Origin of the sequence: Sphingomonas arabinosi (assembly GCF_036663715.1) — a bacterium.
In the GTDB taxonomy this organism is placed as follows: domain Bacteria; phylum Pseudomonadota; class Alphaproteobacteria; order Sphingomonadales; family Sphingomonadaceae; genus Sphingomonas.
Window position 1 is genome coordinate 1 of sequence record NZ_JAXOJN010000005.1, and the last position, 115,343, is coordinate 115,343.

At 65.2% G+C, this 115,343-nt stretch carries 105 protein-coding genes, 3 tRNA genes and 1 other RNA gene; 41 read left to right on the forward strand and 68 right to left on the reverse strand.

Features of this window, described 5'->3' with window-relative positions; all coding sequences use genetic code 11:
- Window positions 1-21: 21 nt before the first annotated feature.
- The 3 genes from U1708_RS09900 (at window position 22) to U1708_RS09910 (ending at window position 1,081) form a co-directional block, all read left to right on the forward strand.
- Window positions 22-225: a hypothetical protein gene (locus U1708_RS09900; RefSeq protein ID WP_443030038.1), complete on the forward strand. Its 204-nt coding sequence runs from the start codon at window positions 22-24 to the stop codon at window positions 223-225.
- An 11-nt stretch (window positions 226-236) separates the two neighbouring features.
- Window positions 237-476, forward strand: coding sequence for a hypothetical protein (locus tag U1708_RS09905; RefSeq protein ID WP_332745183.1), 240 nt, complete (start codon window positions 237-239; stop codon window positions 474-476).
- Between the two features lie 197 nt (window positions 477-673).
- Complete coding sequence (locus tag U1708_RS09910) at window positions 674-1,081, forward strand: SufE family protein (RefSeq protein WP_332745185.1); 408 nt, start codon at window positions 674-676, stop codon at window positions 1,079-1,081.
- Window positions 1,082-1,143: 62 nt separating this feature from the next.
- Here U1708_RS09910 and U1708_RS09915 read toward each other — a convergent pair whose 3' ends face one another.
- Complete coding sequence (locus U1708_RS09915) at window positions 1,144-1,488, reverse strand: (2Fe-2S) ferredoxin domain-containing protein (RefSeq protein ID WP_332745187.1); 345 nt, start codon at window positions 1,486-1,488, stop codon at window positions 1,144-1,146.
- The gene (locus U1708_RS09920; RefSeq protein WP_307085726.1) at window positions 1,485-2,024 is read right to left on the reverse strand and encodes a J domain-containing protein; all 540 of its coding nucleotides are present in this window, start codon (window positions 2,022-2,024) and stop codon (window positions 1,485-1,487) included. Before U1708_RS09920 ends, U1708_RS09915 begins: the two co-directional genes overlap by 4 nt.
- 215 nt (window positions 2,025-2,239) lie before the next feature.
- Between U1708_RS09920 and U1708_RS09925 the strand changes: the two genes are divergently transcribed.
- Together U1708_RS09925 and U1708_RS09930 are read left to right on the forward strand one after the other, a co-directional pair.
- Complete coding sequence (locus tag U1708_RS09925; protein ID WP_332745191.1) at window positions 2,240-3,820, forward strand: SulP family inorganic anion transporter; 1,581 nt, start codon at window positions 2,240-2,242, stop codon at window positions 3,818-3,820.
- Window positions 3,817-4,455, forward strand: coding sequence for a carbonic anhydrase (locus U1708_RS09930; protein ID WP_307085731.1), 639 nt, complete (start codon window positions 3,817-3,819; stop codon window positions 4,453-4,455). The genes U1708_RS09925 and U1708_RS09930 overlap by 4 nt, the downstream gene beginning before the upstream one ends.
- 60 nt (window positions 4,456-4,515) lie before the next feature.
- On the opposite strand, the gene U1708_RS09935 is transcribed toward U1708_RS09930, so the two are convergent.
- The 3 genes from U1708_RS09935 to U1708_RS09945 form a co-directional block, all read right to left on the reverse strand.
- Window positions 4,516-6,531: a hypothetical protein gene (locus tag U1708_RS09935; protein WP_332745193.1), complete on the reverse strand. Its 2,016-nt coding sequence runs from the start codon at window positions 6,529-6,531 to the stop codon at window positions 4,516-4,518.
- A 62-nt stretch (window positions 6,532-6,593) separates the two neighbouring features.
- An RNA gene (rnpB, locus tag U1708_RS09940) (RNase P RNA component class A) lies at window positions 6,594-6,983 on the reverse strand.
- A 197-nt stretch (window positions 6,984-7,180) separates the two neighbouring features.
- A complete protein-coding gene (locus U1708_RS09945; protein WP_443030039.1) occupies window positions 7,181-7,813 on the reverse strand; it encodes an N-acetylmuramoyl-L-alanine amidase in 633 nt (210 codons plus the stop codon).
- A 284-nt stretch (window positions 7,814-8,097) separates the two neighbouring features.
- Here U1708_RS09945 and dcd point away from each other — a divergent pair, with 284 nt between their 5' ends.
- Complete coding sequence (dcd, locus tag U1708_RS09950) at window positions 8,098-8,652, forward strand: dCTP deaminase (protein ID WP_055878967.1); 555 nt, start codon at window positions 8,098-8,100, stop codon at window positions 8,650-8,652.
- Window positions 8,653-9,321: 669 nt separating this feature from the next.
- Here dcd and U1708_RS09955 read toward each other — a convergent pair.
- The 5 genes from U1708_RS09955 to U1708_RS09975 form a co-directional block, all read right to left on the reverse strand.
- On the reverse strand, window positions 9,322-9,681 hold the full coding sequence (locus U1708_RS09955; RefSeq protein ID WP_332745221.1) for a tetratricopeptide repeat protein: 360 nt from the start codon (window positions 9,679-9,681) through the stop codon (window positions 9,322-9,324).
- Between the two features lie 246 nt (window positions 9,682-9,927).
- On the reverse strand, window positions 9,928-10,356 hold the full coding sequence (locus U1708_RS09960) for an ExbD/TolR family protein (protein WP_307085743.1): 429 nt from the start codon (window positions 10,354-10,356) through the stop codon (window positions 9,928-9,930).
- A gap of 33 nt (window positions 10,357-10,389) precedes the next feature.
- Window positions 10,390-10,869, reverse strand: coding sequence for an ExbD/TolR family protein (locus U1708_RS09965; RefSeq protein WP_307085745.1), 480 nt, complete (start codon window positions 10,867-10,869; stop codon window positions 10,390-10,392).
- Window positions 10,870-10,961: 92 nt separating this feature from the next.
- Entirely contained in the window at window positions 10,962-11,756 is a 795-nt protein-coding gene (locus U1708_RS09970; protein ID WP_307085746.1) for a MotA/TolQ/ExbB proton channel family protein, read from the reverse strand.
- 53 nt (window positions 11,757-11,809) lie between these two features.
- Window positions 11,810-12,490 carry an energy transducer TonB gene (locus U1708_RS09975; RefSeq protein WP_307085749.1) on the reverse strand — a complete coding sequence of 227 codons (681 nt, stop codon included), beginning with the start codon at window positions 12,488-12,490 and terminating at the stop codon, window positions 11,810-11,812.
- A gap of 224 nt (window positions 12,491-12,714) precedes the next feature.
- Here U1708_RS09975 and U1708_RS09980 point away from each other — a divergent pair, with 224 nt between their 5' ends.
- A complete protein-coding gene (locus tag U1708_RS09980) occupies window positions 12,715-13,611 on the forward strand; it encodes a hypothetical protein (protein WP_443030032.1) in 897 nt (298 codons plus the stop codon).
- A 47-nt stretch (window positions 13,612-13,658) separates the two neighbouring features.
- Here U1708_RS09980 and U1708_RS09985 read toward each other — a convergent pair whose 3' ends face one another.
- Both U1708_RS09985 and U1708_RS09990 read right to left on the reverse strand, forming a co-directional pair.
- Window positions 13,659-13,940 (reverse strand): Rossmann fold domain-containing protein, encoded by a 282-nt coding sequence (locus U1708_RS09985; protein ID WP_332745226.1) that lies wholly within the window; start codon window positions 13,938-13,940, stop codon window positions 13,659-13,661.
- 5 nt (window positions 13,941-13,945) lie between these two features.
- A complete protein-coding gene (locus U1708_RS09990) occupies window positions 13,946-14,317 on the reverse strand; it encodes a dihydroneopterin aldolase (RefSeq protein ID WP_332745228.1) in 372 nt (123 codons plus the stop codon).
- A 170-nt stretch (window positions 14,318-14,487) separates the two neighbouring features.
- Between U1708_RS09990 and U1708_RS09995 the strand changes: the two genes are divergently transcribed.
- The 4 genes from U1708_RS09995 to U1708_RS10010 are packed head-to-tail and all read left to right on the forward strand — an operon-like array spanning window position 14,488 to window position 17,399.
- Window positions 14,488-15,015 (forward strand): GNAT family N-acetyltransferase, encoded by a 528-nt coding sequence (locus U1708_RS09995; protein WP_332745230.1) that lies wholly within the window; start codon window positions 14,488-14,490, stop codon window positions 15,013-15,015.
- A gap of 43 nt (window positions 15,016-15,058) precedes the next feature.
- On the forward strand, window positions 15,059-15,637 hold the full coding sequence (locus U1708_RS10000) for a DUF1285 domain-containing protein (protein ID WP_332745232.1): 579 nt from the start codon (window positions 15,059-15,061) through the stop codon (window positions 15,635-15,637).
- Complete coding sequence (locus U1708_RS10005) at window positions 15,634-16,230, forward strand: CoA pyrophosphatase (protein ID WP_332745234.1); 597 nt, start codon at window positions 15,634-15,636, stop codon at window positions 16,228-16,230. Before U1708_RS10000 ends, U1708_RS10005 begins: the two co-directional genes overlap by 4 nt.
- Window positions 16,227-17,399, forward strand: coding sequence for a CCA tRNA nucleotidyltransferase (locus U1708_RS10010; protein ID WP_332745236.1), 1,173 nt, complete (start codon window positions 16,227-16,229; stop codon window positions 17,397-17,399). Before U1708_RS10005 ends, U1708_RS10010 begins: the two co-directional genes overlap by 4 nt.
- Here U1708_RS10010 and U1708_RS10015 read toward each other — a convergent pair.
- Complete coding sequence (locus U1708_RS10015) at window positions 17,396-19,069, reverse strand: putative bifunctional diguanylate cyclase/phosphodiesterase (protein WP_443030033.1); 1,674 nt, start codon at window positions 19,067-19,069, stop codon at window positions 17,396-17,398. The genes U1708_RS10010 and U1708_RS10015 overlap by 4 nt on opposite strands.
- A gap of 65 nt (window positions 19,070-19,134) precedes the next feature.
- A complete protein-coding gene (gene parC, locus U1708_RS10020) occupies window positions 19,135-21,384 on the reverse strand; it encodes a DNA topoisomerase IV subunit A (protein WP_332745238.1) in 2,250 nt (749 codons plus the stop codon).
- A 122-nt stretch (window positions 21,385-21,506) separates the two neighbouring features.
- Here parC and U1708_RS10025 point away from each other — a divergent pair, with 122 nt between their 5' ends.
- Together U1708_RS10025 and kynU are read left to right on the forward strand one after the other, a co-directional pair.
- A complete protein-coding gene (locus U1708_RS10025) occupies window positions 21,507-22,427 on the forward strand; it encodes an alpha/beta hydrolase family protein (protein ID WP_332745240.1) in 921 nt (306 codons plus the stop codon).
- Window positions 22,424-23,638 (forward strand): kynureninase, encoded by a 1,215-nt coding sequence (gene kynU, locus U1708_RS10030; protein ID WP_332745242.1) that lies wholly within the window; start codon window positions 22,424-22,426, stop codon window positions 23,636-23,638. The genes U1708_RS10025 and kynU overlap by 4 nt, the downstream gene beginning before the upstream one ends.
- A 9-nt stretch (window positions 23,639-23,647) precedes the next feature.
- Here kynU and U1708_RS10035 read toward each other — a convergent pair whose 3' ends face one another.
- Window positions 23,648-24,034 (reverse strand): type II toxin-antitoxin system HicB family antitoxin, encoded by a 387-nt coding sequence (locus U1708_RS10035; protein WP_332745244.1) that lies wholly within the window; start codon window positions 24,032-24,034, stop codon window positions 23,648-23,650.
- Window positions 24,035-24,073: 39 nt separating this feature from the next.
- Window positions 24,074-24,169, reverse strand: coding sequence for a type II toxin-antitoxin system HicA family toxin (locus U1708_RS10040; RefSeq protein WP_332745246.1), 96 nt, complete (start codon window positions 24,167-24,169; stop codon window positions 24,074-24,076).
- Window positions 24,170-24,515: 346 nt separating this feature from the next.
- Here U1708_RS10040 and purC point away from each other — a divergent pair, with 346 nt between their 5' ends.
- Genes purC through purQ form a run of 3 tightly spaced genes read left to right on the forward strand, consistent with a single transcriptional unit; the run spans window position 24,516 to window position 26,192 of the window.
- Entirely contained in the window at window positions 24,516-25,295 is a 780-nt protein-coding gene (gene purC, locus U1708_RS10045; RefSeq protein WP_307085772.1) for a phosphoribosylaminoimidazolesuccinocarboxamide synthase, read from the forward strand.
- 1 nt (window position 25,296) lies between these two features.
- Window positions 25,297-25,527, forward strand: coding sequence for a phosphoribosylformylglycinamidine synthase subunit PurS (gene purS, locus U1708_RS10050; protein WP_060527016.1), 231 nt, complete (start codon window positions 25,297-25,299; stop codon window positions 25,525-25,527).
- A complete protein-coding gene (gene purQ, locus U1708_RS10055; RefSeq protein ID WP_332745252.1) occupies window positions 25,524-26,192 on the forward strand; it encodes a phosphoribosylformylglycinamidine synthase subunit PurQ in 669 nt (222 codons plus the stop codon). Before purS ends, purQ begins: the two co-directional genes overlap by 4 nt.
- Before the next feature lie 155 nt (window positions 26,193-26,347).
- On the opposite strand, the gene U1708_RS10060 is transcribed toward purQ, so the two are convergent.
- Complete coding sequence (locus U1708_RS10060; protein WP_332745255.1) at window positions 26,348-27,103, reverse strand: queuosine precursor transporter; 756 nt, start codon at window positions 27,101-27,103, stop codon at window positions 26,348-26,350.
- Window positions 27,104-27,164: 61 nt separating this feature from the next.
- On the opposite strand from U1708_RS10060, the gene U1708_RS10065 reads away from it, so the two are divergent.
- Window positions 27,165-27,241, forward strand: a tRNA-Arg gene (locus U1708_RS10065).
- A gap of 88 nt (window positions 27,242-27,329) precedes the next feature.
- On the opposite strand, the gene U1708_RS10070 is transcribed toward U1708_RS10065, so the two are convergent.
- The gene (locus U1708_RS10070) at window positions 27,330-30,173 is read right to left on the reverse strand and encodes a TonB-dependent receptor (protein WP_332745257.1); all 2,844 of its coding nucleotides are present in this window, start codon (window positions 30,171-30,173) and stop codon (window positions 27,330-27,332) included.
- Between the two features lie 350 nt (window positions 30,174-30,523).
- Between U1708_RS10070 and U1708_RS10075 the strand changes: the two genes are divergently transcribed.
- A complete protein-coding gene (locus U1708_RS10075) occupies window positions 30,524-31,348 on the forward strand; it encodes an SGNH/GDSL hydrolase family protein (RefSeq protein WP_332745259.1) in 825 nt (274 codons plus the stop codon).
- Window positions 31,345-32,973 (forward strand): alpha-L-fucosidase, encoded by a 1,629-nt coding sequence (locus U1708_RS10080; protein ID WP_332745261.1) that lies wholly within the window; start codon window positions 31,345-31,347, stop codon window positions 32,971-32,973. The genes U1708_RS10075 and U1708_RS10080 overlap by 4 nt, the downstream gene beginning before the upstream one ends.
- 624 nt (window positions 32,974-33,597) lie before the next feature.
- Here U1708_RS10080 and U1708_RS10085 read toward each other — a convergent pair.
- Window positions 33,598-36,477 (reverse strand): TIM-barrel domain-containing protein, encoded by a 2,880-nt coding sequence (locus U1708_RS10085; protein WP_332745263.1) that lies wholly within the window; start codon window positions 36,475-36,477, stop codon window positions 33,598-33,600.
- A 38-nt stretch (window positions 36,478-36,515) separates the two neighbouring features.
- The gene (locus tag U1708_RS10090; RefSeq protein ID WP_443030040.1) at window positions 36,516-38,150 is read right to left on the reverse strand and encodes a DUF5597 domain-containing protein; all 1,635 of its coding nucleotides are present in this window, start codon (window positions 38,148-38,150) and stop codon (window positions 36,516-36,518) included.
- Between the two features lie 431 nt (window positions 38,151-38,581).
- Here U1708_RS10090 and U1708_RS10095 point away from each other — a divergent pair, with 431 nt between their 5' ends.
- Genes U1708_RS10095 through U1708_RS10110 form a run of 4 tightly spaced genes read left to right on the forward strand, consistent with a single transcriptional unit; the run spans window position 38,582 to window position 42,918 of the window.
- The gene (locus tag U1708_RS10095; protein WP_443030041.1) at window positions 38,582-39,751 is read left to right on the forward strand and encodes a fumarylacetoacetate hydrolase family protein; all 1,170 of its coding nucleotides are present in this window, start codon (window positions 38,582-38,584) and stop codon (window positions 39,749-39,751) included.
- A 21-nt stretch (window positions 39,752-39,772) separates the two neighbouring features.
- Window positions 39,773-40,540, forward strand: a complete 768-nt coding sequence (xylB, locus tag U1708_RS10100) for a D-xylose 1-dehydrogenase (RefSeq protein WP_332745722.1) — start codon at window positions 39,773-39,775, stop codon at window positions 40,538-40,540.
- Window position 40,541: 1 nt separating this feature from the next.
- Window positions 40,542-41,444 (forward strand): SMP-30/gluconolactonase/LRE family protein, encoded by a 903-nt coding sequence (locus tag U1708_RS10105; RefSeq protein ID WP_332745265.1) that lies wholly within the window; start codon window positions 40,542-40,544, stop codon window positions 41,442-41,444.
- 58 nt (window positions 41,445-41,502) lie between these two features.
- Window positions 41,503-42,918 (forward strand): sugar porter family MFS transporter, encoded by a 1,416-nt coding sequence (locus U1708_RS10110; RefSeq protein ID WP_332745266.1) that lies wholly within the window; start codon window positions 41,503-41,505, stop codon window positions 42,916-42,918.
- A 412-nt stretch (window positions 42,919-43,330) separates the two neighbouring features.
- Here U1708_RS10110 and U1708_RS10115 read toward each other — a convergent pair whose 3' ends face one another.
- Together U1708_RS10115 and U1708_RS10120 are read right to left on the reverse strand one after the other, a co-directional pair.
- Complete coding sequence (locus tag U1708_RS10115) at window positions 43,331-45,109, reverse strand: IlvD/Edd family dehydratase (protein ID WP_332745268.1); 1,779 nt, start codon at window positions 45,107-45,109, stop codon at window positions 43,331-43,333.
- Window positions 45,110-45,189: 80 nt separating this feature from the next.
- On the reverse strand, window positions 45,190-46,281 hold the full coding sequence (locus U1708_RS10120) for a LacI family DNA-binding transcriptional regulator (protein ID WP_307085795.1): 1,092 nt from the start codon (window positions 46,279-46,281) through the stop codon (window positions 45,190-45,192).
- Between U1708_RS10120 and U1708_RS10125 the strand changes: the two genes are divergently transcribed.
- From U1708_RS10125 to U1708_RS10135, 3 genes are all read left to right on the forward strand, one after another.
- Window positions 46,166-46,516, forward strand: a complete 351-nt coding sequence (locus U1708_RS10125; RefSeq protein ID WP_332745272.1) for a hypothetical protein — start codon at window positions 46,166-46,168, stop codon at window positions 46,514-46,516. The two genes, U1708_RS10120 and U1708_RS10125, sit on opposite strands and share 116 nt — an antisense overlap.
- A 214-nt stretch (window positions 46,517-46,730) precedes the next feature.
- Entirely contained in the window at window positions 46,731-48,284 is a 1,554-nt protein-coding gene (locus U1708_RS10130) for an aldehyde dehydrogenase (NADP(+)) (protein ID WP_332745273.1), read from the forward strand.
- Window positions 48,285-48,891: 607 nt separating this feature from the next.
- On the forward strand, window positions 48,892-52,026 hold the full coding sequence (locus U1708_RS10135) for a PAS domain-containing protein (protein ID WP_332745275.1): 3,135 nt from the start codon (window positions 48,892-48,894) through the stop codon (window positions 52,024-52,026).
- A gap of 187 nt (window positions 52,027-52,213) precedes the next feature.
- Here the strand turns inward: U1708_RS10135 and U1708_RS10140 are convergent, their stop codons facing one another.
- Window positions 52,214-53,809: an isocitrate lyase gene (locus U1708_RS10140; protein ID WP_332745277.1), complete on the reverse strand. Its 1,596-nt coding sequence runs from the start codon at window positions 53,807-53,809 to the stop codon at window positions 52,214-52,216.
- A gap of 256 nt (window positions 53,810-54,065) precedes the next feature.
- Between U1708_RS10140 and U1708_RS10145 the strand changes: the two genes are divergently transcribed.
- The 5 genes from U1708_RS10145 to U1708_RS10165 all read left to right on the forward strand — a co-directional run bounded on the left by U1708_RS10145 (window position 54,066) and on the right by U1708_RS10165 (window position 58,931).
- Window positions 54,066-54,647 carry an SRPBCC family protein gene (locus tag U1708_RS10145; protein WP_332745278.1) on the forward strand — a complete coding sequence of 194 codons (582 nt, stop codon included), beginning with the start codon at window positions 54,066-54,068 and terminating at the stop codon, window positions 54,645-54,647.
- A complete protein-coding gene (locus tag U1708_RS10150) occupies window positions 54,647-55,825 on the forward strand; it encodes a zinc-dependent alcohol dehydrogenase (RefSeq protein WP_332745279.1) in 1,179 nt (392 codons plus the stop codon). The genes U1708_RS10145 and U1708_RS10150 overlap by 1 nt, the downstream gene beginning before the upstream one ends.
- A 12-nt stretch (window positions 55,826-55,837) precedes the next feature.
- The gene (locus tag U1708_RS10155; RefSeq protein ID WP_332745280.1) at window positions 55,838-56,623 is read left to right on the forward strand and encodes an SDR family NAD(P)-dependent oxidoreductase; all 786 of its coding nucleotides are present in this window, start codon (window positions 55,838-55,840) and stop codon (window positions 56,621-56,623) included.
- A 27-nt stretch (window positions 56,624-56,650) separates the two neighbouring features.
- On the forward strand, window positions 56,651-57,136 hold the full coding sequence (locus U1708_RS10160; RefSeq protein ID WP_332745281.1) for a DUF4142 domain-containing protein: 486 nt from the start codon (window positions 56,651-56,653) through the stop codon (window positions 57,134-57,136).
- Window positions 57,137-57,260: 124 nt separating this feature from the next.
- Entirely contained in the window at window positions 57,261-58,931 is a 1,671-nt protein-coding gene (locus U1708_RS10165) for a formate--tetrahydrofolate ligase (protein ID WP_332745283.1), read from the forward strand.
- Between the two features lie 141 nt (window positions 58,932-59,072).
- On the opposite strand, the gene U1708_RS10170 is transcribed toward U1708_RS10165, so the two are convergent.
- From U1708_RS10170 to U1708_RS10225, 12 genes are all read right to left on the reverse strand, one after another.
- Window positions 59,073-60,959 carry an XrtA/PEP-CTERM system amidotransferase gene (locus tag U1708_RS10170; protein WP_332745284.1) on the reverse strand — a complete coding sequence of 629 codons (1,887 nt, stop codon included), beginning with the start codon at window positions 60,957-60,959 and terminating at the stop codon, window positions 59,073-59,075.
- Window positions 60,960-61,208, reverse strand: a complete 249-nt coding sequence (locus U1708_RS10175) for an exosortase-associated EpsI family protein (RefSeq protein WP_332745285.1) — start codon at window positions 61,206-61,208, stop codon at window positions 60,960-60,962.
- Window positions 61,181-61,447 carry an exosortase-associated EpsI family protein gene (locus U1708_RS10180; RefSeq protein WP_332745724.1) on the reverse strand — a complete coding sequence of 89 codons (267 nt, stop codon included), beginning with the start codon at window positions 61,445-61,447 and terminating at the stop codon, window positions 61,181-61,183. Before U1708_RS10180 ends, U1708_RS10175 begins: the two co-directional genes overlap by 28 nt.
- Window positions 61,333-62,247 (reverse strand): exosortase A, encoded by a 915-nt coding sequence (xrtA, locus tag U1708_RS10185; RefSeq protein ID WP_332745286.1) that lies wholly within the window; start codon window positions 62,245-62,247, stop codon window positions 61,333-61,335. Before xrtA ends, U1708_RS10180 begins: the two co-directional genes overlap by 115 nt.
- A complete protein-coding gene (locus tag U1708_RS10190) occupies window positions 62,244-62,432 on the reverse strand; it encodes an archaeosortase/exosortase family protein (protein ID WP_332745287.1) in 189 nt (62 codons plus the stop codon). The genes xrtA and U1708_RS10190 overlap by 4 nt, the downstream gene beginning before the upstream one ends.
- On the reverse strand, window positions 62,429-63,709 hold the full coding sequence (locus U1708_RS10195; RefSeq protein WP_332745288.1) for a glycosyltransferase: 1,281 nt from the start codon (window positions 63,707-63,709) through the stop codon (window positions 62,429-62,431). The genes U1708_RS10190 and U1708_RS10195 overlap by 4 nt, the downstream gene beginning before the upstream one ends.
- Window positions 63,706-64,743 (reverse strand): FemAB family XrtA/PEP-CTERM system-associated protein, encoded by a 1,038-nt coding sequence (locus U1708_RS10200; RefSeq protein WP_332745289.1) that lies wholly within the window; start codon window positions 64,741-64,743, stop codon window positions 63,706-63,708. Before U1708_RS10200 ends, U1708_RS10195 begins: the two co-directional genes overlap by 4 nt.
- The gene (locus U1708_RS10205) at window positions 64,740-65,567 is read right to left on the reverse strand and encodes an XrtA system polysaccharide deacetylase (RefSeq protein ID WP_332745290.1); all 828 of its coding nucleotides are present in this window, start codon (window positions 65,565-65,567) and stop codon (window positions 64,740-64,742) included. The genes U1708_RS10200 and U1708_RS10205 overlap by 4 nt, the downstream gene beginning before the upstream one ends.
- Before the next feature lie 34 nt (window positions 65,568-65,601).
- Window positions 65,602-66,675 (reverse strand): ExeA family protein, encoded by a 1,074-nt coding sequence (locus U1708_RS10210; RefSeq protein ID WP_332745726.1) that lies wholly within the window; start codon window positions 66,673-66,675, stop codon window positions 65,602-65,604.
- Between the two features lie 13 nt (window positions 66,676-66,688).
- Window positions 66,689-67,933, reverse strand: a complete 1,245-nt coding sequence (locus tag U1708_RS10215; protein WP_332745292.1) for a hypothetical protein — start codon at window positions 67,931-67,933, stop codon at window positions 66,689-66,691.
- Window positions 67,934-68,069: 136 nt separating this feature from the next.
- Window positions 68,070-69,296: a pyridoxal-dependent decarboxylase, exosortase A system-associated gene (locus U1708_RS10220; RefSeq protein WP_332745293.1), complete on the reverse strand. Its 1,227-nt coding sequence runs from the start codon at window positions 69,294-69,296 to the stop codon at window positions 68,070-68,072.
- The gene (locus U1708_RS10225; protein ID WP_332745294.1) at window positions 69,293-70,954 is read right to left on the reverse strand and encodes an acyl-CoA ligase (AMP-forming), exosortase A system-associated; all 1,662 of its coding nucleotides are present in this window, start codon (window positions 70,952-70,954) and stop codon (window positions 69,293-69,295) included. The genes U1708_RS10220 and U1708_RS10225 overlap by 4 nt, the downstream gene beginning before the upstream one ends.
- Before the next feature lie 76 nt (window positions 70,955-71,030).
- On the opposite strand from U1708_RS10225, the gene U1708_RS10230 reads away from it, so the two are divergent.
- From U1708_RS10230 to U1708_RS10240, 3 genes are read left to right on the forward strand one after another with little or no spacing between them, the layout of a single operon-like run.
- Complete coding sequence (locus U1708_RS10230; protein ID WP_132740135.1) at window positions 71,031-71,309, forward strand: acyl carrier protein; 279 nt, start codon at window positions 71,031-71,033, stop codon at window positions 71,307-71,309.
- Between the two features lie 29 nt (window positions 71,310-71,338).
- Entirely contained in the window at window positions 71,339-72,010 is a 672-nt protein-coding gene (locus U1708_RS10235; protein ID WP_332745296.1) for an alpha/beta hydrolase family protein, read from the forward strand.
- Window positions 71,998-72,747 carry an alpha/beta hydrolase family protein gene (locus U1708_RS10240; protein ID WP_332745297.1) on the forward strand — a complete coding sequence of 250 codons (750 nt, stop codon included), beginning with the start codon at window positions 71,998-72,000 and terminating at the stop codon, window positions 72,745-72,747. Before U1708_RS10235 ends, U1708_RS10240 begins: the two co-directional genes overlap by 13 nt.
- 38 nt (window positions 72,748-72,785) lie before the next feature.
- Here the strand turns inward: U1708_RS10240 and trxB are convergent, their stop codons facing one another.
- On the reverse strand, window positions 72,786-73,754 hold the full coding sequence (trxB, locus tag U1708_RS10245; RefSeq protein ID WP_332745298.1) for a thioredoxin-disulfide reductase: 969 nt from the start codon (window positions 73,752-73,754) through the stop codon (window positions 72,786-72,788).
- Between the two features lie 127 nt (window positions 73,755-73,881).
- Between trxB and U1708_RS10250 the strand changes: the two genes are divergently transcribed.
- From U1708_RS10250 to fdhD, 3 genes are read left to right on the forward strand one after another with little or no spacing between them, the layout of a single operon-like run.
- Window positions 73,882-76,170, forward strand: a complete 2,289-nt coding sequence (locus U1708_RS10250) for an FdhF/YdeP family oxidoreductase (RefSeq protein ID WP_332745299.1) — start codon at window positions 73,882-73,884, stop codon at window positions 76,168-76,170.
- A gap of 26 nt (window positions 76,171-76,196) precedes the next feature.
- Window positions 76,197-76,682: a molybdenum cofactor guanylyltransferase gene (gene mobA, locus U1708_RS10255; RefSeq protein WP_332745300.1), complete on the forward strand. Its 486-nt coding sequence runs from the start codon at window positions 76,197-76,199 to the stop codon at window positions 76,680-76,682.
- Complete coding sequence (gene fdhD, locus U1708_RS10260; protein ID WP_332745301.1) at window positions 76,679-77,470, forward strand: formate dehydrogenase accessory sulfurtransferase FdhD; 792 nt, start codon at window positions 76,679-76,681, stop codon at window positions 77,468-77,470. Before mobA ends, fdhD begins: the two co-directional genes overlap by 4 nt.
- A 31-nt stretch (window positions 77,471-77,501) precedes the next feature.
- On the opposite strand, the gene U1708_RS10265 is transcribed toward fdhD, so the two are convergent.
- From U1708_RS10265 to U1708_RS10290, 6 genes are all read right to left on the reverse strand, one after another.
- Window positions 77,502-78,290 carry a formate/nitrite transporter family protein gene (locus tag U1708_RS10265; protein WP_332745302.1) on the reverse strand — a complete coding sequence of 263 codons (789 nt, stop codon included), beginning with the start codon at window positions 78,288-78,290 and terminating at the stop codon, window positions 77,502-77,504.
- A complete protein-coding gene (locus U1708_RS10270) occupies window positions 78,287-80,659 on the reverse strand; it encodes an FdhF/YdeP family oxidoreductase (protein WP_332745304.1) in 2,373 nt (790 codons plus the stop codon). Before U1708_RS10270 ends, U1708_RS10265 begins: the two co-directional genes overlap by 4 nt.
- 181 nt (window positions 80,660-80,840) lie before the next feature.
- Window positions 80,841-80,917 (reverse strand) — tRNA-Met (locus U1708_RS10275).
- A gap of 66 nt (window positions 80,918-80,983) precedes the next feature.
- Window positions 80,984-81,499, reverse strand: coding sequence for a 2'-5' RNA ligase family protein (locus tag U1708_RS10280; RefSeq protein ID WP_332745306.1), 516 nt, complete (start codon window positions 81,497-81,499; stop codon window positions 80,984-80,986).
- Window positions 81,500-81,501: 2 nt separating this feature from the next.
- The gene (locus tag U1708_RS10285) at window positions 81,502-83,400 is read right to left on the reverse strand and encodes a potassium transporter Kup (protein WP_373458585.1); all 1,899 of its coding nucleotides are present in this window, start codon (window positions 83,398-83,400) and stop codon (window positions 81,502-81,504) included.
- Window positions 83,401-83,692: 292 nt separating this feature from the next.
- Entirely contained in the window at window positions 83,693-84,133 is a 441-nt protein-coding gene (locus U1708_RS10290; protein WP_187504229.1) for an Lrp/AsnC family transcriptional regulator, read from the reverse strand.
- Between the two features lie 127 nt (window positions 84,134-84,260).
- Here U1708_RS10290 and ald point away from each other — a divergent pair, with 127 nt between their 5' ends.
- Complete coding sequence (gene ald / locus U1708_RS10295) at window positions 84,261-85,367, forward strand: alanine dehydrogenase (RefSeq protein ID WP_060524450.1); 1,107 nt, start codon at window positions 84,261-84,263, stop codon at window positions 85,365-85,367.
- 50 nt (window positions 85,368-85,417) lie between these two features.
- Entirely contained in the window at window positions 85,418-85,636 is a 219-nt protein-coding gene (locus U1708_RS10300) for a DUF3072 domain-containing protein (RefSeq protein ID WP_056058060.1), read from the forward strand.
- A gap of 43 nt (window positions 85,637-85,679) precedes the next feature.
- Here the strand turns inward: U1708_RS10300 and U1708_RS10305 are convergent, their stop codons facing one another.
- From U1708_RS10305 to U1708_RS10400, 20 genes are all read right to left on the reverse strand, one after another.
- Window positions 85,680-86,324, reverse strand: a complete 645-nt coding sequence (locus U1708_RS10305; RefSeq protein ID WP_332745315.1) for a tetratricopeptide repeat protein — start codon at window positions 86,322-86,324, stop codon at window positions 85,680-85,682.
- On the reverse strand, window positions 86,324-86,707 hold the full coding sequence (locus U1708_RS10310; protein WP_332745317.1) for a cytochrome c-type biogenesis protein: 384 nt from the start codon (window positions 86,705-86,707) through the stop codon (window positions 86,324-86,326). The genes U1708_RS10305 and U1708_RS10310 overlap by 1 nt, the downstream gene beginning before the upstream one ends.
- Window positions 86,708-86,841: 134 nt before the next feature.
- Window positions 86,842-87,369, reverse strand: a complete 528-nt coding sequence (locus U1708_RS10315) for a DsbE family thiol:disulfide interchange protein (protein ID WP_332745319.1) — start codon at window positions 87,367-87,369, stop codon at window positions 86,842-86,844.
- Window positions 87,366-89,279, reverse strand: coding sequence for a heme lyase CcmF/NrfE family subunit (locus tag U1708_RS10320; RefSeq protein ID WP_332745321.1), 1,914 nt, complete (start codon window positions 89,277-89,279; stop codon window positions 87,366-87,368). The genes U1708_RS10315 and U1708_RS10320 overlap by 4 nt, the downstream gene beginning before the upstream one ends.
- Window positions 89,276-89,722 carry a cytochrome c maturation protein CcmE gene (ccmE, locus tag U1708_RS10325; RefSeq protein WP_332745323.1) on the reverse strand — a complete coding sequence of 149 codons (447 nt, stop codon included), beginning with the start codon at window positions 89,720-89,722 and terminating at the stop codon, window positions 89,276-89,278. Before ccmE ends, U1708_RS10320 begins: the two co-directional genes overlap by 4 nt.
- A 97-nt stretch (window positions 89,723-89,819) precedes the next feature.
- Window positions 89,820-90,545: a heme ABC transporter permease CcmC gene (gene ccmC / locus U1708_RS10330; RefSeq protein WP_332745325.1), complete on the reverse strand. Its 726-nt coding sequence runs from the start codon at window positions 90,543-90,545 to the stop codon at window positions 89,820-89,822.
- Window positions 90,546-90,721: 176 nt separating this feature from the next.
- Window positions 90,722-91,771, reverse strand: coding sequence for a Leu/Phe/Val dehydrogenase (locus tag U1708_RS10335; RefSeq protein WP_332745327.1), 1,050 nt, complete (start codon window positions 91,769-91,771; stop codon window positions 90,722-90,724).
- Window positions 91,772-91,882: 111 nt separating this feature from the next.
- A tRNA-His gene (locus tag U1708_RS10340) sits at window positions 91,883-91,959 on the reverse strand.
- A 65-nt stretch (window positions 91,960-92,024) separates the two neighbouring features.
- Window positions 92,025-92,750, reverse strand: coding sequence for a type II secretion system protein N (gspN, locus tag U1708_RS10345; RefSeq protein ID WP_332745329.1), 726 nt, complete (start codon window positions 92,748-92,750; stop codon window positions 92,025-92,027).
- Complete coding sequence (gene gspM, locus U1708_RS10350) at window positions 92,747-93,223, reverse strand: type II secretion system protein GspM (RefSeq protein WP_332745331.1); 477 nt, start codon at window positions 93,221-93,223, stop codon at window positions 92,747-92,749. The genes gspN and gspM overlap by 4 nt, the downstream gene beginning before the upstream one ends.
- Window positions 93,220-94,305 (reverse strand): type II secretion system protein GspL, encoded by a 1,086-nt coding sequence (gspL, locus tag U1708_RS10355; protein ID WP_332745333.1) that lies wholly within the window; start codon window positions 94,303-94,305, stop codon window positions 93,220-93,222. Before gspL ends, gspM begins: the two co-directional genes overlap by 4 nt.
- Window positions 94,302-95,300, reverse strand: coding sequence for a type II secretion system minor pseudopilin GspK (gene gspK / locus U1708_RS10360; protein ID WP_332745335.1), 999 nt, complete (start codon window positions 95,298-95,300; stop codon window positions 94,302-94,304). The genes gspL and gspK overlap by 4 nt, the downstream gene beginning before the upstream one ends.
- The gene (gene gspJ, locus U1708_RS10365; RefSeq protein WP_332745337.1) at window positions 95,287-96,006 is read right to left on the reverse strand and encodes a type II secretion system minor pseudopilin GspJ; all 720 of its coding nucleotides are present in this window, start codon (window positions 96,004-96,006) and stop codon (window positions 95,287-95,289) included. The genes gspK and gspJ overlap by 14 nt, the downstream gene beginning before the upstream one ends.
- 62 nt (window positions 96,007-96,068) lie before the next feature.
- Complete coding sequence (gene gspI / locus U1708_RS10370) at window positions 96,069-96,440, reverse strand: type II secretion system minor pseudopilin GspI (RefSeq protein WP_307085878.1); 372 nt, start codon at window positions 96,438-96,440, stop codon at window positions 96,069-96,071.
- A complete protein-coding gene (locus tag U1708_RS10375; RefSeq protein ID WP_332745341.1) occupies window positions 96,430-96,948 on the reverse strand; it encodes a GspH/FimT family pseudopilin in 519 nt (172 codons plus the stop codon). The genes gspI and U1708_RS10375 overlap by 11 nt, the downstream gene beginning before the upstream one ends.
- Window positions 96,949-96,952: 4 nt before the next feature.
- The gene (gene gspG / locus U1708_RS10380; protein WP_332745343.1) at window positions 96,953-97,393 is read right to left on the reverse strand and encodes a type II secretion system major pseudopilin GspG; all 441 of its coding nucleotides are present in this window, start codon (window positions 97,391-97,393) and stop codon (window positions 96,953-96,955) included.
- An 8-nt stretch (window positions 97,394-97,401) separates the two neighbouring features.
- Window positions 97,402-98,628, reverse strand: coding sequence for a type II secretion system inner membrane protein GspF (gene gspF / locus U1708_RS10385; protein WP_332745345.1), 1,227 nt, complete (start codon window positions 98,626-98,628; stop codon window positions 97,402-97,404).
- Window positions 98,629-98,750: 122 nt separating this feature from the next.
- Window positions 98,751-100,403 (reverse strand): GspE/PulE family protein, encoded by a 1,653-nt coding sequence (locus U1708_RS10390; protein WP_332745347.1) that lies wholly within the window; start codon window positions 100,401-100,403, stop codon window positions 98,751-98,753.
- Complete coding sequence (gene gspD, locus U1708_RS10395) at window positions 100,400-102,619, reverse strand: type II secretion system secretin GspD (protein WP_332745349.1); 2,220 nt, start codon at window positions 102,617-102,619, stop codon at window positions 100,400-100,402. Before gspD ends, U1708_RS10390 begins: the two co-directional genes overlap by 4 nt.
- Window positions 102,620-102,629: 10 nt before the next feature.
- Window positions 102,630-103,499, reverse strand: coding sequence for a type II secretion system protein N (locus U1708_RS10400; protein WP_332745351.1), 870 nt, complete (start codon window positions 103,497-103,499; stop codon window positions 102,630-102,632).
- A 92-nt stretch (window positions 103,500-103,591) separates the two neighbouring features.
- Here U1708_RS10400 and U1708_RS10405 point away from each other — a divergent pair, with 92 nt between their 5' ends.
- A complete protein-coding gene (locus U1708_RS10405) occupies window positions 103,592-104,248 on the forward strand; it encodes a prolyl hydroxylase family protein (protein WP_332745353.1) in 657 nt (218 codons plus the stop codon).
- Between the two features lie 221 nt (window positions 104,249-104,469).
- On the opposite strand, the gene U1708_RS10410 is transcribed toward U1708_RS10405, so the two are convergent.
- Together U1708_RS10410 and U1708_RS10415 are read right to left on the reverse strand one after the other, a co-directional pair.
- Entirely contained in the window at window positions 104,470-107,274 is a 2,805-nt protein-coding gene (locus tag U1708_RS10410; RefSeq protein WP_332745355.1) for a TonB-dependent receptor domain-containing protein, read from the reverse strand.
- 131 nt (window positions 107,275-107,405) lie between these two features.
- Window positions 107,406-109,034: a beta-helix domain-containing protein gene (locus U1708_RS10415; RefSeq protein WP_332745357.1), complete on the reverse strand. Its 1,629-nt coding sequence runs from the start codon at window positions 109,032-109,034 to the stop codon at window positions 107,406-107,408.
- 162 nt (window positions 109,035-109,196) lie between these two features.
- Here U1708_RS10415 and U1708_RS10420 point away from each other — a divergent pair, with 162 nt between their 5' ends.
- The gene (locus U1708_RS10420) at window positions 109,197-109,691 is read left to right on the forward strand and encodes a DUF6481 family protein (protein ID WP_332745359.1); all 495 of its coding nucleotides are present in this window, start codon (window positions 109,197-109,199) and stop codon (window positions 109,689-109,691) included.
- A gap of 647 nt (window positions 109,692-110,338) precedes the next feature.
- Here the strand turns inward: U1708_RS10420 and U1708_RS10425 are convergent.
- From U1708_RS10425 to U1708_RS10440, 4 genes are read right to left on the reverse strand one after another with little or no spacing between them, the layout of a single operon-like run.
- Window positions 110,339-111,802, reverse strand: coding sequence for an efflux transporter outer membrane subunit (locus tag U1708_RS10425; protein ID WP_332745361.1), 1,464 nt, complete (start codon window positions 111,800-111,802; stop codon window positions 110,339-110,341).
- A complete protein-coding gene (locus tag U1708_RS10430) occupies window positions 111,802-113,436 on the reverse strand; it encodes a DHA2 family efflux MFS transporter permease subunit (RefSeq protein ID WP_332745363.1) in 1,635 nt (544 codons plus the stop codon). Before U1708_RS10430 ends, U1708_RS10425 begins: the two co-directional genes overlap by 1 nt.
- 1 nt (window position 113,437) lies before the next feature.
- Window positions 113,438-114,604 carry an HlyD family secretion protein gene (locus tag U1708_RS10435; protein ID WP_332745364.1) on the reverse strand — a complete coding sequence of 389 codons (1,167 nt, stop codon included), beginning with the start codon at window positions 114,602-114,604 and terminating at the stop codon, window positions 113,438-113,440.
- Window positions 114,601-115,239: a CerR family C-terminal domain-containing protein gene (locus U1708_RS10440; protein WP_332745365.1), complete on the reverse strand. Its 639-nt coding sequence runs from the start codon at window positions 115,237-115,239 to the stop codon at window positions 114,601-114,603. The genes U1708_RS10435 and U1708_RS10440 overlap by 4 nt, the downstream gene beginning before the upstream one ends.
- Window positions 115,240-115,343: the final 104 nt, after the last annotated feature.

Consider the following 115,343-nt stretch of genomic DNA (forward strand, 5'->3'; position numbering starts at 1 on the left):
TACCAGGACACCGGACCAGGTATACTTCGACCAGCCGCTTCTCGCAGCGGCATGATCAACCAGCGGCGATCCACTTATCCAGACCGCGAGCCTGTTCAGACAACCGGGGCCACCTCTGAAGTGCAGCAGATGAAGGAGCGTATCCAGGTCCTGGAGCGCGTGATCACCGACAACCACAAGAGCGTCGATCTCGACCGAGAGATCGAACGGCTCCGCGACCGCTAAAGGAGGCGGACATGATCGAACCTAACGTCTACATCATCCTGGCGCTGGCGAGCCTTGCGGGGCTGGCGATGATCGTCGGGGGCGGATTGGCCGGATGGCGCGGCTGGCTCTCGCTGCGGCGGATGGAACTGGACCAGATGCAGGACGGTCGCATGCCGGTGGCGGTGTCGACCGGATCGCGGATCGAGATTGCCGACCTGAAGGAGCGCATCAAGAAGCTGGAAGCGATCGCCGCCGGGGTGGATCTATAGGGTCATCGCCGTCGACAAGAGCCACCCCGACGAAGGCCGGGGCCCAATTGGGGGACAGCGATGACGACGTTAGCCCTTCGTTATACCCACCTTTCCAATTGGGCCCCGGCCTTCGCCGGGGTGGTCGACTTCAAATGCTAGCGGTTGGTCGTACCCCGTAGTTGAAGCGCTACGAGCGAACCGCTACCCACAGCCACATGGCCACCCTCACCGACATCCGCGAGGAATACGACTTCCTCGAACCCGACGACCGCTACCGCCTGCTGATCGACCTCGGCAAAGAACTCGAACCGATGCCTGATGCGCTCAAGACCGATGCGACGTTGGTGCGGGGGTGTTCGGCGTCGGTGTGGGTGTATCCGACTACGACCGACGACGGTCGGCTCCACTTCCTGGCGGATTCGAATGCGGCGATCACCAAGGGGATCATCGCTCTGGTACTGCTGACGGTGCAGGATCAGGCGCCGGGCGCGATCGTCGCCACCGACATCAAGGCGGAACTCGCGCCGTTCGACCTGAGCAAGCAATTGAGTTCGAACCGGACTCAAGGGATCCCGAACATGATCGCGTTGATCCGGGAGACGGCGGAGCGGTACGCGGCTTAACACTGAAACCGTGCCCTCACCCTTCCCCCGGCCAAGTGGCCGCGGGCCCCTTCCCTCTCCCCTCAGGGGAGAGGGAGAGACGCCGAAGGCGGCAAGGGTGAGGGCACGCTAGCGATAGTCAGCGCCTCCACGACCTCCTCAATGTCAGCCCCAGCCGGCACCAGCATCCACCGGTCCGGTCGAGCTCCATCCACCATCACCGCAGCGTTCTTCGGGCACACCCCGAGGCATTTCACCTCGACCACGCCGCGGTCCGCCTTCCGACCCTTCTTCAAGCCGAGCGCCTGACGCAGCAGTTTGACCAGCGGCGTGCGCCCCTTTTCGCCGAACCCGCCACCGAGCTTCTTCGAACATTTGCCGCAGACCAGAACGCTACCCTGCCAGCGACTGGCGAGTACCCGGATCACGCCGGCTTCCAGGTCCGCTGATCTTCGGCCGCCTTCAATACCTCATATGCTGCCTGCACGCCCTGGAACCGCTTCGCCGCGTCCTTATCGTCCGGCCGCACATCCGGATGGTTCGCCTTCGCCATCCGCCGCCATGCCGCGCGCACGTCCTCGAACGTCGCATCGGGTTCCAGGTCCAGTACCTCCAGCGCGCGCATCTCGTCACGCGAGCGGCTGCCGTCGCCCGAACCAGCCCAGGCATAGTGCTTCGGGTCCGTATAGCCGTCCGCGGTTCGCGTCTCGGCGGCCTCGCGCTCGGCGGCTTCCTCTGCGCTCAACCCCTCGAAGTAATTCCAGCCGCGGTTGTATTCGCCCGCGTGGTTCATGCAGAAATACCAGCGGTCCGGGCTGTTAGGCGATTTCGGCGCCGGGCAGTTGCCGGGTTCGTTGCAGCCATGCCGATCGCACAGCCGAACGGTCACCGCTTCGGTGCTCGCGCCGTAAGCGCGCCAGCGCGGAAAACCCCAGTCGGACGAACGTGTAGTGCTTCGAGCCATAGCCGCCCGAGATAGGCGTCCCCACCGACAACGCAACCATGGGCTTAGAAGAGGACAACAACTCGCCGACCCAACTATCTTCCGCGTTGCAATCTTCCACCTTGAGTCAGCACCCGTTCATCGATTAATGAACATGAACTATTTGTCATGTGGCATGGATAGATGTGTCCGGTGCGGACGTATTCCCAGCCGACACCTCAGCGACAGGAGCCCTGGTGCCGACTCTCATTCCAAAGCTTACCACATGGCGCGCGGATCTTCCCGCCTCCATCGTCGTCGCGCTCGTCGCGCTTCCCCTCTGTCTCGGTGTCGCATTGGCGTCCGGTGCGCCGCTGTTCGCGGGCATCATCTCCGGCATCGTCGGCGGCATAGCCGTCGGTCTGTTCTCCAAGTCGCCTTTGTCGGTCAGCGGCCCCGCGGCCGGGCTGACGGTCATCGTTCTCACCGCGATCGAGAGCATGCCGAGCTACCAGATGTTCCTGATGGCGGTCGTGCTATCAGGCGTTCTCCAGATCTGTTTCTCGCTCACGCGTGCGGGTATCCTCAGCGAGTTCGTGCCGTCGTCGGTCATCACCGGCATGCTCGCGGCGATCGGCCTGATCCTGATCCTCAAGCAGATCCCGCACGCCGTCGGTTTCGACCGCGAGGCCGAGGGTATTTTCGAGTTCTCGACCGCGAACGGCATCAACACCTTCTCGCGGATCACCGAAAGCCTCAGCGCGGCAGTTACACCCGGCGCGATCCTGATCGCCGGCGTCAGCCTCGCCTTCCTGTTCTGGTGGGATGGCGCAAAACCCAAGAACGGGCCGCTCCGCTTCGTTCCCGGCCCGCTGGTCGTCGTGCTGATCGGCATCTTCGGCAACATGCTGTTGGGCGCCGTGAAGCCCGATTGGCAGCTGCAAGAAACACACCTCGTCCAGGTCCCGATCACGCAGACGTTGTCGCAATTCCCGTCGCTGTTCACCTTCCCCGACTTTTCCGGGATCACGATGGGCATCGTCTGGAGCAGCGCAGTCACGCTCGCGATCGTCGCCAGCCTCGAATCGCTGCTGAGCGTCAAGGCGGTCGACGAGATAGATCCGCGTCGTCGCTCGACGGACAAGAACTGGGAGCTGATGGCGCAGGGCGGCGGCAACATCCTGTCCGGCCTGATCGGCGGCCTGCCGGTCACGTCGGTGATCGTCCGCTCGTCGGCGAACGTCGACGCGAAGGCCGAGAGCAAGCTGTCGACTATGCTCCACGGCTTCTGGCTGCTGGTCAGCGTCGCGCTGATCCCCGCGGTCCTGAACCTGATCCCGCTGTCGGCGCTCGCCGCGGTGTTGATCGCGACGGGCTACAAGCTGACCAAGCCCAAGCTCTACACCGAGCGCTTCAAGCAGGGCTGGACTCAGTTCATCCCGTTCGTCGTAACGGTCGGTGCGATCCTGTTCACCGACCTTCTCGAAGGCATCGTGATCGGTCTCGCCGTCGGCTTCGTGTTCGTCGTCGCGCGCAACTTCCGCACCGCGATCACCTTCGCCTGCGACGACGAGGATTGCCTCGTCCGGGCCCGCCGCAACCTGTATTTCATCCATAAGTACGAACTGCAGAAGTCGCTCGATCGCGTGCCGGACAATGCGAACCTGCTGATCGATCTCTCGTCGACGAGCTATGTCGATCTCGACAACGTCGACATCATCAATGCGTTCATCAAGGGCGCGCAGTACCGTGGCATCACCGTGCTGATCCGCGGCGATCTCGCGCTTCGCACGGTGAAGCTGATCAACGCCCCCCAGACCGAGGTCCGTTTCGCATGAGGCAATACAAGCAGCTCCTGCTCGCCAATAAGGCGTGGTCGGCCGAGATCATCGAGGAAAGCGCCGACTTCTTCCAGCGCCAGCTGGTCGGGCAGAACCCGGAGTTCCTGTGGATCGGCTGCTCCGACAGCCGCGTCAGTCCGGAACAGATGACGATGACGCCGCCGGGCAACATGTTCATCCACCGCAACATCGCCAATCTCGTCAACGACGACGACATGAACCTGATGTCGGTGCTGCAATATGCGGTCGACGTGCTGGGCGTGCGCCACATCATCATCTGCGGCCATTATGCGTGCGGCGGCATCCGCGCGACGCTCGATGGCGGCACCACGGGCCCGGTCGACGACTGGCTCTCGACCGCGCGCGGCGTGCTGCACGACCATGCCGACGAGATCGATGCGCAGCCCGACCGCGAGCAGAAGGTCAACCGGCTGGTCGAGGTCAATGTCCGCGACCAGCTAATCCGCCTCGCGCGCACCAAGACGATCCAGGGTGCGTTCGCGCGTGGCCAGGAGGTGCTGCTCCACGGCTGGGTTTACGACATCCGCGACGGGCTGATCAAACCGATGATGGAGATCGATTCGAAGACCGTGCTGGAAGAGGTTGGACGGCCGGACAAGGTACTGGTGTAACGACGACCGCATCTATCGTTCGCCCAAACAATGGATGTGGTCAGCAGCGTCGACCGATGGTTATCCCGGCAACAGGAACTTGATGCGGTTGGTCGTGGCGCCGCATCCAAGCCCACCGTCGGGTCGGAAGGTTTTTGCGTATTTCGTCTTGGTGAAGAACTTGGTGCCCGCTTCCGAGAATATGAAGGGCGGATAGCTCAGCAGCGCGCGCTGGTTGATGACGTTGCCGTCCGCACCGATGTCGAACTGAACCTGGGTCCAGCCTTCGAAGCCCCATCGCTGGGCTTCCATCGGAAACGCTTCCGATCCGGGCATGGATACGACCTTGGGCGGTGCATCCATGATCGCGCACTGGTTCGCCGTCAGGCCGCTGGACGCGAACGTCGCGCGAGCCGCATCGATCTGGCCGTTGCGCTCTTCGATCGACGCGATCCGGATCAGCGCACCGACACGCAGCGGGTCGTTCGGCTGTAACGCCTTGTCGTCCGCCACCTGTCTGAGCGTCACGATCGCCGTGTCGTTCTTTTCGGACTTTCGCGTCCGGGCCACGGCGCCATCGACCATCATCAGCCGGATCGCCGCCCGCGCCTGGGGATCGTTCGCATAGACGGGTTCCGACAGCATCGGCATCAGAGTCCGCTGAAATACACCCGGCCTCCAGATGTCGGTGACCGCGTCGATGCGCCCCGCGAGGTCGAAGGTCAGTCGCGCACTCGGCGGCGCATCGTTGGCGACCGCGATCGCCAGACCGCGCGCAGACAAGGCGGCACGCTCCTCCCGCGCTACGGTAGGATTGTTCGTCAGGCGATAGATCGCGGCGAGCGTACGCAGACCATTAGGCGACTGCGCCATCGCCGATGCGAGTTCGGCACGCTGTCCAGCCAGCGCAGCCGCCTTGGACCCGGTCGGTTCGGGCGCAACCGCGACGCCCTTGCCGGACAGCCACTGCTCCAGCACTCCGTCCAGTCCGTCGTCGATCGACGGCCGCTCGAACGCGGTGGAACAGCGCATCTCGACCCGCACGTGATAGCGATAGAAAGCGGGGATCGCCTGGACCTTTTCGGCAGGCCATGACCAACCTTTGACCGCACGCGCGAACTCCAGCGCGACCTGCCCGCCACCCGCCGCATAGATCGGCACCGCCTGGTCGATCGTGCCGTCGGATGCGATGTTGAACTCGACCACCGCGACGTCCTGCGGCTTGAGACCGGCATCGCCGCCACAATCCGGCGAGCGCATCTCGGCGGCGGGGTCGAACGATCCCTTCACCATGCGCCCTGCACCGGTATAGGCCATGTACCGCCGCGCCTCGTCGGCGTTGCCACCCAGCAGGAACGCGATAGCGGCATCCGACCGGGCCGAGGCGTCCATGATATCGACCTTGTTTGTTTCGAGCCCGCCCAGCAGCTTGATCGCCTGCAGCGCACTGGCACGGGCGCCGGCGATATCACCGGTGTTGAGCTTCAGCAGGGTCCGCTCGCGCGCGAAACGTGCGGCTACGCTCTTCTCGAGCTTTACCGTACCGGCCAATGCGTCGCTCCGCGCCAAGGTCGCCGCCGCGGCCGTAGGATCGATGAAGATCTGCGCGGTCACCAGCGACAGCATCGCGCCTAGCTTGTCGGCGGTACTGATCGCACTCGCCTCCGCCTGCTGGAGCGCGGTCACGGCGCCCGCATAATCGAGCGTATCGGTGGCAACCTGACCCAGGACGAGAAAGGCGCGCGTCCGATCCTCCGCAAGACTGGCATCGTCCGCCGGAAGCAGCGAGAGCCCAGCCCGCGCAGCCTTCACCGACTCGTCGGCGCGGTTCAGCGCGAACAGCGTCGGTGCCTTGCGCACCAGCACGATGCCGCGGCTGCGCGACCCGGCCTTCGTCCGTGCTTCCAGTTTTTCCCAAGCCGCCAGCGACGCTGCGCGATCGGGCTTGGCGTCCAGCGCCGTTGCCGCGTCGAAGTCCTGCTGGATCGTCGTCGTCGCTGGCGGCGTGGACGGCGCCGTTTGGGCACCCACGGGCACCAGCCCGGTCGCCATCGCCAGAGCGCCCGCGCTCGACAGCGCCGTCTTCTTGAAACGCATCACATCCCCCACGTCACAACTCCACGCGTCATTTGCGGGCAGTCTGCAATGGTTCGGGGAAGGATGCCAGAGGGTCTGTAAGCCGGGTTCTGTCCATTTCCGATCCTTCGATACGGAAGTTAGGCGACCATTCCTCTAGGACGACGGTTGCCCGCCGCCTCAAGCAATCAACCCGAGTGACGAGCTGAAACGAAGCCCATGTGCCACCCCTATTCGATCTTGCTCCCGGTGGGGTTTGCCGTGCCGCCCCTGTTACCAGGCGCGCGGTGCGCTCTTACCGCACCCTTTCACTCTGACCGCCCCGACCGAAGCCGAGGGTTGGCCGTCTGCTCTCTGTGGCACTTTCCCTGAGGTCACCCTCGCCGGGCGTTACCCGGCACCGTCGTTTCGCGGAGCCCGGACTTTCCTCGCGGATGCCATTACAACACCCCCGCGGCCGCCCGACCCTCTGGCGGGGTGAGCCCTAGCGTGGGTGAGTGAGATGCACCACCGTTTTTCGTGGCCAAGCTGCGTTCCTACGAGCGCAACACTCCCCCCTCCCTAGAAGGGAGGGGTCGGGGGTGGGTAGGTTTCCGCATCACGGCGCGGTTCCGACAAAAGCTGGCCGACCCACCCCCAACCCCTCCCTTCCAGGGAGGGGGGAAAGAGGTCAGTCATCCCCCATCGGCTTGGGCAACAACAACGCCAGCAATATGCACCGACACTCCGCATCGACCTCGCCATCGACCAGTTCGGGCCGGAACCGCCGCTGGAACGCCATCGTGGCAGCCATCCGGTTCTCCACATCATAGCCAAAGCGTTCGAGCGCGAGGCAGAACCCACCCTCGGTCCAGCCCGGGTCCATCAAATTCTTGGTCGGCCGGGGTAACGCCAACCGCCGCTTCGCCAATTCGTGCCATGGAAACAGCTCGCCCGGATCGCGCTTGCGCAGCGGTGCGATATCGGAGTGGCCGACGATGTTGCCGCGCGTGATCTCGTGCCGATCCTTGATCTCGGCGACCAGCTGCACGACCGACGCAATCTGCTCAGGCGGGAACGGACGATAGCCGAACTCATGCCCCGGATTGACGATCTCGATGCCGATGCTCGCAGAGTTCACGTCGTCGACGTCGCGCCAGTGCGACTTGCCGGCATGCCAGGCGCGCTTGTCCTCGGCGACCATCCGCAGGACCGTGCCGTCCTCCTCGACCAGGTAATGCGACGACACCTTCGCCTCCGGATCGCGCAACCGGGCGATCGCCGACGCGCCGTCCTGCATTCCCGTATAGTGCAGCACGATCATCGTGATGGGCAGCGAACGATCGTCGAAATTGGGTGACGGGGTCTCGATGAACTTCAAGCCAGCTTCCCTCATAGCCATCGGGCCAGCACCGACGGCACAGTCATGATCGCGGCGATCGTGACGGACCATTGTGACGCCACCGCCCTGACGCATCAATAGCCAACGCACCGTGCGGGCGAACGGCGTGAGAAGCAGGACGGGTTCGGGATCGAACGCGATTCCGTTCGTCCCCCTTGCCGTCGGGCGGCATCCGCGCGAAAGCCGCTCGCGAAAAGGGAGTTGCCATGTCCGTGATGTCCGACCGCTGGATCCGCGAGCGCGCGCTGGGCGATGCGATGATCGAACCGTTCCACGAAGCGCAGCGCCGCGACGGCTGCATCTCGTACGGGTTGTCGTCCTATGGCTACGACGCGCGCGTCGCCGACGAGTTCAAGATCTTCACCAATGTCGACAGCGCGATCGTCGATCCGAAGGACTTCGCCGCGAACAGCTTCGTCGACCGCAAGACCGACGTCTGCATCATCCCGCCGAACAGCTTCGCGCTCGCCCGCACCGTCGAATATTTCCGGGTGCCGCGCGACGTGCTGGTGATCTGCCTCGGCAAGTCGACCTATGCGCGCTGCGGGATCATCGTCAACGTGACGCCGCTGGAGCCCGAATGGGAGGGGCACGTGACGCTGGAATTTTCCAACACCACGCCGCTGCCAGCCAAGATCTACGCGAACGAAGGCGCGTGCCAGTTCCTGTTCCTCAAGGGCAACGAGCCCTGCGAGGTGAGTTATGCGGACCGGGCGGGTAAATATATGGGGCAGCGCGGGGTGACGCTGCCACGGCTTTAGGGCTCTAGGCTTGGCTTGGGCTTGGGCTTGGGCTTGGGCTTGGGCTTGGGCTTGGGCTTGGGCTTGGGCTTGGGCTTGGGCTTGGGCTTGGGCTTGGGCTTGGTGCAAGGCCAATGCGGGTGGCCCGCGAGGCGGTTTAGTGCGGCCTATCGTTGGTCCCGATAAGCTGATGCTTGCGCCCGCACCAAATGCCTGGGGCGCGCCCCGACCTACTGTCACGCACTTACAGGCGGGGATGCACCCCACCGCCACACATACCACCTCCCCGGCGAAGGCCGGGGTCCAAGTTGCAAGGTCTCAGTAACGACGCACACCGCTCAGTTGGCCGCGTTCCCCAATTGGGCCCCGGCCTTCGCCGGGGTGGTGCGGTCCTTGTCGCAGCAGACGAAGTTTCCGGCTGCTGAAGACGGTAAGATCGCACACGGTTCGAACCCGGACCCAACCCAACTTGTAGGGGGCTGCCAGCGAACCGCAGACTATCCCACTACGCGGCCGTGGGTAGGCGCACCGTAGCTCTTACCTGTTTCCCGTAGGTCCATATCTGAGAACGGTAGCCAATCTAAACCCGACCGTGCTGTATCCCCGCAAAGACGGGGACCCAGACTGAGCTCCCGCCTCCGCCGGAAAACAAGACCACAAGCGACCGTATCAGACCGCCCGCCTAAATCTTTATCGAGTCGCGAGTTGCGGCCCCTGCCGCGCAAGCGCACGGCTAGCCAGATCGTGCGACGATATCACCGAGCCCGACGGCAGGTCCATCGCCACGGACGGCCGTTCCAGCACTGCCGCATACAAGGCGCGTGCCTCCGACTCCCGACCCGTCCGACGATACACCGACGCCAGGTTGAGCATCAGTTCGGGGCGCTGCGGAAAGATCTTCCGCTCGGCAAGAATACGCTGCTCGGCCGTGGAGAGATCACCCGCTGCGATCGCGGTGTAGCCGGTGCGATCGACCGTCGCCGACTGGCCGGCCAGAGCGGGCGTCGCTGCGCCGAGAGTTGCGAGAACGAACAGGACACTTTTGCGCATCATCCATCTCCACTGACCTTCGCGTTTCGGAAGGTTTCATTTTTGTGACAACGGTGTGTCACTTCGATGACTGTCATACAAGTACCTTGATCAAGTTTGCTCGCACGACGGCAGACTTTCATCCGCGATACGCCCAGCCCTCCCCACTGCTCCAACTCAGCCACTCCCCGGACGTCGCGACCACAACGAAAAAGGGCGGCCCCGGAGGACCGCCCTTTGGACGTTCGATACTGTATGCAAAGCGACTTAGAAGTCGTTGCGATACTGCTCGTTGCCGATGAAGCCGAGCTTGGTGATCGCGGACCGCTTGATAACGGCCAACGTGCGATCGACCACTTCGTACCGCGCCTGCGGATCAGGCTGGAAGTGGAGTTCGGGCTCGGGCGTCATGCCGGCGGACTGGTCCAGATACTGGCGCAGCGTCACCTCGTCGACCGGCGCACCGTTCCACGCGATCACACCGGCGGGATCGATCGAGATCTTGTTCTTCTCGGGATTGACCGGGTTCTGCGGCTGGTTCGGGCTGTTGACCGGAAGGTCGACCTTGACCGCATGCGTCTGGATGGGGATCGTGATGATGAACATGATGAGGAGAACGAGCAGGACGTCGATCAACGGCGTCATGTTCATTTCCATCATCGGCGAGCCATCTTCTTTGCCGCCGCTCATTGCCATTCTATACTACTCCTAAATTCTTCCGAGCGACCATCAGCGTTCAGTGGAAACGCCGGGGGGCGGTTCGGAGATGAAGCCGACGCGGGCAAAGCCAGCGCGCTGCATCGTATAGATCGTGCCGCCGATGCACTTGTAGGGCGCATTCACGTCACCGCGAATATGCGCCTCGGGCAGTTCCAGACCAGCGGCGGTCGGGCCACCCTGACGATCGATCTCGGCCTTCAGCTTGACCACGGCGCGATCGAGCAGTTCGGTCGAACTGACGGGCGACATGCCCCAATAGACCGCACAGCTGCCGTCCGGCTTAGTCGTCACCGACAGCGAGACGTTCTCTGGCTTGGTCATCGTCGGATCGAAGCGAACCTCGGGAAGCTTCAGCTGCACCGCCTGGACCGCGACGGTCGTCGTCACCAGGAAGATGATCAGGAGCACGAGCATGACGTCGACCAGCGGCGTCGTATTGATGTCCGATATCGAACTCTCGGTGGAATCGCCACCAACACTCATCGCCATGTGCGAACTATCCTATCCATTTAATCGCCACCGGAACTGCCGGCGGCAATGAAGCGGGGCCGCTGCGGACAGCGGGCCCCGCCTTTCGCGTCTTAGTTGGCGCGCGGTACGCCACCGGTCTGGCCGGCAGTCGTGGTCGTCGTGGCAGGCTTGGCCGAAACCGGCTTGGCAGCCGTTGCGATCGACGGACGAACGGCGCCGTTCGAAGCAAGGAAGCCCAGCACGTCGTTCGAGAAGGCCGAGAGGTCCTCTGCGATCGACTTGTTGCGGCGCTGCAGCCAGTTGTACGACAGAACGGCAGGAACCGCGACGACCAGACCCAGGGCGGTCATGATCAGTGCTTCGCCGACCGGCCCTGCGACCTTGTCGATCGATGCCTGACCCGATGCGCCGATCTTCACGAGTGCGCGGTAGATGCCGATAACCGTACCGAACAGACCGATGAACGGCGAAACCGAACCGACCGTCGCGAGGAAGGCGAGACCGCCACCCAGCTTCGAATTGATCGCTGCTTCCGAGCGGGCCAGCGAGCCGTGCAGCCAGTCATGCGCCTCGACCGGATCGGTCAGCTTCGAATGCTGCTCCTGAGCGGCCAGGCCGTCGTCGACGATCTGCTTGTAGGCCGAGTTCTTCTCGAGCTTGGCCGAACCTTCGCGAAGGCTGTTCGAAGACCAGAACGCCTGACGGACGCGCTTGCCCTGACCGATGATCTTCTGCTGCTCGAACAGCTTCGAGAACAGGATGTAGAACGACACGACCGACATCAGCACAAGGATGCCGAACACGGTCTGCGAGATCAGACCGCCTTCGCGGAGTGCGGCTTGCAGGCCGTACGGGTTGGCGTCGGCTGCGGCGGGCCCTGCCGCTGCAAGAATGGTGGTGATCATGTTCGCTTAGTCCTCTGACTGAATTTTATCTGGTGCGGTTGACGGTAGGTGGATCAATCTTCTGGCAGGACCCACCTGATGTTCAGCTGGTACGACGACGCTACGGCGTTACCGTTCTCGTCCTTGGCCGGCGTGAAACGCACCCTGGCCTTGGAGATCCGGCAGGTCGCATCGTCCAGCGTCGTATTGCCGCTGGAGGACGTCACCGAACAGTCGGTCACGCGACCATCCGTACCGATCGTCAGCTTCGCGGAAACGCGACCCTGAGCACCCTCGCGCTGTGCCGACGGCGGATAGTTGTCCGCGCCGAAATACTGCCCTGGGTTACCCTTCAGACCAGCAGCCTGCGAAACACGCGGCACTGCTGGCGGAGCCGGCGGTGCTGGTGGTGCTGGCGGCGACGGCGGGGCCGTCGGCTGGAACCGAGGAATGATGCTCGATGTCGTCAGCGCGGGCGCTGGCTGCGGCGTAACCACGACCGGCGGCGGCGTCACGACCGTGGTCGGTGGCGGCGGCAGGTTCGGCTGGTCGGGCGGCGGCGGCGGGGGCTCGTCGGGCGGAGGTGGCGGCGGTGGCGGCTCCACGTCGAACGTCGTCATCTTCTCCTGGGCCTTTTTCACGTACTGGTACGCGAGGCCCGTGACGAAAGCGTAGCCCAAGGCCGCATGAATCAACGCGACGATCACAATCGCGACGATTTTGCCTCCGGACATCTTCTGGTCAGTATAGGCCATTCAGAAACGACACTCCCTTAATCTGCCTGCTCCGTACGCACGGGCCCGCACTGGGTACGCGACACATACGTCTGCCGTTGGCCGGAATAACCACGGGGCAGTGCCCAAGTCCTATCGCCACGTTCTGCGACACGCAAACGCTTTGTCAGACGCAACAAACGTACAACCGTACGATGGCAGAATTATTTCTGTATCGTTCAGGTTGCGTGGCGTAGCCTGAAGACATGAATCGTCTCCTTCACGTTACGGCTTCGGCCCTATCCGTCATCCTTGCAGCGGGGTCCGTCAACGCCCAGCAAGCCCAGGTTCCGCCGCAGGTTTCTGCCGATAATGCGAGGGTTTCCTCAGGTGCAGTGCAGCAGGATACGGCTGGCGGCATCGGGTATTCGGACATTGCTGACCTGGTGCTGTCCGCTCCCGTGATCGCCGACGCGACCGTCCGGTCGACCACCAAGATTAAGCCCGCCGAAGCGCCGAATCTCGTTCCGGGACATGTCAGACTATATATCGAGGTCGATGTCACCGCACTGATCCGCGGCGCCGACGGGCTTCCGCCGCGAATCGGGTATCTGCTCGACGTCGTGCCCGACGCCGCCGGTCGCTTGCCCAAATTCAAGAAGGCCCGCGTGCTGATCTTCGCACGTCCGGTCCCAGGCGCCGTCAACCAGGTTCAGCTCGTGGCGCCCGATGCGCAGCTGGATTGGACGCCGACCGCCGACGCACGGGCACGGAAGATCGCACGCGATGCGCTGGCAAGCGACGCGCCGCCGGTCATCACCGGTATCGGCAATGCCTTCCACGTGCCCGGCGCGCTGCCCGGCGAGGGCGAGACACAGATATTCCTGACGACCGCGGACCAGCGTCCGGTATCGCTGTCGGTGCTGCGTCGCCCCGGCGAACAACCGCGCTGGGCGGTCGCGTTGAGCGAGATCGTCGACGAATCGGCCGCGCCCCCCGCTCCGGAGACGTTGCTATGGTATCGGTTGAGCTGTGCCTTGCCGCAGACCTTGCCGGAACGGAGCACGGGATCGCTCGAAGCCGCGGACGCGACCATTGCGCGTGAAGATTATGCGTTCGTCCTGGCCGCGCTGGGCCCGTGCGGACGGACTCGCAAAAGCTAGGCACCGTCGTCACGATCCCCCCCCTTCCAAGGGAGGATCGCCCAGTCTCAGCGCGCGAGGATGTCGAGCAACTGCCCGGTGGTCGATGGCGCGTTTTCGAGGAACTTGGCGGCCGCATCCACATCAGCCGGATCGGCGCCTTCCGTAGCGACCACCGCGTTCACGCGAACCGCGGGCGCCATTTCGATGGCGAGTGGCCCGATCGCCGCCCTAGTCTGCGCCATCGTCAACGGATCGAGCGTTGCCGGGATCAGCACGATCCGCGATTCGCCAACCGCGCCGCGCACCAGCGCCGCAATATCCCCGCCCAGCTCCAGTTCCAGCAGCACGCGCGTCAGCGGCGATGGCGGACGAGCGTCACGCCGATCGCCTCGTCGGCCTCCGCGATCGCGAGCTTCACGATCTTCACCTTCACCCGCAGCACGCGCGCATCCTGAAGGAACAGCGTCTCGCAGATATGATCCGCGACGCCTTCGATCAGCGTGAAATGCACGCCGGGCGGCAGCGCCGTGGTCGCAGCGTTCTTCAGATCGAGATAATTCTTCGACGCCGACAACGGCGTATCCGGCGCGAATCGCTTCGGACAGACCATGTCGACGGTCAGCGATATCCGCAGCGGTTGCGGCAGATGCGTCTCTTCCGAATAGATGCCGGTCAAGACCTGCACTTCGAGATCGTGGACTTCGAGTTGGAGACTGTCTTCCATATGCGCGCCTCTAGCAGACGTACGGCGAGATGAAAGACACGCCTTCGGCCCGAGCAGCGCAGTCAGGCGCACGGCGATACCGGTCCGGTTGTCCTTGCGTTCGGCGCCGCCACGGCTAAAGCGCGCTGCCCTTCGCACCCAAATATGGCGCATGCGGGCAGGAGATGCCGTTGATCACTCTCGTCCCCCTCGCCAGCGTCGACCCGACCGCAGTCGAGATGCTGCTAAATGCCGCCTTCGGACCCGATCGATTCACGCGCACCGCCTATACGATCCGCGGCGGTGCCAAGCCGGTCGCCGTGCTCAGCTTCGCCGCGGTCGAGGACGGCGTACTGGTCGGCTCGATCCAGTGCTGGCCGATCGCGCTGGCGGGCGACGACAGGATGTTTCCGCTCGTCATGCTCGGCCCGGTCGCCGTCGCCCCCGATCATCAGGGTGATGGCATCGGTCGCCGCCTGATGGCCCACGCACTCGATGCTGCGGCTGGCGAAGGCCTCGACACGGCACTCATGCTGATCGGCGACCCGGACTATTACGGGCGCTTCTTCGGCTTCTCGGCAGAGCGCACCGCGCGCTGGAACGCGCCCGGCCCGGTCGAACGCCACCGCTTGCTCGCGCGCGGCGATGCGGTGCCGGACGCCAGCGGCATGTTGGGCCCCCGCCTTGCAGAATGCGTACCGGTTGCCGCATCCGTATAAGGCGCCGCTTTACCTCGGCCCCCTGCCCGCCTAGTCCGCCGCCATGCCCATGGATCCCATTCCCGACATCGCCTCGCTAAGCCTCGCCGAGATCGCCAAGCTGGTCGAAGAGGCGAAACTGCCGCCAGTCGAGAAATGGAATCCGACGCACTGCGGCGATAGCGAGATGCGGATCGCGCGCGACGGCACCTGGTATCATCAGGGCTCGCCGATCGGCCGCCCGGCAATGGTCCGACTATTCTCGACGATCCTGCGCCGCGAGCCCGACGGCAGCCACGTCCTGGTCACGCCCGTCGAAAAGCTCGATATCGAGGTCGAGGACGCACCGTTCGTTGCGGTCGAGATGAAGGCCGAAGGCAGCGGCCCGGACTCCAAGCTCGCCTTTCGGTTGAACACCGGCGACCTCGTCACCGCCGGCCCGGATCATCCACTGCGGTTCGTTCAGGACGCGACCGAGGGCGATGGCGGCCCACGCCCCTATCTCACGGTCCGCGGCGGGATGGAGGCGCTGGTCGTCCGCTCCGTGTATTACGAACTCGTCGAACGGGCGATCGTTGACGACGCGACGCCAGCCGGGGTGTGGAGCGACGGGGCTTTCTTCCCGCTGGAGCCCGCCGCATGAGCTTGGCCGACCGGTTGGCCGCGGCACTGGCGAAGGGCGCCGGGTCGCATATGATCCTGCTTACCGGCGACCAGCATGACGGCGATCTCACCGCCGCCGAGACGCTGTTGCCCGCCGCGGTCCTGATCGCGGTGACCGACCGTGCGGATCCTGGCGTAATCCTGACGCAGCGCACCGACACGATGAGCCGCCACCCTGGCCAGATCGCGTTCCCCGGCGGGCGGATCGATCCTGGCGAGGACGTCTTCACCGCAGCCCTGCGCGAGGCCGAGGAAGAGATCGGACTGCCACGCGACACCGTGACGGTGATCGGCGAGGCCGACAGCTACCGCACGATAACCGGGTTCCAGGTGACGCCGGTGATCGGCGTCATTCCGTCGGACCTTGTCTTCACGCCCAGCGAGGCGGAGGTCGCGAGCATCTTCGAAGTGCCGCTGGCCTTCCTGCTAGACGAGGCGAACCATGTCGAGGCGACGCTAGAATGGCAGGGGCAGGACCGGCATTATTACGAAATACTTTGGAACGAGCGCCGGATCTGGGGCGCGACCGCCGCGATGATCGTCAATCTCGCACGCCGCCTGAGGTGGTCATGATCCTCCCGAACGCGCCGTGGCGCCACCGTGACGGTCTCGAAGCGCTGACGAAGGTCCTTGGCGCGACCGAAAGTGAATCGCGCTTCGTCGGCGGCGCGGTGCGCGACACGCTGCTCGGGATCGACGTCGCCGACGTCGACATCGCTACCCGCCTGCCACCGCAGGAGGTGATCGAACGCCTCCAGGATGCCCGTATCAAGGCGATCCCGACCGGCCTCGCGCACGGTACGATCACCGCAGTCACGCCCGCGGGTCCGGTCGAAGTAACGACGCTGCGGCGCGATGTCTCGACCGATGGCCGTCACGCGATCATCGCCTATACCGACGACTGGCGCGAAGACGCGGCACGGCGCGACTTCACGATGAACGCGCTCTACGCCGATCCGGCGACGGGCGAGATCTTCGATTATTTCGGCGGTCTCGACGACCTCGCGGCGAGGCGCGTCCGTTTCATCGGCGACCCGTTGCAGCGGATCGCCGAGGATCACTTGCGCATCCTCCGCTTCTTCCGCTTCCACGCGCGGTTCGGCACCACGATCGACGAAGCCGGCCTAGACGCCTGTACCGCGCGCGCCAACGACCTGATGGCGCTGTCCCGCGAACGCATCGCGAGCGAAGTGCTGAAGCTGCTGATCGCCGCCAACGCCGTGCCCGTCGTCGCGCTGATGGTAGAGCGCGGCATCTTCCGCGCGGTATTGCCCGAGATCGACGCCCAGGGAGCGGCCCGTCTCGACGTGCTGGCCGAACGCGAGGCGGACGCCGGCATCGCACCGGACCCGATCCGTCGCCTTACCATGACAATCGCGCCTGCCGCCGCGGAAGCCGTCGGAGCGCGGCTGAAGCTGTCGAACGTCGACCGCAAGCGACTGATCGCCGCCACCACCGGGCCCGGCGCGGAAGGCCCGCTGGCACTAGCCTACCGTGTCGGCGTGGCCGGCGCAGTCGACCGTCTGCTTATCGCTGGCGAAGACGTGTCCGCGATCAAGGACTGGACGCCGCCTGCGTTCCCGTTCTCGGGCGGCGCGCTGGTCGAACGGGGTCTCCGCAAGGGTCCCGACGTCGCGGCAATGCTCCGCAGGATCGAGACGCAGTGGATCGCCGAAGGGTTTCCCGACGCCGAGCGCGTGGCGGTCATCGCCGACGAGCTGGTGGCAGAGGTTTCCGCTTAGCTCGGGGCGGAACCGGACTGAACCATCGCATAGGCCGCATCCGCCTCCAGCGGTCGCGCGTAGAAATACCCCTGCCCGTACGTGCACCCCAGCGCCGCGAGGGTCTGCGCGAGTTCGTGCGTTTCGACGCCCTCGGCCGTCGTCCGCATCCCCAGCGCCTGTGCGAGACTGAGGATCGCGCGGACGATCGATACCTTGTCGCGGTCCGCGAGCATCCCGGTGACGAAACTGCGGTCGATCTTGAGAATATCTATCGGAAGTTTCTGAAGGTAGGCGAGGTTCGAATAGCCGGTCCCGAAGTCGTCCATCGCCAGGGTCGTGCCGAGTGCCTTCAACGCGTGCATCGTGTCGGCAATCCCGTCCGGGTCCGTGACGATCGCACTCTCCGTCAGTTCCAGTGTGAAGCGATCACCGGACAGCCCCGACGAATCGAGCACGGCCTGCAACACTGGAGCGATGGCGTCGCGCTGCAACTGGATGGCCGACAGGTTCACCGCCATCCTGATCTTGCACGGCGTCAGGGCTGCCGCGTCCCAACGCACCAGCGTGCGCGCCGCCTCCTCGATCGCCCATCGCCCGAGCGGCACGATCAATCCGGACTCCTCGGCGACCGCGATGAAGTTGGTCGGCGAATGCTCGCGGCCGTCCCGGTCGGTCCAGCGCGCCAACGCTTCGAACGAGACGACACGGCCGGACGACAGATCACAGATCGGTTGGTACGCCAGCCGCAATTCGCCGTTGTCGATCGCGCGACGCAGTTCGGTCTCCATGCCGAATTGCGCCCGCGCGATCGCGAAATCCTGAAACTGGTATAATTCGGCGCGTCCGCTCACCTTCGCGCGCTTCACGGCGAACTGCGCGTGGCGAACCAGTTCGGCGCTGTCGCCGGACTCGTCCGCGCCATAGGCTATGCCAACCGAACATTCGACGCTGATCTCATACCCGGTCAGTCGGAACGGCGTCGTGAGCGTCCGGTGGATCCGCTCGGCAAGCGCTTGGGCTTCCTCGCGATCCTTGTCGATCGACATCAGGATACCGAACTGGTCGCCGCCTATCCGGGCCAGCGTATCGTGCGCGCGCAACGCGCCCTTGATCCGACGCGCCACCGTGATGAGCAACTCGTCACCGGCCGACGAGCCCAGGCACGAGTTCAGTCGACCGAACCGATCGAGGTCGATAGCCAGCACGGCGCTGGACGCATGATCCTCGATCCCCTCGATAAGATCCGCAAACCCATCGCGGTTCAGCAGTCCGGTCAGGCTGTCCGTGGTCATCTCGCGACGCAGGCTGCGTTCGGTTTGCACCTGCGACGTCAGATCGATGAAGCTGATAGTGCAGCGCTCACGAAACTTGGGGTCGGATCGCGCGATCGTGACGCGGTAATGCCGACGGTCGGTCTCGTCGCCGAGGACCCAATCGAAATCCGACCTCGTCTGTTCTGAACCGAGGAAAGCCCGGATCCGATCGCCAAGCTCGGCAATCATCCGCGACCGCTCCGCAACGACCCCAAACCCGGCGAGACGATAGGCACGGTTCATCGCGAACAGGTCGAACTGTCCGGCATTCAACATGACGTGGACCGCAGGGATCGGCACGAGTTCGAGCCCGCGCGTGACCAGGTCACGCGTCACGATCGGCTTTGCAGTCTCATCTAGGGCGGGCAACGGCATACCTTCCGGTACCCCGCGTTCGTTAAGAGGCTCTGAAAAACCCTGAATGGGGTCTTTCTCATCCATTATCCGAAACGATTGTCGCGTGGGAAACCGGTCGGCGGCATACGGCCGGCAGCTCCACGAGCCGCACGCCACGGCCCGAGATCGGATTCTGTTCGCGTACGCCCGGTACCGCCGCCCATCGCCCAGCTCAGCCCGTCGGCGAAGACGAACGTGATCGCGTCCGCCAGTCCGCCATCGCGATAGCGCTGCAACTGCAACCCCTGCCCGCGCGTCATCTCGACCAGCTCGGCGAGCGGGAACACCAGCATTTTCCGATTGTCGCCGATCGCCGCGACGTAATCGTCGTTCGGCCCGATCGGCCGGACGATCTTGAGCTGCGCGCCCGGCCGCGGCGTCATCACCGTCTTGCCCTTGCGAGTCTCGGCGATCACTTCGGCACTGCTTACGGAGAAGCCACGCCCGTCAGTCGCGACTACCAGCAGCTTCGGATGCTTGCTCGCCGGCAGCAACGCGACGATCCCGACGCTGCCGTCGAGATCGATCATCGCCCGCACCGGCTCGCCGAACCCGCGTCCGCCCGGCAGCTTGTCCGCGGCCAGCGTGTAGAACCGCCCGTTCTCCGCCGCGAGCAACAGCTTGTCCGTCGTCTGCGCATGGAACGCGAACGCCGGGCCGTCGCCCTCCTTGAACTTCAGCGCCTCCGGGCTCGCCAGATCGTTATGCCCGCGCATCGCCCGGATCCAGCCGCGCTGCGACAGGATCACCGTGATCGGCTCGCGCTCGATCATCGCCTCCAGCGGGATGTCGCGCGTCGGTGCGGCTTCCTCGATCGTCGTGCGGCGTTTGCCGAGCACCGTCTCCAGCCCATAGCGGTCGCGGATCTTCGCCATGTCACGCTTCATCCGCGCGCGCTGCTTCTTCGGATCAGCCAGCAATGCCGAAAGCGCCGCCTGCTCCTTGTCGAGCTTGTCGCGCTCGGTCTTGATCTCGAACTCTTCGAGCCGCCTGAGCGACCGCAACCGCATGTTGAGGATTGCCTCGGCCTGGCGATCGGTGAGCGCAAACTCGTCGATCATGACCTTCTTTGGCTCGTCCTCGGTACGGATGATCTCAATCACCCGGTCGAGGTTCAGATACGCGATCAGGTATCCATCGAGCAGCTCGACCCGGTCGGCGATCTTGCTCAACCGGTGCTCGGTCCGCCGGCGCAGCACGACGAACTGGTGATCGACCCACGCCGCCAACACCTCGCGCAACGACATCACGCGCGGCGTGCGATCCTTGTCGAGCACGTTGAGGTTGAGGCTGATCCGCGTCTCGAGATCGGTCAGCCGGAACAGCCCGTCCATCAAAATCTGCGGATCGACCGTGCGGCTGCGCGGCTCCAGCACGATCCGGATCTCGGTATCCGATTCGTCCCGCACATCGGCAAGGATCGGCAGGCGCTTGGCGTTGATCAGATCGGCGATCTGCTCGATCAGCTTGCCCTTCTGCACGCCGTACGGGATCTCCGTGACGATCATCTGCCAGCCGCCACCCTTCTCCCGCTCGGTCTCCCAGCGCGCACGGACGCGGAAGCCGCCCCGCCCGGTCGCATAGGATTCGCGGATCACCGCGGGCGGATCGACGACCAGCCCGCCGGTCGGAAAGTCAGGCCCCTTCACATGCTCCAGGATCGCCGCATCGTCGGCATCGGGCGTGTCGATCAGAACGATCGCCGCCTCCAGCAACTCGGCCGCGTTGTGCGGCGGAATGCTCGTCGCCATCCCGACCGCAATCCCGCTCGCACCGTTCGCCAACAGGTTCGGGAACAGCCCCGGGAACAGCTCGGGCTCGTGATCCTCGCCGTTATAGGTCGGGCGATAGGCGACCGCGTCCTCGTCGAGCCCGTCCATCAGGTCGATCGCGACCTGCGTCAGCCGCGCCTCTGTATAGCGGTAGGCGGCGGCGTTATCGCCATCGATATTGCCGAAATTGCCCTGCCCGTCGACCAGCGGATAGCGCATCGCAAACGACTGCGCCAAGCGCACCATCGCATCGTAGACCGACTGATCACCGTGCGGATGATACTTACCGATAACGTCGCCAACGACGCGCGCGCACTTCTTGTACCCCTGCGCCGGATCGAGCTTGAGCAGCCGCATTGCCCAGAGGAGACGCCGATGCACCGGCTTCATCCCGTCACGGACGTCGGGCAACGATCGCGCGGTGATCGTCGACAGGGCATAGACGAGATACCGCTCGGACAGCGCGCTATCGAAGGGGGCGTCGACGATGGAGTCGAACGGATCTTTGAAATCGGTGGCCATTGCGTGCAGCGATAGCAGCGCGAGCGAAACGATCAAAGCATGAACGCACCACGCGTCCCGCTCGCCGGGACCGGACGATATGCCAGCATGACGCGGCCGATCGAGCCAGCTACACCAACTCCATGATCCGCATCGCCTTTCTCGCGCTCGCCGCCATGTCCACGCCCGTCGTGGCGCAAACGCCCGCTCCCCCTTCGGCAAAGCTGCTGACGTGGCCCGACCTGACCGAGCGGCCGAAGCCGACGCCCGACGCGACCATCGACTATGGCACCGACCCGATGCAGAAGGTCGACGTCTGGCTCCCCAAGGGCAAGACCAAGGGACCATTCCCGGTGGTCGTGATGGTGCATGGCGGCTGCTGGACGACCGATATCGCCGACCGCAGCCTAATGAACTGGATCGCCGACGACCTCCGCAACACGGGTGTCGCGGTCTGGAATATCGATTATCGCGGCGTAGATCGCACCGGCGGCGGCTATCCCGGCACGTTCGCGGACGCTGCGAAAGCCGCCGATCAACTCACGGTAAACGCCAAGAAGTTTAATCTTGACACAAGCCGCGTACTGGCGATCGGCCACTCCGCCGGCGGTCACCTCGCACTCTGGCTCGCCGCCCGCCCGAAGCTTCCCGCATCGAGCCCCTTCCACGCCCCGCAACCACTCCGCATCCGCCACGTCATAAGTCTCGGCGGTCTCCCCGATCTCGAAGCCACCGCCACCAACGCCGACAATGGCTGCGGCACGGAGGTCGTGGCAAAACTCGTCGGCGCGCCCACCCCGCAGCACCCGGACGTCTACGCCGACACCTCGGTCCCGCGTCTCCTCCCGCTCGGTGTAAAGCAGGATTTGATCAATGGTCGCGAAGACCGGATCATCCCCGCCGTGATGGCGACCGACTATATCGCCAAGGCCACAGCGGCCGGTGACACCGCCACGCTCCACACCATCCCGGCGACTGGCCATGTCGAACTGATCGCGCCCGAAACCCCCGCATGGGCCGAAGCCAAACGCCTGATCCTGTCCTATTTTGGAAAAACCCAGTGACCCTCGAAGACGCCCGCGCGCTCGACGCGACCGATCCGCTCGCCGCCTACCGCGGCCAGTTCGCGCTACCCGAAGGCGTGATCTACCTCGACGGCAATTCGCTCGGCGCGCTGCCGAAAGCCACGCCCGCAGCACTCGCCGACGTCGCCACCCGCCAATGGGGCGACCGCCTGATCCGCAGCTGGAACGAAGGCTGGATCGACGCCCCCCAGCGGATCGGCGCGAAGATCGCCCCCCTGATCGGCGCCGCGTCGGACGAAGTCATCATCGGCGACACGACCTCGACGCATCTTTTCAAGGCCTTGGTCGCCGCGCTTCGCAGCAACCCGGAGCGTCACACGATCGTCAGCGAGGCCGGTAACTTCCCCACCGACCTGCACATTGCCGAGGGCGCAGTCGCCTGCGTCCCCGGCGCACGGCTCAAGGTGGTCGCGCGCGAAGATCTTGCAGCCGCGCTCGACGACGACACCGCGGTCCTTCTCCTAACCCATGTCCACTACAAGACTAGCGACCGCTTCAACCTAGCCACCTGGACCGCGCGCGCGCACGACGCCGGCGCGTTGATACTCTGGGACCTCAGCCACAGCGTCGGCGCCGTCCCGATCGATCTCAACGGCGCGAACGCCGACCTTGCCGTCGGCTGCACCTACAAATATCTCAACGGTGGCCCCGGCGCGCCCGCGTTCCTCTACGTCGCAAAACGCTGGCAGGACGTACTGGCCAGCCCACTCTCCGGCTGGATGGGCCACGCCGCGCCGTTCGCGTTCGAAGATGCCTACCGCCCCGCCCCCGGCATGAAACGCTGGCTCGCCGGTACTCCTGCCATGCTCTCGACTGCAGCACTGGAAACCGCACTCGACCTATGGGCCGACGTCGATCAACAGGCCGTCGCCACCAAGAGCGCCCAATTGTTCGACATCCTCGCCGAAGCAGGCGACACCCTAGGCCTCGACTGCGTAAGCCCCAGAGATCCCGCCAAACGCGGCAGTCACATCAGCTTCCGCCACCCAAACGCCTATGCCCTGACCCAAGCCCTCATAGCCCGAGGCGTAATCGGCGATTTCCGCGACCCTGACATCCTCCGCCTCGGCCTGACGCCGCTGTATCTCAGTCACGAAGACGTCTGGCGCGCTGGAGATATCCTCCGCGAAACGCTGGAAACCGAAGCGTGGCGCGATCCAGCTTTCTCCCAACGCCTAGCCGTAACATAGGGACGAAACTCACCCCATCGCCGCCAGCTTAGCCCTGGCGGCATCCGCCAAAAATCCCGATCGATTGCTAGCAACCCGGTCGATCCGCGCGAGCAACCCTTCGTCGATCGAGACCTGCACGCGCACGGCCCGACCGGGCCGGTCGCCACGAACCAGTACGCGTGCAGCCTCATCGACATCCGGATCGCGCGCGATCGTGTCGATCGACGACGGCTCCGGGATCGGATCGCCATATTGCGCCATGATCGCCAGATGCCCGCTCAGCGCCTCCTCGGCGCCAAGCGCCGCCTCCTGCATCGTCACGCCAGCCGAGACACATCCGGGCAGATCCGGGAAGAATACGCTGAAGCCGGTATCCGCACGCTCGATAATCGCAGGGTAGTGAACGATCGCCATGACACTCAAATCCTTAGAGGAATGTAACCGAGTGGCAGCCTAGCGAAGCCGCACGCCGCTCTGCCGCTCGATGCTCTTGATCGTACCGATCGCCATCTCCGATTTGGGATGCGGCACCGTCACCGTTCCAGGCAAGGTGGCGTGACGGAAATGCTTGTGCGATCCGGTTTGCCGAACCTCGACCCACCCAGCCTTGCAATACGTCGGATGACCTCGGCACTTCGCATTCCCACCCCTCTACACAACTCTACACAACTCTACACAACTCTACACAACTCTACACAACTCTACACAACTCTACACAACAATGCGCGTTCCATCAATGTCTCGCTCCGCAAGCATCGGCGCAAACTGAAGCCGCGATTGCACCCCCCGCACCCTTCGCCTATAGGCGCGGCCTATTCCGGCCTCGGCTTCGCGGTGCATATCGCGTAGGCTGGGGCCGCTCGATTTTCACCGCTCGATTTCCAGGGGACCGCGCATGGCTCGCCGCCGCCAGATCTACGAAGGCAAGGCCAAGATCCTCTACGAGGGTCCCGAGCCGGGCACGCTGATCCAGTATTTCAAGGACGACGCGACCGCCTTCAATGCCCAGAAAAAGGGCACGATCAACGGCAAGGGCGTGCTCAACAACCGGATTTCCGAGCACATTTTCACGCTGCTCGATCATATCGGCGTACCGACGCACTTCATCCGCCGGCTCAACATGCGCGAGCAGTTGATCCGCCAGGTCGAGATCGTTCCGATCGAAGTCGTCGTGCGCAACGTCGCCGCTGGGTCGATCTCGACGCGCCTCGGGATCGAGGAGGGCACCAAGCTGCCCCGCACGATCATCGAATATTACTACAAGGACGATGCGCTCGGCGATCCGATGATCTCCGACGAACACATCGCCGCGTTCGGCTGGGCGAGCCAGGAGGAGATGCACGACATCGCCGACCTTGCGATCCGCATCAACGATTTCCTGTGCGGGCTGTTCGCCGGCGTCGGTATCCGCCTGGTCGACTTCAAGCTCGAATTCGGTCGCATCTTCGACAACGACTTCGGTCGGATCATCCTCGCCGACGAGATCAGCCCCGATGGCTGCCGTCTGTGGGACATGGAAACCAACGAGAAGATGGACAAGGATCGCTTCCGTCGCGATCTCGGCGGCGAAGTCGAGGCTTATCAAGAGGTTGCACGCCGTCTTGGCCTGCTGCCCGAGGGTGCCGACAACGCCGTCCTCGACCTCGAAAAGCATCGCAAGAACCGGGGCAAGTGAGATGAAACTCAAGGTTTTCGTGACATTGAAGCCGGGCGTGCTCGATCCGCAGGGCCGGGCTATCCACCACGCGCTCGGGAGCCTCGGCTTCGAAGGCGTGCAGGACGTTCGCCAGGGCAAGCTGATCGAACTCGAAGTCGCCGACGATACCGACGACGCGACGATCGACGGCATGTGCCGCAAGCTGCTCGCCAACACGGTGATCGAGAATTATCGGGTCGAGCGCGCGTGAAGACCGCCGTCATCGTCTTTCCGGGCTCCAACTGCGACCGCGACATCGCCGTCGCGCTGGAGGCCGTGACCGGCGTCAAGCCGCTTATGGTCTGGCACGGCGACGCGGACTTGCCGAAGGACGTCGGTCTGGTCGCAGTACCGGGCGGCTTCTCCTACGGTGATTACCTGCGCTCGGGCGCGATTGCGGCACGATCGCCGATCATGCGCGCGGTAGTCGAGCAGGCGGGCAAGGGCTTGCCCGTGCTCGGCATCTGCAACGGCTTCCAGGTCTTGACCGAAGCGGGGCTTCTCCCCGGCGCCTTGATGCGCAACGAAGGCTTGAACTTCGTCTGCCGCGACGTCGTACTGACGGTCGAAACCGCAAGCTCGACCTTCACCTCGGGCTACACCGCCGGCGAGCGCGTTTCCTTCCCGGTCGCACACCATGACGGCAATTACTTCGCCGATACCGAGACGCTCGACCGCCTCGAAGGCGAAGGCCGCGTCGCCTTCCGTTACGCAGAAAGCGTCAACGGATCGGCGCGCAACATCGCCGGGTTGCTGAACGACAAGGGCAATGTCCTTGGCATGATGCCGCATCCGGAACGTCGCATCGAAGCGGCCCACGGCGGCACCGATGGCCGACGTCTGTTCGAAGGCCTGCTTGAAGCCGTCAGCGCTTAAGCTCCGTCACCATCCCCTGCACCACCCCACACTCCGTTCGCCCTGAGCGAAGTCGAAGGGCCTGAGACTCAAGTGCTTCGACTTCGCTCAGCACGAACGGGTGGGAGGGGGAGGGGGACGGACACGGAAACGGAAGCAATAGGGGTGTGCCGCCTCTAGACCCGCGTCCGGAACGGCGAGAAGTCCGTCCCCCGGTCATACACATCGACACCCTCGCGCCGCTTCAACCACCCGACCGCCACATAGGTCAGCGGCGTCAGCAATACCTCCCACGACACCTTCAGCAGGAACTGGCTGACCATCACCATCAGCATCGCCTCGACCGGCCAGTCCGGCGCGCCGTAAAACGCGAGCGGATAGAAGATCAGGCTGTCGAACGCCTGCCCCACGATCGTGCTGCCGATCGTCCGCGTCCACAGCATCCGCCCCTGCGTCCAGATCTTCATCCGTGCGAGCACGAAGCTGTTGGCGAACTCTCCCAACCAGAACGCACAGATCGACGCGAACACGATCCGCGGTACCTGCCCAAACACCGATTCGTACGCGGCTTGGCCCGTCCATCCCTGGTCAGGCGGCAGCGCCACGACGACCGCCGACATGAACACCATGAACAGCATCGCGCCGAACCCAGCCCAGATGCAGCGCCGCGCCCGCGCGTACCCATAGACCTCGGTCAGGACGTCGCCGATCACGTAGCTGACCGGGAAGAACAGGATGCCGGCACCGAACGGCCATGCCCCGATGAACGGGAGCTCGATCACCGCGCGCTTGCCCGCGCCGATCACGTTCGACAGCAGCAGGATCGTCACGAACGCCGCCATCACGAAGTCGTAATAGCGGAAATGCTCGCCGCTGACCGCGTTGGCGGCCACCGGTTCGAGCCCCCGCTCCCCATTCCCTTCAATATCCATGGCGCCGGTTATGATCGAGGTTCCAAGCCCGCACAATCCGCGCTAGTCGTCGCCGCAGCGCGCGCCCGTAGCTCAGCTGGATAGAGCAAGGAGCTTCTACCTCCTCGGTCGGGGGTTCGAACCCCTCCGGGCGCGCCAACCGCTTTCCGCATCCCGACAAGACACAAAAAATGGCCGGATCGTGAGATCCGGCCAGTCGGGGGAGAGACGGTGAAAGAGGGTGAAATCAGAACGTGATGCGCGCGACCCCTGCGATCTGGCGGTCGCTCATGATCGAATCACGCGGGCGGGTCGTGATACCGTAAAAGGTCGAACGCACGGTGTTGGTCAGGTTGACCGCGTTCAGCGTCAGCGAGAAATGCGGCGTCACGTTGGCGGTGATCGACGCATCGAGCTGCCCCGACGGCTTCTGGAACACCGGCAGGTTGCCCGAGCCGTTGCTCGACGTCGCCACCAGATACTTGCTGCGCCAGTTATACGCCACGCGTGCCGAGATGATGCCGAGCTCGTAGATGCCGATCAAATTGTAGTTGTACTTGGACAGACCCTGCAGCGGCAGATCGCGCACCGGACCCTCGGTCGCCGGGCTCGGTGCCTGCGAGTCCACGAAGGTGAAGTTTGCCTGAGCGCCAAGGCCAGCAAGAGGTCCTGGCAGGAAGTCGAAGAACTGCTGATAGGCGACTTCGGCACCCTTCACCTTGGCGTTGGAGACGTTGCTGTACGACGTGACGCTATAGTTCGCGGTCAGGCCGTCGGTGAACGTCACCGCCCGGTTCGAGATGCCGGTCTGGATATAGTCGGAAATGTCCTTGTAGAAGCCTGCGACGGTCAGTGAACCGGTCGGCGCGAAATACCATTCGGCCGAAGCGTCGACGTTCTTCGCTGTCATCGGCTTCAGGTTCGGATTGCCGCCCGACGTATACTGCAGCTGTGCGATCTGCGCACGACCGGGCTCGGTAATGTTGAGGCTCGGGTTGAGCTGGTTGAGGTCCGGCCGCGAAATGTTCTTCGAAAGCGCCAAGCGGAGCTGGAGCCTTTCGGTCAGATGCGCCCGGAAGTTCGCGCTCGGCAGGACCGACGTATAGTCGTCCTTGTTGCCGGCCGCGACGAAGGTCGTCGGTCCCGTGACCTGCGCCGTCCCGCCCGGAGGCGTGATCAGATCGGTCTGCTGATAGAAGCCGGCGACCGCGAGCTTGGTCTGGACGACGCGCAGACCGATATTGCCGTCGATCGGCACCGGCAGGTCGGCGGCGTTGAAGAACGCGGTGGCATAGCCCGTATAGGTCTTCTGCGACTGCGTCGTCGTGCTGCTCGGCAGATAGCTCGGCAGCGTCGTGATGCCCAGCGTGGCGCGCGTCAGGTCGTAATCCTGCGTGATGCCGCGCGAGAACAGCAGCGCGTTGCCGAACAGGTCGGCGTCGCCGTGGAAGAACTTGCTGAAATCGGCGAACTCGAGCTGGCTCGGCACGGCGTTCAGCCCGGTATACCGATAGCCCGTGTCGCTGTAGAGATTGCTGCGATCTGCATAGCGAACGCCAAGCTTGATCGACCGCAACACGCTGTTGTCGAACTTATACTCGCCGTCGAGGCGCGCCGTCTTGTCCTTGCCGCGCGAGCGATTGAGGTTGTCCAAATAGAAAGCGGAGCCATAGGTCGCGGCGTTGGTCAGGCCGGTGGGTGTCGTGATCTGGAACGACGGTACATCGCCCGAGATGTTCTGGAACAGCATGCCGTCGTTGTTGCCGTTCAAGCCGACGATCGACCGCGTACGCGTGGTCTTCGAATCGACATACTGGCCGTCCGCCGTGATCGTCAGGTTGGAGGTTGGGCGCCACTTGCCGTTCAGCGAATAGTCGGTCGTCGTCGAGTGACGGTTCTCGAGGCTGGTATTGGCCGCGACACGGATGTTCTGGAACGTTCCGCTCTGGAAATCGCCGTTTGGTGCGAAGGTGAACGGCGCACCGGGCAAGGGCGAGACGTTGGTCGCGCCCTCGGTTGGCTGCGCGAAATAGCTGAAGTCGTCGTAGCGGAACTTGTAATCGTTACGGAACACCTCGCCGGTGAATTCCAGCGTATCGGTCGGGCGCCACTGGAGCGACGCGTCGATGCCGAAGCGACGGCGCGCACCGTTGACCTGGCCGATGCCGGTGCCGCGCGGCAAGGTCGTGACCTGGCCGGTACGACCGAGCGTCGCGAGCGAAGCGATCGACGCGGCGCGCGTTGCTGCATCAGGATCGTTCGGATCGAGCGTGTTGAACGGCTCGGTCGAGATCGTGTCCTGGCTGAATACGGTCTTCTGGTACGACGCGCTGACCAGCACGCCGATCTCGCCAATGCCGGTATTCCAGCGATCGCTGAGTAGAACCGACGCGGTCGGCTGGCTCTTGCGCGCGAGGTCGTAATACGTGTTCGCCACGCCGGCCGAAATCTTGAAGCCGTCGAAGTCGAACGCCTTGCGGGTGCGAAGGTTGATCGTGCCGCTAAGCTGATCCTCGATCAGGTCCGCCGACGGGTTCTTGTAGACGTCGATGCCCGCGAGCAACTCCGAAGGAATGTCCTCGAGGCTCAGCGACGTACCGGTGCCGCTGGCCGTGAAGATGTCGCGGCCGTTCAACTCGGTGCGGACCTGCGTCAGGCCGCGGATCGCGACCGAGCTGCCTTCGCCATAGTTGCGCGTGACCTGGATACCCGAGATGCGCTGCAGCGCCTCGGCGACGTTGCGATCGGGCAGCTTGCCGATGTCCTCCGCGACGATCGAGTCGACGATCTGGTCGGAATTGCGCTTGATCGCCTGTGCGCTGCGAAGGCTGGCGCGCACGCCGGTCACGACGATGTCGTCGCCGCCCGGGGCGGCGGCCGCCTCGACGCCCTGCCCCTGGTCGCCGCTGGGGGCCGTGTTCACACCGCTGCTGGCCGACTGCGCCGCTGGCGCGACCTGGCCATCGGCGACCGGCGTCGCGGGCGTCGCATCCTGTGCGAAGGCAGCAGGGATCAGGCCGAACGCGAGTACGGCGGCGGAGGACCCGGCGAGCAGGCGAAGCGCGATCTCGCGCTGCGAACGGATGAACATGATAATCCCTTTCAACACATCGAATGGCACGCCGCGTCATCGCAATCGCGCCGATTGCTTCCCGGGACGTTCATTCCGGGCGCGCGGTTTCCCGCCTCTAGTTTCGATGGCACGGCTCGGATCGTTGGACCCTGCCCGTTCCCTCCTTCGACCTTTGAAGTCGGCGATAGCGCCAACGGCCTTGATTTGTCATATCACGCAAATCCGTATTTGAAAGAGCATTTATGAAAGATCGGCGCGGCCTCGCCCGTCATGATCCCCCGATCCTTGCAGACGATCGTATAACTTCCTGCTAAAATCGGTCGCATTTAGTATTGTCAGACAACACTTGGTCGGAAACGGTAACAGATATGATCAATTCACGATGTGTCGGTAGCGTGGGTGCTGCCTTGATCGGCGCGCTGTCAGTCCAGGCCGGGATCGCGCAGACGGTCGTGCCCGGCGACCCCTACGCCGCCGACCCGGTCGGCATCGTGGCCGATCCATGCCCGGCGCATCCCAAGCCTGCGGATGGCGCGGGGTGGGACGCATGGAAACTGCATATGCTCACGCGCGATTTCGGCCAGCTGTGCCGGTATGCCGCGCAGAACGTCGCGCTTGCCACGTCCGGCGCGAAGGTCCGCGTCGTGTTCATGGGCGATTCGATCACCGACAATTGGATCGATGCCGATCCGACGCTGTTTACCGATGGCCTCGTAGATCGCGGCATCGGTGGCCAGACCACGCCGCAGATGCTCGTCCGCTTCCGCGCCGACGTCCTCGCGCTGAAGCCGCTCGCGGTCCACATCATGGCGGGCACCAACGACATCGCCGGCAACACCGGTGCGGCGATGATCCAAACCGTGCAGGGCAATATCGAGACGATGGCCGAACTCGCACGCGCGCATGGCATCAAGGTGATCCTCGCCTCGACGCCCCCCGCCGCCGCCTTCCCCTGGAGCCCGGCGATGAAACCCGCACCTCAGATCGTCGTCCTCAACGCATGGCTGCGCGGCTATGCGGCGAAAAATGGCTTCACCTATGTCGACTACCACGCCGCGCTCGCCGGCCCGAACGGCGGCATGAAGCAGGGGTATGCCACCGACGGCGTCCACCCGACTCCGCAGGGCTATGCCGTGATGAAGCCACTCGCGCTGGCCGCGATCGCAAAAACTCTTGGCGGGAAAACCAAATGATGGATTTCAACAGGCGGTCGGTCCTCGCCGGAATCGCGGCGCTGGGCGCGGCACGTGGAGCGGTGGCGCAAAGCCCGATGGGTCTGGCCGCCGGGCCGGTACAGCCCAACTGGCCTTCGTTGGTCAACGCGTACCGCTACCCCGACTGGTTCCGCGACGCGAAGCTCGGGCTATGGTCGCATTGGGGCCCGCAATCTGTGCCGGAGCAAGGCGATTGGTACGGCCGGTTCCTGTATATGCAGGGGCATCCGATGTACGAGCATCACCTGAAGACGTACGGCCATCCGTCGAAGACCGGCATGATGGATATCCAGAACCGCTGGACCGCGGACCGCTGGGATCCCGACGCGCTGATCGAACGCTACAAGAAGGCCGGGGCGAAATACTTCATGTCGCTCGCCTGCCATCACGACAATCTCGACTGCTACGACAGCCGGTATCACGCGTGGAACTCGCTCCGCGTCGGCCCGAAGCGCGACATCGTCGGCATCTGGGAAAAGGCGGCGCGGAAAGCCGGCTTGAAGTTCGGCGTCTCGAACCATGCCGCGCACGCGTGGCACTGGTACCAGACCGGCTACGCCTACGATCCCACCGGGCCGCTGAAGGGCGTGCGCTACGACGCGTCCACGCTGCGCAAGGCCGACGGCAAGGGCAAATGGTGGGACGGCCTCGACCCGCAGCAGCTCTACACCGGCGCGCACATGGCCGCGCCCGACGGCATCGACAGCATCGCGGCGATGAACGACTGGCACGACAAGAACGACGGCCAGTGGATGGAGCACGGCCCGAAGAACGCGCCCGGCTATGCGGCGAAATGGCTGCTCCGCCAGACCGACCTGATCGACAAGTACAAGCCGGACATGGTCTATTTCGACGATTACGAGCTGCCGTTCGGGCCGATCGGATTGGAGTCGCTCGCCGACTATTACAACCGCTCGATCCAGTGGCACGGCAAGATCGACGTCGTACTGACCGCGAAGAAGATCCAGCCGAGCCACCGCTTCGGCTTGGTCGAGGACGTCGAGCGCGGCTACACCGACCATATCTGGGACGAGCCGTGGCAGACCGACACGTGCCTGGGCGACTGGTTCTACAACGTCGCCCGCCTCCGCGACAAAAGCTACAAGAGCGCACCCGAAGTGATCCAGCGGCTGGCCGACGTCGTGTCGAAGAACGGCAACCTTCTGCTGTCGGTGCCGCAGCCCGGCGACGGCTCCATCGACAGCGAGGTCGAGCATATCCTCGACGGCATGACCGACTGGGTCGCGATCAACGGCGAAGCGATCTTCGGCTCGCGCCCGTGGCGCCGCTATGGCGAGGGTCCGACGATCCTGCCGACGGGCATGCAGAACGAGACGGTGAAGCCGTTCACCGCGAAGGACATCCGGTTCACGACCAACAAGGGCGCGCTGTATGCGCTGTTCCTCGGCTGGCCAGAGGGCGCCGCGACGATCGGCTCGCTCGCGCGCTCGGTGAATAGCGGCGTGGTCGAGCGGGTTACGCTGCTCGGTGGCGGCGTGATCGCGCACAAGCAGGACGCTAAAGGACTGCATGTAACGCTGCCGGCGAACACGCGCGGCGGGTTCGTGCCCGTACTGAAACTGGAAGGCCGCGGGCTTGCCTAGGCTAGCCCGGCAAGACACCACCACGAGGGAGGCATCACCACCAGATAACCCCACCCCGGCGAAGGCCGGGGCCCAATTGGAAAGGTCGCAGTAAACGAAGCGATGCCCGCCGTTACCACCGCCCCTCAATTGGACCCCGGCCTCCGCCGGGGTGGTGCGCTTTCCGAATGTCGCAGCAACGAATGCGAAGGGCCCGCATATGACAGTTCCGGGATACCCCGGGCAACTTCGTGCCCATACGAAGCTGGAGAACCGCGGGCGGGCTGGCTAGGCCCGCCACCCGGCGCCCCAATAAAGCACCACGTCAAGATCGCCCCACCCCGGCGGAGGCCGGGGCCCAATTGGAAAGGTCGTAGTAAACAAAGCGATGCCCGCCGTTACCACCGTTCCCAACTGGCCCCGGCCTTCGCCGGGATGGCCGCCTGAGCTTTCGATCCACCACTCCGTCATCCTGGGCTCGACCCAGGTTCCAGAGCCAAACAGCGCATCGTCCGTAGCTCTGGATACCAGCTTTCGCTGGGACAACGCAGGGATCATGCCCACGGTAGCCCAGTGAAATTGAATCGCCTCAGACCCGCCGTTCCGCAAGACGGAGGGCGGTCCCAGGCGAGACCGCCCAATCCTTCACCGACCCGGCCGCTTAACCTCCACCGCAGCCCCACGATAAACGACCGAAGCATCCCCCGCGCCATCAAGATCCAGCGGACGCCCAGCCGTCATCCACCGCACCCGCACCGTCCGGCTAGCCGGCATCGCCCTGTACCCCTGCCCTTCGCGAGCCCCGAGCGTCACCACCCCGGTCGCATCGTCATACGTCACCGGAATCCGGCTATACGCGCCGCCACGATACTGCTCGCTGGTCCCATCGTCCTCGTACAGCCCGAAGCTGCCGTTCGCGCCCGGATACACCGCCAACGTCAGCGGTGCGTCCGGCTTCTGGTCGACATATTGCGTGACCGGGCCCATCGGCACGATCGCGCCGGCCTTCACGAATAGCGGCATGCGTTCATACGGCGCCGCGACCGTCACGCTCTGTCCGCCGCGATACGCCTGACCGGTGTTGAAGTCGTACCAGACCGTCGCGCCCGGCAGATACACCGAGCGCGACCGCGCGCGATATTCGGTCACCGGCGCGACGAGGAAGCTGTCGCCGAACAGATATTCGTCGTTCACCTTCCGCGCCTGCACATCGTTCGGATAATCCATCACGAGGCCGCGCATGATGCTGCCGTCCTTGAACCACGTGTCCGCCGCGACCGTGTAGATATACGGCATCAGTCGGTAGCGAAGCTGGTCGTACCAGACCATCGAGTTCCGCATCGGCGAGCCTTCCGGCGAAATCTCGTAGATCTCGCGGTACGGGCTCTCGCCGTGGCTGCGGAACAGCGGGCTGAACGCACCGAACTGGAACCAGCGCAGGTTCAGCTCGCGCCACTCGTCGAGGTTCGCCGCGGTCGGCGTCTTGCTCGCATAGCGATCCTCCAGCGCGAACCCGCCGATATCGTGCGTCCAGTTGGGGATGCCCGACATCGAGATGTTCACGCCCGCCGAGATCTGCGCGCGCAGATCGTACCAGCGGCTCGCAACGTCGCCAGACCACACCGCGGCACCCTCGCGCTGCAACCCGCCGAACCCCGACCGCGTCAGGATGAACGGACGGACGTCCGGCTTGTACTGGCGCCAACCGTCATACACCGCGCCGACATGCACCAGCGGATAGCTGTTGAAATACTGCGCCGCCGGTCCCGCCGCGGTCGGACCCATGGTGGCGATCCGCTCGGGGATCGACAGGTTCGAGTGAATGTCGGGCTCGCTCGCATCGAGCCACCACGCGTCGGTACCGATCTTCGCCAAGCTGTCCTTGATCTGCCGCCAGTAGATCGTCCGCGCCTCGGGCGCATAGGGATCATAATCGGTGTTCAGATAGCCCGGCCCGACCCAATCCTTGTTCCCGTAATCGAGGTTGCCGCGATAGGTGTAGCCCTTCGCGGCCAGTTCCTTGTAGTTCTCCGTGGTCGGATAGAATTTCGGCCAGACCGAGATCATGAAGCGCGCGTTCATGTCGTGGATCTTGTCGATCATCTTCTGCGGCTCGGGGAAGCGCGCCTTGTCGAACGCATGGCTGCCCCACGCATTCTCCGGCCAGTAGAACCAGTCCTGGACGATGTTATCGAGCGGGATCTTCAGGTCGCGGTACTTTTTGACGACGTCAACGAACTCGTCCTGCGTATTGTAGCGCTGGCGCGACTGCCAGAAGCCATACGCCCATTTCGGCATCATCACGGCCTTGCCGGTGAGCGAACGATAGCCCGCGACGACCTCGTCCATGTCCTTGCCGGGCACATACCAATAATTGACCGACTTCGCGATATCGCTGGTGAACCACACCGAATGGCGATCGGGCGCCGCCAAGGGATTATTGTGGAGCAGCGCGATATAGCCCGCGTTGGGCTCCCACTCGATCCGCACCTTGACCTGCTTGCCCTTGGTCATCGGCAGGTCGAAATTCGCGTACCAGGGGTTCCAGTTCTGGCGCCAGCGGTTCAGCACCTCCTTGCCGTCCGCGAACACCTTGAAATAGCTCGAGCCGTAGAGCTGGAACTTGTGCACGCCGCTGACGTCCGGCGTCACGTCGCCGGTCCACACGACCTTTTGCGTCTCGACCGCATTGCCCGCGGTGTTCTGGCCACCGGTCGCAGCGACCGTCTGCGCCTTGGCGGCGGCGGGCCACCTCGCCTGATCCTTGATATACTGGTAGTTGATCGACGCTTCCTGCTGCGTCACCGCGAGCCGATCGCCGAGATAATATTGCGCGGTGAAGCCCGGCTTGCCTTCGCTCGTGACCTTAAGGCCGTCGGTGCCGACCAACGAATAAGGGCGCGGATTGCCGAAGCGGGTGATGCCGTCATTGTCCCACAACAGGCCGTAATTCTTCGTCGAGACGACGAACGGGACGGCGATATCCATGTTGTGCTGCGCGAGTTCGACGTCCTCGCCGTTGTAATCCATCTGCGCGTTCTGATGCTGGCCAAGGCCGTACAGCCCCTCGTCCGTCCCGCGGTTGAACTGCTGCGACGCGACGACGAACGGCTTCCCATCCGCACTCGTCTTGACGAACGCAGGCGCCGCGGCCTGATCGAGCACGACTTTCCCGGCCGCATCGAGGAACCGCACTCGGCCGGTCTTCAGATCGACCTCGGCGGTATCGCGCGCGGTCGCGACCAGAACGCGCTTGCCCTGCTGCGTGACCGTGTACTGACCCGCGATCGGCGGAGTCGGCACCATCAGGCTCGGCGCGGTCGTCGTACGCGTCGGGCTGGCGACGACATGGATGATCCCGTCACCATGCACCGTAACCTCGACCCAGCCCGCCGGGCCGCTCGACGGCACAACGCCGATCCCGCCCGTGATCTTCTCGAAACCGCCCTTGGCGACCTGTCCTTGCGCAAGTGCCGGGGTAAGTGCGCTGCCCGCGAGCAGCACCGCGAAACCGAAAGCCTTCATCATCGTCATCCCTTTGATATCGCCGAGCTTCGCGCTCGTTATTTGTAGCTGCCCATGGTCACCTTCAGGATGACCGGCGTGATGAGGTTGATCCCGTAATCGGTCTGGTCGCCGTTCCACACGCGGCTCATCACCCAGCGCCCGTCGACCACGCGTCCCTCTTCGACGCGGAATACCGAGCCGTTCTTGGGTCCACCCTTGGCAGTCCCGAAGTTCAGCCGGACATGATCGCCGACCACGAGGAACTCGTTCGGCGACAGATGCGCGACCGCGACACCGCCGACCGCTTCCTTCGCCCAGACGGGGGGCTCGGACTTGATCCAGGTCCAGTCCTTCTGCCCGAACTGCCACTCGCCATAGCTCGTGCCGATCGTCCAATCGCCCATCGTGATCGACTGAACCAGGGTCTGGCCCGCGCCATCTTCGGGCTTGGCCGCACCCCAGGTCGGATGTTCGAACGCGATCTTCGCCCAGTCGCGCGCCATCGTCGACAGTGCCGCGTATTTCAGCCCGATCGCATCGAGCGTCTCGTCGTCGAGCGCCTTCGCCCCCAGCGGGTAATTGAAATAGCCGGTGTCATCCATGCCGAACGGCGCATAGCCGATCGCGCCGCGCCCAAGCGCCGCCCAAAAGAACCGCGCGAACTCCTTCGCATTACCGATCTCGGGCACCATCAGTGCGTTATCCGGGCGCGCATACGCATCGAGGTACAGCGCGACGTGCCCCGCATCGCGGTCGTAGATATCAGGCGCCTGGAAATCGAGCGCAGGCGCCGCCGCCTTCCAGATATCCAGCACGTCCTGCTGCGGCCCCCCGCTCGCCACCCCAGTCGGGTCCGGCACGTTCGACGGCCCGGCGAGCGACGCGTTGACGTACATCGGCAACGGCTTGATCGCCTTCCCCGCCGCCGCGATCTCGTCGACGAAACGCGCGGTATGCCAGGTGTTGAATGCGCGATCCGCCTGCGCCCCGAACATCTGCGTCCAGCTTCCGCCCGGCTTCTTCAACGCCTTCGCCAGCTCGGCGGGCACGGGCTTTGCAAACACGGCATTGGCTTGAGCCCCATAATCGCGCGGCGAGCGATAGCTGCCGACCTCGTTCTCGGGCTGCACCATGATCACCGTGTTCTGCGGATCATGCACCTTGAGGTACTTCATCACCTCGACGAACGCGCGCTTGTCCGCCTCCAGCGTCGCGCGGAACATCGGCGAATGGACGTAATGATCCGTGCCGTCCTTCATCTTCATCCGCGGGAAGCGGCGGTTATCGGCCTTGAACCAGTCCGGCGTGTAGCCCGGCGACGTGTTCTTCCACGTCCCGAACCAGAGCAGCACGACGCGCTTGTCGTGCGCCCGCGCCTGATCGAGCAGCGTCTGCAGGAAGCTGAGGTCGAACTTGCCCTCGACCGCCTCGACCTGCTGCCAGGCGATCGGGATCTCCACCGTGTTCGCATGGATGCGGTCGAGCATCGGCCACACCTGCGGCAGTGCAGACGCGTAGTTGCTGCTGTTGTTGACCTGCGCGCCGAGCATCAGGAACGGCGCCCCATCGACCATCAGCGCATGACGGCCGCTCTTAATGACGATCCGCGGCGTATCGGTAGCGGTCTGCGCGGACGCGATGCCGGCAATCATCGATGCCGACAACGCCAGCCCGGCGAGCGCGCGTTTCATACGAACCATCATCAATCCTTCTTGGTGAAGACGGGTCCGCAGCGAATGCCCCCCGCCGATCGGTGCCGAGATACGCCTGGCCATGGGGCTACGCGTGGGAATGTCGTCACGTCCGACACGTCATCGCTGCCATCCGGTCCGAGACCGAACACAGGCGCGCTCGGCCCATCGGGGACGAGGATCGGTGATATCGGTACCACCCGAATCACGGCGCCGAGGCGGTCGCGTTGCGTTTCATCGATCATACCCCTCCCCGTCTCCCGCCACGCGTGTCTGTGTTGACCGCGAATGCCATTTGTAAGATTAATGGCGTGGTTTTACGGATCGTGCAAGTCGGTCGGCTGCCGGTCGGCGAAACCGCGTTGCGATTGGGGACTTGACGCTGCCGCTACGCAGCATACGGTACCGCTAACAAATCTGGAGGGGATTACATCGTGGAGATCGCATTCGCATCGGCTGGGGCCTTGCCCGCCGATTGGGAACAGGCGGCATTGCTCGGCCGAGTCGACCTGGGCGACGGCCCGACGCCGGTAATCGTTCGCGATGGTCGCGTGTATGACATGTCCGCCGTCGCACCGACGGTCGCCGACCTGATCGCTGGCGGGACTTTCGACACCGCTGCCGGCTCCGACCTCGGCTCCCTCGACGACCTGAAACTTTCACCGGCAGCCGACGCGAAAACGCGGCTGTTGAGCCCGATCGACCTCCACGTCGTCAAGGCATCGGGCGTCACCTTCGCGGTGTCCGCACTCGAACGCGTGATCGAAGAGCGCGCTCGCGGCGACGCCTCGGCAGCGACCGCAGTCCGCGCCCGCCTCGAAGAGCGCGTCGGCGGCAGCATCCGCTCGGTCGTGCCCGGCTCGCCCGAAGCCGCCGCGCTGAAGGCCGCGTTGATCGAAGACGGCATGTGGTCGCAATATCTCGAGGTCGCGATCGGCCCCGACGCGGAGATCTTCACCAAGAGCCCGACGCTGTCGACGATCGGCTGGGGTGGCGAGATTGGCATCCGCTCCGACTCCACCTGGAACAACCCCGAACCGGAAGTCGTGCTCGTCGTCGACAGCACCGGCAAGACGGTCGGCGCGGCGCTCGGCAACGACGTCAACCTGCGCGATTTCGAGGGGCGTTCGGCGCTCCTGCTCGGCAAGGCCAAGGACAACAACGCGTCCTGTTCGATCGGGCCGTTCATTCGATTGTTCGACGACACTTTCGGCATGGACGACGTCCGCGCCGCGCAGATCGCACTGACGATCGAAGGCGCTGACGGCTACCGCCTCGAAGGCAGCAGCTCGATGGACCAGATCAGCCGAGATCCCGAGGAACTCGTCCGCCAGGCGATGAGCGAACATCAATATCCCGACGGCTTCGTGCTGTTCCTCGGCACGCTGTTCGCACCGACGCAGGACCGCGACGAGCCCGGCCGCGGCTTCACCCACGCGGTCGGCGATGTCGTCACGATCTCGAACCCGAAGCTCGGCGCGCTCGTCAATCCGGTGACGACGTCGAAGGACGCGGCACCGTGGAATTACGGGATCGGCGACCTGATGCGGAACCTCGCGAGCCGGGGCCTGCTCGGGCATACCAAGAATCAAGGGGCGTAACGCGTGCTGCAGAAGACCGAAATGGCCGACCAGACGGCGATCTATCCAAGCCTGAAGGGCAAGCGCGTCCTCATTACCGGCGGCGCATCGGGGATCGGCGCCGGTCTGGTCGAGGCGTTCGCGCGTCAGGGTGCGCATGTCGCGTTCGTCGACATGGCCAAGGACGCCGCGGAGGCGCTGATCGAGACGCTGACGCCCGACGTCGCGACCGCGCCGATATTCCTGCCGCTCGACCTGCGCGACATTGACGCGCTGAAGGTCACGGTTGCGACGATCGAGGATCGTCTCGGCGGGATCGACGTGCTCGTCAACAATGCCGCGAACGACGATCGCCACACGATCGAGGAAATCACGCCCGCCTATTGGGACGAGCGGATGGCGACCAACCTGCGCCACCTGTTCTTCACGGGCCAGGCCGTGGTGCCGTCGATGAAGCGCGCCGGCGGCGGCGTGATCCTCAATTTCGGCTCGATCTCGTGGCATCTCGCGCTGCCCGAACTGCTTATATACCAGACCGCCAAGGCCGGCATCGAGGGCATGACCCGCGCGATGGCGCGCGATCTCGGCGGCGACGGCATCCGCGTCAACACGATCGTCCCCGGCAACGTCGAGACGCCGCGCCAGCTCAAATGGTACACGCCCGAAGGCGAGGCCGAGATCATCGGCGCGCAGTGCCTCAAGACCCGCGTCCAGCCCGCAGACGTCGCGGCGCTCGTGCTGTTTCTCGCGTCGGACGATGCGCGGATGTGCACCGGTCACGACTATTTCGTCGATGCCGGGTGGCGCTGAGATGAGCCACGAGGTTCCCGTCGAGAGCCCCGTCGAAATCAGGGCGGAAAGCATCTGCGATGTCGGCGCGACGCTTGGCGAGGGCCCGATCTGGATCGCGCGCGATGCAGCGCTCTGGTTCGTCGATATCAAGGCACCGTGCGTGCATCGATTCGATCCGGTGACGGGAGCGCTCGGCACCTGGGAGGCGCCAGACCAGATCGGCTGGATCATTCCGGCGGACGATGGCGGGTTTCTCGCGGGCGTCCGTGGTGCCCTTCACCGGTTCGATTCGGCGACCGGCGCATTCGACGAGATCGCGGTGGTCCACGCCGAGACTCCCGGGAATCGCCTCAACGATGCCGCGCGCGATCCCACCGGGCGCGTATGGTTCGGGACGATGGACAATGCCGAGTCTGAGGACACCGGCCACGTCTATCACTGGCATGACGGTGAACTGACCAAGACGGACATCCCGCCTGTCGCGATCACCAATGGTCCCGCGATCTCGCCCGACGGTCGGACGCTCTATGCGGTCGATACGCTCGGCAAGCGGATCGACGCCTACCCGATCGACGCGGCCGGTACGGTCGGCGAGCCACGCCCTTTCCTGACGATCGGCCCCGACGACGGTCATCCCGATGGCGCGATCTGCGACTCCGAAGGTGGCGTCTGGGTCGGGTTCTTCGGCGGTTGGGCGGCACGCCGGTTCGCGCCGGACGGCACCTGCACCGACATCGTCCGCTTCCCCGTCGCGAACATTACCAAGATCGCGCTCGGTGGCCCCGACGGTCGCACCGCCTATGCGACGACCGCGGCCAAGGGACTCGACGACGAAGCGCTCGCGGCCCAACCTCTGGCCGGAAACCTGTTCACGTTCCGCGTCGCCGTCCCCGGCGTACCGGTCGAACCGATTACCCTGTAATGAACCCCATTTTACGACAAACGTCGCCGTCAGAGCGCCGTCACGGAGAGGAAAACCAATGACTCTTGCGGCAGAATCCGCGCCCCAAGTGAACCGCGCCCTGATTGCGATGATTGTCATCGTCGCGACCATCGGCGGGTTTATGTTCGGCTATGACTCGGGCGTCATCAACGGCACGCAGGCAGGCCTCGAAAGCACCTTCGCACTGTCGTCGCTCGGCACCGGCTTCACCGTCGGCGCGATCCTGATCGGTTCGTCGGTCGGCGCGTTCATGGCCGGGCGGCTCGCCGACAATCTCGGCCGTCGCAACGTGATGATGATCGCCGCCGTGTTGTTCATCATCAGCGCACTCGGCGCAGGTGCCGCAACGTCCGCGACGATGTTCGTGCTCGCCCGCATCATCGGCGGCCTCGGCATCGGCGCCGCCAGCGTGCTCGCCCCGGTCTACATCTCCGAAGTCGTCCCCGCAAACGTTCGCGGCCGGCTTTCGAGCGTGCAGCAGATCATGATCATCACCGGCCTGACCGGCGCGTTCGTCGCCAACTGGTATCTAGCCCGCATCGCCGGTTCGTCGACCGCGTTGTTCTGGCTCGATTACCCGGCATGGCGCTGGATGTTCTGGATGCAGGTCATCCCGGCTGCCGTGTATCTCGCCACGCTGTTCCTGATCCCCGAAAGCCCGCGCTTCCTGGTCCTCAAGGGCCGGTACGACGAAGCACAGGTCGTTCTCACGCGCCTGTTCGGTGCCGCAGAGGCAACGCGCAAGGTCGCTGAGATCCGCGGCTCGCTGTCGGTCGACGCGCACCGCCCCAAGCTGTCGGACCTGATCGACAAGGCGAGCGGCAAGATCCGCCCGATCGTCTGGACCGGCATCGGCCTCGCGATCTTCCAGCAGTTCGTCGGCATCAACATCGTGTTCTATTACGGCTCGGTGCTGTGGCAGTCGGTCGGCTTCAGCGAGAGCGACTCGCTGCTCATCAACATCCTGTCGGGCTCGTTGTCGATCATCGCCTGCCTGCTCACCGTCGCACTCGTCGACAAGATCGGCCGCAAGCCGCTCCTGCTGATCGGTTCTGCGGGCATGACCGTTGCGCTGACGATCGTCGCGATCTGCTTTGCCAGCGGCGCGATCGTCGACGGTTCGCTGCGGCTGTCCGACCAGAACGGCCTGATCGCGCTGATCGCGGCCAATGCCTATGTCGTGTTCTTCAACCTGAGCTGGGGCCCGATCATGTGGGTGATGCTCGGCGAGATGTTCCCGACCCAGATCCGCGGTTCGGGTCTGGCAGTCGCCGGCTTCGCGCAGTGGTTCGCCAACTTCGCGATCTCGGTGAGCTTCCCGACGATGGCGATCTCGCTCGGCCTGTCGCTCACCTACGGCTTCTACGCCCTGTCCGCGTTCGTCTCGTTCTTCTTCGTCTGGAAGATGGTCTCGGAAACCCGCGGCCGCGAGTTGGAAGACATGGTAGGCTGATGCCTACCAGCGGACCGCGGCCCCGGCTCGCGGTCCGCTGGATAAGGGCAGCTCACCTCGGCAGCCCTTTAGGACGGTAGGACGGCCCAAAAGCCGCCTACCGCCTAAAATCACTACCCCGGCATAGTCGGGGCCCCAATTGGCAAGGCCGAAGTAACGGCGCGCCCCCCTCCGCCAGCAAACGTTCCCCACCTAAGACCTGGCCACCGCCGGGGAGGTGCGCGCAAGGCGACACCCCACCACGACTTAAGTGATGGTCGTAGACCGACGACATGTGGAGACCGGCGCGTGCCGGGTGGACGGGCAACAGGCCATGGCGAGCCTATCGAAAGGCTCAGCCTTGGTGGCCTTACACCGGATCACGATCGCTGAACGGACGAAAGGCGAGGCACCAGGCCCCGCCCCCCAAACGTCAGTGGTTATGCCGAGGCGTCTTCGCCGAAATCCCGCGATACTTCACCGCGAAGTCCAGCACGCCGCCTTCGGCCAACTGCCCGGTCTTCTCGCGGTAGAGTTCTTCCCAAGGGGTATTGCTCTCGGGCACCGGGGGCAGCCCCTCACCCTTGCGCCGCGCGATCTCGTCCGGCTCGACCAGCGCGTCGCAAGTCCCCGCGACCAGATCGATCCGGATCACGTCGCCCGTCCGGACCCACGACAGCCCACCGCCGACCGCGCTCTCAGGCGACACGTTCAGGATCGAAGGGCTGTCCGACGTCCCAGACTGCCGTCCATCGCCGAGCGTCGGCAGCGCCAGCACGCCGCGCTGGATCAGTGCGTCAGGTGGCTGCATGTTGACGACTTCCGCCGAGCCCGGCCAGCCGATCGGCCCCGCCCCGCGGATGACGAGGATACAGCCTTCGTCGATCTCCAGCGCAGGATCGTTGATCCGGTGATGATAATCGTCCGAGCCCTCGAACACGATCGCCCGCGCCTCGAACCGGTCTTCCGCGCCCGGCGCCGACAGATAGCGCGCGCGAAACGCCGCGGAGATCACCGAGGTCTTCATGATCCCGAAATCGAACAGGTTGCCCTTGAGCACCAGGAAGCCCGCACGCTCCATCATCGGCGCGTCGAACGGCTTGATCATCTCGCGGTCGCGCGTCTCGCGGCCCGCGATGTTCTCGCCGATCGACCGTCCCGTGACGGTCAGGCAAGACGTGTCGAGCTTCCCGCCCGCGATCAGCTCGTGCAACACCGCGGGAACGCCGCCGGCGCGGTGGAAGCGCTCGCCGAGATACTTGCCCGCCGGCTGCATGTTCACCAGCAACGGCAGGTCATAACCATGATCCGACCAGTCCTCCGGATACAGCGTCACGCCCGCGTGCTGCGCCATCGCCATGATATGCGGCTGAGCGTTGCTCGACCCACCGATCGCGCTGACCACACGGATCGCGTTCAGGAAGCTCTCGCGCGTAAGAATCTTGGACGGCCGCAGATCCTCATACGCCATCTCGACGATCCGCCGACCGGTCTCGTACGCCATCTGCCCGCGCTCGCGGTACGGCGCAGGAATCGCCGCGCACCCGGTCAGCGACAGCCCCAGAGCTTCGGCAACCGCGTTCATCGTCGACGCCGTGCCCATCGTGTTGCAATGCCCGGCCGACGGCGCGCTGTCGGTGGCGCGGTTGAGGAACTCCTCCTCGTCGATCTCGCCCGCGGCCAGCTTGCGCCGGCTACGCCAGATCACCGTCCCCGACCCGACCAGCTCGCCATCATGCCAGCCATCGAGCATCGGCCCGCCCGACAGCACGATCGCCGGAATATCGACGGTCGACGCCGCCATGATGCCCGACGGCGTGGTCTTGTCGCAGCCGGTGGTCAGAACGACCGCATCGATCGGATAGCCGTACAGCGTCTCGACCAGCCCCAGATACGCCAGGTTGCGATCGAGCGCCGCGGTCGGCCGCCGGCAATTCTCGAAGATCGGATGGACCGGAAACTCCATCGCGATGCCGCCGGCGTCGCGGATCCCGTCCCGCGTGCGTTTGGCAAGTTCGAGATGGATGCGGTTGCACGGCGAAAGGTCGCTGCCCGACTGCGCGATGCCGATGATCGGCCGGCCCGAGCGCAACTCCGCCGGGGTCAGCCCGTAATTCATGAAGCGTTCGAGATAGAGCGCGGTCATGTCCGACCGGGCGGGATCGGCGAACCAGTCGCGCGATCGAAACGGCTTCACCGGTACACGGTCCACTGCAAACTCTCCTGAACGCGGTCTATTGTCTTATGGGAGCGCTACCGCGACGATCGTCGGTCGGTCAAGCGCCTGCACTCTTATACATGAACGCGCGAGGGCGGTCGGCGGCGCGGCGCGGCGTCGGACTGACGACGCACCAGCGTATAATCGAGCACGACATGGCCGTTCGCATCCTGGCCGCCGCTGCGCCGATTGAAGATAGCCGACACGAGCAGCTCCACTGCCGCGCGCGACATGTCGGCGATCGGCTGGTGGATCGTGGTCAGTTCGGGCCAGATCGTCGTCGCCAGCGCGCTGTCGTCGAACCCGCACACCGTCAGGTCGCCCGGCACGTCGAGACCGCGGCGGTGCGCGACCGCGACGCTCGCCGCCGCCATGTCGTCGTTGCTCGCGAAGATCGCGGTGGGCGGGTCCTTGGCATCGAGCAGCTGTTCCGCACCGTCGAGACCCGAGCGATAGGTGAACAGGCCACCGACCACGAGCGACTCGTCGGGCGCCAGACCGGCATCGGCGATCGCCGCGAGATACCCCTCGTGACGCAGGCGACTGGCGGTCTGGTTCGGGTTGCCGATGATGAACCCGATCCGCGAATGGCCCAGTTTAACAAGATGTTCGGTCATCGCACGCGCCGCTTCGAAATCGTCGATCGTCACGGCGGCGGACCCGTCCGGCGGCGATCCGGTCGCCACGACGACGGTCGGCACGCCGGCCTCCGTCAGCACGTCGAGCACCGCGCGCGAATCGCATAGCGGCGGCGGCAGGATCACGCCGTCGATCCCGCTCTCGATCATGTGCCGCGCCACCTCGATCTCGTGGTCGCCGATGTCGCATTTCTCAACGATCAACTGCACGTCGCTGCGGCTCGCCTGTTCAAGGCTGCCGACCAGGAACTCGCTCAGATACGCCGCGCTCGGGTTGCTGTAGAGCAGGCCGATCCGCATCTGCCCGCCGCCGGCCAAGCTGCGCGCGGCCCGGTTGGGCGCATAACGCAACGTGTCGATCGCGGTATTGACCGCCTCGCGCGTCGCCTCCCGGACCTTGGCCTCGCCGTTGATGACTCGCGAAACGGTCATCGGTGAAACGCCTGCGAGAACCGCGACGTCGGAAATGGTGGGTGCGCCGCTTCTGCGGCCCGAAGTGTTGCGCGGCTTGCGCGTGGCGAGGCTCATGCTGCGCTTTTTAGCAGGTGATTGCGATTTTATCAGCATGCAATCGCAAATGCCGTGGTCGTATACTCAGAGAAGATCGGCTCAGGCCGGTTCGCACTTGCGTGTTATCGCTCCCAATATTAGTCTGACAACCGAGTTGCGCTGCCGTATGACGCGGATCGTCGGCCGGGCCTGCTCGGACATGCTCGGCATAACCATAAAGGGAAGGGAGAGGAACGCGTGCCACACGATCTGATCCGTCCTTTAACCCCGGGCCTCGGCGGCGATGTCATATTGCCGTCCGCGAACGGTGCTACGGTCTGGAACATGACCCGCATGCGCCCCACATTGGGTCACGGGCCCAGGAATGATAGCGCGACCTTGATGGCGCGCGCACATCCCAGCCGACGATTTCCCGACGCGCTGCCGTCCCGGCCTGCGCGTTCCTCGATTTGACTTGGAGAACTGACATGGACGGTACCTTCCCGATCGGCGCACGCGCCGTAGACAGCGACGTCACCTTCCTCGCGATCGATCCGTCGACCGACGCGAAGATCGAGCCCGCCTTCGCGGTATCGAGCGAGGCCGACGTCGCTGAGGCGTGCAAGCTCGCCGAAGCAGCGTTCGACACCTTCCGCGAGACCGACCCCGAGACCCGCGCGAAATTCATCGAGACGATCGCCGACGAGATCGAGGCGATCCACGATCCGCTCGTTGCCCGCGCCATTCAGGAGAGCGGCCTCCCCCGCCCGCGCCTCGAAGGCGAACGCGGTCGTACCACCGGTCAGCTCCGCCTGTTCGCCAAGCACCTCCGTCAGGGCACCTGGGCCTCGGTCGTCATCGACGAAGCACAGCCCGAGCGTAAACCCGCCCCCCGTCCCGACCTGCGCCAGCGCCGCATCGCGGTCGGCCCGGTCGCGGTGTTCGGCGCCTCGAACTTCCCGCTCGCCTTCTCGGTCGCTGGCGGCGACACCGCGTCGGCACTCGCCGCCGGTTGCCCGGTCGTGGTCAAGGGCCATCCCGCGCATCCCGGCACGTCGGTGATGGTCGGCAAGGCGATCCAGGCCGCGGTCGCCAAGTGCGGCCTGCCCGAGGGCGTGTTCTCGCTGGTCCAGGGTCCGGCGAACGAGCTCGGCGCGGCACTGGTCAAGGACGCACGCATCAAGGCGGTCGGCTTTACCGGTTCGCGCGGCGGTGGCCTCGCGCTGGTCGCACTGGCCGCGGCCCGTCCCGAGCCGATCCCGGTCTATGCCGAAATGAGCAGCGTCAATCCGGTACTCCTGTTCCCGGCCGCCCTCGCGGCGCGCGGCGAAGCGCTTGGCAAGGCCTATGTCGGTTCGCTGACGATGGGCTCGGGCCAGTTCTGCACGAACCCGGGCATCGTCATCGCCGTCGATGGTCCTGAGCTCGACGTTTTCGTCGAAGCCGCCGCTGCCGCACTGGGTGAGGCTGCTCCGCAGGTCATGCTGACCCCGGGCATCTACGCGAGCTACGACAAGGGCGTCGCGGCGCTTGCCGGTCACGACGCAGTCGAGACGGTCGCCCGCGGCACGGAGGCCGAGGGCGCAAACCGCGGTCGCGCGGCGCTGTTCTCGACCACCGGCAAGGCGTTCGTCGCCGATCCTGCACTGTCGCACGAAGTGTTCGGTGCAGCCTCGATCATCGTCCGCTGCGCCGATCTGGCCGAGGTCCGTCAGGTTCTCGAACAGGTCGAAGGCCAGCTGACGATCACGCTCCAGATCGACGAGGGTGACTATTCCGACGCAGCGGCACTCGTGCCCGTGCTCGAGCGCAAGGCCGGTCGCATCCTCGCGAACGGCTGGCCCACGGGCGTCGAAGTCGCACCGGCAATGGTACATGGCGGCCCCTTCCCCGCCACCTCGGACCCGCGCACGACCTCGGTCGGCACGGCGGCGATCGAGCGCTTCCTGCGCCCGGTCTGCTACCAGGACCTCCCCGACGCGCTGCTCCCCAAGGCCGTCAAGCACGACAACCCACTCGGCCTGCCACGCACCGAGGGCTGATCGACTCGGTGATTAAGATAGAGGGCGCTCCCGTATTCGTACGGCAGCGCCCTTTTCCTTGTTCTCCCGCAAAGGCAGGAGCCTAGCCTGGCCCCCGCCCCCGCGGAGAAACATGCTGAAGATCGTTTCCACCCCCGCCCCGCCCCCATACCACCCCAACACCACCCCGGCGAAGGCCGGGGCCCAGTTGGAAAGGCGGCAATAATGGGGGGGCAACGTTCCGTTAGCGACGTCATCCAATTGCGCCCGCCCTTTGCCGCGGTGGCGTACGTACGACACCCCCCTCCTTGTTCTCCCGCGAAGGCGGGAGCCCAGTCTGGATCCCCGCCTTCGCGGGGAAACATACTGGAGGTCGTTTCCACCCCCGCCCCGCCCCCACACCGCCCCCACACCACCCCGGCGAAGGCCGGGGCCCAATTGGAAAGGTGGCAATGATGGAGGCAAGCGCTCCATTAGCAACGTCACCCAATTGGGCCCCGGCCTCCGCCGGGGTGGGGCTGGGGTGGTGCCGGGATATGGCCGGATGCACGCCTCCATGCCTCCATACCCCCTCCCCCAACCACCCCAAATCATTGACACACGCGCGGCACATACCCACTAGTCCGGCATGACAACCCCTGGCTCGTCGCGCACCATTTCCCTGCCGTCCGATCTCGGCAGCTACATCGACGAATTGACCGACGGAGGGCATGGCGACGCCGCCGCCATCGTCCGCACCGCGCTCGAACAGATGCGTGACCGCGACTCCGCGTCGTCCGCGCCACCGGAAATCCTGGTCGGCGGTGGCGAATGTGGCTTGCTCGTCCGCCAGCGCGACTGGAGCGCGACATCGCTCGGCCCGATCGACTCCTGGCCCCCGGAACTCCGCGTTACGCTTGCCAATATTCTCCACTCACCCGTAGCCAAGGTCGTGATGTGGGGCCCGGAGCACATCATGCTCTACAACGACAGCTACCGCGCGGTGGCCGGCGATCGCCATCCCGCGGCACTCGGCAGCCCGGTCGCTACCGCGTTTCCCGAAGTCTGGAACTGGAACCGGGCCGTTCTCGAAGCCGGCCTGCGCGGCGAGACCGTGGCCTACCGCGACCAGCCGATCCTGTTCCAGCGTCCCGATGGCCCGGAAACGCTGACGCTCGACCTGTTCTACACGCCGGTCTACTGCGCCGGCGGTCCTACCGGCAGCATCGTCGGGGGCGTCCTCTGCACGATGGTCGACAATAGCGGTCGCGTCGAAGCCGAACACCGCCTCGCCGCCAGCGAAGCCGAACTGCGCCGCGTCACCGACGCCGTGCCGATGCTCATCGCGTACGTCGATCGCGACCACGTCTATCGTCTCGCCAACGCGCAATATGACGAATGGCTCGGCGTCGCGCCCGAGGCGATGATCGGCAAGCCCGTCCGTGAGGTGCTCGGCGAGGCGGTCTACCAGGATCGCCGCCCCTCGTTCGAGCGCGCGCTGGCCGGCGAGAGCTTCATCGCGCAGACCGTGTTCCCGCACCGCGACGGCCGCCCGCGACGTGCCGAATTCCGCTACGTGCCGCACACCGTGACGGACGGCTCGGTCGCCGGCATCTACGTGCTCGGCATCGACGTCGAGGAGCGCGCCGAACGCGAGGCGGCACTCGGCATCAGCAACGGCCGGTTCCGCACCGCGATGGATGCGGTGCACGGCGTACTCTGGACCAACAGCCCCGACGGCCGGATGGTCGGCGAACAGCCCGGCTGGACTGCGTTGACCGGCCAGTCGATCGACGAATACCAGAATTTCGGCTGGGCCGACGCGATCCATCCCGACGATGTCGCATCGACGATCAAGGCCTGGACCGCCGCCGTCCTGGGCAAGTCGATGTTCGTCTTCGAACACCGCGTCCGCCGGCATTGCGGCGCATGGCGCACCTTCGCCGTGCGCAGCCTGCCGATCTTCGACGCGGCGGGCGACATCGTCGAATGGGTCGGCGTCCATACCGACATCACGCACCAGCGCGCCGCCGAAGCAGCGCTCCGCGAGCAGGCCGAGGCGCTCGCCCGTCAGGTCCGCCACCGCGAGCGCGCCGAGGATCAGCTCCGCCAGCTCAACGAGACGCTGGAGGCGCGCGTCATCGCCGAGATCGGCGAACGCCGAGAGGCCGAGGCCAAGCTCGCCCAGTCGCAGAAGATGGAAACCGTCGGCAAGCTCACCGGCGGCGTCGCGCACGACTTCAACAACCTGCTCCAGGTCGTCTCGGGCAATCTTCAGCTGCTCGGCAAGAACCTCGCCGGCAACGAGCGTGCCGAGCGCTGGGTCGCCAACGCGATGGCCGGCGTCACGCGCGGGTCGAAACTCGCGTCGCAACTGCTCGCATTCGGACGTCGTCAGGCGCTCGAGCCGAAGGTCGTCAACGTCACGCGGTTCGTGCGCGGGATGGACGACATGCTCCGCCGCGCGATCGGCGAAGGCGTCGAGATCGAGACCGTGGTTGGCGGCGGCCTCTGGAACACCTTCATCGACCCTGCCCAGATCGAGAACGCGCTCCTGAACCTCGCGATAAACGCCCGCGATGCGATGGACGGCCAAGGTAAGCTGACGATCGAACTAGGCAATGCGCATCTCGACGACAGCTACGCACGCAGCCACGACGAGGTCGAGGCCGGGCAATATGTCCTGCTCGCGGTGTCCGACACCGGCAGCGGCATGAGCCCTGACATCATCGAGAAGGTGTTCGAACCGTTCTTCTCGACCAAGAGTGAGGGCAAGGGATCGGGCTTGGGCCTGTCGATGGTCTACGGCTTCGTCAAACAATCCGGCGGCCATGTGAAGATCTATTCGGAGGTCGGCGAAGGCACCACGATCAAGCTGTATCTGCCGCGCGCGATGGAGAGCGAGGATTTCGAAGTCGTAGCCGATGCCGGTCCGATTTGCGGCGGCACCGAGACCGTGCTGGTGGTCGAGGATGATGACGAAGTCCGCGCGACGGTCGTCGAGCTGCTGACCGACCTCGGCTACAGCGTGCTCAAGGCGGTCGATGCGGCCAGCGCGCTGAATGTGGTCGAGAGCGGCGTACCGATCGACATCCTGTTCACCGACGTGGTGATGCCCGGAACGCTGAAAAGCCCTGAGCTCGCGCGGAAAGCCAAGGAGCGGCTGCCGAACCTCGCGGTGCTGTTCACGTCCGGCTATACCGAAAATTCGATCGTCCACGGCGGCAAGCTCGATGCCGGGGTCGACCTGTTGTCGAAGCCGTATGCGCGTGAGGCGCTGGCGCGGAAATTCCGCGAAGTGCTGGCCAATAGGCAGCGGAACGACGCTCCCGCCGTCAAGATGGCGCGCGATGCGCGTATCGAGGCGGAGCGCCGGCTGGACGCGTCGGCACGGCGCACCGTACTGCTGGTCGAGGACGACGAGATGATCCGCGCGAACACCGCCGAGATGCTCCAAGGCAGCGGTTTCGTGGTGGTCGATGCGGCGAGCGCGGAGGACGCGATGACGGCGCTCCAGACCGTGCCGATCGACGCGCTGGTGACGGACATCAACCTGCCGGGGGTATCGGGCCCGGACTTCGCCCGCACCGCGCGCGCTCTCCGGCCTGGCGTCGGGATCGTTTTTGCGAGCGGTGACATTGGGTCGGTCCAGGGGGATACGGACGCGATCATGCTGGAGAAGCCGTACGGGCTGGATGCGCTGGCGGCGGCCGTGCTGGCATCGCTGGGGGAGACAGCGCTGGTGGAACCGCTTGCGGTGGACCGGGTGGACTCGGCGGAGTAGAGGCAGTCGCAACCGAACGATCCTCCCCCGCCAAGGGGAGGATCGTTGGAAGAACCACCTGTTTCCGCGAACATTCCTGAAGCGAAGCTTAGCGCTGCGGCAAAGCCGCGCCGTCGGACGGTGCTTTTGGCCCCGCCGGCCGAGCCTGCCGCGGGTCCGCGCCGGAGCTTTCGCTCCGGCTTGGGCGTCAGGCCGCGAACTGGTTCATTGTGTTGTGCGCTCCCCCGGCCTTCAACGCAGCCTCACCCGCAAAATACTCCTTATGGTCATCGCCAAGATCGGAGCCGGACATGTTCTGGTGCTTCACGCAGGCGATCCCCTCGCGGATTTCCTTCCGCTGGACGCCCTTCACATAACCGAGCATCCCCGCGTCGCCGAAATACTCCTTGGCAAGGTTGTCGGTTGAAAGCGCCGCCGTGTGATACGTCGGCAGCGTGATCAAATGGTGGAAGATCCCCGCGCGCTTTGCCGAATCCGCCTGGAAGGTCCGGATGCGTTCGTCGGCCTCGTCGGCAAGCGTCGTGCCATCATAATCAACACTCATCAAACGCGCGCGATCATAGGCCGAGAGGTCTTCACCCGCCGCCGACCATGCATCGAACACCTGCTGGCGGAAGTTCAGCGTCCAGTTGAACGATGGAGAATTGTTGTAGACGAGCTTGGCGTTCGGAACGACCTTGCGGATGCGGTCGACCATGCCGGCGATCTGCTCGATATGCGGCTTCTCGGTCTCGATCCACAGCAGGTCCGCGCCGTTCTGTAGCGAAGCGATGCAATCCATCACGCAGCGATCCTCGCCGGTTCCCGAACGGAACTGGAACAGGTTCGACGGCAGGCGCTTCGGACGGAGCAGCTTGCCGCCGCGGTTGAGAATGACGTCGCCGTTCTGCGCGGTCGCCGGGTCGATCTCCTCGCAGTCGAGGTACGAGTTATACTGGTCGCCGAGATCGCCCGCCGTTTTGCTGACCGCGATCTGCTTGGTGAGCCCGGCGCCGAGCGAGTCGGTGCGCGTGACGATGATGCCGTCTTCGACGCCAAGTTCGAGGAACGCGTAACGGCACGCGCGGACCTTCGCGAGGAAGTCCTCGTGCGGCACGGTGACCTTGCCGTCCTGGTGGCCGCACTGCTTTTCGTCGCTGACCTGGTTCTCGATCTGGAGGGCGCAGGCCCCCGCCTCGATCATCTTCCGCGCGAGCAGGTACGTCGCCTCCGCGTTGCCGAAGCCCGCATCGATGTCGGCGATGATGGGCACGACGTGCGTCTGATGGTTCTCGATCGCGTTCACCAGGCGCTGTTCCTCGATCGCGTTGCCCGATGTGCGCGCGGTGTCGACATCGCGGAACATCATGCCGAGTTCACGCGCATCGGCCTGGCGAAGGAACGTGTAGAGTTCCTCGATCAACGCAGGCACGCTGGTCTTCTCGTGCATCGACTGGTCCGGCAGCGGGCCGAATTCGCTCCGCATCGCCGCGACCATCCAGCCCGACAAATAGAGATACCGGCGATCAGTCGTGCCGAAGTGCTTCTTGATGCTGATCATCTTCTGCTGCGCGATGAACCCGTGCCAGCAACCGAGCGACTGCGTGTAGTGCGCAGGATCCGCGTCATAGGCGGCCATGTCCCTGCGCATAATCGCCGCAGTATAGCGTGCGATGTCGAGCCCAGTGGTGAACCGGTTCTGGAGCCGCATGCGCGCGACGGACTCGGGCGAGATCGCGTCCCACGTACCGTTTTGGTCGGCGATAAGGTTGGTCAACTGGGCGATGTGGGTCTGGTAGGTCATGGGCGATCCTCGTCTGCTGCGACGATCCTGCTGTAGGGATGTTTACATCGATCATTGCCGCAAACGTCCCGAAATTGGCGTGCGCGTGTAATGAGCTATGACTTCGAGATGTGAGGTTGTAAACTTCGTGACACAGCGGAAATTTACGCCCGAGCTAATGTCCTGATCGATATCAATTCTGGGAAATTCAAAACCAAAGGCGGGGAACATAGGTCTTCGGACACTGTTGGAATGACTTCGCAGCCAGGAGACGATCATGACTGAAAGCGATCCAAGAGATGATGCCCCGCTAAGCACGTCGAAGCGCCACGACGCCGTCACGGACGCGACGCAGGACTTGCCGGACGGCAAGGGCAGCAGCATCGTTGCCCGAGCGGTTACGATCAATCGCCCGGTTGGTGAACTGTTCGCCTATTTCCGGGACTTCGCGAACCTTCCGACTTTCATGGAGAATGTCGAGCGCATCGAAGTCCTCGATCAGCGGCGCTCGCACTGGGTGGTCAAGGGCCCCGCCGGCAAGTCCTATGAATGGACGTCAGCCATTACGGACGAAGTGTCGGACCGGGTGATCGCATGGTCGTCCGAAGACGGCGCAGACGTCCCCAACAGCGGTCGCGTCGAATTCCGCGATGCCGGCGCACGCGGCACGGTCGTGACCGCGACGATCTTGTACGATCCGCCGGGCGGCGTGATCGGCAAGCTGATCGCCAAGATGTTCCAGCGGGAACCCGCAATCCAGGCGCGCCGCGACCTGCGCCGTTTCAAGCAATTGATGGAAACCGGCGAGATCGCGACCGCCGCGATGAACCGCAAGCAGCATGAAGAGGAACTCGCCTGATGCGCGCTCTGGCATGGCACGGTAAGCACGACGTCCGCGTCGATACCGTCGACGATCCCGAAATCGTCAATCAACGCGACTGCATCATCAAGGTCACTGCGACCGCGATCTGCGGATCTGACCTGCATCTGTACGACGGCTATATCCCGACGATGCAGGCCGGCGACATCCTGGGCCACGAGTTCATGGGCGAAGTCGTCGAAGTCGGCGCCAAGTCGACGCTGAAGAAGGGCCAGAAGGTCGTCGTCCCGTTCACGATCGCGTGCGGCAGTTGCTACCATTGCGGCAAGCATCAGTACTCGGCGTGCGACAACGGGCTGCCTGCCGACAACCAGGACATCGCGCAGGAAATCTACGGACAGCCGATGTCCGGCTTGTTCGGCTACAGCCATATGACCGGTGGCTATGCTGGCGGTCAGGCGGAATATGTCCGCGTGCCGTTCAGCGACGTCGGGCCGATCGTCATTCCCGACGGCGTCGACGACGAGAAGGTGCTGTTCCTGTCGGACATCCTGCCGACCGGCTGGATGGCGACAGAGAATGCACAGATCGAGCCGGGCGACACGGTTGCGGTCTGGGGCTGCGGTCCGGTCGGGCTGTTCGCGGTGCAGTCGGCATTCCTGATGGGTGCCGAACGCGTCATCGCAATCGACCATTTCCCGCACCGGCTGGAGCTTGCCAAGAAGTTCGGCGCCGAGACGATCAACTACGAGGAAAGCGCGGTCTACGAGGCGCTGATGGTGATGACCGGCGGGATCGGTCCTGATGCGGTGATCGACAGCGTCGGTCTAGAGGCGCACGGTTTCTTCGTCGACAACGTGATCGACCAGATCAAGGCGTCGACCTTCCTCGGCACCGATCGGACGCATTCGATCCGTCAGGCGATCATCGCGTGTCGCAAGGGCGGACGGGTGTCGATGCCCGCGGTCTATGGCGGGTTCGTCGACAAGTTCCCGCTCGGCGCCTTCATGGAGAAGGGTCTGACGCTCAAGACCGGCCAGACCCACGTCCAGCATTACATGCCCGCGCTGCTCAACGCGATCATGGAGGGCAAGATCGACACCACCTTCCTGATCTCGCACCGCATGGACCTGGAGGACGCACCCAAGGGCTACGACATGTTCAAGAACAACCAGAACGAAGTGACGAAGGTCGTGCTGAAGCCCGGCTTCAACTGAGGATATCTGACAATGGCTGATAAATTCGCAATCATCACCGGTGCCTCGACGGGTATCGGCTTCGAACTCGCCACGCTTGCTGCAAAGGATGGCTACGACATTCTGGTCGTGGCGGACGAAGCCTTGATCGAAGCGGCGGCGCGGGACTTCAAGCAGTTCGGCACCGACGTACAGGCGGTCCAGGCCGACCTCTCGACGATCGAAGGTGTTGACCAACTGCTAGCGGCAACGAACGGCCGGACTATCGATCTAGTCTGCGCCAATGCCGGACGTGGGCTCGGCAAGGCATTCCTGGATCAGGACCTCGCGGAATGGCGCAAGGTGGTCGACACCAACGTCGTCGGTACGGCATATCTGTTGCAGAAAATCCTGCCGCCGATGATCGCCCGGAACGCGGGCAAGGTACTCGTGACCGGATCGATCGCAGGGTACATCCCCGGTGCGTTCCAGGCGGTCTACAACGGCACGAAGAGCTTCGTCGACAGCTTCGTCGCGGCGATCCAGAACGAGATCAAGGATGCGGACGGCGTCACGCTGACCAACCTGATGCCCGGCCCGGTCGATACCGAGTTCTTCGACCGCGCGCACATGATGGACACCGATGTCGGCACCGATCCGAAGAAGAGCGACCCCGCCGATGTGGCGAAAGACGGCTGGGAAGCGCTGATGTCCGGCAAGGCAGCGGTCGTATCCGGCTGGAAGAACAAGATCCAGTCGTCGATCGCCAACGTCACGCCCAACGCCGTGCTCGCCGAGATGCACCGCAAGATGGCCGAACCCGGCACTGCGAACGATTAAACGATAGCTTCAACAGGAGAGAAAACCATGACACGATTTCTGACCGCCGCCGCGCTGATCGCACTGCCGATCGCCGCCGTTTCGGCTCAAGCACCGATGCCCGCGTCGACCTATGTGATGAAGGCCGGCGCCGGCGACCTCTATGAGAAGACGTCGAGCCAGATCCTGCTCGAGACGACCACCAATCCGAAGCTCAAGAGCTTCGCGCAGATGATGATCGCCGATCACACGAAGAGCATCGAAGACGTGAAGGCAGCGGCGATGGCGGCGAACGTAAAGGTCGCACCGCCGAAGCTCGATCCGATGGGGGCCAAGAACGTCGCAGCGCTTCGTGCTGCGAAAGGTACGGCGCGCGATCGGCTGTACGTGACGCAGCAGAAGGCAGCACACGCCAAGGCACTGACGTTGCAGCAGGGCTATGCGGCCAACGGCACCGTACCGGGCTTGAAGACGGTTGCGGCCGGGATCGTGCCGGTCGTTCAGACGCACATCACCGAACTGCAGACGATGTAATCGCACGCGGTTCGATTTGATTGTCAGATACAGACGGCGCCTGCCTCAAAAAGCAGGCGCCGTTCTGCATTCGAGACGCCTATCAGTCTGGAAAGCTATCCCCTCCCCCGCTAGGTCTGAGCGCATGGAAACCGATATCGCCATCGCTCGCAGCGTCGCCCTGCGCCCTATCGCCGCCATCGCGGACAGCCTGCACATTCCCGACGAGGCAATCGAGCCTTACGGGCGGTACAAGGCGAAGATCTCGCTCGAATGGCTGAACGCGCGCAAGTCTTCGGCGAACGGTAAGCTCATCCTCGTCACCGCGGTCAATCCGACGCCGGCCGGCGAAGGCAAGACCACCACCTCGATCGGCCTCGCGGACGCGCTGCGCCATACCGGGCGCAAGGCGGTGCTGGCGTTACGCGAACCCTCGCTTGGACCCTGCTTCGGCACCAAGGGCGGCGCGACCGGCGGCGGTCGCGCGCAGGTCGCGCCGATGGAGGACATCAACCTCCACTTCACCGGCGATTTCCACGCGATCACGACCGCGCACAACCTGCTGGCGGCGATGATCGACAACCACATTCACTGGGGCAACGCACTCCAGATCGACGTGCGCCGCGTGGTCTGGCGGCGCGTGCTCGACATGAACGACCGGGCGCTACGGGATATCGTCCAGTCGATCGGTGGCGTTGCCAACGGCTATCCGCGCGAGTCCGGCTTCGACATTACCGTCGCGTCGGAGGTGATGGCGATCCTGTGCCTCGCCGACGGGCTCGCCGACATGGAGCGACGGTTGGGCGATATCGTCGTTGCCTACACACGTGACCGCACGCCGATCACCGCACGCGACCTCAAGGCCGATGGCGCAATGGCCGTACTGCTGGCGGAGGCCATCAAGCCGAACTTGGTCCAGTCGCTGGAAGGCACGCCCGCATTCCTGCACGGCGGGCCGTTCGCCAATATCGCACATGGCTGCAACTCGGTGATCGCAACGCGCGCAGCCCTGTCGCTTGGGGATTACGTCGTGACCGAGGCGGGCTTCGGCGCGGACCTCGGCGCGGAGAAGTTCTTCGACATCAAATGCCGTCAGGCGGGGCTTGCTCCCGACGCGGTGGTGATCGTGGCGACGGCACGCGCGCTGAAGATGAACGGTGGCGTCGCCAAGGCTGATCTGGGGCGCGAAGACGTCGACGCCGTGCGCCGCGGCGCGGTCAATCTCGTCCGGCATATCGAGAACATCCGCCAGTTCGGCGTGCCCGCGGTCGTCGCGATCAACCATTTCTACACCGACAGCGACGCGGAAATCGCCGCGATCGTCGAAGCGGCGGCGCAGCATGGTTCGCGCGCGATTCTTTGTCGGCATTGGGCGGAGGGCGGCGCAGGTGCGGTCGAACTGGCCGATGCGGTTGCCGAACTGTGCGACACGCATGGTGGCGGGTTCGCGCCGATCTACGGCGACGAGCTGTCGCTGTTCGACAAGATCGACACCGTCGCGCGCCGCATCTACCGCGCCGAGCACGCCGTCGCCGACCCGAGCGTGCTGGCGCAGTTGAAGCGTTGGGAGGATGCGGGATACGGCCATCTGCCAGTCTGCCTCGCGAAGACTCAGTATAGCTTCTCAACGGACCCCGCCCTGCTCGGCGCGCCGACCGGACACATCGTACCGGTACGCGAAGTCCGCCTCGCGGCCGGGGCCGGCTTTGTGGTGGCGATCTGCGGAGAGATCATGACGATGCCGGGCCTTCCCGGCGTTCCAGCCGCCGAGGCAATCCGGCTGAATGATGCAGGGCTGATCGAAGGCCTCTTCTAGGAACCTACAATCCTCCCCCGCCAGGGGGAGGTGGCTGACACTTGCCAGACGGAGGGGAGGCACGCGAAACGCTGGTCCCGTGTCCTCCCCCTCCGTCACCTTTGGTGCCACCTCCCCCTTGCGGGGGATCCACGGCCGCCTTTACCCGAACATCCGCTTCATCGAGCGTTCGAGCATGACGAACTGCCACAGTGTCCGCCCATGCTCGGCGCGACCCATCCGATGCTCGTCGGCGATCCGCGCGATCGTCGCCATGTCGAACCATCCGGTCTCGCCCAGCGTGCGCGACTTGGCGAGCGCGGTCGCCTCCCCCGCCAGCGGGCCGCGGAACCAGGCGCTGATCGGCGTCACGAAGCCCATCTTCTGCCGATAGAGGATCTCGCGCGGCAGATACGGCTCCATCGCCTTCTTCATCAGCCATTTGCCCTCGCCGTGGCGCAACCGCATGTTGGCCGGCAGCGTCGCGCAGAACTCGACCAGGCGGTGGTCGAGCAACGGTTCGCGCGCCTCGAGGCCGACCGCCATGCTGGTGCGGTCGACCTTGGTGAGAATATCGCCGGGCAGCCAATGCTTGATGTCGGCATATTGCGCGCGGTCGATCGCGTCGCGCGCCGGAGCGTTCGCCATCGTCGCGACATAGCGGTCTTCGGCGCGGTAGCCGCCGAGCGTCGCACGAGCGCCGGCGTTGAAAAGCTGTGCGCGGAGTTCAGGCGTGGTCACGCCGACCGAGCGGGCATAGGCCTCGCCGCCACCTTGCGCGAGGGCAAGCAGCGTCGACTTCGCGCGAAGCGGCCGCAGCGCCCAGTCGGCCTTTGGATACCAGCGGCCGAGCGTCCCAAAGATGTCGGCGCGGAGATGTGAGGGCAGCAAGCCGCGGACCCGCTCCTCGACCGACTGGAACTTGTAGCGGCGGTATCCGGCGAGCGCTTCGTCCGCACCGTCTCCAGACAGCGCGACGGTGACGCTTTCGCGGGCCAGCGCACAGACCTGATAGGTGGCAAGCGCGGAGGCATCGGCGAAGGGTTCGTCGAAGCTCGCGACCAGCGTATCGATCAACCCGAAATCACCTAATCCGACGACGCGCTCGCGGTGATCGGTCGCGAAACGCCGTGCGACGGTGTCGGCATAGCTCCGCTCGTCATGCCCGGCTTCGTCGAACCCGATCGTGCAGGTGCGAACCGCCTTCGGGCTTGCCTCCGCCATAAGCGCAACGACCGCAGAGCTGTCCACCCCGCCCGACAGGAACGCGCCGAGCGGTACGTCGGCGACCATCCGCGAACGAACGCCCGCGCGCATCCGGTCGACCAGCTCCTCGCCCAGCGCCTTGGCGGAACCGGTCGCGCGGTTGGAGAAGTCGAGGTCCCACCATTTACGCGGCTGCGGTACAGACTTGCCGCGCTCGACCAGCAAGAAGTGCCCCGCAGCAAGCTTCTTCACGCCCGCGACCATGCAGGAATCATCGGGCACGTACCCGAACGCCAGGTAACCCTCGACCGCGCCGAGATCGGGTACCCGCCGGAGCTGCGGATGCGCGAGCAGACCCTTCAATTCGGACGCGAACGCGAGGGACCCGTCTGCCAGCTCGACATAATGGAGCGGCTTCACCCCCATCCGGTCGCGCGCGAGGAACAGCGTGTGCGCAGCGGTGTCGTGGATCGCAAAGGCGAACATCCCGTTCAGCCGATCAAGCATCGACGGCCCCCAAGCCCGCCAAGCGTGCAGCAGGACTTCGGTGTCACCCGCGGTGCGGAAAATCGCGCCCTTTGCGGTCAGTTCGTCGCGCAGTTCGGCGAAATTATAAACCTCGCCATTATAGGTGATCGTCAGCGAGCCGTCGGACATCGGCTGCGGCGAGCCTTCGAGATCGATGATCGACAGTCGACGATGGCCGAGGCCGACACCAGGCGCGGTCCAGATACCATCGCCGTCCGGCCCACGGTGCGACAGCGCGGCGATCATCGCATGGACGCGGTTCGGGTCGACCGGCTTGGGCGTACCAGGGTGGAAGATCCCGGCGATGCCGCACATCTAGCGCATCCCCGCGGCGTGATCGGCAACCGGCGCGATCGGACCGAGCGCGGCGAGGAAGCGTGTGATCAAGCGCGGGTCGGCGCCCTCGACCGAGAGGTGGATCGCTACCGCGCGTTGCGGGCCGCCGAACAGTCGGGCCTTCATCGTCTCGATCTTCACCAGCGTTTCGTCCTGCGTGGTCGTGTCGCCGACCCGGTACCACGTCGCGACGATCCGCTCTACGGGTCCGGGCGCCGTGATTCGCATGACGCTACCGCCTGCGATATCTGGCAAATCGCGACGCGGACCCAGCGATCCTCCTCGCGCAGAACGCCGGTCCCGTAGGCGATCAGTTCCTTGCCCTCGTACTGGCTGCCGAACACCGCGATGCTCATGTCGACGTGCGCACCCGACGTATCGGCGTAGCGGCCGAACAGATAATGGTCCGCACCGGGGTAATAGGGCGTCCAGGGCGCGCGTGCTGACCGGGACACGGTGCCAGCCAGCGATCTCGGGCAGGTCGATATGCGCGGGAAGTGATTGCGCGCGACCGGCGGATCGCTGCGCTCCAGGCCGGGAATGCTCCAACCGTAGCGAGCACCAGCGCAGTGGCGATGGCGAGATCGATCCGGTGCCTCGGGATGGCCTGAAGACGCGCGGGATCGAACGCAGGATCATCGGGCTCGCGATCGAACCAGCGCCAGCCGATCGCCAGCACGCCCGCCATGACCATCGCGAAGAACACCCATCCATAGACGATGTGGTCGATCCCGGTCGCCGCTTCGACCGAGGTGAGGTCCGCCGCCCAGATCGTCCCGAACGCGCGGAAGCCATTGGCGATGACGGGGACGATGATCGAAACGACGAGGAAGACCACGCGGCGCTTCCACGACACGAAGCAGAGGTTTGCGACGAGCACTCCGAAAGCAACCATCGCGATGACGAACTTGGCGCCCGAACAGGCCTCGGCGACCTCGAAATAATAGCGGCCGGCGTGGATCAGCACGCCGTCGACCACCGCGGGTACGCCGACGAGGTGCAACAGCGGCATGACGATCACGACCGTCACGGTCTGCAGTGGCGGTTCGAGACCTTCGCCGAACGGCACTAGAAAGAACGCGTAGACGAGCGGGAAAAGCAGTGCTCGCGCGACATTGGGGCCGAGGATGGTGAGGACGGCGCCTTGCAGTGTCATGACGAGCCCGAGTTGGCGCGCGAATGCCACGGAGGCGGCGTCGCCCATCAGCCAGCCGAAACCCCCGATCGCGACGAGCGCGAGCCCGGGCCACCAGCTGGTCGGGGTCAATGGGCGAGTTCGGTGCGGCGTTGCCAGACGAGCCATGTGATCACCGGGCCGATGAAGAGGCAGTGCCCGAAGGTGGTGCTCGTCCACCAGATATGCGCGAGATCGGCGACGTCGCGCCGGAAAGTCAGCAGGATAAGCGCAGCGACGAGGGCGAGCGCGAGCGCGTGACGACGCCACACGGTCAAACCGGAAGGCCGAGCAGCGCGTCCAGCGGCGCGAGGCGTGCGTCCCAGCCGTAGCGCCGGACGACCTGCGCGCGAGCCGATTGGCCAAGCATTGCGGCGAGTTCGGGGGCCCCGAGCAGATCGCAGATGCAGTCCGCGAACTCCTGCGCGGTCGTGGCAACGCGGATCGTGTCGACATGATCGATGCCCTCGGCCGCGTCGGCGGACGCAACGACGGGACGAGCCATCGCCATTGCCTCGAGCACCTTGTTCTGGATGCCGCGCGCCAGTTTCAGCGGCGCGACGCAGACGTCCCCGGCGGCAAGCCAGCCCCGGACGTCGCCGACCGCGCCGGTAACCGTGACGTGCTCACTCGCCAGAGCCCGCACGGCGGGGGTCGGCGCCCGGCCGACGATCGCGAAGCGGGTGGGATGGCGCTGCCGGACGTGCGGAAGGATGTCGCGCGTGAACCACCTCACTGCGTCGATGTTGGGGCGGTAATCCATCTGGCCGGTGAAGACGACGAGAGGCAAACCCTCCAACGGCTCCCCCCCGGCGGAGGCCGGGGCCCAATTGGGGGACGTCGGTAACGACGGATTGCGCACCGTTACAGCGACCTCGCCAATTGGGCCCCAGCCTCCGCCGGGGTGGTGGCTTAGGTCGAGGGAGCTTGCAGCAGGATCGAACTTTACTGAATCGATCCCGTTCTCAACCGCGAGCACGCGCCCCATCGCGCCACCGTCCCGGAACAGCGTGGCCTCCGCCTCGCTGACGAACAGGCTGGCCGACACCCGACCGGCAACTTTCCGCTCGAATGCACCGAGCATGCGGGCTTCGCGCTGCATCATCCACCGGACCGGTCCGCGTGCGTCGTCGGCGAAACCAGCGAACTTGGCGGAGTCGACATCGACGAAATCCATGACGATTGGCGGGCCGTCGAACGGGAGATACTGTGCCATCTGGCCGGAGAAGCAGTAGACCGCATTTACCGCCGGCAAGACGCGATCGACTGCGGTCTGCATCGCCGGGCTCGCGAAGGCAGCCAGCGATACCGGTTTCCCGGTCGCGAGCGCTTCCAGCGCAGCACGCTTCTGCGACTTACTCCGAAGCAGGATGGTGCAACTCGCCAGCAAATCCGTGAAGATCGAAGGCGGATCGAAGTCCGCCGCCTCATCGGCGAACGCCACCAGGTGCAACTGCGTACGCTTCGCCAGATACTGGAGGACATGGAAGCTGCGGATCTTGTCGCCACGGTCGGGGGGAAAGGGGACGCGGTGCGCGAGGAAAAGCAGGCTCACCCCAGGCCTCGGGAAATCCAAGGTCCTGCTGCGTTAGCCGCCCAAAGCGGGAGCTTCTTCCACGTCCGCACCATCAGCGCGTATTTTGGGTTCAGTGGGTTCACCTCGCGCGCCGAGCCTTTGCTGCGCTTGGCGTAGAGCCGCGGTTCAGTCTTAAACCCCCAGTTCTTCTTGTACGCAGCGGCACCCGTGCCGGTTTTCGAACGGCCAAAATCGAACCGTGTGCATCCCCGCGCTCGGGCATGCGCCATCAACGCGAAATACATCCGGTCGTTGGCCCGAAGCCCACGCGCCGCGCCGGTGCCGCCGCCCCAATAGGGATAGACGGTGCCGTTGAAATACAAGCTCAGGACGCTGGCGACCGCCCTTCCCTCGTGGCAAACCGTGAGAACATCCGCGTCCATGCCGCTAGCAACGCTTCGAAAAAATTTGGCGGGAAAAACCGGCGTACCGAGATTGCGAACTGATTCCGCATAGACCCGATAATGTTCGGCCAGCAGTTTCCGGTTCGTGCCAGTGACGATGTCGAGGTCGAATCCGAGCGAGCGACGAACTTCCGCCCGCTGTTTCCGGGGTATCGCCAGCAATTCTGCATCATCGTCCACGGCGAGGTCGCGCACGAAGCCGAGATAGCTGCCGTCATCGCTATCCCAGCCGGCTGGCGCGGCGCCACCGCGCAACTCCACCGATGGGCAGCCGATCCGCAGCGCCAGGTTCCACGCGCCCGCCGACAGCGGTTCGACGGCGTCACCCAGGATGCCGCCATCGACACCGAAACCGGTCGAGACCAGTGCGCGCCCGAACAAGGGCGAACGCATCGCTGTCAGCGGTAATACCCCGACGATCGCCCCTTCGCTCTCCGAAACCAGATAGTGCGCGCGCTGGCCGCACCCGTCCTGCACCGCGAGGCTCCAGGCCGGCAGGTGGAACGGCGTGGCGCCGTCGGCAGCCTCGACGAACGCCGTGATGCGCGCGCATTCGGCCAGATCGCGAAGGTCCACTTCGCGCACGCCGATGGGCATCGGCGCGGTCACGCCAGTCGGACCGCTTCGCGTGCGACGACCGTATCCGCCCGGTCCCATGCATGCCGATCGAGCAACCCACGCAACTTGCCCGCCATCGCGCCCAGCCGTGAATAATGGCGGATCTTCGAGCGCATCGGGGCCTGCGATACGCGAGGTTGCGCAGGGTCAATCTCCCACGGGTGGAAGTAGAACATCGCCCGGCGGTCTTCGCGATTGACCTGGCGTACCGCGAAGTCGGTGATCGCCGACGGAAGCAGCCGAAAGAACCCGCCGCCGGTGGCCAGCTTGCGCTCGCCGAACTTGGCCACCGTCACCGGGACTTCGATCAACGCGCTGTCGGCAAGCGGCTTGAAGCCATAGCGCGGTGCGTCGAGCCAACCATAATGATCGTGCTTCACCGGCGCCACGCTGGAGGAATAGGCATAGCCCGCCTCGGCCAGTTCGACATGCGCCCAAGGCGTACGCTGGTCGATCGAGAAGCTCGGCGCGCGATACCCCGTGACCTTCGTCCCCGCCGCGTCCTCGATTGCCGTCCGAGCGCGCGCAAGGTCGGCCCGAAACACGTCGGGCGTCATCGTGAAGACGCGCTGGTGATCCCAGCCATGACTGGCAACCTCATGCCCCGCATCGACGATCCGCGGGGTCAGCGCAGGATAGCGGTACGCGACCCAGCCGAGCGTGAAGAACGTGGCCTTCGTATCGCGCTCGGCGAACAGCGCCAGGACCGCATCGGTATTGGCCTCGACGCGGGTCTGGAGCGAGTCCCAGTCGGCCTTGTCGATGACCTTCTCGAACGCCCGAACCTGGAACCACTCCTCAACATCGACCGACATGCCATTGATAACGGGGGCATTGAGAACAGGCATATTACGCGGCATCATGCCAAGCTGCGACGCCGCGGATAGGCGCATATTCCGGCTTTTCGTGGTCGCTCTCGACCCAGTCGACCAGCAGCGTCAGCACGCGGCGGAGCGCCTTGTCCTGCATCTCCACGCGTGCCTCCAGTTCGGCAAGCCGCTCCTCGACCGCAGGATCGGTGCGCGGCATAGTCCCACGCAGCGCACCGACCGGTTCGGGCGATGCGTCCGCAACGCGCGCCCCCTTGCCCTTGTCGTTCGCGAGGACAGGCAGGTCGCCCTCCAGATCGCGCTGGATCGTCCGGACCGCGTCGCCGTCGATCACCGTGAGCTCGTCGATCGCGGCGTGCAACATCACCCGCCCCGCCAACTGGTTCAGGCGACGCGGCACGCCCGCCGAGCCGGTAAAGAACGCCGCGAACGCGTCATCGGTGAAGTCGGGGTTACCCGTCCACCCGACCACCGTCAGGCGGTGCGTGAGATACTCGGAGACCTCATGCTCCTCCATCGGATCGAGATGATGGATCGCAATCACTCGCTGGCGGAGCTGTTCTAGGCGATCCGAGCCATGCAGCCGGTCACGGAACTCGGGCTGGCCAAGCAATACGATCTGCAACAGCGCATGGCCGCCCGCCTGGAAGTTCGACAGCATCCGCAGTTCTTCCAGCGCATTCACGGGCAAAGCCTGCGCCTCGTCGACGATCAGCAGAGTGCGCTTGCCGGTGCGTGCGACTGCATGCAGCCCGCGCTCGATCGCGGTGAGCAGTTCGGCCTTGCTCAGTCCGGCCGGATCGACCTGCAGGTCGGTGGCGACGATCCGCAGCAGGTCGTCCGCCTCGATCGCGGTCGACACGAGCTTGATCGCGTTCAGCCGCTGGTGGTCGATCGTGTCCATCAAATGGCCGACCAGCGTCGTCTTTCCCGCACCGATATCGCCGGTGATGACGATGAAGCCCTCGCCCTGCGCCAGGCCATAGCCGAGATACGCCATCGCCTTGCCGTGGGTGGCGGTCTCGAACCAGAATTTGGGATCTGGGGTGAGCTGGAAGGGCCGACCCGTCAGTCCGTAATGTTCGTCGTACATCTGCTGCTCGCCTTCAGAACTGGTACCGCGCACCGATCCGCGCCTGCGCCGACCAGTCGCTGTCGAGGTCGCCGACCTTGAAGCTGTAAAGTCCAAGCGACGCGGTTGTGCCGAGTCGCCCGAAATTGTGGAAATACGTCCCTGTCCCGCCATAGGACCATATGCCGGTATCGCTGGTGATGTCGTCTACGCCGCTATCATAATAGGTGACGAACAGGTCGGCGTTGACCCCGGAAACCCGGGTGAGCCTGCGGGTGTAGAATAGCTGGCCATAATAGCTCTCGTCGTTGAGGCCAGTGACGACCAGTCCGGGCGCAAGCCGTGGTGCATACAGCCTGCGGTTCGCATATCCGATGCCTGCGCCCCAGGTGGAACGTCCGCGGGTCGCGCTGATTACGCCGTCGATCTCGCGTGCGCGGTAGCTGGCGGTCGAGATAGACTGGAACACGTCGTTGAGGCAGCCGCCCGGTTGCGCACCGCTGGAGCCGAACACGCAGCCGTTGAACTGCTGGCCAAATCCCTGCTGGTTGCCGGTTAGGAAGCCCGTCGGCACATCGCGGATGCCGGTCCGGAGCTGCCGGCCGAAGGTCTGTACGCCGTCATACACGTTGACCGCGACGCCCACCGATTGCGACGCCTGATAGGTCGCGGTGCCGGTGTAGCTGAGCGAACCATAACGGCGCCCGACATGCCCCTCCACAGAAGTGCGGCGATTGGGACGCCAGACGACGCCCGCGTCGTAATAGATGCCGTCGGTCCGATAGGCGACGCGACGCGGCGATGCCTCATCGGTGACGAAGCGGCCATCGCGATCGAGTACCGGCCTACCGGTCGCGTCGATGACCGCGTCCTTCTGGCTCGTCTCGATCTTCTCGTAGCCCACCCCGGCGGTCAGCGCGACATAGGGCGAGATCGGCTGGAGTATGTCGCCGCGGCCGTAATAACCCTCGTAGCGTTGCTTCAGCTGGCTGGCGGTCTCGCGATCATAGGCGCCGCTTAAAGTGACGCCGAACGGGGCGATCGCACCGGGGCGCAGCGAAGCGCTGGCGGTCATGGTGTTGCCGATCGGATTGCGCCAGACGAACATGTTGAACTGGTCGAGCGGCCCGATTACGTACTCCTCGCCCAGCAATTCCTGGTTCGCGACGAATGCCGCAGGCAGCAACTGGGGACGCGAGCCGGTAGTCGTGCAGGCACCGAGCTTGGTCGCGACGAGGCCTCGGGTCGGCAGGGACTGCGATACAGATCCGGAACGCATGGGCAACTTTCCTGGCGCCGCACCATCCATCGGTTGCTGACGGGCGGCGAGCTCAGCCTTCGCGATGCAAGTAACAGGTGAAGATAGCGTTAGGAGCGCGCCCAACCACGCACCGCCAAGGCACTGCAACTGCGCCTTATATCGCAGTAACGATCTCGGCGGCTGGGGGATGCCCGAGAAACGCGGTTGGGCTGGCACTCGCCCCGTATGCGCCAGCCATGAAGATCGCGATGAGGTCGCCGACTTCGACCGGCGGGAGAGCGATCTTGTCGCCGAGCCGGTCGAGCGGGGTGCAGAGTGGACCGACGACGGACACGGTGTCCGCAGCCTCCTGGCCCATCCGCGCGGCGGCCGTGATCGGATAGTTGCGGCGGACGACGGTGCCAAAATTGCCGCTTGCCGCGAGTTGGTGGTTGAGCCCGCCGTCGACGACGACGAAAGTCTCTCCCTGGCTCTGCTTTACGTCGATGACGCGGGTCAGGTAGACGCCCGCCTCAGCCACGAGCCAGCGCCCGAGTTCGATTGCGAACCGCGCTTCGGCAAGGATTGCAGGACGGGATGCCAGCGCTTCGGCCAGCGCACCGCCGACCCGTTCGACGTCGAGCGCCACGTCCCCCGCAAAATACGGCACGCCGAAACCACCGCCGAGATTGACGAGCGGCGGCGCGACGCCCGCCTCGTCCGCCAACCGTGCCGCGAGCGCGATCGTCGCCGCCTGCGTCTCGACGATCGCACCGGCATCGAGCGCCTGGCTGCCAGCATAGATATGAAACCCGCGCCAATCCGCACCCGCCGCTACGATCGCCTTGACGAGCGCCGCCGCGCGCACCGCATCAACCCCGAACGGCGAAGCACGCCCCCCCATCCGCATGCCCGAGCCGCGGAGTTCGATATCGGGATTCACGCGTACCGCCATGCGCGGCGTGAGGCTGAGCCGGTCGCCGATCGCGAACGCCCGCGCTGCTTCGCCTTCGGATTCAACGTTGAGCGTCGCACCGGCGGAAATCGCTGCAACGAGTTCGTCGTCACGCTTGCCGGGCCCGGCAAAACTGATCGAAGCCGCTGGCTTGACCGCGAGCGCCTTGCCTAGCTCGCCCGACGACGCGACGTCGAGCCCGTCGACCAGTGGCGCGACCGCGGTCAGCAGGCCGGAATGCGAATTTGCCTTGATCGCATAGTGAAGATCGATCGCCGGCATCGCCGCGCGGAACCGTGCGATCCGGGCAGCGACGATCGCCATGTCGTAGACGAACAGCGGTGTGTCACCGGCGTGCGCGACCCAATCGTCAGCCGTTCGGCCTGCGATGACCAATGCGTCCGTCTGCGCAGCAAATTCCGGAGGAAGAACACCCATCGGTTTCATGACGCGCTCCCCTCCATGTTCCCCCGCGAAGGCGGGGGCCCAGACTGGACCCCCGCCTTCGCGGGGGAACAATCTCGTACCTCTAACGCAATGGCAGACCTGTCCTGCTTCCCATTGGCATTACGCGGCAATTCATCGCGCCAAAGATACATCCCCGGCTGCATGAAGCTAGGCAGTGCCGTCCGCAACCGCGCCCGCAATCCCGCCTCCGCGCCAGTATCCCCCGCCAGCATAACCACGATCGCCTGCCCCAGCCGCTCGTCCGGCACGCCAACCGCGACCGCCTCGCGCGCCTCGCCACCCGCCAGTACGGCCTCCTCGATCTCCAACGGACTGATCCGGTTCCCCGCGCTCTTGATCATCTCGTCGTCGCGCCCGACGAATCGCAAAAGCCCGTCCTCGCCCTCGACCACGGTATCCCCCGACCACACCGCCATGCCGTTGCCATCGGGCGCCGGCCGAAACCGCTGCGCCGTCCGCTCCGCATCCTGCCAATAGCCTTGCGCGACGAGCGGCCCGGCATGCACCAGTTCCCCCGCCTCGCCCGGCGCAGCGCGCGTGCCGTCGGGCATCACCACCGAAACCTCGGCAAACGGGATCGCCCGCCCCATCGCATCGGGATGCGTATCGATCAGCGCGGGATCGAGATACGTCGACCGGAACGCCTCGGTCAGCCCATACATCGCGTACACGTCCGCCGCCGGAAACCGCTCCCGAAGCCCGCGCACCAGCCGCGGCGTCAGCGCGCCACCGGAGTTGGTCAGCCGCCTCAACCGCCCAGCAGTCTCCGCCGGCCAGTCCGCCTCCAGCAGTTGCACCCACAGAGGCGGGACGCCCGCCAGCGTCGTCGCCCCGACCCGCTCCACCGCCTTCACCACGTCGCGCGCGACGAGATAGTCGAGCGGCGCCACGGACGCGCCTGCCGCCCAGGTCGAGAACAACTGGTTCTGGCCATAATCGAACGACAGCGGCAGCACGCCAAGCACGCGATCGTCGGGCTCGAGCTTCAGATAATGCGCAACCGAGATCGCCCCGAGCCACAAATTCGCATGGCTGAGCATTACGCCCTTCGGCCGCCCGGTGGACCCCGAGGTGTAGAGGATCGCGGCTAAGCTGTCCGTATCCGCATCCGACGGCCCCATCGGAGAACCGCCGCCAGCCCCAATGCCGTTCCCCCGCGAAGGCGGGGGCCCAGGAATCACGGGCGCTGCGCTCTGCAATCCTGGCCCCCCGCGTTCGCGAGGGAACAGACTGAGGAGGTCCGCCTCATCCACGATCGCGCACCCCTCCGGCACGTCCCCCGCGCCCAGCGTCCCGGCCCGCACACCCTGCGTCACCAGCAACCGAGCCCCGCTATCCCCCAGGATATGCGCGACCTGCGCCCGGCGCAGCAGCGGATTGACCGGCACATGGACCAGCCCCGCCCGCGCCACGGCCAGCGGCATCAGGCACGCGACGCGCGTCTTCGGCAGCCAGGTCGCCACCCGATCACCCGCGGACAATCCCCGGCCAGCAAGCCAACCAGCCAACGCCCCGACGCCCGCCTCGATCTCGGCAAACGTCATCGTCCCCGCCTTGTCGATCAGCGCCACGGCATCCGCGGCACCGCGCAAGGCGACATGGTCGATAGGGTACGGCTTGGGGTCGAGCGCGATCATCCGCCCCCATAGCGCGAACCCGTTGCCGAATTCACCCCCACACGCTAGCGGGTCCGGGTTCGTAACGGTTCAGGCGATGCTCGTGATCTTCGAAGGTACTTCCCAAGTCGAAACGACGGTACGCGCCGTCCTCGCCGACATCCTCGGCCTCAGTGCCGACCGAGTCGCGACGTTCACCGCCGACACGCCGTTGTTCGGTGCGCTGCCCGAACTCGATTCGATGGCGGTGGCGAGCGTGCTCACCGAACTCGAGGACCGGCTCGGCATCCTGATCGAGGACGACGAGATCGACGGCGAGATGCTCGAGACATTCGGCGCGCTCGTCCAGTTCGCCGCCGGCAAGGCGCTGGTCTAACCCTGACCGGCGGTCTAGCCTCCGCCGGAATGACCGGCCTCCGCTTCGATACATATGACTGGAATGGTGGCCGCGAAGCGATGCTGCGGTTCGGACCCGATAGCGGCCCGATCGTCATCGCCGCCCTCCCCCTGTTCGAGGAAGCGAACCGAACCCGGCAGTTCACCTGCACGATCCTGCGCGCGCTAGCGGATCACGGCATCGGCAGCATACTCCCCGACTTCCCCGGCACCGGCGAGAGTGTCGTCGCGACCGTCGATGCCAAGCTGTCCGACCATCGCCGAGCTTATAGCGAACTGACACAGCAGCTTGGCGCCCATAGCTACGCGCTTTCGATAAGAAGCGGCGCGCTGCTCGATACCGACGCCGACCTCGCCGGTCGCTGGCACCTCGCTCCACAAACGGGCGCCGACCTCGTCCGCGACCTCGAACGCACCCGCGCCGCAGCGGGTAAGTCCGACCGGGGGGACGAGTACGCCGGCAACCGCCTGTCCCCCGAGATGCTCGCCGAACTGCGAGATGCCGTGCCGTGCGAGCATGGACGGTACCGGGTCGTCCGCCTGGACACCGATCCCCGAGCAGCCGATGCGACCTACGCCGGAGCACCGCTCTGGCGCCGGTCGGAGCCCGGCAAAAATATCATTTTAGCACAGCAGCTTGCAGTCAATATCGCACATTGGATAGCATCATGCGACGGCTGATCGGGTTCGCGTGCGAAGGCGAAACGCTCGCCGCCACGCTGGACGAAGCTCCCGGCACGACCGGACTGCTTATAGTCTCCGGCGGCAACGAAATCCGCAGCGGCGCGCATCGCGGGATAGCGATGCTAGCGCAACGCCTCGCCGCCACCGGCACGCCCGTATTCCGCTACGACCGCCGCGGCGTTGGCGACTCGACGGGCGACAATGGCGGCTTCCTGAGCGCCGAGCCCGACCTGATCGCAGCGGTCGCGGCCTTTCGAAAAGCAGCCCCGCATGTCGCCCGCCTGATCGGCTTCGGCAATTGCGACGCAGCCAGCACGCTCGCGCTGTTCGGACGGTCGGCCGGCTTCGACGAGGTCATCCTCGCCAACCCCTGGGTCATCGAACCGCTCAACGATCTCCCCCCGCCACCGCGATCCAAGCCCACTACCGCACAGCATTGCGAAACCCACGACATGGCGCCGAGCGCTGTCCGCAAAGCTGAACATTACGAACCTTATCAAAGGCTTGTTGAGAATCTTTCAAACAGATCAGGAAAGCCGAAACCCGCTAGCCAGCCGGGTCCTGACCGCGATCGCGGCTTGGCAAACCGACGCCGCCGTCATCCTGGCCCGCGGCGACGCGACCGCCATCGCCTTCGCAGCGGCAGCCGGCGCCACCGTCCCGTCAGAGACGATCGACACCGACTCGCACAGCTTCACCGGCCCGGCAGCCGCCGCGCTGGAGACCGCACTTAGGCGTAACCTGGCCTAATCTTCTTTCCCGATAACGCCGGTTATTCAGCGGCTTCGGCAAGCTCCGCAAACTCGGCCGCCGCCAGGAAGCGCTCCGCGTCCAACGCTGCCATGCAACCCGTGCCGGCCGCGGTCACTGCCTGACGGTACACCTTGTCCGCCACGTCCCCGCACGCGAACACGCCCTCGACGCTGGTGCGGGTCGAGCCGGTCTCGACCGAGATATACCCATCCGAATCGAGTTCGAGATGCCCGCGGAACAGCTCGGTCGCCGGGTGGTGCCCGATCGCCACGAACCCACCATCGACCGCCAGCCGCGACCGCTCGCCGGTGACCGTGTCCTCCAGCTCCAGCGCGACCAGGCCCGCATTGCCGCCACCATCGACGAACTCGCGGACTTCCTTGTTCCAAAGCACCGTCACGCCCTTGTGCGCGAACAGCCGCTCCTGGAGGATCTTCTCCGACCGCAGCGAATCGCGGCGGTGGATCAGCGTCACGTCGGGCGAATGGTTGGTGAGGTACAGCGCCTCCTCGACCGCAGTGTTGCCGCCTCCGATGACGGCGACCTTCTTGCCGCGGTAGAAGAACCCGTCGCAGGTCGCGCAGGCGCTGACGCCCTTCCCCTTCATCGGCTCCTCGCTGTCGATCCCGAGCCATTTCGCCTGCGCGCCGGTCGCGATCACCAGCGTGTCGCCCTCGTACACGTCGCCGCTGTCGCCGATCAGCCGGAACGGGCGGCTGGTCAGGTCGACCTGGACGATCGTATCCCACATCATCCGCGTGCCGACATGCTCGGCCTGCGCCTGCATCTGCTCCATCAGCCACGGGCCCTGAATCACGTCCTTGAAGCCGGGATAGTTCTCGACGTCGGTGGTCGTGGTCAGCTGGCCGCCGGGCTGTATGCCCTGCACGACGATCGGCGCCATCCCGGCACGCGCGCCATAGATCGCGGCGGAGAGCCCGGCGGGGCCCGAGCCGAGGATAAGCATGCGTGTGGTATGGGTAGTCATTGGAGTTCCTTGGAGATTCGAGACTGCATCTAGGGGATGCGCGGCCGGATTTGAACCGCCGGTAAATCTGTCGCGCCTGCATCGAAAGCTTTGCCGCTTCGTTGGGACACTAAAAGCGGAGATGAGCATGAGCGACGACCGGACCGTAGAGATCGAGGACTACACGGCACCAGCAGGCGGCTGGGGCTCGATGAAGTCGCTCGTCGAGATTTCCGCCCGCGAGAAGGTCGGACCAGAGGTGATCCGCGAACTCACGCGGCAGAACAAGCCGGACGGCTTTGCCTGCGTCAGCTGCGCGTGGGGCAAGCCCGCGCACCCGCATGTCGCGGAGTTCTGCGAGAACGGGGCGAAGGCGACCGCGTGGGAGCTGACCTCGTTTCGCGTAACGCCGGCATTCTTCGAGCAGCACACGGTCAGCGAACTGCTGGGCTGGAAGGATTACGATCTCGAGCAGGCCGGGCGCCTGACGCATCCGCTGAAATACGATCCGACCACCGACAAATACACCGCGTGCAGCTGGGATGAGGCGTTCGCGGGCATCGGTGCCAAGCTGAAGACCTATGATCCGACCAAGGTCATCTTCTACGCCTCGGGCCGCGCCAGCCTGGAAACGTCATACATGTATAGCCTGCTCGCGCGGATGTACGGCAGCCACAACCTGCCCGACAGCTCGAACATGTGCCACGAGACGACCTCTGTCGGCCTCAAGTCCGCGATCGGTTCGGCGGTCGGGACGATCCATCTCTCCGACTACGAGAAGTGCGACGCGATTTTCTACTTCGGGCAGAACCCCGGCGTGAACAGCCCGCGGTTCCTGCATCCGTTGCGCGATTGTGCGAAGCGCGGGGTAGAGATCGTCGTGTTCAATCCGCTCAAAGAGCGCGGGCTGGAGAAATTCCAGGATCCGCAGAACCCGATCGAGATGGTGACGGGCAAGTCGACGCCGATCGCCTCGCAATATCACCAGGTGAAGACCGGCGGCGACGTCGGCGCGATCATGGGGATGTGCAAATACCTGATCGAAGCTGACGACAACGCCAAGCGCATCAACGGCCTGCCGGTACTCGACCATGCGTTTCTCGCCGAACACACTACCGGGTTCGAGGCGTTCGCTAAGGTCGCACGCGCGACCGAATGGGCGACGATCGAGCACGAGAGCGGCTTGGCCCGTACCGAGATCGAGGCGGCGGCGAAAGTCTATGCCAAGTCCAAGGCGGTCATCGCGGTGTACGGTATGGGGCTGACCCAGCATGTCGGCGGGATCGACAACGTCCACATGGTCGTCAATTTGATGCTGCTCCGCGGCAACATCGGCAAGCCCGGGGCGGGCATGGGGCCGGTCCGCGGTCACTCGAACGTGCAGGGCCAGCGTACCGTCGGCATCACCGAAAAACCCGAACTCGCCCCGCTCGACAAGCTCGCCGAGCAATACGGCTTCGAGCCACCGCGCGAGAAGGGCTGGGATACGGTCGAGGCGTGCGAGGCGGTCCTCGACGGCAGTGCACAGGCCTTTATCGGGCTTGGCGGCAATTTCGTTCGGGCGATTCCGGACCATGCGAGGATGGAGCCGAAATGGCGCGGCCTCGACCTGACGGTCCATATCGCGACAAAGCTCAACCGCTCGCACCTGTTGCCTGGCGAGACATCGTACCTGCTCCCCTGCCTCGGCCGGATCGAGACGGATATGCAGGGGACCGGGCCGCAGAGCGTATCGATCGAGGATTCGTTCAGCCAGATCTATGGTTCGAAGGGCAAGGCGACGCCGGCAGCCGAAACGCTGCTGTCCGAGCCAGCGATCGTCGCAGGGATCGCAAAGGCGACGTTGGCGCCCAACCCAAAACTCGACTGGGATGCGTGGGTGCGCGACTATGGGCGCGTTCGCGATGCGATCGAGGTGACGTATCCGGAGATGTTCAAGGACTTCAACGCGAAGATGTTCACGCCCGGCGGCTTCTGGAAGGGCGTTCCTGCTGCCCACCGCGAGTGGCTGACGGAGAGCGGCAAGGCGGAGATCAACGTGCCGCAGTCGCTGAACGTGACCGGGTTCGAGGAGGCGGAGGGCCGCTTCCGCCTGATGACGCTGCGATCGAACGATCAGTTCAACACGACCGTCTACGGCTATCACGACCGCTTCCGCGGCGTGAAGGGCACGCGCGACATCGTGTTCATGAACCGCAGCGACATGATCCGGATGGGGATCACCGATGGCGACGACGTCGACCTGGTCGGCGATGCAGGCGGCAATTCGGATCGCCGCCTGAACAAGCTTCGCGTGGTGGAATACTCGATCCCCGAGGGCTGCGTTGGTGCCTATTACCCCGAGAGCAACCTGCTCATGCCGGTCGCGCACCACGCCCGCGAAAGCCATGTGCCGGCGGCGAAGTCGGTGCCGGTACGGATCGAGAAGACGCGCTGACCGACACGAATATCCTCGGCGTCGTATTGGCTGGCGGGCGATCGTCGCGGTTCGGTTCGGACAAGGCGCAGGCCATGTTTCGAGGGCGCACGCTGGCCGAGCATGCGTGTGACTTGCTCGTACCGTACGTAGATAGGTCAGTGATCGTAGGCCGCGATAGCGTGATCACCGACCTGCCCGGCCCCGATATCGGGCCGCTAGGCGGCATTGCCGGCGCTTTGTCCTATGCCCGTGACCAGGGCTTCACGTCGGTCCTGACGATCGCATGCGACATGCCGGTGCTCCCCGATGGTTTGCTGTCGGCGCTCGCACGTAGAGCGCCAGCCTATTGCCCGGATGCGCCGGTGCTCGGCCATTGGAACACCGCGTCGCTGGAGGCTCTGCTTGAGCATATCGCGGTATCGCCACGCCGCTCGGTTCGCGGTTGGGCGGCGGCAATCGGCGCCGTGCCGATCGCTGCGCCCGCGCCGATTCCCAACATCAATACGCCGGAAGACATCGCCGCCCTATGACGACCTCTCGCACATTGCCGATCAAGATCCTTCGCCCTGATTCGGTCATGGCGGGAGAGCGAACGATCGCGATTGAGGTGCCCGTCGCGATCGAGATCGACGGGCTCGGCTATGCGGTGATGATGATGACGCCCGCCGACCTGCCCGAGTTCACGACCGGATTCCTGCTGACCGAGCGGCTGGCCGATAGCGCCGAGGACGTTCGCGACATCGACGTGTTCGAGGCCGAGGCGGGCTGGATCGTCCGGGTTGGCCTGTCCGAGCGGTGCAAGGGGCGCATCCACGACCGTGTCCGCCACCGCACCAGCGACACGAGTTGCGGACTGTGCGGGATATCCGGGCTCGAACAGCTCCGCAAACCCGTCCCGCACACGCCGCCAAAGCCTGACACGTCTGTAAGCGCGCTATTTGCCGCACTGGGCGGGTTGCGCACGCACCAGCCTCTTAACGCCGCTACGGGCGCCATTCATGCGGCGGCTGCGTGCGACCGCGAAGGCCGGATCATCGCCGCCTACGAGGACGTCGGTCGCCACAATGCGCTCGACAAGCTGGTTGGTGGCGTAGCGATAAAGCGCCATGCGATCGACGGGTTCATCCTCGTCACCTCGCGGATCAGTTTCGAGATGGTCGACAAGGCTCTGATTGCCGGCGCGCCGATGCTGATGGGCATCTCCGCACCGACGAGCCTGGCGATCGATCACGCGCGTACGCATGGCTTGACGGTGCTCGCGCTCGCCCGCAGCGATGCGATTCTGGTGGTCAACGATCCGTGGGACCTCTTCGCCTAGCCGTACGCGGTGCGGCCAGGCGAAGGGTTGCCTACTTCGCGGCGACGACCGCGTCGGTCTTTGCCGCGGCTAGGTAACCGCCGACGACGAATACTAGCCCGCCAATGATGTTGCCGACGCTGACGATCGCAAGATTGCGGACCATCCCGGTGATGTCGATCGAAGGGTTCGGCACCATCAATCCGAGCGTCAATGCGGTCATGTTGGCGACCGAATGCTCGAACCCGGCCGCGACGAAGGCGAGCAGGATCCATGCCATTGCGATGCACTTCGCAGCGTCACCCGTCATGCGGGCAGCGGTCCAGATCGCCAGGCACACCAGCCAGTTGCAGAGAATCGCACGTGCCAGCAATGCGACCGCACTCGCCTCGACCTTGTGCTGGACATAGGCATGGAACATCGTGTCCGCGTTGGCGAACACGGCGCCTCCGCCGCCAGCCGCGAACACCGCCGACAGGACCAGCCCGCCGATCAGGTTACCGATCCAGACGACAATGGTCAGCTTCACGGCCTCCGCGACGGTAATCGTCCGCTTTGCGAGACCGAAGCCGAGATACATCACATAGCCGGTGAACAACTCGGCGCCCGCAAACACGGTCAGGATCAACCCCAGACCGAAGGTTGCGCCCATGACTAGCGGGCGCACGCCTGGTTCGAGTCCCGCCCCAGTGCTGATCGCCAGGATCATCGCAATACCGATGTACGTGCCCGCCAGGATCGCGCCGGCGAAGAACCCCGCCGGAGAGCGCCGGAGCGCCTCCGCCTTAGTTGCGGCAAGGGTGGCATAGGTGTCGATCGTCGACGTGTAACCGGTGCTCATGCGTCAATTTTGCTTTTCTGGCCGACGATCCCCGCGCGCACCACGCCACGATCCGAACCCATGTCCGCCGCCGCGGGACGGACGGTCACCGGAATGGATTTATATGAGGGGGTGAAGCTCTGCGGATCGTGATCCTCGAGTGCGATCAGCGGCTGCGTCTCGGGATAGTAAGAGGCGACGCAGCCATCGGGCAGCGCGTAACGGACCAGCATCAGCTTCTGCACGACGCGATCGGGCCGCGCGAACTGAAGCGCGGTGGCGATATCGACGACGTCGCCCTCCTTGTGCCCGAGCCGCGCCATGTCGCGCTCGTTCATGAACAGGATGTCGCGACGTCCGAACACCCCGCGATAGCGATCGTCGAGGCTGTAGACCGTCGTGTTGTACTGGTCGTGAGCGCGCAGCGTGGTGAGCCGCAGGACGGTCGGATCGCCAGCGGTCTCGTCCTCCTCGACACCCTTGGCGACGATGAAGTTGGCCTTGCCGCTATCCGTCTTCCACTCACGCATCGCCGCCGAGTTCGGGAGGTGGAAACCACCCGGCTTGCGAATGCGCGCGTTGTAATCGGCAAACGCCGGGAACACCGCCTCGATCTTGTCGCGGATCAGGCTGTAGTCGCCGACATAGGCGTCCCAGTCGACCTCGATCGGCGCACGGCCCTTGGCAGCGAAGGTCGCCTTGGCGATCTCGCCGACGATCCAGATCTCGGACTTCACGTTCTCGCCCGGCGGCATCAAGAAGCCGCGCGAGGCGTGGACCATCGACATCGAATCCTCGACCGTCACCGCCTGCTGGCCGGTCGCCTGCATGTCGAGTTCGGTCCGGCCGAGACACGGCAGGATGTAGGTCGACTTCGCCATCAACAGCATCGTGCGGTTGAGCTTGGTGGTGATGTGCACGGCAAGATCGAGGTTGTGGAACCCTTCCGCACAGGCCTGCGGATCGGACGAGGCGATCGCGAGATTGCCACCGAGACACACGATCGCCTTGGCCTTCCCGTCGCGCATCGCAGCGATGCTCTCGACCACCGAATGGCCGTGCTCACGCGGTGGCTCGAACCCGAAGACGTCACGCATGTTGTCGAGCAGCATCGGCATGGGCCGCTCGGTGATGCCGACGGTGCGGTCGCCCTGGACGTTGCTGTGGCCACGCAACGGACAGATGCCCGCGCCCGGCTTGCCCATGTTGCCGCGCAGGAGGAGCAAATTGGCGATCTGCTGGACGTTGGTGGTGCCGGTGCGGTGCTGGGTGACGCCCATGCCGTAGCAGCAGATAGCCGCCTTCGACTTCGAATAGGCAAGTGCGACCTCTTCCAGGTCGGCGCGCGAAAGCCCGCTGGAGCGTTCGATGTCCGACCATTCGGTGGTCGCGAGGTCGGCGATGTAGTCCTCGAGTCCGGCGGTATGCTCGGCGATGAACGCGTGGTCGAGCGCAGGCTCGCCGCCCGATACCTTGGCCGCCTCGTCGAGCGCGACCAGCGCCTTGGCGATGCCCTTCAGCGCAGCCGCGTCGCCGCCGACCTTCACCTGGTAATAGCTGCTGGCGATCGGGGTCGCGGACATCGTCGCCATCTCGACCACCGACTGCGGCGATTCGAAGCGTTCGAGCGAGCGCTCCTTGAGCGGATTGAAGACGATGATCTTGCCGCTGCGCTTCGACACTTCGCGCAAGGTCGCCATCATCCGCGGATGGTTGGTGCCGGGATTGTGGCCGATCGACAGGATCAGGTCCGCGTGATCGAAATCCTCGAGGCTGACCGTGCCCTTGCCGATGCCGATCGACTTGGGCAGCCCGACCGAAGTCGCCTCATGGCACATGTTCGAACAGTCGGGAAAATTGTTGGTCCCGTACAGCCGCACGAACAGCTGGAACAGGAACGCAGCCTCGTTCGAGCAGCGCCCCGAGGTGTAGAATTCCGACTGGTTCGGATCCGGCACTGCGGCAAGGCCCGCGCCGATCTCGCGCATTGCCTCGTCCCAACTCACGACCTCATAGTGATCGGTGGCGGCATTGTAGCGCAGCGGCTCGGTGACGCGGCCCTGATCCTCGATCCAGTGATCGCTCTGCTTCCAGATGTCGGACACGCTGTGCGCGTCGAAGAAATCCGCGCCGATCGTCTTGGCGGTAGACTCCCAGGCAACGGCCTTCGCCCCATTCTCACAGAATTCGAACGAGGAGGTATGTTTCGGGTCGGGCCAGGCACAGCTAGGGCAATCGAAGCCGTCGGGCTGGTTCGACTTGAGCAACGTCTGGCCACCGCGCACGACGATCTGTTGCGCCTTCAGCGAGACGGCGACCGCCTTGAGCGCTCCCCATCCGCCAGCCGGACCCGTGTAATCGGCGATCCCATCAGGGCGTTTGTCACGCATATTCGTGTCTCCCGTAAGGTCAGGCCCACGCGGGCACCGAATACGCGACGCGACGGCTGACCGTTAACCCAGGGCAATAGAACGGCATTTTCCCATTGCGAAGACGAGTTTCCCGCACTTGGTGATCGGTTGCGTCTGTCTGCGAATAGCGGGCGGACGGCGCATCGCGCCAAGTCCGAAATGGTAGCGAAGGAGGGACTTGAACCCCCGACCCCAGGATTATGATTCCCGTGCTCTAACCAACTGAGCTACTTCGCCGTACCGTCCGTCAGGGAAGCGTTCTTCCCTGCGAGGCGCGGCCTATAGGAAGCGGTTTCGAGGCGGTCAAGCGAACATGTGCCGGGAAATCGCTTCCCACGGTCCGCCGCGGTACCACCAAGCGCCCAGACCGGCGATATTCACGTCTTTCGGGGTGAAATCGCGTTGCAGATTGCCGAGCAAAAGCTTGGCGACTTGTGGGCTGACCTTGTTCTGGATCGTCACGTGCGGTCGCCAGCCGCCGGCGTCCTGCGGGGTGAGCATGCCGGTGAACGCATCTGCGAGCCGCGCGCGAATGCCGATGAGCTCGGGGGACTCGATCCGGTAGGCGACCCCGCGGCCGAGCGACATCAGTCCTCCAATCCGCGCCTGCGGGGCACGGATGCCGCGCGTTTCCTGGTTTAGGCGATGCTTGAGTTCGTCCAGTCCCGAGGGGGGCAGATGATGGAACAGCGTCAGATGCGCGTCGAGCTGGTTGCGCTCGGGCGGAAAATGCTCACGGCGCATGGCATCAAAGAACGCCGTGTCTTGCCTTCCGAACAGGGCGGTGACGATGATGGGGGCGGGGCCCGTATCGGTCACGTTCAAATCTCGATCTGGCTGCCGAGTTCGACAACGCGGTTGGTCGGCAGGCGGAAGAACTCCATCGCGCTTTCGGCGTTGCGCAGCATCCACGCGAACAGCTTTTCCCGCCACAGCATCATGCCCGGATTATCCGAGGCTAGCAGGGTTTGGCGTGAGAGGAAGAAGCTGGTGTCCATCATCTTGAAGTCCGCTCCGCAAGTATGAACCTGCCGCAATGCTGCGGGCACGTCCGCGTCCTCCATGAATCCGTAGCGCAGGATAAGCCGGTGGAAGCCGTCGCCTAGCTCCTCGCGTACTGCCCGGTCATGCGCGGGCCAATAGGGTTGGCCGACGATCTTCACGGTCAGCAATATGACGCGCTCGTGCAGCACCTTGTTGTGCTTGAGGTTGTGGAGCAGCGCGTGCGGCACGCCGTCCGCGGTCGAGGTCATGAACACGGCGGTCCCGGGCACTCGCGAGGCGGAACTAGCGGCCGAGCCGATAAAAACTTTTATCGGCATCGCGGCCTCGCGCATCCGGTCGATCATCAACTGCCGCCCCTTCGACCAGGTCGTCAGGAAGGTGAAGATGATGAAGCCGACCAGCAGCGGGAACCAGCCGCCCGCTGGCACCTTGGTGAGGTTGGCCGCGAAATAGGCACCATCGACGGTAAAGAAGATCGCCAGCAACGGGATCGCCGCGATCTTCGGCCAGTTCCAGAGGCGGAACAGCACCACGCCGAGCAGGCAAGTGTCGATGAACATCGCGCCGGTCACCGCGATGCCGTACGCACTCGTCAGGTTTGACGAGGTGCGGAAGAACAGCACGAGCAGGATCACCATCACCATCAGCGCGCCGTTGACTAGTGGGATGTAGATCTGGCCGGCGGTCGAGGCGCTTGTGTGCTCGATCCGCAGGCGCGGGATGAAGCCGAGCTGGATCGCCTGCTGCGTCACCGAGAACGCGCCCGAGATCACCGCCTGCGACGCGATCACCGCGGCCATCGTCGCGAGGATAACGAGCGGGAGCTGGAGGCTTTCGGGGGCGAGGTTGTAGAACGGACTGACCAGCGCGGCCTGGCCATCACGGAACAGCAGCGCGCCCTGCCCCATATAGTTCAGGATCAGCGCCGGGAGCACGAAGAACAGCCACGACAGGCCGATCGGCTTGCGCCCGAAATGCCCCATGTCCGCATACAGCGCCTCGGCACCGGTTACGGCGAGCACGACCGAGCCGAGTGCGAGGAAGGCACGCTCGGGATCGATGATGAAGAATTCGACCGCATAATGCGGCGACAGCGCCCAGAGCACGCCAGGGGTCTGGACGATGCTGAGGATGCCGAGCACCGCGATGACGCTGAAATACACCAGCATGATCGGCCCGAACACAAGACCGATCCGCGCGGTGCCGCTCTTCTGCACCCAGAATAGCGCGATCAGGATGACGATCACGATCGGCAGCACCAAGCCGGCGAAGGCCGGTGCGGCGACGGCCAGGCCCTCGACCGCGGACAGCACCGATACCGCGGGCGTGATCATGCTGTCGCCGTAGAACAAAGCGGTCGCGAACACGCCGAGCAGGATGATGCCCTTGCTCCACCGCTTTGTCTTGGTCTTGCCCGAGACGAGCGCGAGCAACGCGAGACTGCCGCCCTCACCCTTGTTGTCGGCGCGCATGATGATGATGACGTATTTGACCGTCACGACGATCATCATCGACCAGAACATCAGGCTGATGACGCCCATGATGTGCGCCGCGTCGAGCGCTAGCTTGTGGTGGCCGGCGAAGGTTTCGCGGAAGGCGTAGAGCGGGCTGGTGCCGATATCGCCGAAGACGATGCCGATCGCCCCGAAGGCGAGCTTCAGCATGCCGTCGGAATGGTGATGCCCCGTCTCGAGATCGAGATTGGCGGGTGGCACGGTCGAAGCCGCGGCGGTCTGATCGACGCTCACTGGACGGTGAATCGACCCGGAAGTGCAGCAATCTTCATCGAATTTCCGATTTCACCCTGTGCCCCAAGAGCGCGCATTTAGCATGAGGGGTAAAGGGCGGCAACGGCGGGGCGGGCAACGTGGATTAACCGGGGCTGATCGGGCCTCTGCGAGCAATGACTCCTTCGTCGGCACCTTTTCGTTCTCCTGCGAACGCAGGAGTCCAGGGTTACGGACGCTGCTGCTCTTGATCCTGGATTCCTGCGGTCGCAGGAAAGCGCTAACGGGTGACGACCTCGCGGATGACGAAGTGCGAGGCGAGCCGCGTGACGCCCGGCAGTTGCGACAACGTCTCGCGGTGGATGCGCTCGAACGTCTCGCCGTCGCGGATCTCGACGTGAAGCATGTAATCTGCCTCCCCGCTCATCAGGAAACATTGCACGACTTGCGGGCAGTCGACGATCTCCGCCTCGAACGCCGCCATCGTCTCCTTCCGCTGATCCCGGAGCGTGACGTTGACGAGGACTATGCTCGGGTCGCCGCGCGCCGCTCGCGACAAGACGGCACGGTAGCCGACGATCGCGCCGCTCTCGCGCAGTTGCGCGACCCGCCGATGCGCGGCGCTCGCCGACAGCCCAACCGCGTCGCCGAGTTCGGCGCTGGTCAGGTCGGAGTTGGCGGCGAGCAGGTCTAGAATCCTGCGTTCGATCGTGGCGCTCAAGATTCTCTCGTTTTGATGGCGACGGATGCACGCATCTTGCAAAGGCGCTATCGTATCGAAACGAATTTGCGAACCCTTCCCGTCCAAGGCGCGCTACTATCGCGCAAACGATAACGGAGTGGAATCAATGCGCGTCGGTGTCCCCAAGGAAATCAAGAACCACGAATATCGCGTCGGCCTGACCCCGCCGTCGGTCGCCGAACTGGTTGCCGCAGGGCACGAGGTCGTCGTCGAGACGCAGGCCGGATCGGGCATCGACTTCGAGGACCAGGATTATATCGACGCAGGCGCGACGATCCTGCCGACCGCCGCCGCAGTGTTCGCCGGTGCCGACATGATCGTGAAAGTGAAGGAGCCGCAGCCGAGCGAAATCGCGATGCTCGAGCCGCGCCATTTGCTATTCACCTATCTCCACCTCGCCGCCGACAAGCCGCAGGCCGAGGGGCTGATGAAGTCCGGTGCGACCTGCATCGCGTACGAAACCGTCACCGACAACCGCCGCGGGCTGCCGTTGCTCAAGCCGATGTCCGAGGTCGCAGGCCGCATGTCGGTACAGGTCGGCGCGCATTATCTGGAGAAGGAACAGGGCGGACGTGGCGTCCTGCTCGGCGGCGTTCCCGGCGTTGCCCCAGCCAAGGTCGCGATCCTCGGTGGCGGCGTCTCGGGCGTCAACGCCGCGCAGATGGCGGTCGGCATGCGCGCCGACGTGACGATCTATGACATCTCGAACGACCGTTTGGCCGAACTCGACATGTTCTTTTCCAGCCAGATCAAGACGGCGTACGCGTCGAAGGCGGCGATCGCCGCGGCCGTTAAGAACGCGCATCTGGTGATCGGCGCGGTGCTGGTCCCAGGTGCCGCTGCACCCAAGCTCGTCACGCGCGAGATGTTGAAGACGATGAAGCGCGGTTCGGTGCTGGTCGACATCGCGATCGATCAGGGCGGATGCTTCGAGACGAGCCATGCCACCACGCACGAGGATCCGGTGTTCGAGGTCGACGGCGTGATCCACTATTGCGTCGCCAACATGCCGGGCGCGGTCGCGCGGACTTCCGCGTTTGCGCTCAACAACGCCACGCTTCCGTTCGCACTGAAGCTCGCCAACCTGGGCGCCGAGGCCGCGATGAAGGCCGATCCGCACCTCGCCAACGGGCTGAACGTCTACAAGGGCAAGATCGCGTACAAGGCGGTCGCCGATGATCTAGGTTTACCCTACGAAGCTTGGGCCGGTTGATCGGGAACGGATACGGAACACGGGTGTTGGACAGGGGAAAGGAATTTCCAATGTCCGACACTCCGAACCCCAAGTCCGAACCGTTCTCGAACGCCGAGAAGGACCCGGACGACTGGACCACCGGCGACGAGAAGATGACCGGTGCGCAGGCGAGCTACCTGAAGACGCTGTCCGAAGAAGCGCACGAGGAATTCGACGAGACGCTGACCAAAGCGGATGCGTCGAAGAAGATCGACGAACTGCAGTCGAAGACCGGCCGCGGGCAGTAAGCCCATTAACCCGTCATCCTGGGTTTGACCCAGGGTGGCGGGGTTATTTTTGGCCGGCGTTCGGCGTATCCTGCATCGCCAAGAACCGATCCAGCAAAGCAAGCCGCGCGGCAATCTCGCCCCGGTATGAAATGTCAGCCGGCGTCAGCGCCAACGCCTTCGCCCAATACGGCCGAGCCGTTGCGAACTCTCCCGCCCGCACATACGCCAGCCCCAGAAAGAACGGTGGTGCCGGATGCTTCGGCGCCAACCGAGTCGCTTGTTGGAAAGCGAACAGGGCCGGCGGCGAAACCTGATTGCCGTCATGCGCTGCCAGTGCATTGGCAAGCCCTGTCCACAGCACCAGACTCTTCGGCGCGATTCGGATCCCGCCGAGCAAAACCTGCACTGCCGCACGCCGGTCACCGATCCGCGTCATTGCATCCGCTGCGACCAGATACGCCGCCGCACCCGTATACCGTTCGAGCATCTGGTCGCGCAGTTCGAGCATCGCGTCATCGTCCGGCGTCGGTGCCAGTCCGGTCGATACCGCACGACCGGCAAGCCCCGGCTGCCCCTGCCACGCATATCCTGCCGCACCGAGCATCAGCGCGGCCGCAACCATCGTCCACAGAACGCGGTTCACCTTCAGCAACGCGAGCAGCGCGAACGCCACCGCCCCGATTACGCCGAGCCATACATATCCCATCAGCGCACCCTCCGCCGAAAGCTCGACCGCGCGATCCAGCCGCCGGCGCCAAGCAGCAGGATCGGCGCGAGCCACAGCGGCCAGGTCAGCCCAGATAGAGGCGGATCGTAGGTCACGTAATCACCATAGCGCGCGATCAGCCAGTCGCGGATCGACGCCGGCTTCTCCCCCCGCTCGATCCGCTCGCGGACGAGCGCCCGCATGTCAGCGGCCATGTCCGCATCGCTGTCGGCGATCGACTGGCCCTGGCAGACGAGGCAGCGCAACGTTTCCATCAGCGCGCGAGCGGAGGCTTCCTTCGCGGGGTCGGCGAGCTGCACGTTTGCGTAGTGCGCTGGCGGTGTAACGGGCTGGGCGAAGGCAGGTGAAACGCAGAGCAACAACGCCGCAAGGACCTCCCCTCCCGCTCGCGGGAGGGGTCGGGGGAGGGCATGACGCAAACGCGCTATCGTTGATCGGGATGAAGCCCCTCCCCTAACCCCTCCCGCAAGCGGGAGGGGAATGAAGTCCGAGTTCCTCACCGTGCGTCCTTCACGGCTTGCACGATCTCGGCGACATTCTCAGGCCGGATATCGCCAATGATCTGCTTCACGACGATCCCGCGACCGTCGATCACGAACGTCTCGGGCACACCTGACGAGCCCAGCGCCAACTGCACCTGGCTGGCCCGATCGCTGCCGATCCGCTCGTACGGATCGCCATTACGGCGAAGGAACCCGGCAATCGCCGGCGCGGTGTCGCGGATCGCGATCGCATCGATCGGTATGCCCATCGCCTTCAATCGCATCAATTGCGGCGCCTCGGCGATGCACGGAATGCACCAGCTCGCAAACACGTTGAGCAACCGCGGCTTACCCTGCCGGAACGACGCGCTGGTCAGGCCCGGCTTGCCCGGGACCATCGCCGGCAGCGCAAAGTCGGGGAGCGGCTTGCCGACCATCGCAGACCGCACCACCTTCTCGGCAGGCCGGAACAGCCCGCTCGCCACCACTGCGAACAGCAGCGCGAAGATCGCCAGCGGCGCCCAGAGTGCGAACCGCTTCATGCCCAGTGCGCCCGTATCGCCGCCCGCCGCTCGCGACGCACCCGGCCGAGCAGCGACAGCATCCCACCCAGCGCGATCAGCACCCCGCCGAACCAGATCAGTGTCACGAACGGCTTCCACCACAGCCGAAGCTGCCACCGCCCCTGCCCATCCGGCTGTCCGAGCACGGTATAAAGCTGGCCGTCGAGCACCGTCAAAATCGCGGACTCGTTGGTGCTGGTCGGCGGGTTCGCGAAAAAGCGGAGCTGCGGGCGCAGGATGCTCTCGCTGCCGCCGCGCGTTGCGGTCAGCCGTGCTTCGAGCGCCGACCAGTTCTCGCCAATCACCGGCGAGATGCCGTCGAGGGTCACGGTGTAGGGTCCAACGCGTGCCCGTTCACCGGCACGCACCGCGACCAGCGTTTCCTTGGTAAAGGCGCTGTCCGACGCCATCCCCGCGAGGCTGACCGCAATACCGAGATGCGCGATGACCATGCCGTAGGTGAACAGCGGCGTTCGCTTGAGGTTGCGCTTCCACAAGGGAGCGACACTGGCGATGGCTAGACCGGCGGCCAGCGACAGCCCTGCCCAGGGGAGCCAACCCGGCCACACGATCAACAGCGCAAGCGCCGCCGCTACCGTCGCTCCGATCGGCAGCATGATGCGCCGGAGCACTGCCTTCGCATCGTCACGCCGCCAGCGCAGCAAAGGCCCGACCGCCATCACCGCGACCAGCAGTAAGGCGATCGGCCCCGCGGCCTTGTTGAAGAACGGTGGGCCGACCGACAGCTGGACATCAAAGCTTGCCGCGACGATCGGGTAGAGCGTGCCGATCAGGACGATGCCGAGGATTACCGACAACAGCAGGTTGTTCGCGACGAGCCCGCCCTCGCGGCTGACCGGATCGAAGGTGGTGCCAGCACGCACGGTGCCGATCCGCGCCGCGAACAGCGCCAAAGCCCCGCCGATGTAGATCGCGAGAAGTGCCAGAATGAACGCGCCGCGCTCCGGATCGACCGCGAACGCATGGACGCTCGTCAGGATGCCCGAGCGGACCAGGAACGTGCCGATCATCGACATCGAGAACGCGACCACCGCCAGCATGATCGTCCACGCGCGCAGGCCGTCGCGCGTCGCCAGCACCGTCACCGAATGAAGCAGCGCGGTCGCGGCAAGCCATGGCATCAGCGACGCGTTCTCGACCGGGTCCCAAAACCACCAGCCGCCCCAGCCGAGCTCGTAATACGCCCAATACGATCCGGCGGTGATCCCGAGCGTCAGGAATATCCACGCGATCAGTACCCACGGCCGCATCGCCTTGGCGAACGCCGGCCCGACATCGCGCGTGACCAGTGCACCAACGGCAAACGAAAAGGCGACCGAGAGGCCGACATACCCCGTGTAGAGCGTTGGCGGATGGAACGCCAAGCCCGGGTCCTGCAACAGCGGGTTGAGCCCGAGGCCGTCGGGCGCTGCGGGATTGAGCCGCGCGAACGGGTTCGAGGAGAACAGCAGGAACGCGTAGAAGCCGAGTGCGATCGTCGCCTGTGCGCCCAGGGTCGCGGTCAGCGTGCGTTCGGGTAGCGAGCGTTCGAAGATCGAGACCGCGCCGCCAGCCAGCCCGAGGATCGTCACCCAGAGCAGCATCGAGCCCTCGTGGTTCCCCCAGGCTCCGGCGAACTTGTAGAGCCACGGCTTGGCGGAATGACTGTTCTCGACGACCAGCTTCACCGACATGTCGGAGTCCAGAAACAGCTCGATCAGGAGCGCCATCGCCAGCAGCGCAAGCAGCCCCTGGACGATCGCCACAGGTCGTACGGCCGCCGCCACATCATCACGCCCGCGTGCGATGCCGATCGCTGCCATCACCAGCTGCAACGCCGCCAGCGCGCCTGCGAACCACAGCGCGGCTAGGCCTGCCTCTGCGATCACAGCTTTGCGTCCGGTTCGAGCGACTTGGTCTCGTGCATCTTGCCGGCCATTTCCGGCGGCATATACTTCTCGTCGTGCTTGGCGAGCAGGTTCGACGCGACGAAGCTGCCGTTGGGCTGGAACTGGCCTTCGGCGACGACGCCCGATTTCTCGCGAAACAGGTCGGGGACGATCCCGGCGAACACTACCGGAGTGGTCGCCTGCCCGTCGGTGACGACGAAATGCACGGTGATGCCGTCCGTAGCGCGCTTTACCGATCCACCTTCGACCATCCCGCCGAGCCGTACCGCGCGACCGAGCGGAAGCCCGTCGCGGCGAACGTCGGACGGCGCGTAGAAGAATGCGGCCTGGTCCTTGAGCGCCGACAGCGCCAACAGCCCTGCGACGACGACCACACCAAGCGCCAGCAGCGCCAGCGTCAGGCGTTGATGCTTGGCCTTCATCGCTCGGCCTTCCGCATCGCAAGATAGCTCAGCAATGCGACGATCGCACCGCCCCCCAGCGTCACGACATAAGCGGCGGTCACGAACGGCCAGGGATTCATGCGCGGGCCATCCTGCGCATACGGGCTTCGGTCTTCGTTATGGCGAGCATCGTCCGCATCCGCATCAAGACGATCCCGGCGAACACGAACGTGAACCCGGCTAGCATGATCGGCAACGGCCACAGGATCGAGCCCGCGATCGTCGATTGCGTGAGGCCAATGCTCGGCCCCTGATGCAGCGTGTTCCACCACACCACCGAATAGCGGATGATCGGCAACAGCACTGATCCGCCGATCCCGTACAGCGCTGGCAAGCGACCGTCGCCGCCACGGTCCGCATCGGCCTTCGCCAGCGCCATGTAGCCGAGATAGACGAAGAACAGCAGCAGCATCGATGTCAGCCGACCGTCCCATTGCCACCAGGTCCCCCAGGTCGGCCGCCCCCAGATCGAGCCGGTCATTAGGCACAACGCCGCGAACACCGCCCCCGGCAACGCGATCGCGCGCGCCGCCATACTGGCGAGTGGGTGGCGCCAGACAAGGAACATGATGCTGGAGATCGCGATCCCGCTCCACCCCCCCATGCCGAGCCAGGCGGCTGGAACGTGGATGTAGAGGATGCGGACCGTCTCGCCCTGGAGGTAATCCGGCGGGGTCTGAGTCAGGCCGGCCCAGCAGCCCAGCACGATCAGCGCGACGCCGGCCCAGAAGAGCGCTGGCGTCAACGGCTTGGCGATCTTCAGGAAGCGCGCGGGGTTTGCGAAGGCGTGTAGGGTGGCCACTGGGGACAGCCATTATGGCAAGTCATCGCGGACTTAAACCCCCTCTCCCGCCGGGGAGAGGGAGGGACCCGCCGCACTTGCGGTGGGAGGGTGAGGGGGAGTGAGGCTCAGGCGTTCACCCCAACCACCCTCATCCGGCACTTCATGCCACCTTCTTCCCGCCGGAGAGAAGGATGTCAGCGGCCGATCAGACGCTTTGCGATCGAGTCCGCGACGTCCGACGACGGCTCGCCCGAGCGGTCGCTTTCGTCCCAAACCTGGATAAGCCGCTCCGGGATCCGGGCGATGCGCGCCTTTACCTCAGCCTCATCACCCTGCCCGAGATACTCCAGGCCGACGTTGATGATCCCGCCGGCGTTGATCACGTAATCCGGCGCATACAGGATACCGCGTGCATGGAGCCGCGCGCCATCCTCGCGCACGCTCAGCTGGTTGTTCGCACCGCCAGCGACGACCTTCGCCTTAAGCGCAGCGATCGACATCTCGTTCAGGATCGCACCCAGCGCGTTCGGGCTGAAGATGTCTGCCTCAGTCGTCAGGATCGCCTCGGCCGCCACCGCGGTTGCGCCGAGTTCGCCCGCCAGCTTCTGCGCCCGGCCCTCGTCGACATCCGCGAGCGTCAGCACCGCGCCGTCCTTGGCCAGCAGCCGCGCAAGCCCGCCGCCGACCGAACCGACGCCCTGGATCGCGACGCGCACGCCCTTCATGTCGGTCGCACCGAGACCCCGAGCCGCCGCCGCCTTCACGCCCAGATAGATGCCGAGCGCGGTGTACGGCCCGGGATCGCCCCCCGCAGCGCCGCTCGCGACCGGCAGGCCGGACACATAGCGCGTCTGCGTGGCGATAACCTTCATCCGCTCTTCGGACATGCCGACGTCTTCCGCCGTCACGTAACGCCCGCCGAGCGAATCGACCGCGCGACCGAACGCCTCGAGCTGTGCCGTCGTGATGACGTCGCCGGGTTTCGCCGCGAGCACCACGCCCTTGCCGCCGCCAAGCTCCAGGCCCGCCATCGCATTCTTGAAGCTCATGCCGCGCGACAGGCGCAGCGCATCGGTCACCGCGCGCCCGTTATCGGCGTAATGCCAGAACCGTGTGCCGCCAGCCGCCGGCCCGAGCTTGGTCGAATGCAGCGCAATTACCGCGCGCAGGCCCGATTCGGGATCGGTGAAGGCATGTACGCCCTCGTGGTCGTCGAAATCGGGAAGGTCCCAAACCGCTGTCATCGCCGGCTCCTGAGGAGGAATAAAATTACCGGGAGGCGAAATATTATTTTCCGGCCGGTTTTACCAGCCCAAAGCGCCCTCATTGCGGGGGCTTACGAAAATAAGGGAAAATGGGGCGACCGACGGGACTTGAACCCGCAACATCCGGCATCACAAGCCGACGCTCTAACCAATTGAACTACGACCGCCGCGTAGGCGTCGCCCCCTAGCGGGGGTCAGCGCCTTCCGTCAACCGCCGACTTGCAAATACCTGTCAAAAACGTCCTTCGATGGCGAGCCGATACCCGTTCGGCCCACGCACGAAGCCGGCCTGTTCGAGCTTCTGGACCGCCAGCGGATCGGACGGACTCAGCGACAATTCCGCGCGATAGGTTCCCGCCCCTTCGATCCTGAGCGCGATGCTCTCGGTCCCGGCCTGGCTCGCCAACGGGAGCAGCAACGCGCTACCATCGCAGCGCGCAGTGCCGCTGACCGACTGCGGCAGGGTGATCCCGCCTACGTCGCCCGCCAGCGTCGCCCGGACGCGCCCCTCGGCAGCCTCGCACTGGCCGTCGCGGAAGCGGACCGACACGTCGTCCAGATCGAGCGCAGATACGGGTACTGGCGCGAACAGCCGCCCCGTCACGACGGTGGCGGTCATGTGATCGACCCCGAAGCCGTGACGACTAACGCTTGCCGAACCACGCAACGGTTTGGCGGCCACCGATTCGGGACCAGTAAAGACGATCGTTGCGCGGCCGACCAGCAGCGGCAGCGGCGACAACCGCGCGTGAAGGTTCCCAAGCGCTAGATCGCCGAACCGCGCTTCGGTCAGCGTCGCGCCCCAGATCGTCCCCGACACGCGCCGCGCCACCAGCCCCTCGTCGCCGACCCCGACCCAGCCGAGCACCGCACGCATCGGCAGGAACACGATCAGCGCGATCAACAGCATCCCGCCGAACAGCGCGGCGGGGCCGGTACGTAGCCGTATCCGCCTCATGCCGCGCGCGCCTTCAACGTGAGCGCGACGGCGACGGTCTTGTCGCCCTTGTCGGTCATCGCCACCGAATCGACGAGGATGCCGAGCCGTTCGAGCCGCGCCAGCCACGCGGTTAGCGCTGCAGGACGCGCCGACTGGATTCCGACGCGAACCCGGCTTGCCCCATCCTGATCGAGCGAGGCTAGCGCGAAACCAGCCTGGTCCGCCTCGGCGCGCACGACGTCGGCCAGCGTACCGGTCAACGGCGTCGCGCGCGTCCGCTGGACATCACGCAACGTAGCAACCTGCGCCCGCGTCTCGCCGAGCCGCGTAACGGCGTCGGCATGACGCTCGCGCGCACTCGACAGGCCATCGCCAACCGGGCGAATGATCAACGCCCACAGCAAGGTCAACACCGCGAGCGCAGCCATCACGAGCAACAGCCGCCGCTCCCTGAGCGAGCGCCCTTCGAACCACGTCTTCAGTCCGGTCATCGTCCGCTCTCCGGGCTAATCGTGAGTTCACCCGTCACGCGACCGGCAGCCGCCTGGAACACGCCCGCGCGGACTGAAAATCCTGCGACTTCGAGCGCACGCTTCAGGTCGGTCGCCAGTGCTTCACGCTCGACCGCCACCGACAGGCGCAGGTCGCCGTTCGCCTGGAAATCGAGCGCGGTGACTTCGGTGCCCGGCGTCGCGCGTATCGCCGCGAATACCGCCGCAGTCGTGTTGGTGAACCCGAGCCCCGGCCCCCGCACGCGCGACAGACGCTCGTCGAGCTGCCGATCCGCGTCGACCACCGTCTCGCCGCGCGGCAGGCCGGTTACCGCCACGGTGTTCGCCTCAGCTTCCAGAGCGTCGGCACCGAAGCTGTATTTGGCGATACGGACCAGCGAGATCGCCAACGTCACTGCCAGGATCGTCAGCGACAACAGTGCCAGTCGCCGGATCAGCCCCCAGTCGATCGCGAACCGTCGCCGTCGTGCGAATGGTCCCTGCCGCAGGTCGAGAGGCGGTGACGCAACCGCAGCAACGATGGCGGCCTCCAATGTGTCACGGCCAGTGGTCGTCGGCGCGATGCCGCCGGTCACTAGCTCGGTCAGCCGTGCCTCGTCGGCAAATCCGCTCGACGTGCCGCGCACCACGCCGCTGCCGGCGAGTTCAGCACGCGCATATCCTTCATCAGGCCGCGGCAGAAGCATCGGCGCGGGAATGACCGCGACGGGATCGACACCTGCCTCGGCGAGCATCCGCAGCCAGTCGCGCATCGTCGCGGCGCCGACCACACCGATCGGCCTGTCGCTCGCGCCTTCGTCCCCGACCGCGACATGCAGTTCGGCGAGCGGCGACGCGCTCGCCTCGCTGGCGAGAATGCGCGCGGCCGCCGTCGCCTGGGCCGCCGATCGCGACGGCAGTTCCGCCCAGTGCAGGGTCACCGCATCGGCGGGCGCCACGGCGATCGTCTCGTCGTCGATCGCATCGGGGATACCCTCCCCCTCCCCGACCACGCGCGCATCGACGACGCGCATCCAGCGATATCCGGTCTCGCCGGCAGGGAGGAACAGTAAGGTCGTCATGATGGCTCGCCCCATTGCCGCGATACGAGCTGCGCGGGAAGTCGGTTCGCGTCGATCAGCGCGCGTTCCTGCATTTGCGTGGTGCCTAGCGTCACGTCGATATCGAGAGTGAACCATGTCGACAGCATCTGCGCATCGACTCCAGGCGCTATATTCGCCGCACCTAGCAGCGACGCACCCTTCTGCAACTCGTCGATGGTCGCATAACCCTGCACCGGTCGCCGCAGCAGCAATTGCTGCGCGCCCCCGACCGACAGCGTATCGGGATACATCATCGCCAACAGCACGCTCTGTTCGGGCAGGAGCGTGTTGACGTTGATCGGCGAAGGCCTGGCGAATGGCAGCGTGCAGATCCACGGCCGGATCTTCGCGTAGATATCCGGCGTCATCCCGGCGATCGGGCGCAGTTCGCTGGGGTCGCTCATCAGCGTGCCCGCAGTGCGATACGCTGGATCGCGGCCGAGATACGCGCCGTCCTCGGCCCCCATCGGCTGCTGGTCCTGGTCGCTGTCGATCCAGTCCGTCGTGCCCGCCGCGACCTGTTCCGCGACCTGCACCGGCACGTCGAGCAGCCGCATCAGGCGGACGAACTGCGGTCGGACGTCGCCGCGCGCGACGTACACGCCCGGCGTGGTCATGCTGACCAGCGAGTTCAGGTTGAAACAGTTCGCGCCGTCACGGACGCGCGCGGTCGCGAAGCCACCGGGGACCGGCAGGCCGAACGGCCTATTGCTCCAGCCGCCAGCCAGCGTGACCTGCTTGGGTCTTGACGCGAGTAAGTTCGAGACGCGGGTCAGCGCCATCGTCTCCGCCGCGAGTGCATAGGCGCGCGCCTGCTCGCCGGTCGCGGCGTTGCTCGCAAGCCGTGTCGACAGCCGCAGTTTCTCCAGCGCCGCGCCCGCCATCACCGCGATGATCGCGACGAGCATCAGCACGGTGAGCAACGCCGCACCCCGTTCTTGCCCACGTCGAATACCCGGATCAGGTGCGCGCACCGGGCGTCTCCTGTCCAGGAGGTGTGGCGGCCGGTGGGGTCGTGGCGGGACCAGTTCCATCAGACGGCGCCGGGACGTAACTGGTACTGATAAGGAACATCTGACGAAACTGCGTCCCGTCGTCGCGCTGGACGGTCAGTTCAAGCGCGTCGGGCAACGGCCTGCCGCTCGCGCCATCCCAACGATCGCTCCAGGCACCCGCGATGCGATAGCGCAGTCCGACCTGACGAACTTTGGTGAGCAACGCGGCGGGCGGCAGAGGCTGCGCGCCGTCGACCATCGGATAGGCGATCCGCTGGAGCGTGCCGCCGTCGACGCGGTAGGCGACCTTCTGCATGCTGGACCGCGCGGCGCCGTCGATGTTGCTCCAGCCTGCACGAACGAGTCGCAGCATCGGCGTCACACCCGACCCGCTCTCGCCGACGAACGCGGGAATGCTGGTGCCGGCCTCATCGCGGCTGGTGCGGTTCGAGGCTTGGGCGAGATCGGCCGACAGGATCGACATCGTCCGGGTCAGCGCGCTGATGTCGTCGAGCTTCGCGCCGGTCAAGCTCTGCGCCTTCACACTGAACGACAAAATCGCGACACCCGCCGCTGCGATCATGCCGAAGATCATCAGCGACACCATCACTTCGATAAGCGTGAAGCCGGCTTCCGTGCTCGCCTGCCGTTCCCCGGCGAAGGCCGGGTCCCAGTTGGGGGACATAGATGTTCGCTTGCTAGGCTTACCCAACTGGGCTCCGACCTCCGCCGTGGAACGAAGCACGCTCACATCACCATCCGCGGCGCGGGTCGCACCATGGTCAGGCGGCCAAGTTGCGTGCCGGTCCGGTCGGCGACGGCCACGTCGATCCGCAACACGCTCGATCCCCCGAGCGCACTGACCTGCCGCGTCCATGTCCACGCTTGCCCGCCGTTCGTCTCGACACCTGTGACGCGCCCTGCCGTCGGTGGCTGCGCGCTGGTGACCGCGTCGATCGCGACGTTGCGCGCGACCATCTGCGCGACCAGCGTTTCGTCGAGGATCGACGCGCCGCGTATCGTCGCGCTCTCCAAACGCACGAGCGCCATCGCCGCGAGGCTGAAGACTGCCAGCGCGACCATGATCTCTATTAGGGTGAAGCCGCGCTCAGCCCGCATCGGCTCTTACGCTGCCGTCGGCGTCGATGTGGACCGTCGCCGCCACCCCGCCGCGATCGAGCCGGATCTCGGCAGGACGATCGACGAGACCGGTCGGATCGAACGTCACGCGCAGGCGGCCGCTGGTGTCGCCGATGCTGGCCCTGGTCCCGTCGTTCCAGCGTTCGACGCGCATCGGTTTCTCCGCGATCGGGGTCCAGCCGCCGGCCATGCGCCGATCGAACCCGTAGCCGCCGCCGCTGACCCAAACGCTCACCGGACGTGCCTCGACGATCGCCGAATCATGCGCGGCGCGGGCGCGCAACGCGAAGCGCGTCGCCTCGTCGAGCACACGGCCGCGCGGGTCCGGCATGACAAGCACGGCCACGGCCGATGCGAGACCGATGATCGTGACGACGACCATCAGCTCGACCAACGTGAAGCCGTGCTCGGCGTAGCGCCACGGAGGCGTGAAGCCACTTTTGCGTCTCCGCGAAAGTGTCCCCGCGCAGGCGGGGACCCAGTCCAAGGACTTATTGCCAGCTGCCGATATCGGCATCGATCCCCTCGCCGCCTTCCTTGCCGTCGGCCCCGAAGGTCCAGACGTCGGCCTCGCCGTGCGTGCCGGGCGAGGCATAGAGATACGGGCGACCCCAGGGATCGTTCGGCAACTTCTTCAGATACCCGCCACGCTGATAGCGCGAGGGATCGGTCAGGCCGGCGGGTGCGGTGACGAGCGCGTTCAGGCCTTGCGAGGTGTTGGGGAAGGTCATGTTCTGGAGCTTGTAGAGTTCCAGCCCGCCCTCGATCTGGGCGATGTCGGCCTTAGCCTTCTGGATCCGCGCGGTGTCGCCAGAGGGCAGGACGTTGAGCGCGACGATCGTCGCGAGCAGGCCGATGATCACGATCACGACCATGAGCTCGACTAGGGTAAAGCCTGCCTCGCGGCGACGTTTGTTCAGTTCGGGACGCATACGAAACCTCATTGTCCGGCCAGCGTGTTGAGCTGGAGGATCGGGAGCAGGATGGATAGCACGATCGTCGCGACGATGCCGCCCATCACGACGATGATCAGCGGCTCGAGCAACGAGAGTGCGGTGGCGGTAAAGCGGTCGAACTCGCGTTCGAGATAGTCCGCGGCGCGCTCCAGCATTTCGTCGAGACGGCCTGCGGCTTCGCCCGAGGCGGCGAGATATGTCAGCAACGGCGGGAAGACGCCGGCGCGACGCATCGCGGCGGAAAGCGATCCACCACCGCGGATCGCATCGACGATCTGGTCCGATGCCTGGCGGAGCCGACGGTTGTGGATCGTGCTGGCGGTGAGATTGAGACCATCGAGCAGCGGCAGGCGGCTAGCGACCATCGTGCCGAGCGTACGCGCCATCCGCGCAGCATGGAGATCGCGCAAGAGTCGGCCGAGCATCGGAATACGGAGTAGCCAGCTGTCGAAGGCGAGGCGGAAGGTCGGGTCTTTCAGGGCCCGCCACAAAAGAAGGTTAGACAGGGTTAGGCCAAGAACGATCACCCACCAATAGCCGACGAGGAAGGCCGAAAAGGCCATGACCATCCGCGTAAGTAACGGTAATTGCTGGCCAACTGTGTCGAATTGCTCGACCACCTGGGGCACCACGAACATCATCAGGGCGGTCACGACGCCAAGCGCGACGAGGGCTAGGATCGACGGATAGGCGAGCGCGGTGATCAGCTTGCCGCGGATCTCGGCCTGGCGTTCGAGCAGGGCCGCGAGGCGATCGAGGATGGTCGGAAGCGAGCCCGAACTTTCGCCGGCGGAGACCATCGCGCGGTACAGTGGCGGGAAGCTCTTCGGTTCGCGCGCCATCGCGTCGGCGAGCCTCCGGCCTTCGACGACGCCGGCATGGACGTGCTGGACGATCGTGCGGACGCTGTCCTGTTCGGTCTGGCGGGTGATCGTACGCAGCGATTCCTCCAGCGGCGAGACGCGGTTGAGGGTCGCAAGCTGGCGGGTGAAGAGCGTGAGATTCTTGCCCGACATCTTGGGCGTACCGAACTGGAGACCGAACAGCGGGCGGCCCTTGGTTGCCTGCGGCGGCGCGCCGGTCGTGATCTTCACGACGTAGAATTTGCGCGCGTCGAGCGTGGCGCGCGCTACGTCTATGTCGGCAGCCGCGACGTGCCCACGGCGTTCCGCACCCTTCGTGTCGATCGCGATGTAGTCGAAGTCAGCCACGACGTGCTCCCCTCCCTGGAAGGGAGGGGTTGGGGGTGGGTCGGTTTGTTAGGCGGAAGGCGGTGGCCAAGGAGGGCCTACCCACCCCCGGCCCCTCCCTTCCAGGGAGGGGGGCAGAAGGGTTACGCATCGGCCACCTCTTCCACCAATTCGGTCGTGTCGCGGCGGGATACCCGGACGGCTTCCTCGGCGGTGGTCTGGCCGGACAGGACGAGCTCGCGCGCCGACTGCGCTAGGTTCGGGGATTTGGCGAAGGCGTGTGCGGTTATCTCCGATTCGTGGCCATCGGTGTTGATCAGGCGGCGGATGGTATCGTCGATGCGAACCGCTTCGAACACGCCGATGCGGCCCTTGTACCCGGTCTGGTTGCAGTCTTCGCAGCCTTGCGCGACGTAGACGATCGCTTCCGGGGCGATACCGAGCAACGGGGCTACCGTATCGGAGGCAGGCACCGCCTTGCGACAAGTCGGGCACAGCCGCCGCACGAGGCGCTGGGCGATCACCGCGCGCAGCGTCGAGGCGAGCAGGAAGCTTTCGACCTTCATGTCGCGCATGCGGGTGATCGCGCCGATCGCGTCGTTGGTGTGGACGGTCGACAGCACGAGATGGCCGGTGAGCGACGCCTGCACCGCGATTTCGGCAGTCTCGCGGTCGCGGATTTCGCCGACCATTACGACGTCGGGATCCTGGCGGAGGATCGCGCGAAGGCCCGCCGCAAACGTCAGCCCGACCTTCGGGTTGACCTGCGTCTGGCCGACGCCGTCGACGGCGTATTCGACCGGGTCCTCGACGGTCAGGATGTTGCGGCTGCCGTCGTTGAGCAGGCGGAGCGCGGCGTAGAGCGAGGTGGTCTTGCCCGAGCCGGTCGGGCCGGTGACAAGGATGATGCCGTTGGGTTCGCTCAGCGCTTCGTTGAGCAACGCGAACAGCGCGGGCGGCAGGCCCAGCGCTTCCAGGTCGATGCCGGCATTCTCCTTGTCGAGAATACGCAGCACCACGCGTTCGCCGGCGCGGCTCGGCAGTGTCGAGACACGGACGTCGAGCAGCTTGCCGCCGAGCGTCAGTCCCATGCGACCATCCTGCGGCACGCGGCGCTCGGCGATATCAAGGCGCGCCATCACCTTGATGCGGCTGACGACGACGGGCGCGACGTTGGGCGGCATCCTCAGCGTCTCGCGCAGCACACCGTCGATCCGCATGCGGACGACGAGGCCGGTCTCGTACGGCTCGATGTGGATGTCCGACACGCCGTTGCGCGCGGCGTCGGCGATGATGCCGTTGATCAGGCGGATCGCGGGCGCGTCGTCGGCGGTGTCCAGCAGATCCTCCGCGGTCGGCATGTCGCCCGCAAGCAGGTCGAGTTCGTCGCCCATCCCGACCGCGGCGAGCGCATTGGCCTGGCCGTCCATCGCATAGACGTTCGACAGTAGGCGGTCGAAGGCGATCTGTTCGACGAAGGTCACGTCGAACGGGCGCGCGAGATAGCGGCGGAGTTCGAGCAGGACTTTCGGGTCTGCGCCGGCGCGCATCGCGATCGTGAGGTGGGAATCGGTGTCGGTGTGGTCGACGACGACGCCGAACTTTCTGGCGAAGGCGTAGGGGATGGTGATTTGGGGAAGGTCACTGCTCCCCTCCCGCTTGCGGGAGGGGTCGGGGGAGGGCACGACATATCCCTCGATCGCTTCGTCCGTGAGTAGGGCAGCCCCTCCCCCGACCCCTCCCGCAAGCGGGAGGGGAGTAGCGGCGTCGATCTCATGGCCTTCGCGAATGATCATTTCTTCGGCCGCACAACCATCGTCGAGGTCCGCACGGGAACCGCAATGCGAGGGTCTTCGATGCTGCCGGGGATCGGGCCGGATGGGATCGGCGGGGCGGCGCCCATGTAATCGCGGACGAGTTGATCGATCGACGGCTCGGCACCCGGCTCCTGCAGGCCCTGTTGCAGGCGGACATAGCCATAACGTTGCTCGGTCAGCTTCCGACTGTCCTCCGCGGTGCGCAAAATCGTCGGACGGATGAAGATCATCAAATTGGTCTTAGACCGCTGCTTCGCCTTCGACGTGAACAAATGCCCAAGCACGGGGATATCACCCAACAGCGGGATCTTCTCGATCGTCCGACGCTCGTTGTCGTCGAGCAGCCCGCTGATCACCGCGATCTGGCCATCGTCGACGGTGCGGACGGTCTCGACCTCACGCTTGTTGAGGATCAGATCGCTGTTGTCGCTCGATACCGGCCCGGCGATCGAGCTGACCTCCAGGCGCAGGTTGAGCTTCACCGTCCCCGACGAGTTCACCTGCGGCCGCACGGTAAGCTCGATACCGACATTCTGCCGCTGCGTGGTCCGGAACGCGTTGTCGAAATTGGTGCTGAGCGCTTGGCCCGTGGTGATCGGAATCTCCTGCCCGACCAGGCTGTGCGCCTCCTGGTTGTCGAGCGTGACGAGGTGCGGGACCTGGAGCAGGTTGGAGGTCGTGTCGCTCTTCACCGCGTTGATGATCGCGCCGAAGAACGTGCTGCCGATCTTGCCGCCGAAACCGCCGAAACCGCCGGAGGCCGCGAGGATCGACGCGATCGCCGACTGCTGCAACGTGTCGGCCGCCGCATTGGGCGTGTTCGTTTCGGTGCGCGTGCCATCGGGCGCGACAACCGTCGTGCCGTTGCCGCCGATCGAGCGCGCCCCGATCGCGCCGGCGATCTGCAGGATGTTGGGTGCGGAATTCGAGAAGGTCGACGCGCCGAACGCGCCGCCGCTGGGATCGCCGACGATGAACTGCGCGCCAAGCGTGCGTGCGGTCGAATCCGAGACTTCGGCGACGATCGCCTCGACCAGCACCTGTTCGCGGCGGGTGTCGAGTTGGCGGACGACCTCGTTCAGCTGGCGCTGGATCTCGGCAGGTGCGGCGATGACGATCGCGTTGGCGCCGGCAAAGCGCGTGACCACCGCGGCGGTCTTCCCGCCGGCCGCGGTGATCGCGGGCTGGCCGGAGCCACCACCCCCGCCGCTCGGTGATGGGCCGGATTGCGGAACCTGAGGCTGCGAAAAGTTCGACTGTCCACCGGACGCCCCGTTGGTGCTGCTCGATCCGAAGTTCGAACGCGACAACGCCGTCTGCACGGGCTGCGTAGGAGTCTGGCCGACGAGTTCCTGAAGCACGGGGAGCAACTGCTCGGCATCGGCATTCTCAAGGAACACGACCTTGATCTCGGTGCCGTTGCGCGCCTTCTCGTCGAGGTCGGCGGCGACCTGCGCCAGGCGCGCGACGGTGGTCGGATCGCCCCGCAGCGCGACCGCGTTCGAACCCTCGACCGCGACCACGGATGCGCTCGGGCCGGAAGCGCCGCCGCCGCCCTGCCCGCCCTGCCCACCGCCGGTTCCGGTGCCGATCAGGCCCTGGAGCGCAGTGGCGATCTCCTTCGCGCTCGCATTTTTCAGGGCGACGACGCGAGTCGAGGACGTGTCGGTGTCGATCCGGCGCAGGACTTCGCGGATGCGGCGGATGTTGTCGGCAAAATCGACCACGACGAGGCTGTTGCCGCCGCGGTTCGCACTGACCGAACCCTGCGCGCTGACCAGCGGGCGCACCGTCTCGACCGCTGACTGCGCATCGATCGCACGAAGACGGATGATCTCCGTGACGTAACTGTTGCGCGCTGCGCCCGCGACGCCGATCCGGCTCGGCTGCGAGGCGGCGTTGTCGAGCGGCTGGACGCGGAACGCACCGTTCGAGGTCGGCACCGCGACGAGGCCGTTGGCGCGCAACGTCGAGAGGAATATCTCGAAATATTCGGAACGACTCAGCGGGCGATCGGTGACCACCGTCACCTTGCCGGCCACCCGGTTGTCGATGATGAACGTGCGGCCGGTAACCTTGGCGGCATCCGCGATGAACGCGCGGATATCGGCGTCACGGACGTTGAGCGTGGTCTGCGCTTGGACGCTGGCGGCCAGCGCTAGCGCTAAGACCGGACCGAGAAGAAGTTTTTTCATTTGGCCGTTTTCATTTGGGTGGCGCGATCGTGATGGCGAGCGGCAGGGTATCCTGGCCGCGTTCTACGGTGATGGGGACGTTGCCGCCGCCCGCGAAATCCTTGGCGATGCGGTCGAGGTCGCCGGGTCCGGAGACGGGCCGTCCGCCGATCGAGGTGACCACGTCGCCGTCCTTCAGTCCTGCCGAGCGAAACGCGTTGCCCGAGCCCTGCGACCGGACGGTGAGCCCGCTGATGCGACCACCGTCGATCCGCGGGATGAAGCCGATCTCGCTCCGCAACTGGTCGACGGGGATGCCGACGGCAGGGGCAGCCGCTGCGGTCGCGCCAGCCGGCGACGCGCCCGGAACGACCGGCGTCACGGATCCCGACTGGTCGAGGAACAGGTCTTCGTCGGCCCCGCCGCGGTCGATCGTGACATGGTCGAACGCGACTGCCTTGAGACGCACGCCCGGCTGGATCTCGTCACCGACCGCGACGCTCTGCTGGACACCGTCGGGACCGGCGATGATCGCCGAACTGCGGCCCATCGCCTCGTCCATGCGCGTGCCGAAGAGGGTCAACTGGAGCGAGGTAACGGTAGCCGGCGCTCCCGCGACACCACCTAGGCGGAAGAACGGATCGAACCCACGCAGGATATCGGCTGGCGACCCGATCACCATCGGCGCGGCCGGGCGCCAGTCGCCCAGCGGCGTGATCGGCGTCACGATCGTCCACGCCAGCCGCGCGCACTGCACCGCCAACCCGGCCAGCAGCGCGAGTTCGACGACACTATAGACATTCACGACCGGCATACGCCGCAAGATACGGCGCGCTCGCGCGTCCAGCTTCAATCGCATCCGCGACCCACCCCATTTTCCCGCATCTCGTCGCGTAGGCATGCCATGTTACAATTCCGCGTCAATGGCTTGCGCGTCGGTTGCTCATATTCCGACGGGGTAGCGCTCCGCGCCGGGGGTTGGCAGAAGGCGGCATGTCCGATCTTCTCCCGTCCAGCGGCTCCGGCCTGCCCCCCGAACCGGTCATCGCGCGATTGTCGGTCCCCGGCGTGCAGCGGGTGCCGAACGCGAAGCTCGACCTGTTCTTGCGCAGGGACTTCCTGCCGCCGGACCTTTGTACGGCATTGATCAAGCAGATCGACGCAGTCCGGCGGCCGTCGACGATCTCCGATTCGAACGGCGACGCGAGCTATCGAACCAGCGAGACGGGCGACCTGTTCGCGGGTGATCAGGTGGTGACGGAGGTCGAGAGTCGGATCCTGGCGCTGACTGGTCTCGACCCGGCGCACGGCGAACCGCTTCAGGGGCAGCGCTACGCGGTCGGGCAGGAGTTCAAAGGGCACACGGATTATTTCGAGCCGAACGGCGTCGATTATCAGCTTTATTGCGGCGTCGCCGGCAATCGCACCTGGACCGTGATGATCTACCTCAACCAACCGGAAGCCGGCGGCGCGACGCGGTTCAAGGCGATCGACAAGATCGTCCAGCCGGAGACCGGCAAGCTGCTCGCCTGGAACAATCGGCGCGCCGATGGGAGCATGAACCCGGCGACACTGCATCACGGAATGAAAGTGCGGTCGGGGGTCAAGTACGTGATCACCAAATGGTTTCGCGAGAAGCCCTGGGGCTAGGCGTAGCGCGGCAACACAATAGCCAGGTTAAGGCGAGCGGAATTGACTATTGGCTCCCCTCCCGTCTGACACCTAAAGCACCCCCCCGGCGAAGGCCGGGGCCCAATTGGGTAACGTTGCTAACCGAGGTCGCGCTACGTTACTCAACCCTTCCCGATTGGGCCCCGGCCTTCGCCGGGGGGGGGAGACACCGATCGACGATCACCCGCCGTCAATCATCATCAGAACGTCGTGCTGATCCCGAGCGTGAACACCTGACCCAGGTTATACCGGTTGATGTACACCTGGTTGCCGTTCTCGAACGTCTGGCCCTCGGTAAAGCGGGTCTTGGTCAGGTTACGCGCTTCGGCCTTCACCTCGAACCTAGCACCGCGCAGTTCGACACCCTGGCGGGCGACGAGATCCAGGCGGATGCCGGGCTTCTCGATGATGTCGGGCAGGAAGCCCGTGCCACCAAGGTTGGACGGGCCGCGGTTGGTCACGCGGTCGCTCGCATAGTTGAAGAGCAACGTGATCTGCGACAGCCGTTTGGTGTCCTCCAGCCCAAGCTGGACGTTGACCAGATGGTCCGACTGGCCGGTGAGCGGCGCCCCGTCGCGGAAATTGCCGGTCGCGGGTGCGAAGCCGACTTGGCATCCCCCGGTCGCCGTCCTTTGGTCCACGACGTTCGGCACGCAAGTGTTATCCACGGTGATCGACGACTGCGTATAGGTGTAGTTGGCGATGAACAGCAGTCGGCGCGTCGCGAAGAAGTCGCTGCCGAGGGTGTCGAGCGGCACGTATTTCTGGAACTCGACCTCGCCGCCGTACAGCTTGGCCTTGGGCAGGTTGGTGAAGCCGGTCTGGAGACGATCGTCGGCGCCGGTATAGAAACCGACCTGCTCGATCGGCTTGTCGATCCGCTTGTAGAACGCACCGAGCGTGAAGCGCTGATCACGCGCGAAGAACCACTCGTAGCGCGCGTCGAGGTTGTAGAGCTTGGTGTCCTGCAACAGCGGGTTGCCGAAGAACAGGCGATCCGATTCGGGATCGCGGAACTGCTGCGGCGCAAGCTCGCGGAACTGCGGGCGCGAGATCGTTTTCGACGCACTGGCGCGAAGCTGCATGTCGGGCGCGAAATTCCAGGTCAGTGTCGAGGCCGGCAGGAAGTAATCGTTCTTCAGCCGCGTCGTCCCCGAGCCGATCGGGGTAACCCGCTCGTCCGCCGTCTCATAGCGCACGCCGATCGTCGCACGGACACCGTCGGTCGCCTCGGCCTCGGCCTGGACATAGCCCGCATGGATCCGCAGCGACGCGTCATATTGATACGCACCCAGCGGCGTGTTGAACTGCAACTCCAGCGAGTTCAGCGGATCGTTGGTGTCGATCGCGAGCAGGTAATCCGGACGCAGCAGATTATACGGATACCCCGGCGCGGTGCCACCACCGCGCGGCGTCTGGTAGTTGAACTGGAGGCGCGACGACGTCCGGTTCGTATCCGAGAAGAAATAGCCGGTCGACAGCGTCATCGGCCGATCGGTCGACAGCTTGTACGCCGCGTCCGCCTGCCCGCTGTACAGGTCTTCCTTCAGTTCGCTGAAGATGATCGAGGCGAACGGCGAGAAGCGCTGCGTCACCTGGTACGCGCCGTTGCACTGCGCGCCGCCGGTCCCGTTCGGATCCTGCACCGCGATCGGCTGGCCTGTGGTCGTGGTGTTCGAGCAGAGATAGTCGAACTGACGCTCGTACGGCGCATTGCGCTTCGAGTTGGCATAGGCACCGCGCACGTCGAGCGTCAGTGCGTCGACGGGCTTGAACGCGCCGACCAGCTGGCTCTCGAACAGCTGGCGTTCGAACCAGTTGGTGTTCTGTTGGAAACGCAGGCCGCTGGAGTTGTTGTAGGTGGTCGCCGCCGACCCACGCGCCTGCTTCAGCGTATCGTGGATATAGACGTTGGTCAGCTTGATGCTGTTCTCGCCGAACTCGTAGCCGACGCCGATCAGCGCGTTGGCGACCATCCGGTTGTCGGTCAGCAAGGTCTGGAAATCGTTGCGCAGTAGCCCCTCGTTGGTGACCGAATCCTGCTGCGTGATGCTGCGCGTGCGGAACGTGTTGCTCGTGCTGACCGACGCGATCACGCCGAGCCGACCCGACCCGATGTCGAACACCGAGCCGCCGCTGATCTCGCCCGAGAAATTGGCGGGGAGCTGGTTGTTGCGCTGGAGCAGCGAGGTCGAGGCGTTGCTGAGCGTCGCCGCCTGCGCCGCCGAGATGTTGCCGTTGCCGCTAGGCGCGTTCTTGATGAAGCTCGGCACTTTCCGCGTGCCGTCGTCGAAGCCGATCCAGTCGGCATCGCCCCCATAATAGGTGTAGCCGAGTTCGCTGGTCGTCGCCGTATCGGCCGAGACCGAGCCGCCGAACGACAGGAAGTTCTTGTCCGGGATCGCCTTGGTCGTGAGGTTGATCACGCCGCCGCCGAATTCGCCCGGATAGTTCACCGAATAGGTCTTCTGGACCAGCGCGGACCCGACGATCGTGGTCGGGAAGATATCGAGCGGCACCGAACGACGCAGCGGCTCGGGGCTAGGCAGTGGCGACCCGTTTAGCAGCGACGACGAGTAACGATCGCCGAGGCCGCGGACATAGACAAAGCCGTTGCCGACGATGCTGAGCCCGGTGACGCGCGACAGCGCGCCGGCGATGTCGCCTTCGCCGGTGCGCGCGATATCTTCGGTCGACAGGATCGACACGACCTGCGGCGTCGCGCGGACAAAATTGGGGATGTTGCGACCGACGACGACGATGTCCTCGCCGCCATTGGGATCATAGCCAGGCGTCGAGACTTCGGCCTGCGCACCGGCAGCCTGTGGCGCAGACGTGTCCACCGGCGTCGAGGTCGGCCCGGTCGGCGTGGTCGACGCGGGCGGTGGTGCAGCCGGAGCCGGCGCAGCGCCGCCAGCCGCAGGAGCCGTCTGCGCCAGCACCGCGGGCGCGACCAGCTGCGAGGTCAGGAGAAGTAAGGTGGCATAGCCGAAGCGCGTCTGCATGGCCGAATATCCAGATCAGGAGTCTATGGGCGAATGCCGGGGCGGTCTTTCGAACCACCCCGGCATCGCTGCTCACGTCATCGACCGCACCAGCTGGCTAGCAGGCCGACTAAGGGGTCGAGGGCGCGCCGTTACCGGCCGTTGCAGTTGAAGTAGACCGAGGTGAAGATCGGCGGACCCTGGTCCTGCTTCGAAGCATCGGCCGCACGGACGGTCGAGCGATCGGCCTGGCTGGCTTCCTGCGCGACAAGGTTGAGGCAGGCGACGGTCGCCGGCGTCTTCACGATGCCGTTGACGAAGCGCATGTCCGACCCACCACGCTGGCGGATCGCGGCCGGCGCAAGCGCGGTCTGCACGAACGTGAAGTTCGAGAACTGACCGAAGGTGCGCGGCAGCAGATCCTCGGCACCGTTCGAGTCGATCTCGGTCGAGAACGAGTCAGCGGTTGCACCGAGCAGGCGCTGTGCGGCGATGATGAACTGCATGAAGCCGCGATACCCGTTGTCGATATCGAAGCCGTCGTCGTCCGCGCCGGTGACCGCGAAATACTTGACGTTCGTGGTCCCGCCGAAGATCTCGACGCCGTCATCGGCCGAATTGTGGCTCTGGACGTGATCGATCGTCGTGCCCGAACCGGTGCCGCCCAGCGTCAGGCCCTGAAGCTCGTTGCCGTCGCTGATCGCGATGCCGCTGTAACGGATCTGGACATACTGCATCGTGCCGCTGTTGTCCGCGGCGGTCGGGCCACCGTAGAAGCGCCCGGTGACGCCTTCGATCGCCTGCTGGCAGGTCGTGCTCGTGCCGCCAGCATTGTTCGGACCGGTACCGGTCGCGCAGACCGCGACGGGGGCGCGGCCGAGCAGGATGATCCCGCCCCACTGGCCCTGCGTCGCATCGCTGACGCCGTTGGCGGTCAGGTTCTGCTGCGACGTGAAGATGATCGGCGCGTCGCGCGTACCGACGGCGCTGATCTTCGACCCGCGGTTGACGAGCAGGAGATCGGCGGTGACTTCGGTCGAGTCGGCAGCGACGACCACGCCCGGTGCGATCGTCAGCGTCACGCCGGTATCGGCACCGGTCGTGCCGACATCGGCGCCGACTTCGGTCTGGCCACGCAGGCGATAGAACACGCCGGCGATCTTCGGCAGCGTCAGGCTGGACGAGATGACGGTCGGCAGGCGGCAGGCGCGGAACGTCTGGACCAGGCCATCGTCGATCGTGCCGGTCGGGCACGCTGCGGCCGAGCCGCCAGCGCCGACGGCAGGAACCGCGGTGCAGCGTGCGGTCGTGCTGCCGCCGAACTCGGCCGATGTGGAGGCGCAGGTCCAGCCCTGGAATGCGGTGTCGGTCGGGCCGTTCAGCGCGCCGACGAAGTTGGTGCTAGTGAAGAACGGGCTGATCGACGACGGATCGGTCGCGGTCGTGGCGGACGTCGCGGCGGTCGGATACACGCCGGTCAGGACGTTGGTGCCGTTGACGTTGTTGTTGGTGCCGGCATTGACGATCGCGAGCTGCTCGTCGGCGCTGATCGTGATCGTGCCATCCGAGCGTGCGCCCGAGGTCGAGGCGAACTGGGCGGCGGTGATCGCCGATGGGGTCGGCGTTGGCGTGGACGGCGTCGGGGTCGGCGTGGCTGGCGGGGTGATGATTACCGTGCCCGCGCCCGGCGAAGCGACGTCGTCGGCACCACCGCATGCGGTAAGTGCGAGGCAGGCCGTGCCGGTCAGCAGGATCGTGCCGAGGCGAGTAAAGCTGGTCATGCGAAGGACTCCCGAGTCGTACCGTTGTGTGTTCGGATCGACCCAGGCTCCCCCCTGTCGACCGTGACTTGGCGGTTAGGCTGGCCAGATGACGCTGCGATGCGATTTCGGTGACGCTTGCATGACGATGATATGACGGTTCGATGACTGTCGATCGGGGGCATGCTCGGCAACGTGCTCGGCCACGGGGTTGAAAACCGCGCCATCGAACACATCTCTTCCGATCCGGCGCGCGATGATTTACAGGCGCTGCCAGAGTCACCCGCGGCGCATCCCTGCGACTGCGTGGCCAGACCATTATTACAGGATTATTCGACGACAATGGCCTCTTTCAAGGACCCCAGTTTCCAGGACCGCACGAGCAGCGCAGCCGCCGCCAAGCAGAAGGCGCTCGAAGCGCTCCGTGCCAAGCCGCCAATCGACGAAGCCGTCGTCGCCGAACGCCTCGCCGCGCGCGAAGCCAAGGAACTCGCCGAGCGCGAGAAGCGTGCTGCCAAGCGCGCCGCCGAGGACGAGGCCAAGGCCGCCAAGAAGGCCGAAGCCGAGGCTGCTGCCGCTAAGAAGCGCGAAGCCGAAGCCAAGGTCGAACTGACCGACGCCGAGAAGAAGGCGATTCGCGACGCGAAGTACGCGGCACGGAAGAACAAGAAGAAGTGATTTAGGGGCGGCGGTGGTGCCGCCCTTGCTACCGCGATGTTACAAACCGCTCGCTCCACTTAAGCCACTACCCCAGCGAAGGCCGGGGCCCAGCTGGCAAGGCCGAAGTAACGGAGCGCAGTCCGCCGTTGGCGACATCCCCCAACTGGGCCCCGGCCTTCGCCGGGGTGGCGCTTGGAAAACAGCGCAGTCCTCTCAATCCCTTGTTCTCCCGCGAAGGCGGGAGTCCAGCCTGGACTTCCGCCTTCGCGGGAGAACAATGTAGGCGGTCGCAGAAGTCAGCGCCCCCACAACAATTCTCCCCCAAGCCCTCATCGCCGAGCGTCTCATTCCGCGAAGCCGAGGAACTCGCCAAACGTGAGAAGCGCGCCGCCAACGCAAGCCACCCCCCCGGCGAAGGCCGGGGCCCAGCTGGCAAAGCCGAAGTAACGAAGCACAGTCCGCCGTTGGCGACGTACCCCAACTGGGCCCCGGCCTCCGCTGGGGTGGCGCTTGGAAAACAGCGCAGTCCTCCGACTGCTTTATTCTCCCGCGAAGGCGGGAGCCCAGTCTGGACTCCCGCCTCCGCGGGAGAACAATATGAGCGATCGTCGAAGTCAGCGCCTCCTCCAATCCTCCCCTTGCAGAAGAAGATCGTCAGCGAAACCCTACGCCGCCTGCTCCCAACCTCCCCCCAACGCCTTGAACAACGCCACCGTCAACTGCCGCAACTGCGCATCGCTCGATACCAGCTGTTCCCGCGCCGTCAGCACGTCCGTCTCGGCATTCAACAGCGTAGTCTGCGCGACGAACCCGGTCCGGTACTGCGATTCCGCCGCCTTCGCGCTGCTCTGCGCATCGACCACCACCCGCTGCAACGCCGCATTCCGACGCCGTTCGGCCGCGATCTGCGCGAGCGGATCCTCGACATCACGCAACGCCTGCAACACGGTCGACCGATAGCGGAAATACGCCTGCTCGCGGTCCTCCTCGCGCGACTTCACCGCCGACTTGCGCCGCCCCCAGTCGAGCAACGGGAATTGCGCCGCGCCGGACGCGGTCAGCTGGAGGCTATCACCCGAGAACAGATTGCCGAGCGCAGTGGAGATCAGCTGGCTCATACCGGTCAGGCTGAACCTCGGATACATATCCGCCACCGCCACGCCGATATCCGCAGTGGATGCCGCCAGATCGCGCTCTGCCGCCCGCACGTCGGGACGACGACGCAGCAGCTCCGACGGCAACCCGGCCGGAATCATAGGCACACCAAGCGATGCGACCGAAGGCGCCGCGAGTTCGCCCATCAACGTAGCTGGCGGTTCACCCAGCAGGATCGCCAGCGCGTGCATCCGCACGTCGACATCGGCGCGGACCGGCTCGGCGCGCGCCTCGGTCGAGGTGATCGACGCACGCTGCCGGGTTACGTCGATCGGTGGGACGAGGCCGACCTTGGCGATGTTGCCCGCGATCGTCAGCGCGCGCTGCTGGTTGGCGATCTCGCTCTCTATCGTCGCTAGCTGCGCCTGATCGAGCCGCAGCGCGAAATACGCCTGCGCGACTTCGGCCGCTAGCGTCACCGCGGCGTCGCGCTTCGACCAGACCGCAGCCTCCGTCCGCGCCCGCGCGCCCTCGGTGCTGCGTCGGACACCGCCGAACAGGTCGAGCTCCCAGCTGGCATCGAACCCGACCGAATACGTCGTGATCCCGCTACCGGGCAGCGCGATGCCGCCGGTCGAACCGGTACCACCCGCCCCCGTACCACCGCTGAACGCCCGCGCGATCGACGAGAGGCCAGCGTTCTTGCTGAACTCGATATGGCTCGGGCTGGCGCTCGCATTGACGCTCGGCAACCCTTGCGACCGCGCAACGATCTCCTGCAACCGCGCCTGGCGCACGCGCGACGCGGCGATCGCGATGTCGGGGTTGCCCTTCAGCGCGCGCTCGACGAGCCCGTCCAGCTGCGCATCGCGGAACGCCGACCACCAGCGCGCCGGATCTACCGTGGCACCAACCGTGGCTTGCGGCCCGACGAATGCCGGCGGCACCGTCATCTCTGGCGCAACGTAATTCGGGCCGACGGTGCACCCCGCGAGCAGGGCCGCGACCGCAACCACCATGAACCGCGCACGCATCAATGCATCCCTCCCGAGGGTGCGCCGCCGGTCTTGCCGGAGCGCATGAATAGAACCAGTGGCGCAACGACCAGCACGACCACCATCATCGCGCGAAACACGTCGAGGAACGCGAGCATCGTCGCCTGCCGCTGCATCTGGCTGTAAAGTACCGCGAGTGGTGTGGTGGATGGATCCCCCTGCCCTGCAAACACTCCCGCCGCCTTCTGCATCCAGTCGTTATAGTTCGGATCGAGCGGGTTGAGCGTCTGGGTCAGTTCCGACTGGTGCCGCTGCAACCCGCCCGCAAGCTGCGTCTGTGCGAAACAGATACCGATCGTCCCGCCGAGATTGCGCGAGACGTTGAGCAGGCTCGATGCCTGCGCGGTCTGCGTCTGCTTGAGCCCGACATAGGCGATCGCGTTGATCGGCACGAACAGGAACGGCAGCGCCATCGCCTGGAACAGTCGCGCGAAGGCCGCATCGGAGAACGCAATGTCGGCGGTCAGGTGGCTCATGTTCCACAGCGCGAACGCCTGCACCAGCAACGCCGGAAACAGGAGGAAACGGACGTCGACGAGCCCGCTCAACCGTCCGGCGAACGGCACCATCACCAGCGTCGCGAGACCTCCGGCGGTCAGCGCGAGCCCTGCGTCGAGCGAGCTGTAGCCGAGCACCTGTTGCAGCATCTGCGGGATGAGCTGCGTCGTACCGAACAGGATCATGCCGGTAACGCCCATGATGCCGATCGTCAGCGCGAAGTTGCGGTTCTTCATCAGCTTGAGGTCGATCACCGGGTCCTTGTGGTTCAATTCCCAGATGACGAGGCTCACCAGCGACACCGCGGCGATGATCGCCGACATGACGATGAAGCCGCTCGCGAACCAATCCTCTCGCTCACCGCGATCGAAGGTGAGTTCGAGGAAGCCGAGACCCAGCGCGACCAGCGCGACGCCGACGTAATCGATCGTCAGGCCATTCTTGAAGCGCTCGTCGCGGTCCTTCTTCACCTGCGGCGGCTCATCGACGAACGTCTCGACGAGGAACCACGCGCCGATGCCGACCGGCACGTTGATCAGGAACACCCAATGCCAGCTCGAATATTCGACGATGTAGCCGCCGAGCGTCGGCCCGAGCACGGGGCCCACGACGACGACGATCGCGAAGGCTGCGAACGCCATGCCGCGCTGTTTGGGCGGGAAGGTGTCGGCGAGGATCGACTGTTCGACCGGCGCCAATCCGCCCCCGCCTATGCCTTGCAGCACGCGTGCGACTACGAGCGTACCGATGTTCGGTGCCAGGCCGCAGAGCAGCGAGGCGAGCGTGAACAGTGCGATCGAGAGGAGGAAATAGCGCTTCCGCCCGATCGCGTCGGACAGCCAGCCCGAGATCGGGATGACGATCGCGTTTGCGACGAGGTAGCTGGTCAGCACCCACGTCGCCTGATCGGTGGTGATCGACAGCCCGCCCGAGATATGATCGAGCGCGACGTTGGCGATCGAGGTGTCGAGCACCTCCATGAAGGTCGGGATCGAGATGATCGCGACGATCAGCCACGGGCTGTACTTGCCCGCCGCCGACCGGTTCGGCGACCAGGTGTGCCCGCCCCCCGCATCGACTTTCGCCCCAGTTTGTTGAGCGGGCGCCTTGGCCACCTCAGCGTACCTTGACGGTAGGCACCACCGACATGCCGGGGCCGATCGGATAGCGCTTCGGATCGGGGCCGTTCTTGGCATCGAACACGATCCGGACGGGTACGCGCTGGACGACCTTCACGTAATTGCCGGTCGCGTTCTGGGGGGGCAGCAAAGCGAACGCCTGGCCGGCGCCGCGCTGGATCGAGTCGATATGACCTTTGAACTCCACTCCGGGATAAGCATCAACATGAATGTCGACGGGCTGGCCGATCTTCATCAATGTGAGCTGCGTTTCCTTGAAGTTGGCGGTGACCCACATCGTGTCGGGGACGATCGCCATCAGCTGCGTGCCGGGCGCGACGTAGGAACCGACGTTGACCGAGCGGTTGACCACCTGCCCTGCGACCGGGGCGGTCAGGCGGAGATCGCCGATCGTGACGTTCGCCTGCTCGACCTGCGCGCGACGGGCGTCGATCACCGACTTCGCCGCGCCGACCTGTTTGCGGGCGACGCTGATCTGGGCGGTGGCGGTGTCGATCTGCTCACGCGCGGCGGCGGCTTCCGCGGCGGTCTGGCGGGCGGTGGCACGCGCCTGATCGAGCTGCTGGCCCGCGACCGCGCTCGGATCGAGGCGCAACAACGCCTCGTAACGCGCGAGATCCTGCTGGGCCTTCACCGCGGCCGCCATCGGCACGCGCGCCTGCGCCGCGGCCTGCTGGCGTTGCGCCTCGGCAGCGGTCACCTGCGCCCGGGCCTGCGCGAACTGCGCGCGCGCCTGCGATTCGTTCGCCTGCGCCTCGGCGACCTGCGCGTCGCGGCCGGATGCCTTGATGACGGCGAGCAGGCGGCCGGCCTCGACGTGGCGATTGTCGATGTCGGCGACCTGGACCAGCGTGCCTGCGACCTGTGGCGCGAGGCGGACAATATGCGTGTCGACGAACGCGTCGTCGGTCGATTCGAACTGCCGCGCGTGCAGCCAGTAGAGCACGCCACCGATGATCAGCCCGCCGACGACGATGACGAGGATGATCCAGAACAGCGGCTTCTTGAACACCGACGGCTTCTTGTCGTCTTCGTCCGCCTCGTCCTGCTGCTCGGTATCGGACTGCTGATCCTCGCCGTTCGGGTCGGGCTTGCGGCCGTCGTCCTCGTGGTCGGTATCTGAGTGGTTCGTCTGGTCGGTCATGCCTGGCCCTGTTCTTCAGCACGCATCGAATCGAGAATGGCGTCGATATTGGCGTCGATCCGCGCCTTGATATCGAGGATGTCGGAAGGCTCGAGCGTGTCGCACTCGAGCAATTTGAGGCAGGTCGCGCGGCTCGATCGCAACGCCACTACCTGCCCAAGCAGCGTGATCGTCGCGATCCGCGCGGTGCGGACGTTGCGCAGGCCGGTCGCGATGCAGACGAACTCGCCGAGCTGTCGCACCATCTGGCCCATCACGCCGCCGTAGATTCGTTCGAACGCCTCGCTCGGCTTCATCTGTTCGCGCAGCACGAACAGCGTCCAGTCGGCGCTGTCGGCGCTCGCCATCTTGTCGGCCAGCCGGCCGAGGATGCGGTGAATCTGCGCACGCGCGCCGGCTGCATCGTCGGACCCAATGTCGTGGTCGAGGTCGAGCGGATCGCCCATCACCGCGGACATGCGCTCGGCGATCCGATCGGCGGCGGCGAGGTACAGACCCTCTTTGCCGCCGTAATGATAGGTGATCGACGACATCGCGGTGCCAGCCGCGGCGGCGATGCCGCGCGTGCTGGCGCCTTCGAGGCCCTTGGCGCCGAATTCGCTGATAGCGATGTCTAGGAGTCGGGACTGGACCACGCGGGGCGTTTAGTTCGATCGAACGAACGGGCCTAATGAAGAAGATGTCATGTTTGGTGATAGGGTCGTCAGGCTCTATTCAGACGCACCTCCCCTCCCTGAAA

What these genes read in the sequence shown, in the direction of transcription:
- U1708_RS09905 (WP_332745183.1), top strand. Translation starts at nt 237, where the DNA reads ATGATCGAACCTAACGTCTACATCATCCTGGCGCTGGCGAGCCTTGCG.
- U1708_RS09910 (WP_332745185.1), top strand. Translation starts at nt 674, where the DNA reads ATGGCCACCCTCACCGACATCCGCGAGGAATACGACTTCCTCGAACCC.
- U1708_RS09920 (WP_307085726.1), bottom strand. Translation starts at nt 2,024, where the DNA reads ATGGCTCGAAGCACTACACGTTCGTCCGACTGGGGTTTTCCGCGCTGG.
- U1708_RS09930 (WP_307085731.1), top strand. Translation starts at nt 3,817, where the DNA reads ATGAGGCAATACAAGCAGCTCCTGCTCGCCAATAAGGCGTGGTCGGCC.
- U1708_RS09935 (WP_332745193.1), bottom strand. Translation starts at nt 6,531, where the DNA reads ATGCGTTTCAAGAAGACGGCGCTGTCGAGCGCGGGCGCTCTGGCGATG.
- U1708_RS09945 (WP_443030039.1), bottom strand. Translation starts at nt 7,813, where the DNA reads ATGATCGTGCTGCACTATACGGGAATGCAGGACGGCGCGTCGGCGATC.
- dcd (WP_055878967.1), top strand. Translation starts at nt 8,098, where the DNA reads ATGTCCGTGATGTCCGACCGCTGGATCCGCGAGCGCGCGCTGGGCGAT.
- U1708_RS09955 (WP_332745221.1), bottom strand. Translation starts at nt 9,681, where the DNA reads ATGCGCAAAAGTGTCCTGTTCGTTCTCGCAACTCTCGGCGCAGCGACG.
- U1708_RS09960 (WP_307085743.1), bottom strand. Translation starts at nt 10,356, where the DNA reads ATGGCAATGAGCGGCGGCAAAGAAGATGGCTCGCCGATGATGGAAATG.
- U1708_RS09965 (WP_307085745.1), bottom strand. Translation starts at nt 10,869, where the DNA reads ATGGCGATGAGTGTTGGTGGCGATTCCACCGAGAGTTCGATATCGGAC.
- U1708_RS09970 (WP_307085746.1), bottom strand. Translation starts at nt 11,756, where the DNA reads ATGATCACCACCATTCTTGCAGCGGCAGGGCCCGCCGCAGCCGACGCC.
- U1708_RS09975 (WP_307085749.1), bottom strand. Translation starts at nt 12,490, where the DNA reads ATGGCCTATACTGACCAGAAGATGTCCGGAGGCAAAATCGTCGCGATT.
- U1708_RS09980 (WP_443030032.1), top strand. Translation starts at nt 12,715, where the DNA reads ATGAATCGTCTCCTTCACGTTACGGCTTCGGCCCTATCCGTCATCCTT.
- U1708_RS09990 (WP_332745228.1), bottom strand. Translation starts at nt 14,317, where the DNA reads ATGGAAGACAGTCTCCAACTCGAAGTCCACGATCTCGAAGTGCAGGTC.
- U1708_RS10000 (WP_332745232.1), top strand. Translation starts at nt 15,059, where the DNA reads ATGCCCATGGATCCCATTCCCGACATCGCCTCGCTAAGCCTCGCCGAG.
- U1708_RS10005 (WP_332745234.1), top strand. Translation starts at nt 15,634, where the DNA reads ATGAGCTTGGCCGACCGGTTGGCCGCGGCACTGGCGAAGGGCGCCGGG.
- U1708_RS10010 (WP_332745236.1), top strand. Translation starts at nt 16,227, where the DNA reads ATGATCCTCCCGAACGCGCCGTGGCGCCACCGTGACGGTCTCGAAGCG.
- U1708_RS10015 (WP_443030033.1), bottom strand. Translation starts at nt 19,069, where the DNA reads ATGCCGTTGCCCGCCCTAGATGAGACTGCAAAGCCGATCGTGACGCGT.
- parC (WP_332745238.1), bottom strand. Translation starts at nt 21,384, where the DNA reads ATGGCCACCGATTTCAAAGATCCGTTCGACTCCATCGTCGACGCCCCC.
- U1708_RS10025 (WP_332745240.1), top strand. Translation starts at nt 21,507, where the DNA reads ATGATCCGCATCGCCTTTCTCGCGCTCGCCGCCATGTCCACGCCCGTC.
- U1708_RS10035 (WP_332745244.1), bottom strand. Translation starts at nt 24,034, where the DNA reads ATGGCGATCGTTCACTACCCTGCGATTATCGAGCGTGCGGATACCGGC.
- purC (WP_307085772.1), top strand. Translation starts at nt 24,516, where the DNA reads ATGGCTCGCCGCCGCCAGATCTACGAAGGCAAGGCCAAGATCCTCTAC.
- purS (WP_060527016.1), top strand. Translation starts at nt 25,297, where the DNA reads ATGAAACTCAAGGTTTTCGTGACATTGAAGCCGGGCGTGCTCGATCCG.
- U1708_RS10060 (WP_332745255.1), bottom strand. Translation starts at nt 27,103, where the DNA reads ATGGATATTGAAGGGAATGGGGAGCGGGGGCTCGAACCGGTGGCCGCC.
- U1708_RS10070 (WP_332745257.1), bottom strand. Translation starts at nt 30,173, where the DNA reads ATGTTCATCCGTTCGCAGCGCGAGATCGCGCTTCGCCTGCTCGCCGGG.
- U1708_RS10075 (WP_332745259.1), top strand. Translation starts at nt 30,524, where the DNA reads ATGATCAATTCACGATGTGTCGGTAGCGTGGGTGCTGCCTTGATCGGC.
- U1708_RS10080 (WP_332745261.1), top strand. Translation starts at nt 31,345, where the DNA reads ATGATGGATTTCAACAGGCGGTCGGTCCTCGCCGGAATCGCGGCGCTG.
- U1708_RS10085 (WP_332745263.1), bottom strand. Translation starts at nt 36,477, where the DNA reads ATGAAGGCTTTCGGTTTCGCGGTGCTGCTCGCGGGCAGCGCACTTACC.
- U1708_RS10090 (WP_443030040.1), bottom strand. Translation starts at nt 38,150, where the DNA reads ATGAAACGCGCGCTCGCCGGGCTGGCGTTGTCGGCATCGATGATTGCC.
- xylB (WP_332745722.1), top strand. Translation starts at nt 39,773, where the DNA reads ATGGCCGACCAGACGGCGATCTATCCAAGCCTGAAGGGCAAGCGCGTC.
- U1708_RS10105 (WP_332745265.1), top strand. Translation starts at nt 40,542, where the DNA reads ATGAGCCACGAGGTTCCCGTCGAGAGCCCCGTCGAAATCAGGGCGGAA.
- U1708_RS10110 (WP_332745266.1), top strand. Translation starts at nt 41,503, where the DNA reads ATGACTCTTGCGGCAGAATCCGCGCCCCAAGTGAACCGCGCCCTGATT.
- U1708_RS10125 (WP_332745272.1), top strand. Translation starts at nt 46,166, where the DNA reads ATGACTCGCGAAACGGTCATCGGTGAAACGCCTGCGAGAACCGCGACG.
- U1708_RS10120 (WP_307085795.1), bottom strand. Translation starts at nt 46,281, where the DNA reads ATGAGCCTCGCCACGCGCAAGCCGCGCAACACTTCGGGCCGCAGAAGC.
- U1708_RS10130 (WP_332745273.1), top strand. Translation starts at nt 46,731, where the DNA reads ATGGACGGTACCTTCCCGATCGGCGCACGCGCCGTAGACAGCGACGTC.
- U1708_RS10135 (WP_332745275.1), top strand. Translation starts at nt 48,892, where the DNA reads ATGACAACCCCTGGCTCGTCGCGCACCATTTCCCTGCCGTCCGATCTC.
- U1708_RS10140 (WP_332745277.1), bottom strand. Translation starts at nt 53,809, where the DNA reads ATGACCTACCAGACCCACATCGCCCAGTTGACCAACCTTATCGCCGAC.
- U1708_RS10145 (WP_332745278.1), top strand. Translation starts at nt 54,066, where the DNA reads ATGACTGAAAGCGATCCAAGAGATGATGCCCCGCTAAGCACGTCGAAG.
- U1708_RS10150 (WP_332745279.1), top strand. Translation starts at nt 54,647, where the DNA reads ATGCGCGCTCTGGCATGGCACGGTAAGCACGACGTCCGCGTCGATACC.
- U1708_RS10155 (WP_332745280.1), top strand. Translation starts at nt 55,838, where the DNA reads ATGGCTGATAAATTCGCAATCATCACCGGTGCCTCGACGGGTATCGGC.
- U1708_RS10160 (WP_332745281.1), top strand. Translation starts at nt 56,651, where the DNA reads ATGACACGATTTCTGACCGCCGCCGCGCTGATCGCACTGCCGATCGCC.
- U1708_RS10165 (WP_332745283.1), top strand. Translation starts at nt 57,261, where the DNA reads ATGGAAACCGATATCGCCATCGCTCGCAGCGTCGCCCTGCGCCCTATC.
- U1708_RS10170 (WP_332745284.1), bottom strand. Translation starts at nt 60,959, where the DNA reads ATGTGCGGCATCGCCGGGATCTTCCACCCTGGTACGCCCAAGCCGGTC.
- U1708_RS10175 (WP_332745285.1), bottom strand. Translation starts at nt 61,208, where the DNA reads ATGCGAATCACGGCGCCCGGACCCGTAGAGCGGATCGTCGCGACGTGG.
- U1708_RS10205 (WP_332745290.1), bottom strand. Translation starts at nt 65,567, where the DNA reads ATGTCGGTCGATGTTGAGGAGTGGTTCCAGGTTCGGGCGTTCGAGAAG.
- U1708_RS10210 (WP_332745726.1), bottom strand. Translation starts at nt 66,675, where the DNA reads ATGTACGACGAACATTACGGACTGACGGGTCGGCCCTTCCAGCTCACC.
- U1708_RS10215 (WP_332745292.1), bottom strand. Translation starts at nt 67,933, where the DNA reads ATGCGTTCCGGATCTGTATCGCAGTCCCTGCCGACCCGAGGCCTCGTC.
- U1708_RS10220 (WP_332745293.1), bottom strand. Translation starts at nt 69,296, where the DNA reads ATGAAACCGATGGGTGTTCTTCCTCCGGAATTTGCTGCGCAGACGGAC.
- U1708_RS10225 (WP_332745294.1), bottom strand. Translation starts at nt 70,954, where the DNA reads ATGATCGCGCTCGACCCCAAGCCGTACCCTATCGACCATGTCGCCTTG.
- U1708_RS10230 (WP_132740135.1), top strand. Translation starts at nt 71,031, where the DNA reads ATGCTCGTGATCTTCGAAGGTACTTCCCAAGTCGAAACGACGGTACGC.
- U1708_RS10235 (WP_332745296.1), top strand. Translation starts at nt 71,339, where the DNA reads ATGACCGGCCTCCGCTTCGATACATATGACTGGAATGGTGGCCGCGAA.
- U1708_RS10240 (WP_332745297.1), top strand. Translation starts at nt 71,998, where the DNA reads ATGCGACGGCTGATCGGGTTCGCGTGCGAAGGCGAAACGCTCGCCGCC.
- trxB (WP_332745298.1), bottom strand. Translation starts at nt 73,754, where the DNA reads ATGACTACCCATACCACACGCATGCTTATCCTCGGCTCGGGCCCCGCC.
- U1708_RS10250 (WP_332745299.1), top strand. Translation starts at nt 73,882, where the DNA reads ATGAGCGACGACCGGACCGTAGAGATCGAGGACTACACGGCACCAGCA.
- fdhD (WP_332745301.1), top strand. Translation starts at nt 76,679, where the DNA reads ATGACGACCTCTCGCACATTGCCGATCAAGATCCTTCGCCCTGATTCG.
- U1708_RS10265 (WP_332745302.1), bottom strand. Translation starts at nt 78,290, where the DNA reads ATGAGCACCGGTTACACGTCGACGATCGACACCTATGCCACCCTTGCC.
- U1708_RS10270 (WP_332745304.1), bottom strand. Translation starts at nt 80,659, where the DNA reads ATGCGTGACAAACGCCCTGATGGGATCGCCGATTACACGGGTCCGGCT.
- ald (WP_060524450.1), top strand. Translation starts at nt 84,261, where the DNA reads ATGCGCGTCGGTGTCCCCAAGGAAATCAAGAACCACGAATATCGCGTC.
- U1708_RS10300 (WP_056058060.1), top strand. Translation starts at nt 85,418, where the DNA reads ATGTCCGACACTCCGAACCCCAAGTCCGAACCGTTCTCGAACGCCGAG.
- U1708_RS10305 (WP_332745315.1), bottom strand. Translation starts at nt 86,324, where the DNA reads ATGGGATATGTATGGCTCGGCGTAATCGGGGCGGTGGCGTTCGCGCTG.
- U1708_RS10315 (WP_332745319.1), bottom strand. Translation starts at nt 87,369, where the DNA reads ATGAAGCGGTTCGCACTCTGGGCGCCGCTGGCGATCTTCGCGCTGCTG.
- ccmE (WP_332745323.1), bottom strand. Translation starts at nt 89,722, where the DNA reads ATGAAGGCCAAGCATCAACGCCTGACGCTGGCGCTGCTGGCGCTTGGT.
- U1708_RS10335 (WP_332745327.1), bottom strand. Translation starts at nt 91,771, where the DNA reads ATGACAGCGGTTTGGGACCTTCCCGATTTCGACGACCACGAGGGCGTA.
- gspN (WP_332745329.1), bottom strand. Translation starts at nt 92,750, where the DNA reads ATGAGGCGGATACGGCTACGTACCGGCCCCGCCGCGCTGTTCGGCGGG.
- gspM (WP_332745331.1), bottom strand. Translation starts at nt 93,223, where the DNA reads ATGACCGGACTGAAGACGTGGTTCGAAGGGCGCTCGCTCAGGGAGCGG.
- gspL (WP_332745333.1), bottom strand. Translation starts at nt 94,305, where the DNA reads ATGACGACCTTACTGTTCCTCCCTGCCGGCGAGACCGGATATCGCTGG.
- gspJ (WP_332745337.1), bottom strand. Translation starts at nt 96,006, where the DNA reads ATGTCCCCCAACTGGGACCCGGCCTTCGCCGGGGAACGGCAGGCGAGC.
- gspI (WP_307085878.1), bottom strand. Translation starts at nt 96,440, where the DNA reads ATGCGGGCTGAGCGCGGCTTCACCCTAATAGAGATCATGGTCGCGCTG.
- gspG (WP_332745343.1), bottom strand. Translation starts at nt 97,393, where the DNA reads ATGCGTCCCGAACTGAACAAACGTCGCCGCGAGGCAGGCTTTACCCTA.
- U1708_RS10390 (WP_332745347.1), bottom strand. Translation starts at nt 100,403, where the DNA reads ATGATCATTCGCGAAGGCCATGAGATCGACGCCGCTACTCCCCTCCCG.
- gspD (WP_332745349.1), bottom strand. Translation starts at nt 102,619, where the DNA reads ATGAAAAAACTTCTTCTCGGTCCGGTCTTAGCGCTAGCGCTGGCCGCC.
- U1708_RS10400 (WP_332745351.1), bottom strand. Translation starts at nt 103,499, where the DNA reads ATGCCTACGCGACGAGATGCGGGAAAATGGGGTGGGTCGCGGATGCGA.
- U1708_RS10405 (WP_332745353.1), top strand. Translation starts at nt 103,592, where the DNA reads ATGTCCGATCTTCTCCCGTCCAGCGGCTCCGGCCTGCCCCCCGAACCG.
- U1708_RS10410 (WP_332745355.1), bottom strand. Translation starts at nt 107,274, where the DNA reads ATGCAGACGCGCTTCGGCTATGCCACCTTACTTCTCCTGACCTCGCAG.
- U1708_RS10415 (WP_332745357.1), bottom strand. Translation starts at nt 109,034, where the DNA reads ATGACCAGCTTTACTCGCCTCGGCACGATCCTGCTGACCGGCACGGCC.
- U1708_RS10420 (WP_332745359.1), top strand. Translation starts at nt 109,197, where the DNA reads ATGCTCGGCAACGTGCTCGGCCACGGGGTTGAAAACCGCGCCATCGAA.
- U1708_RS10425 (WP_332745361.1), bottom strand. Translation starts at nt 111,802, where the DNA reads ATGCGTGCGCGGTTCATGGTGGTTGCGGTCGCGGCCCTGCTCGCGGGG.
- U1708_RS10435 (WP_332745364.1), bottom strand. Translation starts at nt 114,604, where the DNA reads ATGACCGACCAGACGAACCACTCAGATACCGACCACGAGGACGACGGC.